The 91,894-nt window shown below is 57.6% G+C and carries 90 protein-coding genes, 5 tRNA genes, 1 pseudogene and 1 riboswitch (1 of these 97 cut by a window edge); of the genes and pseudogenes, 54 read left to right on the forward strand and 42 right to left on the reverse strand.

Annotation, left to right across the window (positions count from 1 at the left end; genetic code table 11):
* From mngB to pnuC, 19 genes are all read left to right on the forward strand, one after another.
* On the forward strand, positions 1 to 284 hold the final stretch of the coding sequence (mngB, locus tag ACMWKK_RS05980; protein WP_112781289.1) for a mannosylglycerate hydrolase. It extends 2,347 nt beyond the left edge of the window; the window shows 284 of its 2,631 coding nt (coding positions 2,348–2,631); its start codon lies beyond the left edge, outside the window; its stop codon occupies positions 282 to 284.
* Between the two features lie 676 nt (positions 285 to 960).
* Positions 961 to 2,529 (forward strand): cytochrome ubiquinol oxidase subunit I, encoded by a 1,569-nt coding sequence (cydA, locus tag ACMWKK_RS05985; RefSeq protein WP_045325842.1) that lies wholly within the window; start codon positions 961 to 963, stop codon positions 2,527 to 2,529.
* Positions 2,530 to 2,544: 15 nt separating this feature from the next.
* A complete protein-coding gene (cydB, locus tag ACMWKK_RS05990; protein ID WP_032638926.1) occupies positions 2,545 to 3,684 on the forward strand; it encodes a cytochrome d ubiquinol oxidase subunit II in 1,140 nt (379 codons plus the stop codon).
* 14 nt (positions 3,685 to 3,698) lie between these two features.
* Positions 3,699 to 3,812, forward strand: coding sequence for a cytochrome bd-I oxidase subunit CydX (gene cydX, locus ACMWKK_RS05995; protein WP_003858598.1), 114 nt, complete (start codon positions 3,699 to 3,701; stop codon positions 3,810 to 3,812).
* The gene (ybgE, locus tag ACMWKK_RS06000) at positions 3,812 to 4,102 is read left to right on the forward strand and encodes a cyd operon protein YbgE (protein WP_045325845.1); all 291 of its coding nucleotides are present in this window, start codon (positions 3,812 to 3,814) and stop codon (positions 4,100 to 4,102) included. The genes cydX and ybgE overlap by 1 nt, the downstream gene beginning before the upstream one ends.
* Before the next feature lie 148 nt (positions 4,103 to 4,250).
* Positions 4,251 to 4,655, forward strand: coding sequence for a tol-pal system-associated acyl-CoA thioesterase (ybgC, locus tag ACMWKK_RS06005; protein WP_003858593.1), 405 nt, complete (start codon positions 4,251 to 4,253; stop codon positions 4,653 to 4,655).
* Positions 4,652 to 5,344, forward strand: coding sequence for a Tol-Pal system protein TolQ (tolQ, locus tag ACMWKK_RS06010; protein ID WP_008501101.1), 693 nt, complete (start codon positions 4,652 to 4,654; stop codon positions 5,342 to 5,344). The genes ybgC and tolQ overlap by 4 nt, the downstream gene beginning before the upstream one ends.
* A 3-nt stretch (positions 5,345 to 5,347) precedes the next feature.
* The gene (gene tolR, locus ACMWKK_RS06015) at positions 5,348 to 5,776 is read left to right on the forward strand and encodes a colicin uptake protein TolR (protein ID WP_032638928.1); all 429 of its coding nucleotides are present in this window, start codon (positions 5,348 to 5,350) and stop codon (positions 5,774 to 5,776) included.
* Between the two features lie 28 nt (positions 5,777 to 5,804).
* Positions 5,805 to 7,106, forward strand: a complete 1,302-nt coding sequence (gene tolA / locus ACMWKK_RS06020; protein ID WP_406542763.1) for a cell envelope integrity protein TolA — start codon at positions 5,805 to 5,807, stop codon at positions 7,104 to 7,106.
* Positions 7,107 to 7,240: 134 nt separating this feature from the next.
* Positions 7,241 to 8,533 carry a Tol-Pal system beta propeller repeat protein TolB gene (gene tolB / locus ACMWKK_RS06025; RefSeq protein WP_032649508.1) on the forward strand — a complete coding sequence of 431 codons (1,293 nt, stop codon included), beginning with the start codon at positions 7,241 to 7,243 and terminating at the stop codon, positions 8,531 to 8,533.
* A gap of 35 nt (positions 8,534 to 8,568) precedes the next feature.
* Positions 8,569 to 9,090, forward strand: a complete 522-nt coding sequence (pal, locus tag ACMWKK_RS06030; protein ID WP_003858578.1) for a peptidoglycan-associated lipoprotein Pal — start codon at positions 8,569 to 8,571, stop codon at positions 9,088 to 9,090.
* A 9-nt stretch (positions 9,091 to 9,099) separates the two neighbouring features.
* Positions 9,100 to 9,894: a cell division protein CpoB gene (gene cpoB, locus ACMWKK_RS06035; RefSeq protein WP_045325850.1), complete on the forward strand. Its 795-nt coding sequence runs from the start codon at positions 9,100 to 9,102 to the stop codon at positions 9,892 to 9,894.
* A gap of 161 nt (positions 9,895 to 10,055) precedes the next feature.
* Positions 10,056 to 10,131 (forward strand) — tRNA-Lys (locus ACMWKK_RS06040).
* Positions 10,132 to 10,258: 127 nt separating this feature from the next.
* Positions 10,259 to 10,334: transfer RNA gene (locus tag ACMWKK_RS06045), tRNA-Val, on the forward strand.
* Between the two features lie 3 nt (positions 10,335 to 10,337).
* Positions 10,338 to 10,413 (forward strand) — tRNA-Lys (locus ACMWKK_RS06050).
* Between the two features lie 46 nt (positions 10,414 to 10,459).
* Positions 10,460 to 10,535 (forward strand) — tRNA-Lys (locus ACMWKK_RS06055).
* 23 nt (positions 10,536 to 10,558) lie between these two features.
* Positions 10,559 to 10,634 (forward strand) — tRNA-Lys (locus ACMWKK_RS06060).
* 222 nt (positions 10,635 to 10,856) lie between these two features.
* On the forward strand, positions 10,857 to 11,900 hold the full coding sequence (gene nadA / locus ACMWKK_RS06065) for a quinolinate synthase NadA (protein ID WP_112781290.1): 1,044 nt from the start codon (positions 10,857 to 10,859) through the stop codon (positions 11,898 to 11,900).
* A gap of 22 nt (positions 11,901 to 11,922) precedes the next feature.
* The gene (gene pnuC / locus ACMWKK_RS06070; protein ID WP_112781291.1) at positions 11,923 to 12,642 is read left to right on the forward strand and encodes a nicotinamide riboside transporter PnuC; all 720 of its coding nucleotides are present in this window, start codon (positions 11,923 to 11,925) and stop codon (positions 12,640 to 12,642) included.
* Here the strand turns inward: pnuC and zitB are convergent.
* The gene (gene zitB, locus ACMWKK_RS06075; RefSeq protein WP_112781292.1) at positions 12,639 to 13,571 is read right to left on the reverse strand and encodes a CDF family zinc transporter ZitB; all 933 of its coding nucleotides are present in this window, start codon (positions 13,569 to 13,571) and stop codon (positions 12,639 to 12,641) included. The genes pnuC and zitB overlap by 4 nt on opposite strands.
* 104 nt (positions 13,572 to 13,675) lie before the next feature.
* Positions 13,676 to 14,056, reverse strand: a complete 381-nt coding sequence (locus tag ACMWKK_RS06080) for a protein YbgS (RefSeq protein ID WP_045331955.1) — start codon at positions 14,054 to 14,056, stop codon at positions 13,676 to 13,678.
* A 302-nt stretch (positions 14,057 to 14,358) separates the two neighbouring features.
* Here ACMWKK_RS06080 and aroG point away from each other — a divergent pair, with 302 nt between their 5' ends.
* Positions 14,359 to 15,411, forward strand: coding sequence for a 3-deoxy-7-phosphoheptulonate synthase AroG (aroG, locus tag ACMWKK_RS06085; protein ID WP_045331954.1), 1,053 nt, complete (start codon positions 14,359 to 14,361; stop codon positions 15,409 to 15,411).
* A 59-nt stretch (positions 15,412 to 15,470) separates the two neighbouring features.
* On the opposite strand, the gene gpmA is transcribed toward aroG, so the two are convergent.
* The 7 genes from gpmA to modE all read right to left on the reverse strand — a co-directional run bounded on the left by gpmA (position 15,471) and on the right by modE (position 23,290).
* On the reverse strand, positions 15,471 to 16,223 hold the full coding sequence (gpmA, locus tag ACMWKK_RS06090; protein WP_008501111.1) for a 2,3-diphosphoglycerate-dependent phosphoglycerate mutase: 753 nt from the start codon (positions 16,221 to 16,223) through the stop codon (positions 15,471 to 15,473).
* 274 nt (positions 16,224 to 16,497) lie between these two features.
* A complete protein-coding gene (gene galM / locus ACMWKK_RS06095; protein WP_112781293.1) occupies positions 16,498 to 17,541 on the reverse strand; it encodes a galactose-1-epimerase in 1,044 nt (347 codons plus the stop codon).
* Positions 17,535 to 18,683, reverse strand: coding sequence for a galactokinase (gene galK, locus ACMWKK_RS06100; protein ID WP_045331951.1), 1,149 nt, complete (start codon positions 18,681 to 18,683; stop codon positions 17,535 to 17,537). Before galK ends, galM begins: the two co-directional genes overlap by 7 nt.
* A gap of 3 nt (positions 18,684 to 18,686) precedes the next feature.
* Positions 18,687 to 19,733, reverse strand: a complete 1,047-nt coding sequence (gene galT, locus ACMWKK_RS06105; RefSeq protein WP_112781294.1) for a galactose-1-phosphate uridylyltransferase — start codon at positions 19,731 to 19,733, stop codon at positions 18,687 to 18,689.
* A gap of 10 nt (positions 19,734 to 19,743) precedes the next feature.
* Positions 19,744 to 20,760: a UDP-glucose 4-epimerase GalE gene (gene galE, locus ACMWKK_RS06110; RefSeq protein WP_032638951.1), complete on the reverse strand. Its 1,017-nt coding sequence runs from the start codon at positions 20,758 to 20,760 to the stop codon at positions 19,744 to 19,746.
* A gap of 201 nt (positions 20,761 to 20,961) precedes the next feature.
* The gene (gene modF, locus ACMWKK_RS06115; protein WP_112781295.1) at positions 20,962 to 22,434 is read right to left on the reverse strand and encodes a molybdate ABC transporter ATP-binding protein ModF; all 1,473 of its coding nucleotides are present in this window, start codon (positions 22,432 to 22,434) and stop codon (positions 20,962 to 20,964) included.
* Between the two features lie 67 nt (positions 22,435 to 22,501).
* Positions 22,502 to 23,290: a molybdenum-dependent transcriptional regulator gene (gene modE / locus ACMWKK_RS06120; protein WP_112781296.1), complete on the reverse strand. Its 789-nt coding sequence runs from the start codon at positions 23,288 to 23,290 to the stop codon at positions 22,502 to 22,504.
* Positions 23,291 to 23,417: 127 nt separating this feature from the next.
* On the opposite strand from modE, the gene ACMWKK_RS06125 reads away from it, so the two are divergent.
* From ACMWKK_RS06125 to modC, 4 genes are all read left to right on the forward strand, one after another.
* Positions 23,418 to 23,567 (forward strand): AcrZ family multidrug efflux pump-associated protein, encoded by a 150-nt coding sequence (locus ACMWKK_RS06125; protein ID WP_032638956.1) that lies wholly within the window; start codon positions 23,418 to 23,420, stop codon positions 23,565 to 23,567.
* A 178-nt stretch (positions 23,568 to 23,745) separates the two neighbouring features.
* Positions 23,746 to 24,519 carry a molybdate ABC transporter substrate-binding protein gene (modA, locus tag ACMWKK_RS06130; protein ID WP_112781297.1) on the forward strand — a complete coding sequence of 258 codons (774 nt, stop codon included), beginning with the start codon at positions 23,746 to 23,748 and terminating at the stop codon, positions 24,517 to 24,519.
* Entirely contained in the window at positions 24,519 to 25,208 is a 690-nt protein-coding gene (gene modB / locus ACMWKK_RS06135; RefSeq protein ID WP_045331946.1) for a molybdate ABC transporter permease subunit, read from the forward strand. The genes modA and modB overlap by 1 nt, the downstream gene beginning before the upstream one ends.
* Before the next feature lie 2 nt (positions 25,209 to 25,210).
* Positions 25,211 to 26,269, forward strand: a complete 1,059-nt coding sequence (gene modC / locus ACMWKK_RS06140) for a molybdenum ABC transporter ATP-binding protein ModC (protein WP_045331945.1) — start codon at positions 25,211 to 25,213, stop codon at positions 26,267 to 26,269.
* Here modC and ACMWKK_RS06145 read toward each other — a convergent pair whose 3' ends face one another.
* Positions 26,270 to 27,088: a pyridoxal phosphatase gene (locus ACMWKK_RS06145; RefSeq protein WP_112781298.1), complete on the reverse strand. Its 819-nt coding sequence runs from the start codon at positions 27,086 to 27,088 to the stop codon at positions 26,270 to 26,272.
* Between the two features lie 140 nt (positions 27,089 to 27,228).
* Here ACMWKK_RS06145 and pgl point away from each other — a divergent pair, with 140 nt between their 5' ends.
* Positions 27,229 to 28,224, forward strand: coding sequence for a 6-phosphogluconolactonase (pgl, locus tag ACMWKK_RS06150; RefSeq protein ID WP_112781299.1), 996 nt, complete (start codon positions 27,229 to 27,231; stop codon positions 28,222 to 28,224).
* A gap of 443 nt (positions 28,225 to 28,667) precedes the next feature.
* Positions 28,668 to 28,757, forward strand: coding sequence for a type I toxin-antitoxin system toxin TisB (gene tisB, locus ACMWKK_RS06155; protein WP_023332440.1), 90 nt, complete (start codon positions 28,668 to 28,670; stop codon positions 28,755 to 28,757).
* 55 nt (positions 28,758 to 28,812) lie between these two features.
* Here tisB and ACMWKK_RS06160 read toward each other — a convergent pair whose 3' ends face one another.
* Positions 28,813 to 30,096 carry a putative acyl-CoA thioester hydrolase gene (locus ACMWKK_RS06160; protein WP_112781300.1) on the reverse strand — a complete coding sequence of 428 codons (1,284 nt, stop codon included), beginning with the start codon at positions 30,094 to 30,096 and terminating at the stop codon, positions 28,813 to 28,815.
* Between the two features lie 224 nt (positions 30,097 to 30,320).
* Between ACMWKK_RS06160 and hutI the strand changes: the two genes are divergently transcribed.
* The 5 genes from hutI to hutH all read left to right on the forward strand — a co-directional run bounded on the left by hutI (position 30,321) and on the right by hutH (position 36,565).
* Positions 30,321 to 31,544 (forward strand): imidazolonepropionase, encoded by a 1,224-nt coding sequence (hutI, locus tag ACMWKK_RS06165; RefSeq protein WP_112781301.1) that lies wholly within the window; start codon positions 30,321 to 30,323, stop codon positions 31,542 to 31,544.
* The gene (gene hutG / locus ACMWKK_RS06170) at positions 31,541 to 32,479 is read left to right on the forward strand and encodes a formimidoylglutamase (RefSeq protein WP_112781302.1); all 939 of its coding nucleotides are present in this window, start codon (positions 31,541 to 31,543) and stop codon (positions 32,477 to 32,479) included. Before hutI ends, hutG begins: the two co-directional genes overlap by 4 nt.
* A 19-nt stretch (positions 32,480 to 32,498) precedes the next feature.
* The gene (locus tag ACMWKK_RS06175; protein WP_112781303.1) at positions 32,499 to 33,233 is read left to right on the forward strand and encodes a histidine utilization repressor; all 735 of its coding nucleotides are present in this window, start codon (positions 32,499 to 32,501) and stop codon (positions 33,231 to 33,233) included.
* Positions 33,234 to 33,359: 126 nt separating this feature from the next.
* Positions 33,360 to 35,048 carry a urocanate hydratase gene (gene hutU, locus ACMWKK_RS06180; RefSeq protein ID WP_112781304.1) on the forward strand — a complete coding sequence of 563 codons (1,689 nt, stop codon included), beginning with the start codon at positions 33,360 to 33,362 and terminating at the stop codon, positions 35,046 to 35,048.
* Complete coding sequence (gene hutH / locus ACMWKK_RS06185; protein WP_112781305.1) at positions 35,045 to 36,565, forward strand: histidine ammonia-lyase; 1,521 nt, start codon at positions 35,045 to 35,047, stop codon at positions 36,563 to 36,565. Before hutU ends, hutH begins: the two co-directional genes overlap by 4 nt.
* Before the next feature lie 87 nt (positions 36,566 to 36,652).
* Here hutH and ACMWKK_RS06190 read toward each other — a convergent pair whose 3' ends face one another.
* A complete protein-coding gene (locus tag ACMWKK_RS06190) occupies positions 36,653 to 37,129 on the reverse strand; it encodes a kinase inhibitor (RefSeq protein ID WP_045331274.1) in 477 nt (158 codons plus the stop codon).
* 48 nt (positions 37,130 to 37,177) lie between these two features.
* Entirely contained in the window at positions 37,178 to 38,467 is a 1,290-nt protein-coding gene (gene bioA, locus ACMWKK_RS06195; RefSeq protein WP_404851924.1) for an adenosylmethionine--8-amino-7-oxononanoate transaminase, read from the reverse strand.
* 86 nt (positions 38,468 to 38,553) lie between these two features.
* On the opposite strand from bioA, the gene bioB reads away from it, so the two are divergent.
* Genes bioB through bioD form a run of 4 tightly spaced genes read left to right on the forward strand, consistent with a single transcriptional unit; the run spans position 38,554 to position 42,181 of the window.
* Positions 38,554 to 39,594, forward strand: coding sequence for a biotin synthase BioB (bioB, locus tag ACMWKK_RS06200; protein WP_112781307.1), 1,041 nt, complete (start codon positions 38,554 to 38,556; stop codon positions 39,592 to 39,594).
* Complete coding sequence (gene bioF, locus ACMWKK_RS06205) at positions 39,591 to 40,748, forward strand: 8-amino-7-oxononanoate synthase (RefSeq protein ID WP_112781308.1); 1,158 nt, start codon at positions 39,591 to 39,593, stop codon at positions 40,746 to 40,748. The genes bioB and bioF overlap by 4 nt, the downstream gene beginning before the upstream one ends.
* Complete coding sequence (gene bioC / locus ACMWKK_RS06210; RefSeq protein WP_112781309.1) at positions 40,732 to 41,487, forward strand: malonyl-ACP O-methyltransferase BioC; 756 nt, start codon at positions 40,732 to 40,734, stop codon at positions 41,485 to 41,487. Before bioF ends, bioC begins: the two co-directional genes overlap by 17 nt.
* Positions 41,480 to 42,181 (forward strand): dethiobiotin synthase, encoded by a 702-nt coding sequence (bioD, locus tag ACMWKK_RS06215; RefSeq protein ID WP_181663674.1) that lies wholly within the window; start codon positions 41,480 to 41,482, stop codon positions 42,179 to 42,181. The genes bioC and bioD overlap by 8 nt, the downstream gene beginning before the upstream one ends.
* On the opposite strand, the gene ACMWKK_RS06220 is transcribed toward bioD, so the two are convergent.
* Positions 42,144 to 42,866 (reverse strand): ABC transporter ATP-binding protein, encoded by a 723-nt coding sequence (locus ACMWKK_RS06220; RefSeq protein ID WP_045331259.1) that lies wholly within the window; start codon positions 42,864 to 42,866, stop codon positions 42,144 to 42,146. The two genes, bioD and ACMWKK_RS06220, sit on opposite strands and share 38 nt — an antisense overlap.
* A gap of 752 nt (positions 42,867 to 43,618) precedes the next feature.
* Here ACMWKK_RS06220 and uvrB point away from each other — a divergent pair.
* Positions 43,619 to 45,634 carry an excinuclease ABC subunit UvrB gene (gene uvrB, locus ACMWKK_RS06225; RefSeq protein WP_045331257.1) on the forward strand — a complete coding sequence of 672 codons (2,016 nt, stop codon included), beginning with the start codon at positions 43,619 to 43,621 and terminating at the stop codon, positions 45,632 to 45,634.
* Positions 45,635 to 45,723: 89 nt separating this feature from the next.
* Here the strand turns inward: uvrB and yvcK are convergent, their stop codons facing one another.
* Complete coding sequence (gene yvcK, locus ACMWKK_RS06230; RefSeq protein ID WP_112781311.1) at positions 45,724 to 46,632, reverse strand: uridine diphosphate-N-acetylglucosamine-binding protein YvcK; 909 nt, start codon at positions 46,630 to 46,632, stop codon at positions 45,724 to 45,726.
* A 225-nt stretch (positions 46,633 to 46,857) separates the two neighbouring features.
* A riboswitch (molybdenum cofactor riboswitch) is annotated at positions 46,858 to 46,992 on the forward strand.
* Here yvcK and moaA point away from each other — a divergent pair.
* The 6 genes from moaA to ACMWKK_RS06260 all read left to right on the forward strand — a co-directional run bounded on the left by moaA (position 46,980) and on the right by ACMWKK_RS06260 (position 50,459).
* Positions 46,980 to 47,969, forward strand: a complete 990-nt coding sequence (moaA, locus tag ACMWKK_RS06235) for a GTP 3',8-cyclase MoaA (protein ID WP_112781312.1) — start codon at positions 46,980 to 46,982, stop codon at positions 47,967 to 47,969. Its footprint overlaps the riboswitch before it by 13 nt.
* Before the next feature lie 24 nt (positions 47,970 to 47,993).
* Entirely contained in the window at positions 47,994 to 48,506 is a 513-nt protein-coding gene (gene moaB / locus ACMWKK_RS06240; RefSeq protein WP_112781313.1) for a molybdenum cofactor biosynthesis protein B, read from the forward strand.
* A 3-nt stretch (positions 48,507 to 48,509) separates the two neighbouring features.
* Positions 48,510 to 48,995, forward strand: coding sequence for a cyclic pyranopterin monophosphate synthase MoaC (gene moaC, locus ACMWKK_RS06245; RefSeq protein WP_008501142.1), 486 nt, complete (start codon positions 48,510 to 48,512; stop codon positions 48,993 to 48,995).
* The gene (gene moaD / locus ACMWKK_RS06250) at positions 48,988 to 49,233 is read left to right on the forward strand and encodes a molybdopterin synthase sulfur carrier subunit (RefSeq protein ID WP_045331247.1); all 246 of its coding nucleotides are present in this window, start codon (positions 48,988 to 48,990) and stop codon (positions 49,231 to 49,233) included. The genes moaC and moaD overlap by 8 nt, the downstream gene beginning before the upstream one ends.
* Before the next feature lies 1 nt (position 49,234).
* Positions 49,235 to 49,687, forward strand: a complete 453-nt coding sequence (gene moaE / locus ACMWKK_RS06255; protein ID WP_045331243.1) for a molybdopterin synthase catalytic subunit MoaE — start codon at positions 49,235 to 49,237, stop codon at positions 49,685 to 49,687.
* A gap of 64 nt (positions 49,688 to 49,751) precedes the next feature.
* The gene (locus ACMWKK_RS06260; protein WP_045331241.1) at positions 49,752 to 50,459 is read left to right on the forward strand and encodes a Bax inhibitor-1 family protein; all 708 of its coding nucleotides are present in this window, start codon (positions 49,752 to 49,754) and stop codon (positions 50,457 to 50,459) included.
* Between the two features lie 89 nt (positions 50,460 to 50,548).
* On the opposite strand, the gene ACMWKK_RS06265 is transcribed toward ACMWKK_RS06260, so the two are convergent.
* The 3 genes from ACMWKK_RS06265 to ACMWKK_RS06275 are packed head-to-tail and all read right to left on the reverse strand — an operon-like array spanning position 50,549 to position 53,507.
* Positions 50,549 to 51,511, reverse strand: a complete 963-nt coding sequence (locus ACMWKK_RS06265) for a lysylphosphatidylglycerol synthase transmembrane domain-containing protein (protein ID WP_112781314.1) — start codon at positions 51,509 to 51,511, stop codon at positions 50,549 to 50,551.
* A complete protein-coding gene (gene clsB, locus ACMWKK_RS06270; protein ID WP_112781315.1) occupies positions 51,511 to 52,749 on the reverse strand; it encodes a cardiolipin synthase ClsB in 1,239 nt (412 codons plus the stop codon). The genes ACMWKK_RS06265 and clsB overlap by 1 nt, the downstream gene beginning before the upstream one ends.
* Positions 52,746 to 53,507 (reverse strand): endonuclease/exonuclease/phosphatase family protein, encoded by a 762-nt coding sequence (locus tag ACMWKK_RS06275; protein WP_045331612.1) that lies wholly within the window; start codon positions 53,505 to 53,507, stop codon positions 52,746 to 52,748. Before ACMWKK_RS06275 ends, clsB begins: the two co-directional genes overlap by 4 nt.
* Before the next feature lie 133 nt (positions 53,508 to 53,640).
* Between ACMWKK_RS06275 and ACMWKK_RS06280 the strand changes: the two genes are divergently transcribed.
* A complete protein-coding gene (locus ACMWKK_RS06280) occupies positions 53,641 to 54,051 on the forward strand; it encodes a YbhQ family protein (protein ID WP_023334980.1) in 411 nt (136 codons plus the stop codon).
* Here ACMWKK_RS06280 and ACMWKK_RS06285 read toward each other — a convergent pair.
* Genes ACMWKK_RS06285 through cecR form a run of 5 tightly spaced genes read right to left on the reverse strand, consistent with a single transcriptional unit; the run spans position 54,013 to position 59,701 of the window.
* Complete coding sequence (locus ACMWKK_RS06285) at positions 54,013 to 55,119, reverse strand: ABC transporter permease (RefSeq protein WP_112781316.1); 1,107 nt, start codon at positions 55,117 to 55,119, stop codon at positions 54,013 to 54,015. The two genes, ACMWKK_RS06280 and ACMWKK_RS06285, sit on opposite strands and share 39 nt — an antisense overlap.
* A gap of 57 nt (positions 55,120 to 55,176) precedes the next feature.
* Positions 55,177 to 56,310: an ABC transporter permease gene (locus ACMWKK_RS06290; protein WP_112781317.1), complete on the reverse strand. Its 1,134-nt coding sequence runs from the start codon at positions 56,308 to 56,310 to the stop codon at positions 55,177 to 55,179.
* Positions 56,300 to 58,039, reverse strand: coding sequence for an ATP-binding cassette domain-containing protein (locus tag ACMWKK_RS06295; protein ID WP_112781318.1), 1,740 nt, complete (start codon positions 58,037 to 58,039; stop codon positions 56,300 to 56,302). The genes ACMWKK_RS06290 and ACMWKK_RS06295 overlap by 11 nt, the downstream gene beginning before the upstream one ends.
* Positions 58,032 to 59,027: a secretion protein HlyD gene (hlyD, locus tag ACMWKK_RS06300; protein WP_112781319.1), complete on the reverse strand. Its 996-nt coding sequence runs from the start codon at positions 59,025 to 59,027 to the stop codon at positions 58,032 to 58,034. The genes ACMWKK_RS06295 and hlyD overlap by 8 nt, the downstream gene beginning before the upstream one ends.
* The gene (cecR, locus tag ACMWKK_RS06305) at positions 59,024 to 59,701 is read right to left on the reverse strand and encodes a transcriptional regulator CecR (protein WP_112781320.1); all 678 of its coding nucleotides are present in this window, start codon (positions 59,699 to 59,701) and stop codon (positions 59,024 to 59,026) included. Before cecR ends, hlyD begins: the two co-directional genes overlap by 4 nt.
* A gap of 205 nt (positions 59,702 to 59,906) precedes the next feature.
* Here cecR and rhlE point away from each other — a divergent pair, with 205 nt between their 5' ends.
* On the forward strand, positions 59,907 to 61,289 hold the full coding sequence (rhlE, locus tag ACMWKK_RS06310) for an ATP-dependent RNA helicase RhlE (RefSeq protein ID WP_112781321.1): 1,383 nt from the start codon (positions 59,907 to 59,909) through the stop codon (positions 61,287 to 61,289).
* 97 nt (positions 61,290 to 61,386) lie between these two features.
* Positions 61,387 to 63,564: an ATP-dependent DNA helicase DinG gene (dinG, locus tag ACMWKK_RS06315; protein WP_112781322.1), complete on the forward strand. Its 2,178-nt coding sequence runs from the start codon at positions 61,387 to 61,389 to the stop codon at positions 63,562 to 63,564.
* Here dinG and ACMWKK_RS06320 read toward each other — a convergent pair.
* The 5 genes from ACMWKK_RS06320 to ACMWKK_RS06340 form a co-directional block, all read right to left on the reverse strand.
* Complete coding sequence (locus tag ACMWKK_RS06320) at positions 63,551 to 64,069, reverse strand: fimbrial protein (protein ID WP_404851925.1); 519 nt, start codon at positions 64,067 to 64,069, stop codon at positions 63,551 to 63,553. The genes dinG and ACMWKK_RS06320 overlap by 14 nt on opposite strands.
* Positions 64,069 to 65,058 carry a fimbrial protein gene (locus ACMWKK_RS06325; protein WP_112781323.1) on the reverse strand — a complete coding sequence of 330 codons (990 nt, stop codon included), beginning with the start codon at positions 65,056 to 65,058 and terminating at the stop codon, positions 64,069 to 64,071. The genes ACMWKK_RS06320 and ACMWKK_RS06325 overlap by 1 nt, the downstream gene beginning before the upstream one ends.
* A gap of 20 nt (positions 65,059 to 65,078) precedes the next feature.
* Positions 65,079 to 67,640 (reverse strand): fimbria/pilus outer membrane usher protein, encoded by a 2,562-nt coding sequence (locus tag ACMWKK_RS06330; RefSeq protein WP_406542764.1) that lies wholly within the window; start codon positions 67,638 to 67,640, stop codon positions 65,079 to 65,081.
* A gap of 23 nt (positions 67,641 to 67,663) precedes the next feature.
* Positions 67,664 to 68,338 (reverse strand): molecular chaperone, encoded by a 675-nt coding sequence (locus ACMWKK_RS06335; RefSeq protein WP_045331591.1) that lies wholly within the window; start codon positions 68,336 to 68,338, stop codon positions 67,664 to 67,666.
* Positions 68,339 to 68,405: 67 nt separating this feature from the next.
* Positions 68,406 to 68,942, reverse strand: a complete 537-nt coding sequence (locus tag ACMWKK_RS06340; RefSeq protein ID WP_112781325.1) for a fimbrial protein — start codon at positions 68,940 to 68,942, stop codon at positions 68,406 to 68,408.
* 252 nt (positions 68,943 to 69,194) lie between these two features.
* Between ACMWKK_RS06340 and ybiB the strand changes: the two genes are divergently transcribed.
* Entirely contained in the window at positions 69,195 to 70,157 is a 963-nt protein-coding gene (gene ybiB, locus ACMWKK_RS06345) for a DNA-binding protein YbiB (protein WP_112781326.1), read from the forward strand.
* A 118-nt stretch (positions 70,158 to 70,275) separates the two neighbouring features.
* Here the strand turns inward: ybiB and ybiJ are convergent, their stop codons facing one another.
* The 3 genes from ybiJ to mcbA all read right to left on the reverse strand — a co-directional run bounded on the left by ybiJ (position 70,276) and on the right by mcbA (position 71,476).
* A complete protein-coding gene (gene ybiJ / locus ACMWKK_RS06350) occupies positions 70,276 to 70,536 on the reverse strand; it encodes a DUF1471 family protein YbiJ (RefSeq protein WP_023310874.1) in 261 nt (86 codons plus the stop codon).
* A 285-nt stretch (positions 70,537 to 70,821) separates the two neighbouring features.
* On the reverse strand, positions 70,822 to 71,088 hold the full coding sequence (locus tag ACMWKK_RS06355; protein WP_045331582.1) for a DksA/TraR family C4-type zinc finger protein: 267 nt from the start codon (positions 71,086 to 71,088) through the stop codon (positions 70,822 to 70,824).
* Positions 71,089 to 71,209: 121 nt separating this feature from the next.
* Positions 71,210 to 71,476 carry a DUF1471 family periplasmic protein McbA gene (mcbA, locus tag ACMWKK_RS06360; protein ID WP_045331579.1) on the reverse strand — a complete coding sequence of 89 codons (267 nt, stop codon included), beginning with the start codon at positions 71,474 to 71,476 and terminating at the stop codon, positions 71,210 to 71,212.
* Positions 71,477 to 71,719: 243 nt separating this feature from the next.
* Between mcbA and rlmF the strand changes: the two genes are divergently transcribed.
* A complete protein-coding gene (gene rlmF, locus ACMWKK_RS06365; RefSeq protein ID WP_161656342.1) occupies positions 71,720 to 72,631 on the forward strand; it encodes a 23S rRNA (adenine(1618)-N(6))-methyltransferase RlmF in 912 nt (303 codons plus the stop codon).
* Between the two features lie 48 nt (positions 72,632 to 72,679).
* Here the strand turns inward: rlmF and ybiO are convergent, their stop codons facing one another.
* The 6 genes from ybiO to rhtA form a co-directional block, all read right to left on the reverse strand.
* Positions 72,680 to 74,893, reverse strand: a complete 2,214-nt coding sequence (gene ybiO, locus ACMWKK_RS06370) for a mechanosensitive channel protein (protein ID WP_112781328.1) — start codon at positions 74,891 to 74,893, stop codon at positions 72,680 to 72,682.
* Positions 74,894 to 75,018: 125 nt separating this feature from the next.
* Positions 75,019 to 75,741 (reverse strand): glutamine ABC transporter ATP-binding protein GlnQ, encoded by a 723-nt coding sequence (gene glnQ, locus ACMWKK_RS06375; RefSeq protein WP_032639054.1) that lies wholly within the window; start codon positions 75,739 to 75,741, stop codon positions 75,019 to 75,021.
* Positions 75,738 to 76,397: a glutamine ABC transporter permease GlnP gene (gene glnP, locus ACMWKK_RS06380; RefSeq protein WP_003858462.1), complete on the reverse strand. Its 660-nt coding sequence runs from the start codon at positions 76,395 to 76,397 to the stop codon at positions 75,738 to 75,740. The genes glnQ and glnP overlap by 4 nt, the downstream gene beginning before the upstream one ends.
* A 93-nt stretch (positions 76,398 to 76,490) precedes the next feature.
* Positions 76,491 to 77,234 (reverse strand): glutamine ABC transporter substrate-binding protein GlnH, encoded by a 744-nt coding sequence (gene glnH / locus ACMWKK_RS06385; RefSeq protein WP_023310880.1) that lies wholly within the window; start codon positions 77,232 to 77,234, stop codon positions 76,491 to 76,493.
* Between the two features lie 362 nt (positions 77,235 to 77,596).
* A complete protein-coding gene (dps, locus tag ACMWKK_RS06390) occupies positions 77,597 to 78,100 on the reverse strand; it encodes a DNA starvation/stationary phase protection protein Dps (protein ID WP_010428924.1) in 504 nt (167 codons plus the stop codon).
* A gap of 299 nt (positions 78,101 to 78,399) precedes the next feature.
* The gene (gene rhtA, locus ACMWKK_RS06395; protein WP_112781329.1) at positions 78,400 to 79,287 is read right to left on the reverse strand and encodes a threonine/homoserine exporter RhtA; all 888 of its coding nucleotides are present in this window, start codon (positions 79,285 to 79,287) and stop codon (positions 78,400 to 78,402) included.
* Between the two features lie 354 nt (positions 79,288 to 79,641).
* On the opposite strand from rhtA, the gene ompX reads away from it, so the two are divergent.
* On the forward strand, positions 79,642 to 80,160 hold the full coding sequence (gene ompX, locus ACMWKK_RS06400; protein WP_024908709.1) for an outer membrane protein OmpX: 519 nt from the start codon (positions 79,642 to 79,644) through the stop codon (positions 80,158 to 80,160).
* A gap of 585 nt (positions 80,161 to 80,745) precedes the next feature.
* On the opposite strand, the gene ACMWKK_RS06405 is transcribed toward ompX, so the two are convergent.
* Together ACMWKK_RS06405 and mntS are read right to left on the reverse strand one after the other, a co-directional pair.
* The gene (locus ACMWKK_RS06405; protein ID WP_045327436.1) at positions 80,746 to 82,329 is read right to left on the reverse strand and encodes a phosphoethanolamine transferase; all 1,584 of its coding nucleotides are present in this window, start codon (positions 82,327 to 82,329) and stop codon (positions 80,746 to 80,748) included.
* Between the two features lie 282 nt (positions 82,330 to 82,611).
* The gene (gene mntS, locus ACMWKK_RS06410; protein WP_008501175.1) at positions 82,612 to 82,740 is read right to left on the reverse strand and encodes a manganase accumulation protein MntS; all 129 of its coding nucleotides are present in this window, start codon (positions 82,738 to 82,740) and stop codon (positions 82,612 to 82,614) included.
* 183 nt (positions 82,741 to 82,923) lie between these two features.
* Here mntS and mntR point away from each other — a divergent pair, with 183 nt between their 5' ends.
* From mntR to ACMWKK_RS06440, 6 genes are all read left to right on the forward strand, one after another.
* On the forward strand, positions 82,924 to 83,397 hold the full coding sequence (gene mntR / locus ACMWKK_RS06415; protein WP_008501176.1) for a manganese-binding transcriptional regulator MntR: 474 nt from the start codon (positions 82,924 to 82,926) through the stop codon (positions 83,395 to 83,397).
* Positions 83,394 to 84,503 carry an anion transporter gene (locus ACMWKK_RS06420; protein WP_045327434.1) on the forward strand — a complete coding sequence of 370 codons (1,110 nt, stop codon included), beginning with the start codon at positions 83,394 to 83,396 and terminating at the stop codon, positions 84,501 to 84,503. The genes mntR and ACMWKK_RS06420 overlap by 4 nt, the downstream gene beginning before the upstream one ends.
* Before the next feature lie 101 nt (positions 84,504 to 84,604).
* Positions 84,605 to 85,699, forward strand: coding sequence for an HlyD family secretion protein (locus ACMWKK_RS06425; RefSeq protein ID WP_112781331.1), 1,095 nt, complete (start codon positions 84,605 to 84,607; stop codon positions 85,697 to 85,699).
* Entirely contained in the window at positions 85,696 to 87,267 is a 1,572-nt protein-coding gene (locus ACMWKK_RS06430; RefSeq protein WP_045327430.1) for a DHA2 family efflux MFS transporter permease subunit, read from the forward strand. The genes ACMWKK_RS06425 and ACMWKK_RS06430 overlap by 4 nt, the downstream gene beginning before the upstream one ends.
* A complete protein-coding gene (locus ACMWKK_RS06435; protein WP_112781332.1) occupies positions 87,267 to 88,790 on the forward strand; it encodes an efflux transporter outer membrane subunit in 1,524 nt (507 codons plus the stop codon). Before ACMWKK_RS06430 ends, ACMWKK_RS06435 begins: the two co-directional genes overlap by 1 nt.
* A gap of 107 nt (positions 88,791 to 88,897) precedes the next feature.
* On the forward strand, positions 88,898 to 89,938 hold the full coding sequence (locus tag ACMWKK_RS06440; RefSeq protein WP_112781333.1) for an aldo/keto reductase: 1,041 nt from the start codon (positions 88,898 to 88,900) through the stop codon (positions 89,936 to 89,938).
* Positions 89,939 to 90,096: 158 nt separating this feature from the next.
* On the opposite strand, the gene ACMWKK_RS06445 is transcribed toward ACMWKK_RS06440, so the two are convergent.
* The 3 genes and pseudogenes from ACMWKK_RS06445 to ACMWKK_RS06455 form a co-directional block, all read right to left on the reverse strand.
* The gene (locus ACMWKK_RS06445; RefSeq protein ID WP_327643370.1) at positions 90,097 to 90,750 is read right to left on the reverse strand and encodes a DUF2931 family protein; all 654 of its coding nucleotides are present in this window, start codon (positions 90,748 to 90,750) and stop codon (positions 90,097 to 90,099) included.
* Between the two features lie 9 nt (positions 90,751 to 90,759).
* On the reverse strand, positions 90,760 to 91,437 hold the full coding sequence (locus tag ACMWKK_RS06450) for a DUF2931 family protein (RefSeq protein WP_406542765.1): 678 nt from the start codon (positions 91,435 to 91,437) through the stop codon (positions 90,760 to 90,762).
* A pseudogene (locus ACMWKK_RS06455) lies at positions 91,431 to 91,894 on the reverse strand (type VI secretion system tube protein Hcp); the annotation flags it as partial. The pseudogene ACMWKK_RS06455 and the gene ACMWKK_RS06450, both read right to left, overlap by 7 nt.

A 91,894-nucleotide genomic window follows, 5' to 3' on the forward strand; every position in this document is an offset into this window, starting at 1 on the left:
CGTCGTTTATCACGCCGGAAAGTTACAGTCTGCTCGCGCTTTCGCCCACGGGGTGCGTGCTCAGTACGCTGAAAAAGGCTGAAGATCGTGATGAGCTCATTCTCCGCCTGTTTAACCCTTCAGAGTCCAGCGCATGTGACACGACGTTATCCATGAATCCGAGGGTGAAGCGGTGCCGCGAGACGGACATGAATGAACGCATAATGGAACGGTGTGAAGGAGAGGGGATTGCGGGGGCATTCAGGCCCGGGCAGTCGCGAACCTTTAGTATTCTTATCGCCTGACCATTGATTCGAAAAAGGCTGCAGAAGGTGCGGCCTTTTTTCATTAAATAGTCACATGACGGTGTTAAGTTATGGAGTGATAAAAGTAAAATAAATGTAATTGCGAAGGGCCGCAAAAATTCAATGGAAAAATAACCCGGCCCGACTATGCTTTATTGGTTGTCGTACATCGAAAGGATGCTTTTCTTTCGCGTTAATTAAAATCACTTCTGTTTATATTTTTTCCCTTCTTCGATAACCAACCATATCTTAGCATGTACATATCGTTAACATGGTTTTTACCACTCTCACCATGATTAAACATAGTTAACATTGGCGTCTGTTTTTGATTTAAATCAAGGTTTAAACCTTGGAAAAAGGCACTGAAAAGCGCTAAATTGTCCCCGATCAAAATGGCCGAAAAGTGGTAATTTTGCTATAAATTGATCGCCGTCGAAAAACGTAAATGTGATTCAATAAAAACCTGTTTATCGTAAGGGTTTTGCAGCGTATTATATTTGCGGGATCAATTTGAGTTTTTTATTAACGTATTTGTAACCTCACGTCATCGTTTTTATCTTCCTTTAGGGTAATAACGACGACAAGGATGCGAATAATTTGTATTGGGGCATGCGTGTGGATCTCTCTCTGACGGGGTTCACTCTCGGAGTCTTCATGCGATGAGCAAGGAGTCATGATGTTAGATATAGTCGAACTGTCGCGCTTACAGTTTGCCTTGACCGCGATGTACCACTTCCTTTTTGTGCCGCTGACGCTCGGTATGGCGTTCCTGCTGGCCATCATGGAAACGGTATACGTTCTCTCCGGCAAACAGATTTATAAAGATATGACCAAGTTCTGGGGCAAGTTGTTTGGTATCAACTTCGCACTGGGCGTGGCAACCGGTTTGACCATGGAGTTCCAGTTCGGGACTAACTGGTCTTACTATTCCCACTATGTAGGGGATATCTTCGGTGCGCCGCTGGCCATTGAAGGTCTGATGGCATTCTTCCTCGAATCCACCTTTGTAGGTCTGTTCTTCTTCGGTTGGGACCGTCTGGGTAAAGTCCAGCATATGGCGGTGACCTGGCTGGTGGCATTAGGTTCGAACCTGTCCGCGCTGTGGATCCTGGTAGCGAACGGCTGGATGCAGAACCCTATCGCGTCTGATTTCAACTTCGAAACCATGCGCATGGAGATGGTCAGCTTTGCCGAGCTGGTCCTGAACCCCGTTGCGCAGGTTAAATTCGTACACACCGTCGCTTCTGGCTATGTGTGCGGCGCGATGTTTATTCTGGGTATCAGTTCTTACTATATGCTGCGCGGTCGTGACTTCGCGTTTGCCAAGCGCTCCTTTGCTATCGCTGCAAGCTTCGGTATGGCTGCCATCCTCTCTGTTATCGTTCTGGGTGATGAATCTGGTTACGAAATGGGCGACGTGCAGAAAACCAAACTGGCCGCCATCGAAGCCGAATGGGAAACCCAACCAGCGCCTGCTGCCTTTACGCTGTTCGGTATTCCCGATCAGGACGCACAGGAAAACCGCTTCGCGATTCAGATCCCTTACGCGCTGGGCATCATCGCCACCCGTTCTGTCGATAAGCAGGTAACGGGTCTGAAAGAGCTGATGGTTCAGCACGAAGAGCGTATCCGTAACGGTATGAAAGCCTACTCGCTGCTGGAACAGCTGCGTGCCGGTTCTACCGATCAGGCTGTTCGCGATCAGTTCAACACCGTGAAGAAAGACCTGGGTTACGGTCTGCTGCTGAAACGCTATACCCCGAACGTTTCTGATGCGACGGAAGCGCAGATCCAGATGGCAACCAAAGACTCCATTCCGCGCGTTGCGCCGCTGTACTTTGCATTCCGTATCATGGTGGGCTGCGGCATCATCATGCTGCTGATCATTGCGGCCTCCTTCTGGTCCGTGATTCGCAACCGTATCGGCGAGAAAAAATGGCTGCTGCGCACCGCGCTGTACGGGATTCCACTGCCGTGGATCGCGATTGAATCCGGCTGGTTTGTTGCCGAGTATGGCCGTCAGCCATGGGCGATTGGTGAGGTACTGCCAACCGCGGTAGCGAACTCGTCCCTGACAGCGGGCGATCTGATCTTCTCCATGCTGCTGATTTGCGGTCTGTACACCCTGTTCCTGGTGGCTGAACTGTTCCTGATGTTCAAGTTCGCGCGCCTTGGCCCAAGCAGCCTGAAAACCGGTCGCTATCACTACGAGCAGTCCACTGCGACTACTCAGCCGGCACGCTAAGACAGGAGTCATCAAATGATCGATTATGAAGTATTGCGTTTTATCTGGTGGCTGTTGATCGGCGTTCTGCTGATCGGTTTCGCCGTCACGGATGGTTTCGACATGGGGGTGGGGATGCTCACCCGTTTCCTCGGTCGTAATGACACCGAGCGTCGAATCATGATCAACTCCATCGCCCCTCACTGGGACGGTAACCAGGTGTGGCTGATCACCGCAGGCGGCGCGCTGTTTGCTGCCTGGCCGATGGTCTACGCGGCTGCGTTCTCCGGCTTCTATGTGGCGATGATTCTGGTGCTGGCCTCTTTGTTCTTCCGTCCGGTCGGTTTCGACTACCGTTCCAAGATTGAAGACACCCGCTGGCGCAACATGTGGGACTGGGGCATCTTCATCGGTAGCTTCGTTCCACCGTTGGTGATCGGCGTGGCGTTCGGTAACCTGCTGCAGGGCGTACCGTTCCATCTGGACGAATACATGCGTCTTTACTACACCGGTAACTTCTTCCAGCTGCTGAACCCGTTTGGTCTGCTGGCCGGTGTGGTGAGCGTGGCGATGATCATCACCCAGGGCGCAACTTACCTGCAGATGCGTACGGTGGGTGAGCTGCACCTGCGTTCTCGCGCGACGGCTCAGGTTGCTGCGCTGGTCACGCTGGTCTGCTTCGCGCTGGCCGGTGTGTGGGTGGTGTACGGCATTGATGGCTACGTGGTGACGTCTGCAATCAACCATACCGCGCCGTCTAACCCGCTGACCAAAGAAGTGGCGCGTCAGGCGGGCGCATGGCTGGTGAACTTCAACAACACCCCTGCGCTGTGGGCGATCCCGGCTCTGGGCGTGCTGCTGCCGCTGCTGACCGTGTTGACGTCTCGTCTGGAGAAAGGCGCTCTGGCGTTCGTGTTCTCTTCACTGACCCTGGCATGCATTATTCTGACGGCGGGTATTGCCATGTTCCCATTCGTCATGCCATCCAGCACCATGCTGAATGCTAGCCTGACGATGTGGGATGCAACGTCCAGCCACATGACGCTGAACCTGATGACGTATGTTGCTTGCGTGTTCGTTCCGATTGTTCTGGCCTACACCATCTGGTGTTACTGGAAAATGTTCGGTCGCATCACCAAAGAACATATCGAAAGCAACACCCACTCTATGTACTAAGTAAGGAGCTGAATATGTGGTATTTCGCATGGATTTTAGGGACGCTTCTTGCCTGTGCATTTGGTGTCATCACTGCCCTGGCGCTTGAGCACGTCGAAGCGACCAAAGCGGGTGAAGAAAAACACTGATGAATATTATCGCAACGTTATATGCGGTAATGGATAAGCGCCCGTTACGGGCGCTTTCTTTAGTGATGGCATTACTGCTGGCAGGTTGTATCTTCTGGGACCCTTCGCGCTTTGCAGCGAAAACCAGCGAGCTTGAAATCTGGCACGGCTTCCTCATTATGTGGGCGGTCTGCGCAGGCGTGATCCACGGCGTGGGCTTTCGTCCGAAAGCCGTTCACTGGCAGGGAATTTTTTGTCCGCTGGTTGCCGATCTGGTGCTTCTCGCCGGTTTGATTTTCTTCTTCTTCTGAATAAGAAATGTCCGTTAACGTTATGGGCTTACTCAAGCCCATAAAAATTTACTCTCCGTTTACTTTCTCCCATTCCCAACCCTCATTCCCGCGCGTATAGTAGCGAAGTTTAAAAGCATTAACTTTTGTTGCATTACTGGGATGTAAAGTGAATACAACGCTGTTTCGATGGCCGGTTCGTGTCTATTACGAAGACACCGATGCCGGTGGTGTGGTTTACCACGCCAGCTACGTTGCTTTTTATGAACGGGCACGCACAGAGATGCTGCGCCATCATCACTTTAGTCAACAGGTGCTGTTGGCTGAGCGAGTTGCCTTCGTGGTACGCAAGATGACGCTTGAGTATTTTGCGCCTGCCAGACTCGACGATATGCTCGAAGTCCAAACTGAAATTACATCAATGCGCGGGACCTCACTGGTTTTCACGCAGCGGATAGTCAACGCAGAGAATACCGTACTGAACTCAGCTGAAGTGCTGATTGTTTGTGTTGATCCAACCATAATGAAGCCTCGTGCGCTTCCTAAGTCTATTGTCGCGGAGTTTAAGCAGTGACTGACATGAATATCCTTGATTTGTTCCTGAAGGCAAGCCTTCTGGTTAAACTTATCATGTTGATTTTGATTGGTTTTTCAATCGCATCCTGGGCCATCATTATCCAGAGAACGCGTATCCTCAATGCCGCTGGCCGTGAAGCCGAAGCGTTTGAAGATAAGTTCTGGTCGGGTATTGAGCTTTCTCGTCTGTATCAGGAGAGCCAGGGACGCCGCGAGAATCTGACCGGCTCCGAGCAAATTTTTTATAGCGGATTCAAAGAGTTTGCCCGCCTGCACCGTGCGAATAATCACGCGCCGGAAGCGGTGGTAGAAGGTGCTTCGCGTGCGATGCGTATCTCTATGAACCGTGAGCTGGAAAACCTTGAAACGCACATTCCTTTCCTTGGCACGGTGGGTTCCATCAGCCCGTATATCGGCCTGTTTGGTACCGTCTGGGGGATTATGCACGCCTTTATCGCGCTGGGCGCGGTGAAGCAGGCCACGTTGCAGATGGTTGCACCGGGTATCGCTGAAGCACTGATTGCGACCGCTATCGGTCTGTTTGCGGCCATTCCGGCGGTTATGGCGTATAACCGTCTGAACCAGCGCGTGAACAAACTGGAACTGAACTACGACAACTTTATGGAAGAGTTCACCGCGATTCTGCACCGTCAGGCGTTTACCAGCACCGAGAGCAACAAGGGGTAAACCATGGCCAGATCCCGTGGACGAGGTCGTCGCGAGCTCAAGTCCGAAATCAATATCGTTCCACTGCTGGACGTCCTGCTGGTACTGCTGCTGATCTTCATGGCAACAGCCCCCATCATTACCCAGAGCGTGGAAGTGGATCTGCCGGATGCGACAGAATCACAGGCGGTGAGCACCAATGACGATCCTCCTGTTATCATTGAGGTTTCCGGCGTAGGGCAATACAGCGTGGTGGTAGAGAAAGATCGTATGGATCAGCTGCCGCCTGAGCAGGTTATTGCTGAAGCGCAGCGTCGCCTGGCGTCAAATCCGAAAACGGTCTTCTTAATCGGTGGCGCGAAGGACGTACCCTACGATGAAATTATTAAAGCGCTGAACTTGCTACATAGTGCGGGTGTTAAGTCAGTTGGCTTAATGACCCAACCTATTTGATCATCCGCGTAGTTTTTGGGAACCGATAGTGTCAAAGGCAACCGAACAGAACGACAAGCTTAAGCGAGCGATAATCGTCTCCGCAGTGCTGCACGTTATTCTTTTTGCAGCGCTGATCTGGAGTTCGTTCGACGAGCATATTGATGCATCAGCCGGCGGCGGTGGAGGGTCTTCCATTGACGCCGTGATGGTGGATCCCGGTGCGGTAGTACAGAACTATAATCGCGAACAACAGCAGAAGGCGAGTGCCAAACGGGCTGAAGAGCAGCGTGAAAAACAGGCGCAACAGCAGGCGGAAGAGCTGCGTGAAAAGCAGGCCGCAGAGCAGGAGCGTTTGAAGCAGCTCGAGAAAGAACGTTTGCAGGCGCAGGAAGCCGCGAAAGCGCAGGCGGAACAGCAGAAACAAGCCGAAGAGGCCGCGAAGAAAGCTCAGGAGCAGCAAAAGCAGGCGGAAGAGGCGGCAGCCAAAGCCGCAGCGGACGCGAAAGCGCAGGCTGATGCCCAGGCTAAATTTGAAGCCGAAGCGGCGAAGAAAGCCGCTGCCGACGCCCAGAAGAAAGCTGAAGCCGAAGCGGCGAAGAAAGCCGCTGCCGACGCCCAGAAGAAAGCCGAAGCGGAAGCCGCGAAGAAAGCCGCTGCTGATGCACAGAAAAAAGCTGAAGCCGAAGCGGCGAAGAAAGCCGCTGCCGATGCTCAGAAGAAAGCTGAAGCCGAAGCCGCGAAAAAAGCCGCTCAGGAAGCCGCGAAGAAAGCCGCTGCTGATGCCGCGAAGAAAGCGGCTGCTGCCGAGAAAGCCGCGGCAGAAAAAGCCGCTGCCGCCGAAAAAGCCGCAGCTGATAAAAAAGCTGCCGCTGAGAAGGCCGCAGCCGATAAGAAAGCGGCAGCTGAAAAAGCCGCTGCGAAGAAGGCCGCCGCCGCTGAAAAAGCTGCTGCTGCCGCAGGGGTTGACGATCTGCTGGGCGATTTGAGCTCCGGTAAGAATGCGCCGAAAACGGGCGGTGGTGCGAAAGGAAACAACGCAGCGCCGACGGGAAGCGGTAACACTAAGAGTAACGGTGCGACAGGGGCTGAAATCAACGGTTATGCCGCGCAGATTAAATCCGCTATTGAAAGCCGATTCTATGATGCGTCTTCCTACGCCGGTAAAACGTGTACGTTGCGTATAAAACTGGCTCCGGACGGCATGCTGCTGGATATTAAGTCTGAAGGTGGCGACCCGGCTTTATGTACTGCGGCCCTGGCTGCAGCGCGTCAGGCGAAGATGCCTAAACCGCCATCTCAGGCTGTTTACGAAGTCTTCAAAAATGCGCCGCTGGACTTCAAACCTTAAGTTACATTTTCCCCGTGCAAACGGGGAAAAATAGACCAGGTTTAGTCACAGGGTTCTGGTAGTTTTGTCTATTTGAGTTTGTTAACATTCTGCTAAATTATCGTGGGTAAGGTTACCCGGATAAGGGAGATATGATGAAGCAGGCATTACGTGTAGCATTTGGTTTTTTAATGCTGTGGGCAGCAGTCCTGCACGCAGAAGTACGTATCGAGATCACCCAGGGGGTGGACTCGGCACGCCCAATCGGCGTTGTTCCGTTCCAGTGGGCCGGTCCTGGCGCTGCACCTGAAGATGCCGGTGGCATCGTGGCGGCTGACCTGCGTAACAGCGGTAAATTCAACCCGTTAGATCGTTCTCGTCTGCCTCAACAGCCGGGCAGCGCGCAGGAAGTACAGCCTGCGGCATGGTCTGCGCTGGGTATTGATGCGGTCGTTGTGGGTCAGGTTACCCCTAACCCGGACGGCTCTTACAACGTGGCCTGGCAGCTGGTGGATACCGGCGGTGCACCAGGTACCGTTCTGGCTCAGAACTCTTACAAGGTCACTAAACAGTACCTGCGCTACGCGGCACACGCTGCCAGCGATGCGGTATTTGAAAAACTGACCGGCATTAAAGGTGCGTTCCGTACCCGTATTGCTTATGTGGTGCAGACCAACGGTGGTCAGTTCCCGTATGAGCTGCGCGTCTCTGACTACGACGGTTACAACCAGTTCCTGGTGAAGCGTTCTTCCCAGCCGCTGATGTCTCCAGCCTGGTCTCCGGACGGTTCTAAGCTCGCCTATGTGACCTTCGAAAGCGGTCGTTCTGCGCTGGTAATCCAGACGCTGGCAAACGGTGCCGTTCGTCAGGTAGCGTCCTTCCCACGTCACAACGGCGCGCCTTCGTTCTCTCCGGACGGGTCTAAACTGGCGTTTGCGCTGTCAAAAACCGGTAGCCTGAACCTGTACGTGATGGACATTGGCTCTGGCCAGATCCGTCAGGTGACCGACGGTCGCAGCAACAACACTGAACCTTCATGGTTCCCGGACAGTCAAAACCTGGCGTTTACCTCTGACCAGGCTGGCCGTCCACAAATCTACAAAGTCAACATCAACGGCGGTGCTCCACAGCGTATTACCTGGGAAGGTTCACAGAACCAGAACTCAGACGTGAGCAGCGACGGTAAATTTATGGTAATGGTCAGCTCCAACGGTGGGCAGCAGCACATTGCCAAACAAGATCTGGTAGCGGGTGGCGTTCAAGTTCTGTCGTCAACGTTCCTGGATGAAACGCCGAGTCTGGCACCTAACGGCACGATGGTAATCTACAGCTCTTCTCAGGGGATGGGATCTGTGCTGAATCTGGTTTCTACAGATGGGCGTTTCAAAGCGCGTATTCCGGCCACTGATGGACAGGTAAAATCACCTGCCTGGTCGCCGTATCTGTAAATAATAATTAATTGATTACTAAAGGAATCATAGAAATGCAACTGAACAAAGTGCTGAAGGGGCTGATGATCGCTCTGCCTGTAATGGCAATCGCAGCGTGTTCTTCTAACAAGAACGCCAGCAATGACCAGAGCGGCGAAGGCATGATGGGTGCCGGCACCGGTATGGACGCGAACGGCAATGGCAACATGTCTTCTGAAGAGCAGGCGCGTCTTCAGATGCAGCAGCTGCAGCAGAACAACATCGTTTACTTCGATCTGGATAAATACGACATCCGTTCTGACTTCGCTGCGATGCTGGATGCGCACGCAAACTTCCTGCGTAGCAACCCATCTTACAAAGTCACCGTAGAAGGTCATGCGGACGAACGTGGTACCCCAGAGTACAACATCTCCCTGGGTGAACGTCGTGCTAACGCTGTTAAAATGTACCTGCAGGGTAAAGGCGTTTCTGCTGACCAGATCTCCATCGTTTCTTACGGTAAAGAAAAACCTGCAGTACTGGGTCACGACGAAGCGGCTTACTCCAAAAACCGTCGTGCCGTACTGGTTTACTAAGAGAATTGCATGAGCAGTAACTTCAGACATCATCTGTTGAGTCTGTCGTTACTGGTTGGAATAGCGGCCCCCTGGGCCGCTTTTGCTCAGGCACCAATCAGTAGTGTCGGCTCAGGCTCGGTAGAAGACCGGGTCACTCAACTCGAGCGTATTTCTAACGCTCACAGCCAGCTTTTAACCCAGCTCCAGCAACAACTTTCCGACAACCAGAATGATATTGACGCTCTCCGCGGTCAGATTCAGGAAAGCCAGTATCAGCTTAACCAGGTTGTGGAACGTCAGAAGCAAATCTTGTTGCAGATAGATAGCCTGAGCAGCGGTGGTGGGGCAGCACAAGCACAGCCAGCCGCGGGCGACCAGAGCGGTGCGGCAACCTCTGCGCCAGCTGCGGATGCGTCTGCTTCAACAGGTGCGCCTGTACAGAGCGGTGACGCGAATACGGACTACAACGCGGCCATTGCCCTGGTGCAGGATCAATCTCGTCAGGATGACGCGCTGGCTGCGTTTCAGAACTTTGTTAAGAAGTACCCTGATTCCACTTACCAGCCAAATGCGAATTACTGGCTCGGTCAGCTGAATTACAACAAGGGTAAAAAGGACGATGCGGCGTTTTATTTTGCCTCCGTGGTGAAAAATTACCCGAAATCGCCGAAAGCGCCTGATGCGATGTACAAAGTGGGCGTGATCATGCAGGACAAAGGCGACACCGCGAAAGCCAAAGCGGTTTATCAGCAGGTGGTCTCCAAATTCCCAGGTACCGAAGGTGCTAAGCAGGCGCAAAAACGTCTGAATTCGATGGGATGATTATCGCATGACCAGAAATCGCGTTATTTCTGGTCGTGCAGCATGATTACTAAGCAGTTAAGTGATCTTCATCGAAATTTTTGTTGCGCTGAATTCTTAAATCAGTAATATATGCCGCCGTTGCCACGGGATATCAAACAACGTGAAAACAGCGTAAAAGTGGGTCGTTAGCTCAGTTGGTAGAGCAGTTGACTTTTAATCAATTGGTCGCAGGTTCGAATCCTGCACGACCCACCACTAAGTCAGGTGGAATTAGTAGTAAAACGTGAAGGATAACGTTGCGTCAGCAACGGCCCGTAGGGCGAGGCGAAGCCGAGTCATCCTGCACGACCCACCACTTAACGCATTACCGGCATTACAGAGTGGGTGATTAGCTCAGTTGGTAGAGCATCTCCTTTACACGGAGGGGGTCGGCGGTTCGAGCCCGTCATCACCCACCACTCGGGTCGTTAGCTCAGTTGGTAGAGCAGTTGACTTTTAATCAATTGGTCGCAGGTTCGAATCCTGCACGACCCACCACTTAAAAGTGGTACCGAGTAAAAATCTTCGAAGTCAGCACCCGAATGGGTCGTTAGCTCAGTTGGTAGAGCAGTTGACTTTTAATCAATTGGTCGCAGGTTCGAATCCTGCACGACCCACCACTTCGAAGAAAAAATCCCGCAAGGGGTCGTTAGCTCAGTTGGTAGAGCAGTTGACTTTTAATCAATTGGTCGCAGGTTCGAATCCTGCACGACCCACCAGTGTAGAAAGGCGCCCTAAAGGCGCCTTTTTGCTATCTGCAGCTTTTGTAGGTCGGGTAAGGCGAAGCCGCCACCCGACAAATGCTATCCGCACCTGTTTCCAGTGACTTTTTCTCTCATATTCGCTATCTTGTTTAGTATACAAAACACAATTGCCATGCGTTTTGCTATGTCAGGCAAAAGAAAGGCAATATTGTTAAGCCCGTAAAACGAGAAGCCATAATGAGCGTGATGTTTGATCCTGAAGCCGCAATCTATCCGTTTCCGCCAAAGCCTGCGCCGCTGAGCCTTGATGAAAAGCAATTCTACCGCGAGAAGATCAAACGTCTTCTCAAAGCGCGCGATGCGGTGATGGTAGCCCATTACTACACCGACCCGGAAATCCAGCAGCTGGCGGAAGAGACCGGGGGCTGTATTTCTGACTCGCTGGAGATGGCGCGCTTCGGGGCAAGACATCCCGCTTCCACGCTGCTCGTCGCAGGCGTGCGTTTTATGGGCGAAACGGCAAAGATCCTCAGCCCTGAAAAAACCATTCTGATGCCCACGCTCAATGCGGAGTGTTCGCTGGATCTCGGCTGCCCGATTGACGAATTCACCGCCTTCTGCGACGCCCATCCTGACCGGACCGTGGTGGTTTACGCCAACACCTCGGCGGCGGTAAAAGCGCGGGCAGACTGGGTTGTCACCTCCAGCATCGCCGTTGAGCTGATTGAACATCTGGACAGCCTGGGTGAGAAAATTATCTGGGCGCCTGACCGTCATCTTGGCAATTACGTTCAGAAGCAGACGGGCGCTGACGTCCTCTGCTGGCAGGGGGCCTGCATTGTGCACGATGAATTCAAAACCCAGGCGCTGGCGCGCATGAAGGCGCTTTATCCTGATGCCGCCATTCTTGTTCACCCTGAATCACCGCAGTCGATTGTCGACATGGCGGATGCGGTAGGATCAACCAGCCAGCTTATCAACGCGGCCAGAACGCTGCCAAACAGACAGCTCATCGTGGCGACCGATCGCGGTATTTTCTACAAGATGCAGCAGGCCGTACCGGAGAAAGAGCTCCTTGAAGCGCCAACGGCGGGCGAGGGCGCGACGTGTCGCAGCTGCGCGCATTGCCCGTGGATGGCGATGAACGGCCTGAAGGCCATTGCCGAAGGGCTGGAGACCGGCGGCGCAGCGCATGAAATCCACGTGGATGCCGCTTTGCGTGAAGGCGCGTTAATTCCGCTTAACCGCATGCTGGATTTTGCAGCTACACTACGTACTTAATTCAACACGTCCCGGGGAAAAGATGGATTTTTTTAGCACGCAGAACATTCTGGTACATATACCGATTGGTGCAGGTGGCTATGACCTGTCATGGATTGAGGCCGTCGGCACGCTGGCGGGATTACTCTGCATCTGGCTGGCAAGCCTGGAGAAGATTAGCAATTATGCATTCGGGCTGATTAACGTCACGCTGTTTGCGATTATCTTCTTTCAGATCCAGCTGTACGCCAGCCTGCTTTTGCAGCTGTTTTTCTTCGCCGCCAACATTTACGGCTGGTACGCGTGGTCGCGTCAGAACGGCCAGCAGGAGGCAGAGCTGCAGATCCGCTGGCTGCCGTTGCCTAAAGCCATCGCCTGGTTTGTCGCCTGCGTGGTCGCCATTGGCTTAATGACCGTCTACATCAACCCGGTGTTTGCGTTCCTGACCCGCATTGCTGTGTCGGTTATGTCCGGTTTCGGCCTGAACGTGACGATGCCTGTGCTCCAGCCGGATGCCTTCCCGTTCTGGGATTCCTGCATGATGGTGCTGTCGATTGCGGCGATGATCCTGATGACCCGCAAGTACGTCGAAAACTGGCTGCTGTGGGTCATCATCAACGTGATCAGCGTGGTGATTTTTGCGCTGCAGGGCGTTTATGCCATGTCGCTGGAGTACCTGCTGCTGACCTTCATCGCGCTCAACGGTAGCCGGATGTGGATTAACAGCGCGCGCGAGCGAGGTTCCCACGCGCTTTCCAGCTAGTGGTGATGTGAATGTCCGGACTGCGCCTCGTTAAGGTCGCAGTCCGGCCCGCTGCAGGGCTGATACTCCATCTGGACGGTGGCGTGGCTAATGTCGTAGTGGTGCTCCAGGAAGTGCTGGATGCGATCGAGCAGCGCATCGTGGTCGTGGGGCGGGATCACCTGGACATGCAGCGTCATCACCGGTTTTTCACCCACCAGCCAGACGTGCACATGATGAACATTGCGCACTTCCGGAACTGAACGGCGCAGGTTACGCTTCAGCTCGTCGATGTCCATGGAGGCAGGTGCCCCTTCCAGCAGTTCATTGACGCTCTCCTTCAGCAGCCGCCAGGCGCTGCGCAAGACCAGACACGATACCAGCACGGAGAGAATCGGGTCGACAGGCGTCCAGCCGGTGTAGAGGATCACCAGCGCTGCGACAATCGCCCCAACTGAACCGAGCAAATCACCCAGCACATGCAGGGCCGCCGCACGCACGTTGAGGTTCTTTTCCCCGCTACCGCGATGCAAAATCCAAAACGCCAGAATATTGGCCAGCAGTCCCGCCACCGCAATGACCATCATTGTTGCCCCGGCGATCGGCTGCGGGTGCCTGAAGCGCTGCACGGCCTCCCAGACGATGAGGATCGTAATGACTACCAGCGCGATGGCGTTAACAAACGCGGCAAGGGTGGTCAGCCTCAGCCAGCCGAAGGTATGGCGCGCATTGGGTGGACGCCGCGCGAACTGGACGGCCAGCAGGGCGAAGAGCAGCGCGGCGGCATCGGTCAGCATATGCCCGGCATCGGCCAAAAGCGCCAGAGAGCCGGAAACCAGGCCGCCAATGACCTCGATAATCATAAACGTTGCCGTGACGCCAAAGGCCAGCATCAGTCGTTTCGCGTTGTCGTTGCCGGGAGCGTGTGAGTGGGAATGGGTGTGCGCCATGTCTGCTTTCCTGATTTATTATTGTTTTTAGTGTAGCGTTTTTAATGGGTTGCTCCAAAAGAAAGGAGAGCCAGAGCTCTCCTTTTTCTTTCGGCCACAACGGATTACTGGGTGGTACCGTCGGTTTTGGTATTGGCGTCGCTACCCACCTTGTCATTAGGGTTCGGGCATTTGCCGTCTTTGCACACAGAGTTCTTATGGACCTCATCTGAACTCATATTGTCATGGTTCATGGTGCCGGAACCGCTACTGTCTTGATGCAGCATGGTACCGCCGGTGTTGGTGTTGCCGGTATTGATCTGGCTATTGTCGACATTATTTGGAGCAAGATTCTGTTTCGCATCAGGGGCGGGCTGGCCTGCTGCCGCTGCGGCATTCGCGTCACCGTTGCTGTCAGAGGTGCCCGTTTCTGCGGCCAGAACGCTGCCGCTGGCTAAAGTGAGGGTGGCGGTCAGGAAGAGGGTTGCCAGTTTTGTCATTTTCATCATGGTGCTCCTGTTCTTGTCGTTACGCTGGATAACATCTCCAACAGTGCATCTTTTCAAAGGCGAAAGATTCCGCCATACGGACTTACGTCAGTAGGGAATCGCGTTTAAGCATGTAAAAGTGGTTGTTACAGTTAAAAAGCTTAGGTTAGATCTCACTTTTCGCTATTTTGTGGCGATTTTTAGGTGAATTCCAGGAATTATCTGCGTGAAGTGTAAAACCGTGTTTACACTTCCATACCGACAAGATAGATTGAAAGGATTGCTTTCATTACTAAAGATATGGCAGAGCTGGAAAGAAGATGAATTATCAGAACGACGATTTACGCATTAAAGAGATCAATGAGTTATTACCTCCCGTAGCGCTCCTTGAGAAATTCCCCGCCACTGAACATGCCGCAAACACGGTTTCTCATGCTCGCAAAGCGATCCATAAGATCCTGAAAGGTAATGACGATCGTCTTCTGGTGGTGATTGGCCCGTGCTCCATCCACGATCCTGCTGCCGCGAAAGAGTACGCGGCCCGTCTGCTCACCCTGCGTGAAGAGCTGAAGGACGAGCTGGAAATCGTGATGCGCGTCTATTTTGAAAAACCGCGCACCACCGTGGGCTGGAAAGGGCTGATTAACGATCCGCACATGGATAACAGCTTTCAGATCAACGACGGTCTACGCATTGCGCGCAAGCTGCTGCTGGAAATCAACGACAGCGGCCTGCCTGCGGCCGGTGAATTCCTGGACATGATTACGCCACAATACCTGGCGGACCTGATGAGCTGGGGGGCAATTGGTGCCCGCACAACGGAATCTCAGGTCCACCGCGAGCTGGCGTCCGGCCTCTCTTGTCCGGTCGGGTTCAAGAACGGCACTGACGGCACCATTAAGGTGGCTATCGACGCCATTAACGCAGCGGGCGCGCCGCACTGCTTCCTGTCCGTGACCAAATGGGGCCATTCCGCCATCGTAAACACCAGCGGTAACGGTGACTGCCATATCATTCTGCGCGGCGGCAAAGAGCCAAACTACAGTGCGCAACATGTGGCAGAAGTCAAAGTCGGGCTGGAAAAAGCCGGGCTGCCGCCGCAGGTGATGATCGATTTCAGCCACGCCAACTCCAGCAAGCAGTTCAAAAAGCAGATGGAAGTGGGGGCAGACGTCTGCCAGCAGATTGCCGGCGGCGAGAAGGCGGTGATTGGGGTGATGATCGAAAGCCATCTGGTTGAAGGTAACCAGAGCCTGGAGGGCAGCGAGCCGCTGGTGTATGGCAAAAGCGTCACCGATGCCTGCATCGGCTGGGATGATACCGATACCCTCCTGCGTCAGCTGGCGAATGCGGTAAAAGCGCGTCGCGGCTGAATGCCCAGGCACAAATAAAAAAGCGCGGAAGGCTCCGCGCTTTTTTTATGGCCAGCGAATTACTTCGCTTTACCCTGGTTCGCAACGGCCGCGGCTTTCGCTGCGATTTCGTCCGCGTTACCCAGGTAATAGTGTTTGATTGGCTTGAAGTTTTCGTCGAACTCATACACCAGCGGTACGCCAGTTGGGATGTTCAGTTCGAGAATTTCGTCTTCACCCATGTTGTCCAGATATTTCACCAGCGCACGCAGGGAGTTACCGTGAGCGGCGATGATCACGCGCTCGCCGCTTTTCAGGCGTGGCAGAATGGTTTCGTTCCAGTAAGGCACAACGCGGTCGATGGTCAGCGCCAGGCTCTCGGTGGTTGGCAGCTCGGCGTCGGTCAGCTTCGCGTAACGCGGGTCGTGGCCCGGATAGCGTTCGTCATCTTTGGTCAGCTCTGGTGGGGTGACCGCGAAGCCGCGACGCCACTGTTTAACCTGCTCATCACCGTATTTCTCAGCGGTTTCCGCTTTGTTCAGGCCCTGCAGCGCACCGTAGTGACGCTCGTTCAGTTTCCAGGATTTCTCAACCGGCAGCCAGGCCTGATCCAGTTCGTCCAGCACGTTCCACAGGGTATGGATGGCACGTTTCAGCACAGAGGTGTAAGCAAAATCAAAGCTGAAGCCTTCTTCCTTCAGCAGTTTACCTGCTGCTTTTGCTTCGCTTACGCCTTTCTCGGACAGATCAACGTCGTACCAACCGGTAAAGCGGTTTTCGTTGTTCCACTGGCTTTCGCCGTGACGCACCAGGACCAGCTTAGTAATAGCCATCTCTTACTCCTCAAGCATTTTTAGAATGATAACAATTCTCATTATATTGCCGTGGCCGTGCCACCAGCAACGCTTAACCCTAACCATAGCGAAAATAGTCTCTGAGTGTAAGATGCTTGTGAATCCATGGTTATGATTTTGTCTGCGATCGGCGCTATTTTCAGCAAGGCGCGCAGAAAAAAGCCCTCGTTGTGAGGGCTGGCGTTTTTTGCCGGATGGCGCTTCGCTTATCCGGCCTACCCGTAGGCCCGTGCAAGCGGAGCGCCGCCGGGCATTAAGCGCGCGGAGTGAAATGATACTCGGTAACGCTAACGTACTCTTCACCCGGGCGCAGCACGCAGTCCGGCTGTGGCCAGTCCGTGTTGTTCGGGCTGTCCGGCAGGAACTCGCTCTCCAGCGCCAGACCCTGCCAGTCGCTGTATTCATTATGTTCGCGCGCCGTCGTGCCGCCGAGGTAGTTGCCGGAGTAAAACTGCAGGGCAGGGGCGGTGGTATACACCGTCATCTGCAGCTTATCGTCCGCGGACCAGACCTGCGCGGCAGGCCGTTTCACATCGCCTTTGGCCTGCAGCAGGAAAGCGTGGTCGTAGCCTTTCACCTTACGCTGATCGTCATCGCTCAGGAAATCCCGGGCGATAGCTTTCGCGTTGCGGAAGTCGAAGCTGGTGCCGCTCACGTCTTTGAGGCCCTGATACGGAATGCCCGTCTCGTCAACCGGCAGATACGCATCCGCCAGGATCTGCAGCGTGTGGTTGCGCACGTCGCACTGGTTACCGTCGAGGTTGAAATAGGCGTGGTTGGTCAGGTTGACCGGACACGGCCTGTCGACCGTCGCACGGTATTCAATGGTGATACGGTTATCCTCCGTCAGCGTAAAGCGTGCCGAGGCGGTAAGATTTCCCGGGAAACCCTGATCGCCATCAGGCGAATCCAGCGAGAAAAGCACTTCCCCGTCGTTCTGACGAACAATTTTCCAGCGGCGTTTATCAAACCCTTCCGGTCCGCCGTGCAGCTGGTTCTCTCCCTGGCTTGGCAGCAGGCTGTACTGCACGCCGTCGAGCTCAAAGCGGCTCTTTGCGATGCGGTTAGCATAGCGCCCAACGGACGCGCCCAGAAAGGCGGACTGAGTGACGTACTGCTCGGGCGAGGCGCAGCCGAGAAGCGTCTCGCGCACGCTGCCGTCGGGCATCGGTACGCGGGCTGAAAGAAGGGTTGCACCCCAGTCCATCACCGTAACGACCATCCCCGCGCTGTTGCGCAGGGTTAACAGGCGATACGGCAGACCATCCGGTGCGAGGGTAGGCGTTTCGTTTAGCACTGTCCGGCTCCTTGTGAAGCTTTACACACGTAGAAGGTTTCTTTGATCCCTGTTTTTGCTTCGTACTGCTTCGCCACGGCATCCTGTACGGCAGGGACCAGCTCTTCAGGCACCAGCGCAACGATGCAGCCGCCAAAACCGCCGCCCGTCATGCGCACGCCGCCTTTGTCGCCGATGGTCGCTTTTACGATGTCCACCAGGGTGTCGATCTGCGGAACGGTGATTTCAAAATCATCGCGCATGGAGGCGTGGGATTCCGCCATCAGCTCACCCATGCGCTTCAGGTCACCTTTCGCCAGCGCGGATGCGGCTTCAACGGTACGGGCATTTTCCGTCAGCACGTGGCGAACGCGTCTGGCGACGACCGGATCCAGCTCGTGCGCCACTTTATTAAATTCATTGAGCGTTACGTCGCGCAGGGCAGGCTGCTGGAAGAAGCGGGCGCCGGTTTCGCACTGCTCGCGGCGGGTATTGTATTCGCTGCCCACCAGCGTGCGCTTAAAGTTGCTGTTGATGATGACCACGGCCGCGCCTTTTGGCAGGGGAACGGCTTTGGTGCCCAGCGTGCGGCAATCAATTAACAGGGCATGATCTTTTTTGCCCAGGGCGGAGATCAGCTGGTCCATAATGCCGCAGTTGCAGCCCACGAACTGGTTTTCCGCTTCCTGACCATTCAGGGCGATTTGCGCGCCGTCCAGCGGCAGATGATAAAGCTGCTGGAACACGGTGCCAACGGCGACTTCCAGCGACGCAGAGGAGCTTAAGCCCGCCCCCTGCGGCACGTTGCCGCTGATAACCAAATCCGCGCCGCCGAAGTTCTTGTTACGCTTCTGGAGGTGCTTCACCACGCCGCGCACGTAGTTAGACCACTGCTGGCCGTCGTGCGTCACGATCGGCGCGTCTAGCGAAAATTCGTCGAGCTCATTGTCGTAGTCCGCTGCGAGTACGCGAACGTTGCGGTCGTCGCGCTTCGCGCAGCTGATGACGGTCTGGTAATCAATGGCGCACGGCAGCACGAAACCGTCGTTATAGTCGGTGTGTTCACCAATCAGGTTAACGCGACCTGGCGCCTGGATAACGTGGGTGGCAGGGTAGCCAAATTTCTCAGCAAACAGGGATTGTGTTTTATCTTTCAGACTCATTTTTTAAACTCCTGATTCGCGATAGTGGACGTCGCTAACGGCACGCAGACGTTCTGCTGCCTGTTCCGCCGTCAGGTCACGCTGGGTTTCCGCCAGCATTTCATAGCCCACCATGAATTTACGTACCGTCGCAGAGCGCAGCAGCGGCGGATAGAAATGGGCGTGTAGCTGCCAGTGCTGATTCTCTTCACCGTTAAACGGCGCGCCGTGCCAGCCCATGGAATAGGGGAAGGAGCACTGGAACAGGTTGTCGTAACGGCTGGTCAGCTTTTTCAGCACCAGGGCAAGGTCGTCGCGCTGCGCGTCGCTGAGATCGGTGATGCGCAGCACGTGCGTTTTCGGCAGCAGCAGCGTTTCAAACGGCCACGCGGCCCAGTAGGGGACGACGGCCAGCCAGTGTTCGGTTTCCACCACGGTGCGGCTGCCGTCGGCCAGCTCGCGCCGGGTGTAATCCACCAGCATCGGCGAACCGTTTTCCACGTAATACGCTCTCTGCAGACGGTCTTCGCGCTCGGCTTCGTTGGGCAGGAAGCTGTTCGCCCAAATCTGGCCGTGCGGGTGCGGGTTAGAACAGCCCATGGCCGCGCCTTTATTTTCGAACACCTGCACCCACGGATAAGTTTGGCCCAGCTCGGCGGTTTGCGTCTGCCAGGTGCTCACCACCTCTTTCAGCGCGTCGACGCTCAGCTCAGGCAGCGTTTTGCTGTGATCGGGCGAGAAGCAGATCACGCGGCTGGTACCGCGCGCGCTTTCGCAGCGCATCAGCGGATCGTGGCTTTGCGGCGCGTCCGGCGTGTCGGTCATCAGGGCGGCAAAATCGTTGGTGAAGACGAAGGTGCCTGTATAGTCCGGGTTTTTATCTCCGGTCACGCGCGTGTTGCCGGGGCACAGGAAGCAGTCCGGGTCATGACGTGGCAGCGTCTGTTTTGCAGGCGTCTCCTGCGCCCCCTGCCAGGGGCGCTTGGCGCGATGCGGAGAAACCAAAATCCATTGCCCGCTGAGCGGGTTAAACCGACGATGCGGATGATCGACGGGATTAAATTGCGTCATGAAGGGATCCTTAGTCCGGATAGCCTTGCGGGTGGCGTGACTGCCAGTGCCAGGTATCCTGTGCCATTTCATCGAGCGTGCGCGTAACACGCCAGTTAAGCTCTTTGTCGGCTTTGGTAGCATCGGCCCAGTACGCGGGCAGGTCGCCATCACGACGCGGGGCGAAGTGGTAGCTCACCGGCTTACCGCAGGCTTTGCTGAAGGCGTTAACCACGTCCAGCACGCTGCTGCCGACCCCGGCGCCGAGGTTGTAAATATGCACGCCCGGTTTATCCGCCAGCTGCTGCATGGCCGCCACGTGACCGTCGGCCAGATCCATTACGTGGATGTAGTCGCGCACGCCGGTGCCGTCTTCGGTCGGGTAGTCGTTGCCAAAAATCGCCAGCGACTCGCGACGGCCTACCGCTACCTGGGCGATATACGGCATCAGGTTGTTCGGAATGCCCTGCGGATCTTCACCCATGTCGCCAGACGGATGGGCGCCGACCGGGTTGAAGTAGCGCAGCAGGGCGATGCTCCACTCCGGCTGCGCTTTTTGCAGATCGGTCAGGATCTGCTCCACCATCAGCTTGCTTTTGCCGTACGGGCTTTGCGGCGTCCCGGTCGGGAAGCTTTCAACGTAAGGGATTTTAGGCTGATCGCCGTAGACGGTGGCGGAGGAGCTAAAGATGAAGTTTTTGACGTTGGCCGCGCGCATGGCGGAGATGAGACGCAGGGTACCGTTGACGTTGTTGTCGTAATACTCGAGCGGCTTCGCAACGGATTCACCGACCGCTTTCAGACCCGCGAAGTGGATCACCGCTTCGATGGCGTGGTCGTGAAGGATCTCGGTCATCAGCGCTTCATTGCGGATGTCGCCTTCCACGAAGGTGGGCTGTTTACCGCCAAGGCGTTCAATCACCGGCAGCACGCTGCGCTTGCTGTTGCACAGGTTGTCGAGAATGATGACGTCATGACCGTTTTGCAGCAGCTGCACACAGGTATGACTTCCGATGTAACCGCTACCACCTGTTACCAGAACTCGCATAATTCGCTCCATTGGGCTTATGGTATGTAATAACCATAGCATAACAGAGACGTGAAAAGTGTGACACGGGATAAAATAGTGGAATCGTTTACACTGTTTTTAAAATCCGATTTTCAGCGGCGATGAGGCATTGTAGATCAACGGGATAGCAATGTCTTAGTGCAGGTTATCTGAAAAACGGAGGGCGGTGCCCTCCGGAGGCTAATCGATTTTGCTTTGCCGATAGAAATAGCGTTCACCGTCCGCAACAAACTCCAGTCGATGAGTAATGCAGGAGGGGGCATCTTCGGCATGGTGTGAAACAAACAGCAGCTGCGTTTCACCTTCGCTAATCAGCACGTCCACAAAGCGGCGGATGAGCTGTCGGTTCAGCGGATCGAGTCCCTGCAGCGGTTCGTCGAGGATCAGCAGCGTAGGGTGTTTCACCAGCGCGCGAACGATCAGGGCCAGACGCTGCTGCCCCCACGACAGGCTATGGAACGGCGCGTCAGCGACCCGGCTGTCCATGCCCAGAATATCCAGCCACTGCTGGGCCAGCTTCTGCTGCCTGTCCGACACCGCCTGATAAATGCCGATGGAATCAAAATATCCGGAGAGGATCACGTTGCGTACCGTGGTGCTGACCCGGTAATCCAGATGCAGGCTGCTGCTGACGTAGCCGATATGTTTTTTGATATCCCAGATGGTTTCGCCGCTGCCGCGACGGCGGCCAAACAGCGTGAGATCGTTGCTATAGCCCTGCGGGTGATCGCCGGTTACGAGGCTCAGCAGCGTGGATTTTCCCGCGCCGTTGGGGCCAACAATCTGCCAGTGCTCGCCCGGATTGACCGTCCAACTGAGGCGATTGAGGATCGGACGATCGTCATAAGTGACCATTCCATCCCGCAGCACGATGCGCGGCTGGTGGGGATCGAGCGCATGGCGCGCCGACGGAGCGTCGGGTTCCGGAAGGGCAATTCCGTCGAGCTGTTCGCTGTGCGCAAGCTGGGCAATAAGCGCCTGCTGAAGCAGCGCGGTTTTTTCACCCGTCTCGGTGAGGTTACAGTCAGCCAGCACGCCCGCGTGCTGGATAAACGCCGGAATTTCATCGAAGCGGTTAAGCACCAGCACCAGGGTATATCCCTGCTGATTAAGCGACTCCAGCAGGGATGCCAGCTGCGCGCGGGACTGCACGTCAAGGCCGTCAAACGGTTCGTCGAGAATAAGCAGGTCGGGCTCGCTCATCAGCGCCTGGCAGAGCAGCGTTTTCCGCGTTTCGCCGGTAGAGAGGTACTTAAAGCGCCGGTTGAGCAGGGGGGCGATACCGAACCGTTCCGCCAGGCGCTGACAGCGGGCGGGATCTTTCACCTCATCCTGAATAATTTCCGCCGCCGTGCGGCCGGTATCGTCTTCGCCAGGGCTGAGTAAATCGGTGTTATTGCGCTGCCACTCGTCGCTCACCAGCTTTTGCAGCTGTTCAAACGACAGGCGCGTCAGGCGTGTAAAGTCGCGCTGGTATTCACCCTTGAGGAGGGGAAGCTCTCCCGCCAGCGCGCGGGCCAGCGCGGATTTACCGCTGCCGTTGGTGCCGACAAACGCCCAGCTTTCATCCGCGCGTATCGTCAAATCGGCAATCGTCAGCGTTCGGGTATCGCTAAGACGAAACGTGCCTTGCGAAATTTGCAATGATGACATGATTTATCCCTGTTTTTGCAGCAACAGATATCAGGGATACGCACTGTCGGCGCGATTGTCAATGCGCTCAGCACAATGTGGCGATAATCACCCGGTCCGCGTTGAACCATGCGGTAACAATCATACTTTCTTCTAAACCCTCCGCTTCGCTAAGCGGGATCGTCGCGCAAAGCCGTTGCCCATCGGCCAGCGTCATCAGCACTTCGCACTGCGCCTGGCCGCGTTCGATATGGCTGATTGCGGCACGTAGCTGGTTATCGGCTGCTTTTGCGGCGTCGGGATCGCGGGTGATATTCACCCACGGCGCTTTCACGAGCGCCAGCACCTCTTTACCTTCCTCCAGTCCAAGACGTTCTGCGCTCTGCGCGGTTATGGCGGCTTTCAGACGGGTGGTGCCATCGGCGAGCAGGATCTCAATATGCTGCTGGACCTGCAGATTGTCGCGCGCCGTCACCGTCCCAAACCACTGGTTACGGGCGCTGGTCTGGAGCGAGAAGCGGGAAATGGCCGCCAGCAAACTGTCCAGCGGTACGTTATCGTCATCGCTCAACGCGTCAAACGCTTTTTGCTGGATCTGGGCCAGCAGATCGTAAAGCTGAATAAGACGCTGGCCATAGCGCGTGACGATTGCACCGCCGCCGCCTTTGCCGCCCGTGGCTCGGTCCACCAGCGGCTGTTCGCTCAGGGTGTTCATCTCGTTGATGGCATCCCAGGCGCTTTTGTAGCTGATGCCGGCGTTTTTTGCCCCCTGGCTAATCGAGCCCGTTTGTTCTATTTGTTTAAGCAGGGCGATACGTCGCGGGTCGGCGAAAAGCTTTTGCTGAAGTCGGAGTGTGAGGAGAATTTCGGCCTGCATAACAGTATCCTGGCAAAAGGAGTATTGTGACCCAAATGGTGCAGGGCGCAAAGGGTACCGCACAAAAGGGGATGTTTTTCTCATCTGAAAGGGTAGAATAAGCTATTCACAATATCTGGAGAAAACCATGTTAGAGTTGTTGAAAAGTCTGGTATTCGCCGTGATCATGGTACCAGTAGTGATGGCCATCATCCTCGGTGCCATCTACGGCCTGGGTGAAGTGTTCAACCTCTTTTCGAACATTGGTCACAAAGACCAGCCTAAAAAGCAGCATTGATTCCCTTCAGAACGCCCGGCCAGCCCGGGCGTTTTGCTCTCAAGTTTTCCGCATTTTCGTCGATAATAGTGTAGGCCTCACGCCGGTTTACCTCTTCAGCGGTACGATTTAACGCTGGGATCTCCCTGACGTTATCGTTATATTAATATGTATATAACGCTACTCACAGGAGTTACAGATGGCACGTTCATGGGTACGCCTTTTCGCAGGGGCAACGCTGACGCTTTCACTTACCGGACACGCGCTGGCGGACGACGGTAAAATCACGGTCTTTGCGGCGGCGTCGCTGACCAACGCGCTGCAGGATATCGCGTCGGCGTATAAAAAAGAGAAAAACGTCGAGGTGGTCTCCTCGTTTGCCTCTTCCTCGACGTTGGCGCGCCAGATAGAAGCGGGCGCACCGGCGGATCTGTTCATTTCGGCTGACCAGAAGTGGATGGATTACGCGGTGGAGAAGAAATCGATTGATGCGGCAACCCGCGAAACGCTGCTGGGCAATAGCCTGGTCGTCGTGGCGCCGAAAGCCAGCGCGCAGGCCGACTTCACCATCAACAAAGAGACAAACTGGACGAGCCTGCTCAACGGTGGCCGTCTGGCGGTGGGCGATCCGGAGCACGTTCCTGCCGGTATTTATGCCAAAGAAGCGCTGCAAAAGCTGGGGGCATGGGAGACATTGTCGCCGAAGCTGGCCCCGGCGGAAGATGTCCGCGGCGCGCTGGCGCTGGTGGAGCGCAACGAAGCCCCGCTGGGCATTGTGTATGGCTCTGATGCCGTTGCCAGCAAGGGCGTGAAAGTGGTGGCAACGTTCCCGGAAGACTCCCACAAGAAAGTGGAATATCCTGTTGCGATTGTTGATGGACATAAAAATGCGACCGTGACGGCCTTCCGCGATTACCTGAAGGGGCCGGAAGCGTCCGCAATCTTTAAACGTTACGGATTTACGACTCACTGATGATATTGACCGATCCTGAATGGCAGGCTGTTCTGCTGAGCCTTAAAGTCTCTTCCCTGGCGGTTGCGCTGAGTTTGCCCTTTGGGATCTTCTTTGCCTGGTTACTGGTTCGCTGTCGGTTTCCCGGCAAAGCGCTGCTCGACAGCGTGCTCCATCTTCCGCTCGTTTTGCCACCCGTGGTGGTCGGTTACCTGCTGCTGGTTTCGATGGGCCGACGCGGCTTTATCGGCGAGAAGCTCTACGACTGGTTTGGGCTGACGTTCGCCTTTAGCTGGCGCGGTGCGGTACTGGCGGCGGCGGTGATGTCATTCCCGCTGATGGTGAGGGCGATCCGCCTCGCGCTGGAAGGGGTGGACATGAAGCTCGAACAGGCGGCCCGCACGCTGGGCGCCGGGCGCTGGCGCGTCTTTTTCACCATCACGCTCCCCCTGACGTTACCCGGCATTATTGTTGGTACGGTGCTGGCCTTCGCCCGCTCGCTGGGCGAGTTCGGCGCGACCATCACGTTCGTATCGAACATTCCCGGCGAGACGCGAACGATTCCGTCAGCCATGTATACGCTGATACAAACGCCCGGCGGAGAAGGCGCGGCGGCGCGGCTGTGCATCATCTCGATCGTCTTAGCCCTGGCGTCGCTGCTGGTGTCGGAATGGCTGGCGCGGCTGAGCCGCGAGCGGATGGGGAAATAAGCATGCTGGAACTGAACTTCACCCAGACGCTGGGAAACCATACCCTGACGCTTAACGAGACGCTGCCTGCGAGCGGTATCACCGCCATCTTCGGCGTGTCGGGTGCGGGCAAAACGTCGCTGATCAATGCCATCAGCGGCCTGACGCGCCCGCAGTCAGGACGCATTGTATTGAACAACCGCGTTTTGAATGACGTGGAAAATAAGGTGTATCTGTCGCCGGATAAGCGCCGCATCGGCTATGTTTTCCAGGACGCGCGCCTGTTCCCGCACTACAGCGTGCGCGGCAACCTGCGTTACGGCATGGCGAAAAGCATGGCCGGGCAGTTTGATAAGCTGGTGACCCTTTTAGGCATTGAGCCACTGCTCGACAGGCTGCCATCCTCGCTCTCCGGCGGAGAAAAACAGCGCGTGGCTATCGGCCGCGCGTTGCTGACGGCGCCCGAACTGCTGCTGCTCGACGAACCGCTGGCCTCGCTGGATATTCCGCGTAAGCGCGAGCTTCTGCCCTACCTGCAGCGCCTGACGCGCGAGATTAATACTCCGATGCTCTACGTCAGCCATTCGCTGGATGAGATCCTCCATCTGGCCGACAAGGTGCTGGTGCTGGAAGAGGGCAGCGTCAAGGCCTTCGGCAACCTCGAAGAGGTGTGGGGCAGCAGCGTGATGCACCCCTGGTTACCCCGGGAGCAGCAGAGCAGCATCCTGAAGGTGAGCGTGCTGGAACATCACCCGCACTACGCGATGACCGCGCTGGCGCTGGGCGACCAGCACCTGTGGGTCAATAAAATCGACAAACCGCTACAGTCGGCGCTGCGAATTCGCATCCAGGCCTCGGACGTCTCGCTGGTGCTGCAGCCGCCGCTGCAAACCAGCATTCGAAATATTCTGCGCGCCAAAGTCGCGGAGTGTTTTGATGATAACGGGCAGGTGGAAGTGAAGCTTGAAGTCGGCAGCAGGACGCTCTGGGCGCGCATTAGCCCGTGGGCCAGGGATGAGTTAGGGATCAAGCCCGGCCTGTGGCTTTACGCGCAAATTAAGAGCGTCTCAATCACCGCCTGATTACAGCAGGTGGGTATAAATGTACTGCGCGATGCTGTCGGTGGTGTTGTCGCCAATCACCACGTTAGCGCGCGCTTTTACCGCGTAGTCGGCATTGCCCATCGCCACGCCCGTCCCGGCGGCTTCCAGCATGCTGATGTCGTTGTAGTTGTCGCCAAAGGCGATGACGTCCTGCATTGACCCGCCCTGCGATTCCACGAACTGCGTCAGACGCTTGCCTTTGCTGTTGCCTTTGCGGGCAATATCCACCTGATCGTGCCAGGACCATTCGCACTCCAGACCCAGCGTCTGCTCCACGTGTTTCGCGAAGGCATTCAGTTTGGTGGTGTCTTCATCCGTCAGGGCGAATTTCCAGATAGCCTCAACGTCCTGAGCCGCCTGGCGCAGGGAGGAAACCTGGGTAAAGACCGGACGCTGCGCTTCAGGCAGGGATAACGCCCAGTTGCTGGTGCGCACCACGTGGCCGGTTGGGCGCTCGTAGACCATCGCGTTATCCACGTACATCAGGCCGTGAATGGCATGCTCATCCAGCAGATCAATCAGCTGCAGCGCCTGGGGAACCGGTAGCGGGTCGGAGGCTAAAACCTTTTTTGCCTGATAATCATACAAATAAGTGCCATTACAACAAATTGCAGGTGTATCTAACGCCAGTGCCTGATAAAAAGGATGAATGGCAACGTGATGTCGACCCGTAACGATAAGAAGTTGATATCCTGCTTCCTGGGCGCGCTTAAGCGCTTCAAGGGAGGAGGGGAGCAGGGTTTTCTGAGGGGTAAGTAATGTTCCGTCTAAATCCAGTGCAATCACACGCGAGGTCATTTGTTCTTCCGGGTTAATGTTGAATTTTAGGTCTCAGGCGATGTTACACCGAGAGTAAATCGCTGCAAAATTCCTGGCTAAAATTCAGCATTCACCGTTAAAAATAATCACTTTCACGCGCAGTGAGGAAAGGAGTGTTCATGAAACAAACCGTTTATACCGCCAGTCCTGAAAGTCAGCAGATCCACGTCTGGCGTTTGAATGCAGAAGGTTCGCTCACGCTGGTTCAGGTTGTTGATGTTCCGGGGCAGGTACAGCCAATGGTCGTCAGCCCGGATAAACGTTTTCTCTATGTTGGCGTTCGCCCTGAGTTCCGGGTGCTGGCCTACCGCATTTCGCCGGACGACGGCGCGCTGACCTACACTGCCGAAGCCCCGCTGCCGGGCAGCCCTACCCACATCTCTACCGATCGTAAAGGGCGCTTTATCTTTAGCGGCTCTTACAATGCGGGCTGCGTCAGCGTGACGCGTCTTGACGACGGCATTCCGGTCGAAACCGTGGACGTGGTAGAAGGGCTGGAAGGCTGCCACTCGGCGAACATCTCTCCGGACAACCGCACGCTGTGGGTGCCTGCGCTGAAGCAGGATCGCATCTGTCTGTTCACCCTGAGCGACGATGGTCACCTGGTGGCGCAGACGCCTGCTGAAGTCACGACGGTAGAGGGCGCGGGTCCGCGTCATATGGTGTTCCATCCGAACCAGCAGTACGCCTACGTGGTCAACGAGCTGAACAGCTCTGTGGACGTCTGGGAATTGAAAGATCCTAACGGCCAGATCGAGTGCGTGCAGACGCTGGACATGATGCCGTCTGATTTCTCCGACACCCGCTGGGCGGCGGATATCCACATCACGCCTGACGGACGTCATCTTTACGCCTGCGACCGTACCTCCAGCCTGATTACCGTCTTCAGCGTTTCTGAAGATGGCAGCGTGCTGGCGGTTGAAGGTTTCCAGCCAACGGAAACCCAGCCGCGCGGCTTTAATATCGATCGCAGCGGGAAGTATCTGATTGCGGCGGGGCAGAAATCCCACCACATCGCGCTGTATGAAATTAAAGGCGAGCAGGGTCTGCTGGAAGAGAAAGGGCGCTACGCCGTCGGCCAGGGGCCAATGTGGGTGGTGGTTAACGCTCACTAAGCGGCTTAAAACAAAAAACCTCGCCAATGCGAGGTTTTTTTATGCCCGGTGGTAGCCGGGTGAGCACATCAAAACGTAACCAACATGTTCATCATAATGTCGACTCAAAGCGAAGTAAATTCCTCGTCAACGAAGGGCAAACAACGTGGAAAGATTAGAAATTTCTATTTTGATAATAATCAGTCGCTTACATGCGTATTCTTTATAGATTCCTAAACTGATTTTATCTGTTTTTATGTACAGTAGTGATTTGATATCATTCTGTCCGTTGGCTTGATGTGTTGCAGTTCCGCAATTCAGGATCCGTATTCAGTCCTGGCTGTCGGGTGGTGCCGACGGTGCCTAAACTGCGGAGCACATCAAAACATAACCAACACACCTCTGGTGACAGGCAGCGGAAAGGTAAATCAGAGGAGAAGTGCTCTATACCAAAGGAGTGGCGTATGAGCGGTGTGGAATGGGCAATTCTGTTCCTGCAACTCATGGTTGCGATTATGCAACTATTGGATGCGTATCTTAAGTTTGGTGCCTGACGCATTCAGTCGCAGTAAAAAGGGGGATTAATATCCCCCTTTTACTCTCATCTTATTACTGCTTCGGCTCGGCAACCACTTTGCTACCCAGACCGCGGTTGTTGTATTCCCACATGCGGTTGAAGTTAGCGTCGTTCAGGTTACGCTGAACGTTCCCTTTATCATCCACCGCGCCGGTATTGCCGGAGAACGGACGTTTGGAGATTGCGGCATCCGCCCACGGCTTCGCCATGTTGAAGCCTTCGTTTATCACGCTGTCGCGGATCACCACCTGACCGTTGGTCGCAGCGTCCACGTCCAGGGAGCGTCCCAGCTGCGCCACGCCGTCACCGGCAGCGTTAAAGCGGCTGTTTACGGCCAGGAAGCCGTAGAAGAGGTTCGACTGGGTTGCCGGAGCAAACACGTAACCTTCCTGCTGGGTACGTGAGTTCACCACGCGGAAATCGGTGTTATCAAATACCACCGCGCCGCGGCCGGACACCAGATCCACGTCACCTTCAACGTAGCTGTTGGTCACCAGCGTACGGGTCAGGCGGTTGTTCTGCAGGGTGTTCTGCACGCCGCTGTTGGTCACGAAGAAGGTGTTCTGACGACCCAGGATGTTGACGTTGTTAATCTGCACCCGATCGCCATCGCTGCGCAGCGCAACGGCCTGGTGGTTGCCGGCATCAACGCTGTCGCCCAGGGTATTCTGAATGGTCAGGTTCTGCAGCTGCAGGCCGTTATTCTGAGACCAGAATACCGCCGAACACATCACGCCAACGGTAGCGGAACGCTTGCTCTGGCAGTTATCAAACATGTACCACGCCGGTTTGCCCGGCATATATTTACCGGCTGGGTTCACCAGGTGACGCCAGGTGTTGCTGTCGATTTCGGAATCAATCGCCAGGCCAATTTTAACATCGATCGCTTTTTCACCCAGACCGTAAAGCGTAATGCTGCCCGGGGCTGCCGGAACATACACGGTGCCTTCATATTCACCCGGCAGGATCGCGATGTACTGGCGAGACGCGCTGTGTTTCGTGATGGCAGCATCGACCGCAGCCTGAATAGAGGTGTGCGTTACGCCCTGCGCGCCTGCCGGGCCAACCACGAAGTCAGGCTGTTTCGGCAGGCTAATAGAAGACGGTGCCCACGGCGCAGCGTTAGGATCCATCGCCGAGAAGTAGTGCGCGCGATCGAAGTTCTTCGCTTCATCCGCGGACAAAATCGGGCGCGAGGCGGTGCCGGGCGCAACCTGCTCAGAAGGGCGCTGATCCGGTGGGGTTGAACTGCATGCGGATAAGGTCACGCCAAAGGCGAGTGCCAACGCCAGACGGGAAATCCTGGAAATGTTCAAGGTGAAGCTCCTGGGTATGCAAGTCTTTACGGGATAGACGAAATAGCCTGCTTTTTTATACTAAGTTGAGCGAAACGGGAAGATAAAAAGGGTAAAAGTTGCATTTTTCGCCCCGGCGCGGCAGGTAAACGATCACAAATAAATAACATTTTCCGCAAAGTCGGTTGACAGCAGACAGCAGATGAAAATAAATGTCTATACAACCCATGACAAGTGGAATGCCCATGCAGCAGATTCATCCCGACGATGTTATATGGCGAAATGCGCGACTGGCTACGATGGCGCCGGACGTCTCCGCACCCTATGGACTGAAAGAGCAGCACGCCCTGGTCGTGCGCGGCCAAACCCTTCTGGCCGCGATCCCTGAATCTGACATTCCTGCCGGACACCCTCACTGTATCGATCTCCAGGGGCGTCTGGTCACGCCAGGCCTGATTGACTGCCATACCCACCTGGTGTTTGGCGGCGACCGCGCGGCGGAGTGGGAGCAGCGTCTGAACGGCGTCTCTTATCAAACCATCAGCGCCCAGGGGGGCGGGATTAACGCTACCGTGACGGCGACGCGCGGCAGCTCGCCCGAAGCCCTGCTTACGCTGGCGCAGCAGCGGCTTCAGCGTCTGATGGATGAAGGCGTCACCACGGTTGAAATCAAATCTGGATACGGTTTAAACGCCGAGGCCGAAGAGAAGATGCTGCAGGTCGCGCGCCAGCTAAGCCTCAATAATCCGATCGATATCAGCCCAACGCTGCTGGCGGCCCATGCGGTTCCGCCGGAATACCGGCAGGATCCGGATGCCTACCTCACGCTGGTCTGCGAGCAGATATTGCCCACGCTGTGGCAAAAAGAGCTATATGAAGCGGTAGACGTGTTCTGCGAAAACGTCGGCTTTACGCCGTCGCAAACCGAGCGCCTCTTTCAGGCGGCAACCGCGCTCGGTATCCCGGTGAAAGGGCACGTCGAGCAGCTGTCGAATCAGGGCGGCGCGGCGCTGGTTAGCCGGTATAGAGGACTCTCCGCCGACCATATCGAATATCTTGACGACGCGGGCATTCAGGCGATGGCGCAAAGCGGTACGGTGGCGGTCTTGCTTCCCGGCGCGTTCTATTTTCTGCAGGAGCGCCAGCGCCCGCCGGTGGAACGGCTCAGAAAACAGGGGGTCCCGATGGCCGTCGCCACCGACTATAACCCGGGCACCAGCCCGTTTGCGAGCCTGCACCTGGCGATGAATATGGCCTGCGTTCAGTTTGGCCTGACGCCGGAAGAGGCCTGGGCTGGCGTCACGCGCCACGCGGCGCAGGCGCTGGGGCGTGGCGCAACCCACGGACAGCTGCGGGCCGGATTTGTCGCTGATTTCATCGTCTGGGATGCACACCATCCGGTCGAGATGGTCTACGAGCCGGGGCGCAATCCGCTATATCAACGTATTTTCCGTGGGGAGGCAGTATGAGCTTATGGCGGCCGGTAGCCGAAACGGTCTGGCTGGGGCGCGACGACAGCGCCGAGGCCAGCAACGCAACGCGCATTTTTCAGACGATAAGGCAGCAGAAGCAGTTCACGCCGCTATCATCCGGCATCGCGCTGATAGGCTTTGAATGTGATGCAGGCGTTAAGCGCAATCAGGGCAGGCCCGGCGCCGCGCAGGCGCCGGATATACTGCGTAAGGCGCTGGCGAATATGGCAAGCCATCAGGGCCATGAACGGCTGGCGGATATGGGGGCGGTTTACGTTGAAGGCGACGAGCTGGAAGCGGCACAGCAGGCGTTAAGCGAAGCGGTGACGGCCTGCCAGCAGTCCGGAATGCGCACGCTGGTCTTTGGCGGCGGGCACGAGACCGCCTGGGGGCACGGTCGGGGCATTCTGGACGCCTTCCCGCACGAGCGGGTGGTCATCATCAACCTTGATGCCCATCTCGACCTGCGCAAGGCCGAGCGGGCGACGTCCGGCACGCCGTTTCGCCAGCTGGCGCACTACTGCGATGAGCGCGGGCGGGAGTTTCACTATGCCTGCTTTGGCGTCAGCCGGGCGGCGAACACCCAGGCGCTGTGGGATGAGGCCGAACGCCTGAACGTCACGCTGGTGGAAGATTTGCATTTCAGTCGCGATGCGCAGCCTGCGCTGGAAAAGGTGCTGGCGCAGGCCGACCGCGTCTACCTGACGATCGATCTGGACGTCCTGCCCGCCAGCGAAATGCCTGCCGTTTCCGCTCCGGCGGCGTTAGGCATACCGGCACGGGATCTCCTCCCCCTGATTGAACAAATCTGCCGAAGCGGTAAGCTACAGGCCGCCGATCTGGTAGAGTTTAACCCGCAGTATGACCGCGACGGGCAGGGCGCTAAGCTCGCCGCCCGTCTGGCCTGGCAAATTGCTCACTGGTGGGCATAACACTATTCAAGGAGTCACGATGTTTTCACGCTCACCCCTGCCGCCGTCGAGCTCTCCCGCACCTTTCTACGAAAAGGTAAAGCAGGCGATCAGCGAAAAAATCGCCACCGGCGTCTGGCGGCCGCACGACCGCATTCCGTCGGAGGCTGACCTGGTGGCGCAGTTTGGCTTTAGCCGGATGACCATCAACCGGGCGCTGCGCGAGCTGACCGACGAAGGGCTGCTGGTGCGCCTGCAGGGCGTGGGGACGTTCGTGGCGGAGCCGAAAGGGCAGTCGGCGCTGTTTGAAATCCGCAGCATTGCGGACGAGATTGCCGCGCGTAATCATCAGCACCGCTGCGAGGTGCTGGTGCTTGAAGAGACCCAGGCCAGCGCCGAGCAGGCCGCAGAGCTGAATGTTAAAGAAGGCAGCCGCATCTTCCACTCGGTGATGGTGCACTTTGAGAACGACGTTCCGGTACAGATTGAAGATCGCTGCGTGAACGCTGAGCGGATCCCGGACTATCTCAGCCAGGATTACACCCGGACCACGCCGCATGCCTATCTCTCGCTCGTCGCACCGCTGACGGAAGGGGAGCACATCGTGGAGGCCGTGCGCGCCACGCCGCAGGAGTGCGAAAGGCTGCGTATTAAAGAGCACGATCCGTGCCTGCTGATCCGCCGCCGTACCTGGTCCTCGTCGCACATTGTGTCCCATGCCAGGCTGCTTTTCCCGGGGAACCGTTACCGGCTGCAGGGCCATTTCATGTCATAAGTTTTATAAGCGTGATCGCTAACGCAATATAACAAAATTGTATCTTTTTTGTTAAATCCGGCCTTGTGTGTGCTTGTCTATACAAGTATATCTAAATGCATCATCTGTCCCGTATAGGAGCACACAATGTCGTCAGGTAAATACCGCCAGCAGGATGTCCGCGCCGCGCGCGGCACCACGCTTACCGCCAAAAGCTGGCTCACCGAAGCCCCGCTGCGCATGTTGATGAACAACCTCGATCCTGAGGTGGCGGAAAACCCCCACGAGCTGGTGGTCTACGGCGGCATTGGCCGCGCCGCGCGCAACTGGGAATGCTATGACGCAATTGTAAAATCCCTGACCGAACTCGAACACGACGAAACCCTGCTGGTGCAGTCCGGCAAGCCGGTTGGCGTGTTCAAAACGCACAAAAACGCGCCGCGCGTTTTGATCGCCAACTCTAACCTCGTGCCGCACTGGGCCACCTGGGAACACTTCAACGAACTCGACGCGAAAGGGCTGGCGATGTATGGCCAGATGACCGCCGGGAGCTGGATCTACATCGGCAGCCAGGGCATTGTGCAGGGTACCTATGAGACCTTCGTGGAAGCCGGTCGCCAGCACTACAATGGCTCGCTGAAAGGCCGCTGGGTACTGACCGCCGGTCTCGGCGGCATGGGCGGCGCGCAGCCGCTGGCCGCGACGCTCGCCGGTGCCTGCTCGCTGAACATTGAATGCCAGCAGAGCCGCATTGATTTCCGCCTGCGTACCCGCTACGTCGATGAGCAGGCTGATAGCCTCGACGATGCGCTGGCGCGCATCAAAAAATACACCTCGGAAGGCAAAGCGGTATCGATCGCCCTGTGCGGCAACGCGGCGGATATTCTGCCTGAACTTGTCGCCCGCGGCGTGCGTCCGGATCTGGTCACCGACCAGACCAGCGCGCATGACCCGCTGCACGGCTATCTGCCAAAAGGCTGGACGTGGGAAGCCTACCAGCAGAAAGCGGAAACCGACCCGGAAGGTACGGTGCTCGCCGCGAAGCGCTCTATGGCGGAACACGTCTCCGCGATGCTGGCCTTCAGCCAGATGGGCATTCCAACCTTTGATTACGGCAACAACATCCGCCAGATGGCGAAAGAGATGGGCGTGAATAACGCCTTCGACTTCCCCGGCTTCGTTCCGGCCTATATCCGTCCGCTGTTCTGCCGCGGTATCGGTCCGTTCCGCTGGGTTGCCCTGTCCGGCGATCCGGAAGATATCTACAAAACCGATGCCAAAGTGAAGGAGATTGTCGCCGATGACGAACACCTGCACCGCTGGCTGGACATGGCCCGCGAGCGCATTAACTTCCAGGGGCTGCCGGCGCGTATCTGCTGGGTAGGCCTGGAGTGGCGGCAAAAGCTGGGCCTGGCCTTTAACGAGATGGTGCGCAGCGGCGAAGTCTCCGCGCCGATCGTCATTGGCCGCGACCACCTGGACTCCGGCTCCGTTGCCAGCCCGAACCGTGAAACCGAAGCCATGCGCGACGGCTCGGATGCGGTCTCCGACTGGCCATTGCTGAACGCTCTGCTCAATACCGCCAGCGGCGCGACCTGGGTATCGCTGCACCACGGCGGCGGCGTGGGGATGGGCTTCTCCCAACACTCCGGGATGGTCATCGTCTGCGACGGAACCGATGAAGCCGCCGCGCGTATCGCTCGCGTGCTGCACAACGACCCGGCAACCGGCGTGATGCGTCACGCGGATGCGGGCTACGAAATTGCCATTAACTGTGCCAAAGAGCAGGGACTTAACCTGCCGATGATCCCTGCCACACAAGGAAAGCATGAATGAACGCCTTAACACTCACTCCCGGCTCGCTGACGCTGAAACAGCTGCGTAACGTCTGGCGTCAGCCGGTCACCCTTTCGCTGGATGAAAGCGCCCACGCCGCCATTAACGACAGCGTCGCCTGCGTTGAAGCCATCGTTGCCGAAGGGCGCACGGCTTACGGGATTAACACCGGCTTTGGCCTGCTGGCGCAGACCCGCATTGCGACGCACGATCTGGAAAACCTGCAGCGTTCGCTGGTGCTGTCGCACGCGGCGGGCGTCGGCCAGCCGCTGGACGACGAGATCGTCCGTCTGATGATGGTGCTCAAAATCAACAGCCTGGCGCGCGGTTTCTCCGGCATCCGCCTGAGCGTGATCCAGGCGCTGATGGCGCTGGTCAATGCGGAGGTCTATCCGTGGATCCCGGCGAAGGGCTCGGTTGGGGCCTCCGGCGATCTCGCACCGCTGGCGCACATGTCGCTGCTGCTGCTGGGTGAAGGCAAAGCGCGCTGGCAGGGCGAGTGGCTTCCGGCGAAAGAGGCGCTGAAAAAAGCGGGCTTAAGCCCGATCACGCTGGCGGCGAAAGAGGGGCTGGCGCTGCTGAACGGCACCCAGGCATCGACCGCCTTCGCGCTGCGCGGCCTGTTCGAAGCGGAAGATCTGTTTGCCTCGGCGGTGGTGTGCGGTGCGTTGACCACCGAAGCCGTGCTGGGCTCGCGTCGCCCGTTCGACGCCCGCATCCACGAGGTGCGCGGCCAGCGCGGGCAGATTGATGCCGCCGCGATGTACCGCCACGTGCTTACCGATACGAGTGAAATCGCGGATTCGCACCACAACTGCGAGAAGGTGCAGGATCCGTATTCCCTGCGCTGCCAGCCGCAGGTAATGGGCGCGTGCCTGACGCAGCTGCGCCAGGCGGCTGAGGTGCTGCTGGTGGAGGCTAACGCGGTATCCGATAACCCGCTGGTCTTCGCCGAGGAAAACGAGGTGGTCTCCGGGGGCAACTTCCACGCTGAACCGGTGGCGATGGCGGCAGATAATATCGCCCTGGCGATTGCCGAGGTCGGCGCGTTGTCCGAGCGCCGTATCGCGCTGATGATGGATAAACACATGTCGCAGCTGCCACCGTTCCTGGTGCGCAACGGCGGGGTCAACTCGGGCTTTATGATTGCTCAGGTGACGGCCGCAGCGCTGGCAAGCGAGAACAAGGCGCTGTCGCATCCGCACAGCGTGGACAGCCTGCCAACCTCGGCGAATCAGGAAGACCATGTTTCGATGGCACCGGCTGCCGGGCGTCGTCTCTGGGAAATGGCCTCCAACACCCGCGGCGTGCTGGCGGTGGAATGGCTGGCGGCGAGTCAGGGGATCGATCTGCGTGAAGGGCTAAAATCCAGCCCGCTGCTGGAGCAGGCGCGTCATGTGCTGCGCGAGCACGTATCGCATTACGATGATGACCGCTTCTTTGCGCCGGATATTGACAAGGCGATGCAGCTTCTGGAAGAAGGGCGGCTGGTAGGGCTGTTACCTTCGGTGCTGTGATTTTTTCTGCCCGGTGGCGCTGCGCTTACCGGGCCTGCGAGTGCGAAATCCAGGCCGGGTAAGGCGTAGCCGCCACCCGGCTTTTTTTTACGAATACATCGCCGTAATCGACGCGTTTCCGAGGGTATGGAAATGCACGTTAAACCCAACCATCGCGCCGCTCGCGCCTTCATCGACCTCAATCTTCTCTACGTCCAGCGCGTGCACCGTGAAGATATAGCGGTGGGTTTCCCCTTTTGGCGGCGCCGCGCCGCCGTAGCCCGCTTTACCAAAGTCAGTGCGCGTCTGAATCGCGCCGTCAGGAAGGGCAACCAGGCCTGAACCGGAACCCTGCGGCAGCACGCGCGTGTCGGCAGGCAGGTTCGCCACGATCCAGTGCCACCAGCCGGAGCCGGTTGGCGCATCCGGGTCGTAGCAGGTCACGACAAAGCTTTTGGTGCCTGCCGGAACCTCGTCCCACGCCAGGTGCGGGGAGATATTGTCTCCCTGATACCCCATGCCGTTGAATACGTGGCGTTCCGGCAGCTTTTCACCGTCGCGCAGATCTTTACTGATGATTTTCATACGGTTTACCCTCGTTGATCGCTCGTTCAGCAAGTGTAATGCATCGGGTTAAATCGCGAAATGCGCGGGAATGTTAACGGCTGTTACGACCGCATCGGTTAATTTACGCAGCTGCGCCGGCGTAATGCCGTACGGCGGCATCAGGTAGATAAGCTTGCCGAAAGGCCGCACCCAGACGCCCTGCTCTACGAAGAAGCGCTGCAGCGCCGCCATGTTCACCGGATGGGTGGTTTCAATCACCCCGATGGCGCCCAGCACGCGCACGTCCGCGACGAAGTTCGCCCCCGAGGCGGCGCACAGCTCCGCTTTCAGCTGCGCCTCAATCGCCGCCACCTGCGTATGCCACTCGCCGCTTTCCAGAATCGCAAGGCTTTCGCTGGCGACGGCGCAGGCCAGCGGGTTGCCCATAAACGTCGGGCCGTGCATAAAGCAGCCCGCCTCGCCGTCGCTGATGGTGTCGGCAACGTGGCGGGTGGTGAGGGTGGCCGAGAGCGTCATGGTGCCGCCGGTCAGCGCTTTGCCCAGACACAGAATATCCGGCGCAATGCCCGCATGTTCGCAGGCAAACAGCTTCCCGGTGCGGCCAAATCCGGTGGCGATCTCGTCGGCAATCAGCAGAATGCCCTCGCGGTCGCACATCTTGCGGATGCGCCTCAGCCATTCCGGGTGGTACATCCGCATGCCGCCCGCCCCCTGCACGATGGGTTCAAGAATGACGGCAGCAATCTCGTGACGATGCGCCGCCATCAGCCGCGCGAAGCCGACCATGTCCATCTCGTTCCACTCGCCGTCGAAGCGGCTCTGCGGCGCCGGAGCAAACAGGTTTTCCGGCAGATAGCCCTTCCACAGGCTGTGCATGGAGTTGTCCGGATCGCAGACCGACATCGCCCCGAAGGTATCCCCGTGATAGCCGTTGCGGAAGGTGAGGAACCGCTGGCGCGCTTCACCCTTCGCATGCCAGTACTGCAGCGCCATCTTCATCGCCACCTCCACCGCCACGGAGCCGGAGTCGGCCAGGAACACGCACTCGAGCGATTGAGGCGTCATCGCCACCAGACGGCGGCAAAGATCCACCGCGGGCTGGTGGGTGATGCCGCCAAACATCACGTGCGACATCTGGTCAATCTGCGCCTTCATCGCCGCGTTCAGGCGCGGGTGGTTGTACCCGTGAATGGCCGCCCACCAGGAGGACATTCCGTCGACCAGCCGCTCGCCGCTGGCAAGGTGCAGCTCGCAGCCGTGGGCGGAGGCTACCGGGTAGACGGGAAGGGGGCGGGTCGTGGAGGTGTAAGGGTGCCAGATATGCTGCTTGTCGAAGGCGAGATCGTCCTGGGTCATAATCGACTTGTAAACCATTTTGAAAAGTTTTAGGTTTACGAGTATAAACCGAACCGAAAATTAACAAAACCCTTTGGAGAAGCCCGATGGCTCACCACGCACGCTGGACGATGTCGCAAGTCACTGAATTATTCGACAAACCTTTTCTTGAGCTGATGTTCGAAGCCCAACAGGTGCATCGTCAGCACTTCGATCCGCGCCATGTTCAGGTCAGCACGCTGCTGTCAATCAAGACCGGCGCCTGCCCGGAAGACTGCAAATACTGCCCGCAGAGCGCGCGCTACAAAACCGGTCTTGAATCCGAGCGCCTGATGGAAGTCGAGCAGGTGCTCGACTCCGCGCGCAAGGCGAAAAACGCCGGCTCAACCCGCTTCTGCATGGGCGCGGCGTGGAAGAATCCGCACGATCGCGACATGCCGTACCTGGAGCAGATGGTAAAGGGCGTGAAGGAGATGGGCCTCGAAGCCTGTATGACCCTCGGTACGCTGAACGAAGAACAGGCGCAGCGCCTCTCGGCCGCGGGGCTGGATTACTACAACCACAACCTCGACACCTCGCCGGAATTTTACGGCAACATCATCACCACGCGTACCTATCAGGAGCGTCTGGACACGCTGGATAAAGTGCGTGACGCGGGGATCAAGGTCTGCTCCGGCGGCATCGTGGGCTTAGGCGAAACCGTGAAAGACCGCGCGGGCCTGCTGCTGCAGCTGGCGAACCTGCCGACCCCGCCGGAAAGCGTGCCAATCAACATGCTGGTGAAGGTCAAAGGCACGCCGCTGGCGGATAACGACGACGTGGATGCGTTTGATTTTATCCGCACCATCGCGGTGGCGCGCATCATGATGCCGACCTCTTTCGTGCGCCTCTCTGCCGGTCGTGAGCAGATGAACGAGCAGACCCAGGCGATGTGCTTTATGGCCGGGGCCAACTCCATCTTCTACGGCTGCAAGCTGCTGACCACGCCGAACCCGGAAGAGGACAAAGACGTACAGCTGTTCCGCAAGCTGGGGCTGAACCCGCATCAGACCGAGGTGCTGACGGGCGATATCGAGCAACAGCAGCAGCTGGAGCAGCAGATTTTTAACGCCGACACCGACCAGTTCTACAACGCGGCAGCCGTATGACCTGGCAGGCACGAATTAATACCGCGCTGGACGAACGCCGGGCGGTAGAGGCGTTTCGCGTCCGCAGGGTGGTGGAAAACGGCGCGGGCCGTTTTCTTACCCGCGAGGGGCGTCAGTTCTGCAATTTCTCCAGCAACGATTATCTCGGGCTGAGCCAGCATCCGGCCATCGTCCGCGCCTGGCAGCAGGGCGCGGAGCGGTTTGGCGTGGGCAGCGGCGGCTCGGGACACGTCAGCGGCTACACCACGGCGCATCAGGCGCTGGAAGAGGCGCTTGCCGACTGGCTCGGCTACCCGCGCGCGCTGCTTTTTATCTCCGGCTTTGCCGCCAACCAGGCGGTCATCACGGCCCTGATGGGGAAAGACGATCGCATTGTCGCCGACAGACTCAGCCATGCCTCGCTGCTGGAGGCGGCAAATTTAAGCCCGGCCCAGCTGCGCCGCTTTGCCCATAACGACGCGGGACAGCTCGCTGCTCTGCTGGATAAACCCTGCGAAGGACAGCAGCTGGCGGTCACGGAAGGGGTGTTCAGCATGGACGGCGACAGCGCGCCGCTTGCCGCGCTGCACGAGGCCGCAAAGCGGCAAAACGCCTGGCTGCTGGTGGACGATGCTCACGGGATTGGCGTGATGGGCGACGAAGGCCGCGGCAGCGCGTACCGGCAAAACGTGAAGCCGGAGCTGCTGATCGTCACCTTCGGCAAGGGCTTTGGCGCCAGCGGCGCTGCCGTGCTGTGCAGCGAGTCCGTCGCCGACTATCTCCTGCAGTTTGCCCGACACCTAATCTACAGCACCAGCATGCCCCCGGCGCAGGCGGTGGCGCTCTCTGCGTCCCTGGCGGTGATCCGCAGCGCAGAAGGGGAGGCACGTCGCCAGCGTCTGGCAGAGCATATTGCCCGCTTCCGCCAGGGATTAGCGGCATTACCCTTCCGCAGTCCCGATTCGCAAAGCGCTATCCAGCCGGTGATTGTCGGCGAAAATGGTCGTGCGCTGGCCCTGGCACAGGCGCTGCGCGAGCGGGGCATGTGGGTCACCGCCATTCGTCCGCCCACCGTTCCGCCGGGTACCGCCCGGCTGCGCTTAACCCTGACGGCGGCGCATGAAGCGCGCGATATCCAGACCTTGCTGGAGGTGCTCCATGATGCCGGTGAATAAGCAGGCCGTCGCGGCGGCATTCGGTCGCGCCGCCCAGAGCTATTCGCAGCACGATGACCTGCAGCGCCAGAGCGCGGCGGGGCTTCTGGCCGCGCTTGGCGAGAAGCGTTTTCCGCAGGTGCTGGACGCCGGCTGTGGTCCCGGCAGCAATAGCCGCTACTGGCGCGAGGCGGGAAGCCGGGTCACGGCGATCGACCTCTCGGACCGAATGCTCGACGTGGCGCGTCAGGGGCAGGCAGCAGATCGCTATCTGCTGGCCGATATCGAGGCGATCCCGCTGGGGGATGCCCAGTTCGATCTGGTCTGGAGTCATCTGGCGGTCCAGTGGTGCAGCAGCCTGCCGCAGGCCTTATGCGAGCTGTATCGCGTGGCGCGGCCGGGCGGGAAGGTGGCCTTTACCACCCTGCTGGAAAGTTCGCTGCCGGAGCTGAATCAGGCCTGGAAAGCAGTGGATGAGCAGCCGCACGCTAACCGCTTTTTATCGCACGAGCAGGTGACGCAGGCGCTGGCAGGCTGGCGCTACCGCAGTACGGTGCAGACCATCACGCTCAATTTTAGCGATGCGCTTAGCGCCATGCGCTCGTTGAAGGGCATTGGCGCCACGCACCTGCATGCCGGGCGTGAGAAAAAACCGCTCACCCGGGGTCAGCTACAGCGCCTTGAGCTGGCCTGGCCGCAGCAGCGGGGTCGATTCCCGCTCTCCTATCAACTTTTTCATGGGATTATCGAACGTGACTGAACGTTATTTTGTCACCGGAACGGATACGGAAGTAGGTAAAACGGTTGCCAGCTCGGCGCTGCTGCAGGCGGCGAGACGGCTCGGGAAAAACACCGCCGGATACAAGCCTGTCGCTTCCGGCAGCGAGATGAGGGCGGAAGGGCTACGCAACACCGACGCGCTGGCGCTCCAGCGTAACAGTACCCTTGAGCTTGCCTATTCAGCGGTGAATCCGTACACCTTTGCCGAGCCGACCTCGCCGCACATCATCAGCGCCGACGAAGATCGTCCGATTGATTTTGCCGTGCTGTCTGCCGGATTACGGGCGCTGGAGAGCCAGGCCGACTGGGTGCTGGTGGAAGGTGCGGGGGGCTGGTTTACGCCCCTTTCGGACACGCAGACGTTTGCTGACTGGGTGCAGGCCGAGCGGCTTCCGGTCATTCTGGTGGTCGGCGTTAAGCTGGGCTGTATTAACCACGCCATGCTTACCGCGCAGGCCGTACGGCAGGCCGGGCTGCGGCTGGCGGGCTGGATAGCCAACGATGTGGTTGCGCCGGGTAAACGACACCAGGAATATCTGGCGACGCTTGGGCGCGTCCTGCCCGCGCCGTACCTTGGGGAGATCCCCTGGCTGGCTGACGGCGTGGATAATGCCGACACCGGACGTTACCTCGATCTCAGCGCCTTGCTTCCCGCGTCATCCAGTGAGCGATAAGCTCGTCATCCAGCTCGTTAACGTGGCCCTGCGCCACGTTACGCCCGCGATAGAGCAGACAGAAACGGTCCGCCACCCGGCGGATAAACGACAGCTGCTGCTCCGCTAACAGCACCGTCATACCTAACTCCCGGTTTAAGCGCCCCAGCAGCTGCCCTAGCTTCTGGGCGAAGCTGTAGCCTGCGCCGAGCAGGGGCTCATCGAGGATCAGCAGGTGCGGACGGTTGACCAGCGCATTCGCCAGCGCCAGCTGATACTGGTCGTCCGGAGAGATCGCGTTGGCGCGGGTCTGTCGCAGCGCGTAGAGCGCCGGAAACAGGTCGTAAACGTCACTTTTCGCCTCCGGGTTGGGCTTCCCCATCGCCCGCATGGCGATATGCAGATTTTCCTCAATCGTCAGCTGGGAGAAGATCCGCCTGTCCTGCGGGACATACCCTATCCCCGGTCCTGAACGCGGTTCTGGCGGCAGGTTGAGCAAATCGCGCGGCGGTGCCCCCGCCTCGTGCCAGATGATGCTGCCGCTTTCGACGGGCACTCTCCCGGCAATGCAGTTCATGAGGGTGGTTTTCCCCATCCCCGGCAGGCCAACGACGCCTGTACACATTCCCTGCGGAAAATCCCCATTCACGTTCCATAGCGTATGTTGGCTTCCGTAAAACTGATTTACAGCACGCAGACTCAACATCTTTCTCTCCTTAAAAATGTGTGTAGGTGAGGCTCATAGTTGAGTGTGCAAAACCCCTGCCAGAAATCGAAAAGTGCTTAAAAAAACGGCTTTTTTAGGAATAAGTCACAAGCGCGCGGCGGATAACAGCCGGGATTGCACACGGACGGTGCTGGCGGTGTTGGGTTGTGGTGCAGCGTCAGAAATGATGAAAATGTGAGCAAGATCGCATCGGTTGGTTATGAATGACGCAACTGTTAATCAGCAAAAAAGAGCTATAAAAATTTTTTCCTGCCGTCTCGTGGGAAAATCCGGGAATTTGCCGAGCGCCACGCCGTACGGGCTGGAAGCAGTTATCCACTATTCCTGTGGATAACCATGTGCATTAGAGTTAGAAAACACGCGATAAGCGAGAGAAGACGCGGCTTTCGCCCAAATTGACGCGAAACGCGGCTTTAGAAAATATCGTTTAATTTTTAATTGCTTAGATAAAAGCAATTCCCGTCATGAAAGTGTCACCCGTTGCCATAAAACTATCATTACCTGGCTTGACAAATGTTAAAAAAGAAAAAGTTCTGGGGATAACCTGACCTGACGGGTGTTTTATGTTGTCACAGCCCAAATTTTGGTCGCTATCGCGCTAATGATTCAGGCGCTACGCTAAATATCCTGACATGCTACTGGTTTTTCATCCAGTGTTTTTTACTGGCATTCCTGGCAACAACGAGTAAAATTACTCACCTGCCGCTTATAACGTCATCAGGTTGTCGCCCATGAGTAAACCGTTCAAATTGAATTCTGCTTTCCGTCCATCTGGCGATCAGCCTGAGGCGATCCGTCGTCTTGAAGAGGGGCTGGAAGACGGGCTGGCGCACCAGACGCTGCTGGGGGTAACCGGCTCGGGTAAAACGTTCACCATCGCCAACGTGATTGCCGATCTCCAGCGCCCAACGATGGTGCTGGCGCCCAATAAAACCCTGGCCGCGCAGCTTTACGGTGAGATGAAAGAGTTCTTCCCGGAAAACGCCGTGGAGTATTTCGTCTCCTACTACGATTACTACCAGCCTGAAGCGTACGTACCGAGCTCTGACACCTTTATCGAAAAAGATGCCTCGGTGAACGAACACATCGAGCAGATGCGGCTGTCGGCCACCAAGGCGCTTCTGGAGCGTCGTGATGTGGTTGTGGTCGCGTCGGTTTCGGCGATCTACGGTCTGGGCGATCCGGATCTCTATCTCAAGATGATGCTGCACCTGACGCAGGGGATGATCATCGACCAGCGTGCGATTTTGCGTCGTCTGGCCGAGCTGCAGTACACCCGCAACGACCAGGCCTTCCAGCGCGGCACCTTCCGCGTGCGCGGTGAGGTGATCGACATCTTCCCGGCGGAATCGGACGATATGGCGCTGCGCGTCGAGCTGTTTGACGAGGAGGTCGAGCGGCTGTCGCTTTTCGACCCGCTGACAGGGCACGTTGAGTCGGTGGTCCAGCGCTTCACCATCTACCCAAAAACGCACTACGTGACGCCGCGCGAGCGTATCGTGCAGGCGATGGAAGAGATCAAAATAGAGCTGGCCGAGCGCCGCAAGGTGCTGCTGGCGAACAATAAGCTGCTGGAAGAGCAGCGCCTCAGCCAGCGCACGCAGTTCGACCTTGAGATGATGAACGAGCTGGGCTACTGCTCCGGCATCGAAAACTACTCGCGCTTCCTCTCCGGGCGCGGGCCGGGCGAGCCGCCGCCGACGCTGTTTGATTACCTTCCGGCTGACGGTTTGCTGGTGATCGACGAATCCCACGTTACGATCCCGCAGATCGGCGGGATGTACCGGGGCGATCGGGCGCGCAAAGAGACGCTGGTGGAGTACGGATTCCGCCTGCCGTCGGCGCTGGATAACCGTCCGATGAAGTTTGAAGAGTTTGAGGCATTAGCGCCGCAAACCATTTACGTCTCGGCCACGCCGGGCAACTACGAGCTGGAGAAATCGGGCGACGAGGTGGTTGACCAGGTCGTGCGTCCGACCGGGCTGCTGGACCCGATTATCGAAGTGCGTCCGGTCGCCACGCAGGTGGACGATCTGCTTTCGGAAATTCGCGCCCGTTCCGCCATCAATGAGCGCGTGCTGGTGACCACGCTCACCAAGCGTATGGCGGAAGACCTGACCGAATATCTCGAAGAGCACGGCGAGAAGGTGCGTTATCTGCACTCCGATATCGATACCGTGGAGCGTATGGAGATTATCCGCGACCTGCGTCTGGGCGAGTTTGACGTGCTGGTGGGGATCAACCTGCTGCGAGAAGGCCTGGATATGCCGGAAGTCTCGCTGGTGGCGATTCTGGATGCGGACAAAGAGGGCTTCCTGCGTTCTGAACGCTCCCTGATCCAGACCATTGGCCGCGCGGCGCGTAACGTCAACGGCAAAGCGATTCTGTACGGTGACAAAATCACCCCGTCGATGGCGAAAGCGATTAGTGAAACGGAGCGCCGCCGCGAGAAACAGCAGCGCTACAACGAAGAGCACGGCATTACGCCGCAAGGGCTGAACAAGAAGGTGGTGGATATTCTTGCGCTGGGTCAGAACATTGCCAAAACCAAAGCAAAAGGTCGCGGCAAGGCGCGTTCAGTGGTGGAAGAAGATACCGTCGTGCTGACGCCGAAGGCGCTGCAGCAGAAAATCCACGAGCTGGAAGGGCAGATGATGCAGCACGCGCAGAACCTGGAGTTCGAAGAGGCGGCGCAGATCCGCGACCAGCTTCATCAGCTGCGGGATCTTTTTATTGCCGCATCGTAGCTTCTTGCCCGGTGGCGCTGCGCTTACCGGCCTACGGGTTAAGTTCCCCTTGTAGCCCCGGTAAGCGCAGCGCCACCGGGGATTTTTTGTCAGCCCAGCGCCTGAATCGCCTTCTCCAGCGCCTCGCGCAGCAGATGGCGGTCGTGGCGATATTTGATATCACTCGCTTCCAGCGGCTCCTGGACCACCAGGCGGTCGCCAATGCCGGAGACATCCACCTTCGGCCCGACCACCACGCCGTCGATAATTTTTTTACCGACGTACTGCTCCATGAGATTCAGCTTGTCCGCCAGCGACAGGCTCGCCGCCGCCGGGCTCAGCTCACGGCCTAAATTGCCGATATAAACCATCGGCGCCGGAGTGCGGCGCAGCGCCTGCGCCAGCTCTTTCACCAGCAGAATGGGCATCAGGCTGGTATAGAAACTGCCCGGGCCGATCAGGATAAGATCCGCTTCCCCAATGGCCTCCACCGCTTCCCGCGTGGCGGGCACGGCTGGATAGGTCATGAGCTCCGCTGGCGGCAGGAGGAGCTGGTCAATATTCACCTCGCCGTACACTTCATGCCCTTCAGCGTCGATTGCCATCAGGTCAACCGGTTGTTCAGACATGGGGATCAGGAAGGCGTCCACTTTGAGCAGGTTGCGGATCAGGTTGATGGCTTCCAGAGGCCTTACGCTCAGGTGATCCAGCGCCTTTAACATCAAGTTTCCGAGGTTATGCCCGGAAAGTTCGCCATTGCCGCCAAAACGGTACTCAAACATCGCCGACGCGACGCTTGGCTCGGTAATTAACTGGTTCAGACAGTTGCGCATATCTCCCCAGGCAATACCGCCTTCGGCACGACGGATGCGTCCGGTGGAGCCGCCGTTATCGGTGGTGGTGACTATCCCCGTCAGCCTTGAGCCGAGTGACGACAAAGAGGACATCACCCGGCCTAAGCCGTGCCCTCCGCCAAGAGCGACCACTCGGTCAAGATCCGCAAAAGTGCGATTGCGCATACGTATTCCTTATCACGTTCGATCGCGTAACAGTAACCTAACTACCCCTAAAAGACGATGCCTCACCCGAATCAAAATGACGTATATCAATGTGAAAATACGATTTTTAGGTATTCTGTAGCGAAAATGCAGGAATAATCCGCTATATAGATGATTATATAGCGTAAAGTGATAATGGCGTCGTCAGAATTTCCGCGCTACTATCGCCCTAACCACGTTTTCAATATTGAAAACATACACTCTAGCCTTTGTGCCTGTGTCGAAAGATATGGCGCTCTGGCCGTGGCGAATATGCCACCAGGGTACAGAAAGAAATGACTGTGCCTCCCGTATCTGGAAAGGTGTACATGGCTTCACAACTTACTGATGCTTTCGCGCGTAAGTTTTATTACTTGCGTCTGTCGATTACCGATGTGTGCAACTTCCGTTGCACCTACTGCCTGCCCGACGGCTACAAGCCGGGCGGCGTCACCAATAACGGCTTTCTCTCCGTGGATGAGGTGCGCCGCGTCACGCGCGCCTTCTCTGAGCTCGGCACCGAGAAAGTGCGTCTGACCGGCGGTGAACCCTCTCTGCGCCGCGATTTCCCCGACATCATTGCCGCCGTGCGTGAAAACGAGCGCATCCGCCAGATTGCGGTGACCACCAACGGTTACCGCATGGCGCGTGACGTGGCGAACTGGCGCGAGGCGGGCTTAACCGCCATCAACGTCAGCGTGGACAGCCTTGATGCCCGCCAGTTCCACGCCATTACCGGCCAGGATAAGTTCCAGCAGGTCATGGACGGGATCGATGCGGCATTTGCGGCGGGCTTCGAAAAAGTCAAAGTCAACACGGTGCTGATGCGTGATGTAAACCATCACCAGCTGGACACCTTCCTGGCGTGGATAAAATCCCGTCCCATTCAGCTGCGCTTTATCGAGCTGATGGAAACCGGCGAGGGCAGCGAGCTGTTCCGGCGTCATCACATTTCCGGCATGGTGCTGCGCGACGCGCTGCTCAGGCGCGGCTGGATCCACCAGATCCGCCAGCGCAGCGACGGCCCGGCGCAGGTCTTCTGTCATCCTGATTACGAAGGCGAGATTGGGCTTATCATGCCCTATGAGAAAGACTTCTGCGCCAGCTGCAACCGCCTGCGCGTCTCCTCCGTTGGCAAGCTCCACCTTTGCCTGTTCGGCGACGGCGGCGTAGACCTTCGCGATCTGCTGGAAAACGATGCGCAGCAGGCCGCGCTTGAAGCGCGTATTTCTGAAGCCATGACGCATAAAAAACAGACCCACTTCCTGCACCAGGGCAATACCGGCATAACTCAGAACCTGTCTTACATCGGCGGGTAATCAGGCTTAAGAAGGAATCAGAAGATGAGTCAGGTCAGCGCAGAATTTATCCCGACGCGCATTGCTATCCTTACCGTTTCCGACCGCCGTGGCGAAGAGGATGATACCTCCGGCCACTGGCTGCGCGAGGCGGCCCATGACGCGGGGCACCACATCGTCGATAAATCCATCGTGAAGGAGAACCGCTACGCCATTCGCGCGCAGGTCTCGCAGTGGATCGCCAGCGATGACGTGCAGGTGGTGCTGATCACCGGCGGCACCGGCTTTACCGCGGGCGATCAGGCCCCCGAGGCGCTCATCCCGCTGTTCGACCGCGAGGTGGAAGGCTTCGGCGAAGTGTTCCGCATGCTCTCCTTTGAAGAGATCGGTACCTCCACGCTGCAGTCGCGCGCCGTTGCCGGCGTGGCTAACAAAACCCTGATTTTCGCCATGCCGGGCTCGACCAAAGCCTGCCGCACCGCGTGGGAAAACATCATCGCCCCGCAGCTCGATGCCCGTACCCGGCCGTGTAATTTTCATCCTCATTTAAAGAAATAAGCTATGTCACAACTGACCCACATTAACGCCGCTGGCGAAGCGCATATGGTGGACGTCTCTGCCAAAGCCGAGACGGTGCGCGAGGCGCGCGCGGAAGCGTTCGTTACCATGCTGCCGGAAACGCTGGCGATGATTATCGACGGCAGTCACCACAAGGGCGACGTCTTTGCCACCGCGCGCATTGCGGGGATTCAGGCCGCCAAGCGGACCTGGGACTTAATCCCGCTGTGCCATCCGCTGATGCTGAGCAAGGTGGAAGTGAACCTGCAGGCGCAGCCGGAGCACAACCGCGTGCGGATTGAGTCACTCTGCCGCTTGACCGGCAAAACCGGCGTCGAGATGGAGGCGCTGACGGCGGCCTCCGTTGCCGCGCTGACCATCTACGACATGTGCAAAGCGGTGCAGAAAGATATGGTGATTGGCCCGGTTCGCCTGCTGGCTAAAAGCGGCGGCAAATCCGGTGATTTTAAGGTGGACAGCCATGATTAAGGTGCTCTTTTTTGCCCAGGTGCGCGAGCTGGTGAATACCGACAGCCTGACGCTGGATGCCTCTTTTGAAAACGTAGCCGCCCTGCGCGCGCATCTGGCGGCGCAGGGCGACCGCTGGGCGCTGGCGCTCGACGAAGGCAAGCTGCTGGCGGCCGTTAACCAGACGCTGGTGGAATTCAGCCATCCGCTGACCGCAGGGGATGAAGTGGCCTTCTTCCCGCCGGTTACGGGGGGCTGAGATGGCTGAAACCCGAATTCTGGTGAGTCCCGCGCGTTTTAACGTGGGGACAGAATACAGCTGGCTGGCGGAACGCGATGAAGACGGCGCGGTCGTCACCTTCACCGGCAAGGTGCGCAACCACAACCTCGGTGACAGCGTGAAGGCGCTGACGCTGGAGCACTATCCGGGAATGACCGAGAAATCGCTGGCGGAGATTGTGGAGGCGGCGCGAGGCCGCTGGCCGCTCGGGCGCGTTACGGTGATCCACCGTATCGGCGAGATGTGGCCAGGCGAAGAGATTGTCTTTGTCGGCGTGACCAGCGCGCACCGCGGCAGCGCGTTTGCGGCAGGGGAGTTCATTATGGATTACCTCAAAACCAAAGCCCCGTTCTGGAAGCGCGAAGCGACGCCGGAAGGCGATCGCTGGGTAGAATCCCGCGACAGCGACAAACAAGCCGCCAGCCGTTGGTAGTCGGTTGACGTGGATGTGTTAATCTTAAGGTGTGTGTCTACTTAATCTTAATCAGGAGTGAATCATGGACCGATTTCCGCGTTCCGATTCAATAGTACAGCAGACCCGTAGCGGCCTGCAGACGTATATGGCTCAGGTGTACGGCTGGATGACGGTCGGCCTGCTGCTTACCGCGTTTATCGCGTGGTATGCGGCGAACACGCCCGAGCTGATGATGTTTATCTTCTCCAGCAAAATCACCTTCTTTGGGCTGATTATCGCCCAGCTGGGGCTGGTGTTCGTGCTCTCCGGTCTGGTGCATAAGCTCAGCGCGGGGATGGCGACCACGCTGTTTATGCTCTATTCGGCGCTAACGGGGCTGACGCTTTCCAGTATTTTCATCGTCTACACCTACTCCTCCATCGCCAGCACGTTTGTGGTGACCGGCGGAATGTTCGGCGCGATGAGCCTCTACGGCTACACCACGAAGCGCGATCTGAGCGGCTTTGGCAGCATGCTGTTTATGGGGCTGATTGGGATTGTGCTGGCGTCGCTGGTGAACCTGTGGCTGAAGAGCGACGCGCTGATGTGGGCCATTACCTACATCGGGGTGGTGGTCTTCGTTGGGCTGACGGCGTATGACACGCAGAAGCTGAAAAACATCGGCGAGCAGATCGACGTGCGCGACAGTGCAAACCTGCGCAAATACTCGATTCTGGGCGCGCTGACGCTCTATCTGGACTTCATCAACCTGTTCCTGATGCTGCTGCGGATTTTCGGCAACCGTCGCTAGGGTTGTTTTGCCGGGTGGCGGCTTCGCCTTACCCGGCCTACGAAAACCGAACCGTAGGCCGGGTAAGGCGAAGCCGCCACCCGACTTATTTATTTCGCCATTACCTTTTCGTTCTTCGCTCTCAGCTTCTTCGCCCGACTCTCCAGCGCCAGATAACAGACCGTTGCCAGCGCCAGCGGCAGGAAGTAATAGAGCATACGGTACGCCAGCAGGGCCGCGATAATCGTTCCCTGAGAGACATGCTCCCCGGCCAGCAGGGCAATAAATACCGCCTCCAGCACCCCGATCCCCGCCGGAATATGCACAATGACGCCCGCAATGCTGCTCACCAGCAGCACGCCCAGCACGAAGAAGTAATTCACGTCCTCGCCAATCAGCAGCCAGATGATGGCCCCCATCGCCATCCAGTTGGCGCTGGATACCGCCATCTGCAGCACGGCGAACTTCCACGAGGGCAGCACCAGCTTTTGCCCTTTGATGCTCATATGACGGCGCTTAGCGAAAGCGCAGGCCCACAGATAAAAGGCGATAATCAGCAGCAGCACGATGCCCAGAATGCGCAGCGTGGCCTCATCGATATACCAGTGCGCGGGCAGCTGCACCACGCCGATGGTGAAGATTACCCCGCCGAGCAGAATATAGCCCAGCCAGTTGGTGGTGATGCTTAACGAGAAAATACGCGTGATGGTGCCGCCCGGCAGGCCAAGCCGCGAGTAAAGGCGATAGCGCATGCCAATGCCGCCGACCCAGGTGCTCAGCGTCAGGTTAAAGGCGTAGCAGATAAACGACACCAGCATCACCTGGCGCTTGGCCAGCTTGTGGCCGCAGTAAGCCCGCCCCAGCAGGTCATAGCAGCCGTACATCAGGTAGCTGACGATAACCAGCCCGGCAGCGCCCAGCAGCACCATCCGGTTGTAGTTGCGGATAACTTTCCACACCTCTTCCCAGTCAACTTTCTGCGCGTAAACCACCAGCAGAACCGCGACCGCAATAAAAAACAGCCAGGTCAGGATCTTTTTCGCCAGCCGCCAGCGTGGATGCGATTTTGACATCAGGGTTTGCCTCCGTCTTCCGCCTCAACGCGGTCCTGGGTTTCCATTTCGGGCTGTACCGGAGGGTCTACCTGCGCCAGCTTCGGCGTATGCGCCGGCAGCCAGCCGACCATCGCCGGGAAATGACGCAGGAAGTGGAACACCACCACGCTGATGCCCAGATTCCACCAGGTGCGTTTCGGCACCATAGACTCGTCCACGCGCACGCAGTCGTTAACGATCAGCGCCTGCAGGTTATCCCGCAGGGTCTGGTTAAACTGGCGATCGTGAATGATCAGGTTGGCTTCAAGATTGAGCGACAGGCTCAGCGGATCCAGATTGCTGGAGCCGACGGTGGCCCAGTGATCGTCCATCAGCGCCACTTTGCCGTGCAGCGGTCGGCGGCGATATTCGTAGATCTGTACGCCACCCTTCACGAGATAGTTATACAGCAGCCGCGCGCCGACTTTGACGATCGGCATATCCGGCTCGCCCTGCACAATCAGCTTCACCCGTACCCCGCGCCGGGCCGCGTTGCGCATGGCGTGCAGCAGGCGATAGCCCGGGAAGAAGTAGGCGTTAGCAATAATCACCTCGCGCTTCGCATTGGCGAGCATTTTCAGGTAATGGCGTTCAATATCGTCCCGGTGCTCGCCGTTGTCGCGCCAGACGAAAAGGGCCTGCGCTTCGCCAGGCTTGCGGTTCTCCTCCGGGCGATGGCGGCGTTTCCACCAGCGGCGAACGGCCTCTTTCCCCGGCAGGTTCTCCAGTTCGAATAATACGATGTCCTGCACTACCGGGCCCTCAATGCGAATGGCGTAATCCTGCTTCGCTTCCGGGCCGTAGTCGGACATGTGCTCGGCGGAGTAGTTAATGCCGCCGACGAACGCCACCGTCTCATCCACCACCACAATTTTGCGGTGCATCCGGCGGAAAAGGTTGGTACGCATGCCGAACAGGCGCGGACCGGGATCGTAGTAGCGGAACACCACGCCCGCAGCGGTCAGTTCATTGACGAACCCATCGCTGAGGTCCGGGGAGCCGTAGCCATCCAGCAGCACTTCAATTTTGATGCCGCGTCGGGCGGCGCGCAGCAGCACGCCGTGCAGCTGTTTGCCCACGTCGTCCTCGAACCAGATAAAGGTTTCGAGGATCACTCTCTGCTTAGCGTTATCAATCGCCTTAAAGACGGCCGGGTAATACTCGTCGCCGTTGACCAGCAGCGAGATCCGGTTGCCTTCCTGCCAGGAACATTTCATAGGTGGATCTCCGCGCTGAGCGGGGCATGGTCGGAAAGATGTCGCCAGTTGAGGAGCGCCAGGGCGGTCGGGCTGCTGGCGTGGGCATTTTTCACGTAGATGCGGTCAAGCCGGAGCAGCGGGAAACGGACCGGAAAGGTGCGCGCAGGCCTGCCGTTGGCGCGAGTAAAAACCTCCTCCAGCCCGGCCTGCACCTTCAGCGGATGGTTTGCCCGCTGCCGCCAGTCGTTGAAATCGCCCGCCACCACCACCGGTTCACCTTCGGGAAGCGCGTTGGTCCAGTCTGCCAGCATTTTCAGCTGCGCCTGGCGATGGGCCTCGCGCAGGCCAAGATGAACACAGCCAACATGGACAGGTCGCTCAAGATCGGGCGGGGTAATGCGGCAGTAAAGCAGGCCGCGCTTTTCGCTCTCCCCGACGGAAACGTCGCGATTTTCGTAATGTTCAATGGGGTAACGGGACAGCACCGCGTTGCCGTGATGGCCTTCCGGATAGACCGCGTTGCGGCCGTAGGCGTAATCGCTCCACATGGTGTCGGCCAAAAATTCATAGTGCGGCGTGTCGGGCCAGTTCTCAAAGTGGAGCGGATGGACTTCGTGCGCGCCCATCACCTCCTGCAGGCAGACAATATCGGCGCTGACGGTGCGTACCGCGTCGCGCAGCTCCGGTAAAATGAAGCGGCGGTTAAATGCTGTGAAGCCTTTATGAATGTTTATCGTCAGCACCTTAAGCGAGAAATGCTGCATTTTTTGAGTCATAAGCTCCTTCCTGAGTGACTATCCCAATGAAAATAAAGTGTAGTCGGCGTCACAAAAAGATGCGGCGTTACGGAATTTTCCGTAAAGTGCGGTAGTCTGATTAAGCAGAGAAAAATCCTTCAGGAGAGAAGCCATGAAGTGGCAACAACGTGTTCGTGTCGCAACGGGGTTAAGTTGCTGGCAGATAATGTTGCATTTACTGGTCGTGGCCGTACTGGTGATGGGCTGGATGAGCGGCACGCTGGTGCGTGTCGGCCTGGGGCTATGCGTCCTCTATGGCGTCACCGTGCTGTCGATGCTGTTCTTACAGCGCCACCATGAAGCGCGCTGGCGCGAGGTGGGTGACGTGCTCGAGGAGCTCACCACCACCTGGTACTTTGGTGCGGCGATGATCGTGCTGTGGCTGCTGTCACGCGTGCTGCAAAACAACCTGCTGCTGGCCCTGGCGGGTCTGGCGATCCTCGCAGGGCCTGCGGTGGTCTCGTTGCTGACCAAAGAGAAAAAGCTACGCGATGTTGCGTCTAAACATCGCGTACGCCACTGAGCCCGTCGTGGCCGCGATGACCAGTAGCGGCCACAAACTTCCCCAGACAATATCCAGACTCGCATCCTTCAGATAGATCTGCTTGGTAATGTCCGTAAAGTGGCGAATCGGGTTTATCCACGTCAGATCCTGGAGCCACACCGGCATGTTCTCGACGGGGGAAACGTACCCGGAGAGCAAAATCGCGGGCATCATAAAGACGAATACCCCGATAAACGCCTGCTGCTGCGTCGAGCACAGCGCCGAAATTAACAGCCCAAACCCCACCAGCGACAGCCCGTAAATCACCATCGTGAAGTAAAACAGCGCCAGCGATCCGGCGAACGGGATCTGGTAGGCCCAAATTCCCACCCCCAGCACGATGGTGGCCTGGAAGGTCGCAACGATCAGCGCCGGCACCGCTTTGCCGACGAAAATTTGCCAGGTGGCGAGCGGGGAGACCAGCAGCTGGTCCAGCGTGCCCTGTTCGCGCTCGCGGGCCACGGAGAGGGAGGTGACGATCATCACCCCGATGGTGGTGATCATGGCGATCAGCGACGGCACCACGAACCACTTGTAGTCCAGATTCGGGTTGTACCAGTTGCGCACCACCAGCTCGCTGTTGTTGGGCTTCGGTTTACCCTCCATCAGCTCCTGCTGGTAATCCTTCACCACCTGCTGCAGATAGTTGGCCGCAATCTGGGCGCTGTTGGAGTTGCGCCCGTCGAGGATCAACTGCATCGGCGCGGTCTGGAAGGTATCCAGATTGCGGGAAAAATCCGCCGGAAAGCGCACCAGCAGCAGCGCTTTTTGCGTGTCGATGGTCGGCTGAATGTCCTGCGGGCTTTTCAGCAGCAGGATGTGGGTAAAGGCTTTTGCCCGGGCAAAACGCTGCGTCAGCTCGACGGAATGCCTGCCGTTGTCTTCGTTGTAAATGGCAATGGTGGCGTTGGTCACCTCAAGCGTCGCGGCAAACGGGAACAGCAAAACCTGGATCAGCACCGGCAACACCAGAATGGCGCGGGTTTGCGGCTCGCGCAGCAGGGACTGCAGCTCTTTGCGTATTAACGTCCATAGTCGGTGAAACATTGCGTCGTCCTCCTGTCGGGTGGCGCTTGCGCTTACCCGATCGACAAAATCCGATGGCTAATCTAATCTTCTTTTCGTTTTCAACCACGTTAACCCGATAAACATCACCGCTGACGCCATTAAAAACAGCGTGTTGATAATTAGCACCACCGGAATATTCCCCGCCAGGAACAGGCTTTGCAGCGTGCTCACGAAGTAGCGCGCCGGAATGATATAGGTCACGGCGCGGATGACGGCAGGCATACTGTCTATCTGGAAGATAAAGCCGGACAGCATAATCGACGGTAAAAAGGCGGCGTTGAGCGCCACCTGGGCGGCGTTAAACTGGTTGCGGGTGATGGTGGAGATGAGCAGCCCCATCCCCAGCGTGCTGAGTAAAAACAGGCTGGTAATAAAGAACAGCACCACCAGCGAGCCGCGGTAAGGCACGCCGAGGATAAAGACGGACACCAGCATGCAGAGCAGCATCGCCAGCATGCCGAGGAAGTAGTAGGGTATCAGCTTGCACAGCAGCAGCTCGACGCGCGTCACTTCGGTTGAAAGCAGCGCCTCCATGGTGCCGCGCTCCCACTCGCGGGCGATCACCAGCGAGGTCAGGATCGCGCCGATCACCGTCATGATAATCGTCACCGCGCCCGGAATAATAAAGTGCTGGCTAATGGCGGCGGGGTTAAACCAGTAGCGCGTCTGCACGTCAATCAGCGGCTTAAATTCTTCCCCCCGATCTTCCGCGCGCTGCATCTGCCAGAGCTGCCAGATCCCCTCCGCGTAGCCCTGCACGAAGTTCGCGGTGTTCGGCTCGCTGCCGTCGGTGATGACCAGGATCGGCGCATCGGTATTCGCCCGCGCCATGTTGGCGGCAAAATCCACCGGAATAACGATCAGGCCGCGAATTTTCCCGGCCTGCATCTTCTGGATCAGTTCCTGCCGGCTGTCGCTGATGGTGGCGTCAATGTAGGGCGAGCCGGTCATGGCGTGGGTGAAGCTCAGCGCCTCTTCGCTCTGCTGCTCCAGCAAAATCCCGACCCGCAGCCTGCTGGAGTCCAGGTTAATGCCGTAGCCGAAGATAAACAGCAGCAGCAGGGGGATCACCACCGCAATCAGCCAGCTGCTGGGGTCACGCACGATCTGCCGCGTCTCTTTAATGCATAGCGCCCGCACCCGGCGCCAGGAAATGGCGTTACTGCGCATGGGCATTCTCCTTATCCCAGTCGTGGATGAGGGTGATAAACGCCTGCTCCATGGTCGGGTCCGGGACCTCATCGTCGGCGGCCTGGTTTTTCAGGTCGTCCGGCGTGCCGTGGGCAATCAGCTTGCCGCGATAGACCAGCCCGATGCGGTCGCAGTACTCCGCCTCGTCCATGAAGTGGGTGGTCACCATCACGGTCACCCCTTTTTCCACCATGCTGTTGATATGCAGCCAGAACTCGCGGCGGGTAAGGGGATCAACGCCGGAGGTCGGCTCGTCCAGAAACAGAATATCCGGCTCGTGCATCAGGGAGCAGGCCAGCGCGAGGCGCTGCTTAAAGCCGAGCGGCAGCTCGTCGGTGGCGTGGGAGGCAATGTTGGTTAACCCGAAGGCGTCGCTCATGCGGCGGATTTTCTCGCTCTGGGCGCGCCCGCGCAGGCCGTATACCCCGGAGAAAAAGCGCAGATTCTGCTCGACGGTCAGGTTGCCATACAGCGAGAATTTCTGCGCCATATAGCCCAGATGCTGGCGCGCCTTGCCGGAGCTGACCTTAAGGTCCATATCCAGCACCAGCGCCTTGCCGGACGTCGGCACCAGCAGGCCGCACATCATCTTAAAGGTGGTCGATTTTCCCGCACCGTTCGGCCCGAGCAGGCCAAAAATCTCGCCGCGTTTTACCGCGAAGTTGACGTTATCGGTGGCGGCGAAGTCACCGAATTTTTTGGTGAGGGATTTCGCTTCAATAACCGTTTCCCCCGGCGTGCCGTCCACCGTGTGCAGAATGGCGCCGAGAGGGGACTCCGACGTGCCCGCGCCGCCCAGCAGGTCGATAAACGCGTCCTCAAAGCGCGGCGCCGTCTCTTCCACTTCGATCTCAGGCATGCCTGGCGCGCGGCGAATATCGTCGACGGTGGCCTCTTTTTTGAGGATCGCCCGCACCGAGCGGCCCTGGATCATCCCGTCGCTGACCTGCGGCAGCCTGAGCACCCGCTGCAGCAGCCTGCGGTTGGACTCCTGCGGGCTGTGGAGCAGGAAGCTGCGTCCGGCCATGCTCTGCGTCAGCGTCGTCGGCTCGCCCTGATAAAGCAGTTCACCCTCGTTCATCAGCAGCACGTCCCGGCACTGTTCGGCTTCGTCGAGGTAGGAGGTGCTCCAGAGGATCAGCATCCCGTCGCCCGCCAGCTCGTGCACCATTTGCCACAGCTCGCGGCGCGAAATCGGGTCCACGCCGACGCCGGGCTCGTCCAGCAGCAGCACCTTCGGCTCGCCCACCAGCGTGCAGGCCAGCCCCAGCTTCTGCTTCATCCCGCCGGAGAGCTTGCCCGCCAGCCGGTCGGTGAACGGGCCGAGTGAGGTGAACTCCAGCAGCCGGGCGAAGGTTTTCTCCCGGGTTTCGCCGGTGACGCTGCGCAGGTCGGCGTACAGATTCAGGTTTTCCATCACCGTCAGGTCTTCATACAGGCCAAACTTCTGCGGCATGTACCCGAGCATGGCGTGGAGCGCGCCGTCGTCTTTGATAGGGTCAAGGCCCAGCACGCTGGCCGAGCCTTCATCCGGCTTCAGCAGACCGGCGAGCATTCGCATCAGCGTGGTTTTTCCCGCCCCGTCCGGGCCGACCAGCCCGGTGACATAGCCTTTCTGGATGGTGCAGTTCAGCGGCGCGACCGCCGGTTTGTCCATCCCCTTAAAGCGTTTAACCAGATTGCTGAGCTGAATAACCGCGTCATTCATGTCGTTCCCCGTTGTTCACTTTTACGGTGACGGGCATGCCCTGGCGCAGGGCGTCATCCGCATCGGTCACGATGATGCGCAGGCGATACACGAGGTCGGTACGCAGGTCCGGCGTTTCCACGGTTTTCGGCGTGAATTCGGCGGTAGGGGAGATGAAGCCCACCTTGCCGTGATACGGCTTGTCCGGGCGACCGTCGGTATAGAGCAGCAGCTCGCGGCCCGGCTGCATCTGGCCGAGATTCGGCTCGTCAACGTAGGCGCGCACCCAGACCGGGCGGGTCAGGGAGAGCGTTAAGACGGTGCTGCCCGCGCTGAGCATGCTGCCCGGCTCCACGGCGCGGGTCATCAGCGTGCCGTCAGACGGCGCGATGAGGGTGGTGTCGTGCAGATCCAGCTCCGCCTGGGCCAGCTGCGCCTGCGCCTGTTCAAGGCTGGCTTTCGCCTGGGCAATGTCCTGCGGGCGGTTACCGGTGTGGTACTGGCTTAATTTATCCTGCGCGGACTTCAGCGTCGCCTGCGCCTGGTCGCGGGACGAGCGCGCATTTTCCAGATCGTTGGCGGAGATGGTGCGGCTTTTCCACAGCCCCTGCTGGCGCGCGTAGAAGTTCTGCGCGTAGTCGTAGGCCGCCTGCGCCTGCTTAACGGCGGCGGCGGCCTGGGCAATTTCTTCATCGCGATAGCCTGCCAGCATCAGGTCATATTGCGCCTGGGCAACGGACACGCCCGCTTTGGCCTGCATCAGGGCGTTCTCGTAGGGCGCTTTATCCAGCATCCCCAGCGTCTGCCCGGTTTTAATGGCATCGCCTTCGTCAACGCTCAGCGAGGCGAGACGTCCGCCGACGCGGAAGCTCATGTTCACCGTGCGAATATCCACGTTACCGTACAGCGTCAGGCCTTTATCCTGGTGGCTCTGATACCACAGCCATCCACCGACGCCCGCGGCAAGCAAAACAACAACCACCAGAATGATGGCGACAGGTTTTTTCATGACTTCAGGCTCCTTTGCGTTAAGCCTTGCAGGATCAGATCGAGATGACAGGCGATGACCTGGCCAATCTGCGCGGCTTTATCCTCATCAAATTGTGTCCAGCCGGTGCGTAACAGGATGGTTTCCCTGCCCAGACGGAAGGCAAGTATCTCACCCAGCAGGGCGTGGGTATGCAAAATGGTCTCGGTATCGTTGGCATCCCGCCCGGTATAGGCGGCGATCAGCCGGGTCAGGTGGGTATGCATCGGGGCAATCACCCGATCGTGCACCCGCTGGTAGGCGGCAGTGGGGGAGAGCTGCTCCCGGGAGATAAACTTGCTCAGGTTGAGCGTATCGTCGTGAGTCAGGAGCCGGATCATGTTGTGGCAGGCCTTGAGGATCAGCTGGCGGATGGCCTCGCGATCGGGCGACGGCTCGCCGAGCAGCGCGGTGGCTTCCTCAACGTGCGGGTGAAACTGCGTGCCGATAAAATCGGCGATCCAGTCGGCGCAGGCGAGATACAAATCCTCTTTTGAGCCAAAATAGTAGGTAATCGCCGCAATGTTCTGCCCGGCCAGCGCGGCAATATCGCGCGTGGTCGCATGCAGCCCGTACTCGCCAAACTGCGCCAGCGCGGCGGCGATAAGCTGATTTTTGGCCTGTTCACCTTTGCTTGTTGTGGGTGTCGTATTCATGGCGGCATTAAAAATTAATCAATCGATTGATTAAGATTATGCCTGATTCAGGCTAACGTCGAGGGAGTACGCAGGGATATTTTATGCGCCACGTCACAAAAGCTGCTACACTCCGCTCCTTCGCGACATTGTGGTTTTTGTCCTCCTAATTGTTATATCTCCCTGAAAACTACACCTGTGATGGTCGGGGCGGTTCGGAGTTTTTATGTCTTTTGATTCCCTTGGCCTGAACCCGGAAATTCTGCGCGCGATCGCAGAGCAGGGCTACGTTGAGCCAACCCCAATCCAGCAGCAGGCGATCCCTGCCGTTCTTCAGGGTCGTGACCTTATGGCCAGCGCCCAGACCGGCACCGGCAAAACCGCGGGCTTTACGCTGCCCCTGTTAGAGCTGCTGGTAAAAAACCAGCCGCACGCCAAAGGCCGTCGTCCGGTCCGTGCCCTGATCCTGACCCCAACCCGCGAGCTGGCGGCGCAGATTGGTGAGAACGTGCGTGACTATAGCCGCTATCTCAACATTCGCTCGCTGGTGGTGTTCGGCGGCGTCAGCATCAACCCGCAGATGATGAAGCTGCGCGGCGGCGTCGACGTGCTGGTGGCAACGCCGGGTCGTCTGCTGGATCTGGAACACCAGAACGCGGTGAAGCTCGATAGCATTGAAATTCTGGTGCTGGACGAAGCCGACCGCATGCTCGACATGGGCTTTATCCACGATATTCGCCGCGTGCTGGCCAAGCTGCCGCCGCGTCGTCAGAACCTGCTCTTCTCCGCGACCTTCTCCGACGAGATCAAGGCGCTGGCGGAAAAGCTGCTGCATAACCCGCTGGAAGTGGAAGTGGCGCGTCGCAACACCGCCTCCGAGCAGGTGACGCAGCACGTTCACTTTGTTGATAAAAAGCGCAAGCGGGAACTGCTCTCCCAGATGATCGGTCAGGGTAACTGGCAGCAGGTGCTGGTCTTTACCCGCACCAAGCACGGCGCCAACCACCTGGCGGAACAGCTGAATAAAGACGGCATCCGCAGCGCCGCCATTCACGGTAACAAGAGCCAGGGCGCGCGAACCCGCGCGCTGGCGGACTTCAAGTCCGGCGACATCCGCGTGCTGGTGGCGACCGACATCGCTGCCCGTGGCCTCGACATTGAAGAGCTGCCGCACGTGGTGAACTACGAGCTGCCAAACGTGCCGGAAGATTACGTTCACCGTATCGGCCGTACCGGCCGCGCGGCGGCCACCGGTGAGGCGCTCTCTCTGGTCTGCGTGGACGAGCACAAGCTGCTGCGCGATATCGAGCGCCTGCTGAAGAAAGAGATCCCGCGCATCGAAACCCCGGGCTATGAAGTGGATCCGTCCATCAAGGCGGAGCCGATTCAGAACGGTCGTCAGGGTGGCGGTCGCGGCCAGGGCGGCGGCGGTCGCGGTCAGCAGCCGCGTCGTGCCGAAGGCGGCGCGCCGAAGCCAGCGGGCAAACCGCCGCGTCGCAGCAACGACGGCAAACCGTCCGGTGATAATCCGTGGCGCAGCGGCGAAGGCAAGCCGGCAGGAGAAGGGCAGCGCCGACGCCGTCCGCGCAAGCCTGCTAACCCGCAGTAATCTGGAAGCCCGGTCGTAAAGCCGGGCTTTTCTTTTTGCGGCAGCGAACAGAAAGTGCCACAATAGTGGCTGTTTATACAGTATTTCAGGTTTTCCGATGGCTTTAACCGCTGCGCTCAAGGCGCAAATTGGCGCATGGTATAAGGCGCTACAGCAGCAGATCCCCGACTTTATCCCCCGAGCGCCCCAGCGGCAGATGATTGCCGACGTGGCAAAAACGCTCGCCGGGGACGACGGGCGACATCTGGCGATTGAAGCCCCGACCGGCGTCGGGAAAACCTTGTCATATCTTATTCCCGGCATCGCCATTGCGCGGGAAGAGGACAAAACGCTGGTGGTCAGCACCGCCAACGTGGCGCTGCAGGATCAGATCTTCAGCAAAGATTTACCGCTGCTGCGTAAAATCATCCCCGATCTGCGCTTTACGGCTGCCTTCGGGCGCGGGCGCTACGTCTGCCCGCGCAACCTGGCGGCGCTTGCCAGCAGCGAACCCAGCCAGCAGGATCTGCTCGCGTTTCTGGACGACGAGCTGACGCCAAACAATAAGGCCGAGCAGGAGCAGTGTGCAAAACTCAAAGCCGAGCTCGACGGCTATAAGTGGGACGGCCTGCGGGATCACACCAGTCTGGCGATTAACGACGACCTGTGGCGCAGGCTCAGCACCGATAAAGCCAGCTGTCTGAACCGCAACTGCCACTACTACCGCGAGTGCCCGTTCTTCGTCGCCCGGCGTGAGATTCAGGAGGCGGAAGTGGTGGTCGCTAACCACGCGCTGGTGATGGCCGCGCTCGAGAGCGAAGCGGTGCTGCCGGAGCCGAAAAACCTGCTGCTGGTGCTTGATGAAGGCCACCATCTGCCGGACGTGGCGCGCGACGCGCTGGAGATGAGCGCCGAGATTACCGCGCCCTGGTTCCGCCTGCAGCTCGATCTCTTCTGCAAGCTTGTCGCCACCTGTATGGAGCAGTTCCGCCCGAAAACCACCCCACCGCTGGCGGTGCCCGAGCGGCTGAGCGACCACTGCGAAGAGGTTTACGGCCTTATCTCCTCGCTTAACAACATCCTGAATCTGTATCTTCCGGCAGCCCAGGAAGCGGAGCACCGCTTTGCGATGGGCGAACTGCCGGAAGAGGTGATGGCGATCTGCCAGCAGCTGGCGAAGCACCTCGAAAAGCTGCGCGGGCTGGCGGAGATGTTTTTAAACGATCTCGGCGAGAAAACCGGCTCGCATGACGTGGTGCGCCTGCACCGCATTCTGCTGCAGATGAACCGCGCGCTCGGCATGTTTGAGGCGCAGAGCAAGCTCTGGCGGCTGGCCTCGATGGCGCAGGCGTCCGGTGCGCCGGTCACCAAGTGGGCCACCCGCGAGGTGCGGGACGGGCAGGTCCATCTCTTTTTCCACTGCGTGGGCATCCGCGTGGCCGATCAGCTGGAAAAGCTCATCTGGCGCAGCGTGCCGCACGTGGTGGTGACCTCCGCCACGCTGCGTTCACTGAACAGCTTCTCCCGCTTGCAGGAGATGAGCGGGCTTAAAGAGAAGGCGGGCGACCGCTTTGTGGCGCTGGACTCGCCGTTCAACCACTGCGAGCAGGGGAAGCTGGTCATTCCACGCATGAAATACGAGCCGCTTATCGACAACGAAGAGCAGCACATTGCGGAGATGGCGGCCTACTTCCGCGAGCAGGTCGAGAGCAAAAAATACCCCGGCATGCTGGTGCTGTTTGCCAGCGGGCGGGCGATGCAGCGCTTCCTGGAGCACGTCACCGATCTGCGTTTACTCCTGCTGGTGCAGGGGGATCAGCCGCGCTACCGGCTGGTGGAAACGCACCGTAAGCGCATCGATAGCGGCGAGCGCAGCGTGCTGGTGGGGCTGCAGTCGTTTGCGGAAGGTCTGGATTTGAAGGGCGATTACCTGACGCAGGTGCATATCCATAAGATTGCCTTCCCGCCCATCGACAGCCCGGTGGTGATCACCGAAGGGGAGTGGCTGAAAAGCCTCAACCGCTATCCGTTTGAGGTGCAGAGTTTGCCCGCGGCGTCGTTTAATCTCATTCAGCAGGTGGGGCGTTTGATTCGAAGCCACGGCTGCTGGGGCGAGGTGGTGATTTACGATAAACGCCTGCTGACCAAAAATTACGGCCAGCGGCTTCTGAACGCGCTGCCGGTCTTCCCGATTGAACAGCCGGAGGTGCCGGAGGTAAAAAAACGCCCGGCAAAACTGGCCGCCGGGCGCAGGAAAAGCATCCGTGCTAAGGGGCGCGGTCCTACTGGTAAGTAATTATCACCTGAACGACGCTGCTGAAGGTGCCCGCAGTCACCGGCATTGAGGTGGCGTAATAGCGGGCGGCCAGCGGGAAGGTGGCCGTATGGTCGTTTTGGTCGATTACCGCGTTAAAGCTGGCCTGCGGCGCAATGAGGATATGGTCCTGGCTGTCCGCCAGCTCCAGCGCCAGACCCTTCGCGCTGCCCGTATTGGCGAATTTGGTCGGGTGCGCGCCGTCGGGCTGGCCGTAAAAGGCGGCATTTGCCACGGCGAGGGATTTCGGACAGTGCGTCACCTTCAGGCTGAAGGTTTTCCAGGCGCCGGTATCCCCCACGTCGCGAAAATCGCTGGAGGCCGCCTGGCCTAAATCTACGGTTAAATTCCTGCTGGCGCTGTCCACGATGCAGGTATTGGCGTAAATGTTTCCCGTCATTTGCAGCTGAATATCGTCAGCCCGGGCCTGGGTAGTGAGGGTAGCGGCCAGCGCGGCCAGCATCAGGATTCGTTTTTTCATCATCATCACTTATAGGCCAGCGTAATGGTGGCGACGGCGTTTGCCGGGCCAGGAGTGACTTCGTCGGCCACCTGCAGGTAGTTCAGCTTCACCGGGATATCCAGCGTCTGGTTGGCGTAGGCCATGCTTTCGGTTGGGGTGTAGGTATCGAACGTGGCCAGCTCGTTGTCGATCATCATGCGAACGCCGACCCCCGTTGCCACGCCGTCCTCCGGCGTAAGCTTAATCACCCCTTCGTAGCCGGGCACGTAGCCGTTACTGCTGGTCACCTTAAATTCAGGCTGAACGTTGGCGTTACAGTTCACCGTGATGTTGAACTTCTTATCGGGCATTGAAAGCGTGCCGACCGCGGTGAAATCGCTGACCGGAAAATCGCCAATGTTGACGGTCAGGGTTCTTGGCAGCACGGAGCAGGTCACGTTTTGGAGGTTTACGTTGCCGGCATAGCTAATATGGTTAGGAGATCCGATGCCGTCGTGACCATATACGCCCACACCGAACACGGTCTGGCTTTGCTGCAGCGTGCCGGACTGCACCTCGGCGTCCGTTTTTACCAGCTCCAGCGTAACGTTAAAATCGAAGGTCAGGTTACGGTCGTCAGAGACATAGCCAATCGGCGTGCTGCGGGAGTCGCAGGTAACCCCACCCGCGCCGGTGATGCGCTGGCCTTTATCGTTCATCAGCGCCACGCCAATCCCCTTCACGCCGGAATCATACACGCCTGAAAGGCCGGGGACTTCCGTGCCGGAGCCGTAGTAGCAGGAGACGATCTCCAGTCCTTTGTCCTCTGGCGTATTGCAGTGGCCCGAAACGTGCACCGTCTGCTCGGTGCCGGGGATGGTCGCGCCGACGGGGAGCGTGGTTTGCACGGAAATCGAGGCTACGTCGATGGTTTTTGGCAAATCAGACGTCGTGCATGTTGCCTTCGCATGCGGCACAAATAGCGATGCGGTCGCCAGGACGAGTAGGAAAAAGCATTGTTTTACAAGCTGCATATCAGCACCTGCCGGGTTGATTACTGACACTGCGCTGCAGCATTAGTAATGTCTGTGTTGTCTTTTTCATCCGTGAGCGCGTATTCCGCAACGCAGCGGTCGCTGGCGTTCTGTCCCCATGAGACAGAGAGCTTGCCGCGATCGGGCATTCCGGAAAGATAGGTTTGGCCGTCGTTGCCGACGATATATTCGCTGTCCTTATCCTCGGTGGTGACCGTTGCGCCAAAGGGCAGCGGTTTCCCGTTGTGCGTCAAGGTCATCAGCACGCGGCGCCCCACGCGGGTATTGAAGCTTGCCCGCACCACCGCACCGCGGGTTGGCGTGACGATCTGCGAGGCGTGCGTCACGTCGGCCTCGCCAGGCAGCGTTTCGGTATCCAGCGAAATCGTGTTGTGGCGATAGGCGGTCACGAACGGCACCACGGTGTAGCCACGGAAGTCGGTTTCTACTCCTGTCTGGTTGGCGATGTGCGTGCCGTGGGTGCCGGGCGCTTTTACCAGCGCGATGGTCTCGCCCAGCGGCTGGCTCAGCGTGAGGCCGTTAGCGTGGGCGATCATGCCCCCCTGCAGGCCGACGTTGGTGGTCCGCTGGTATTTATCCTGGCTGAAGCCGCCGGTCACCTCGCCGTAGGTGGCTTTGTAATCCGCGTTCAGACTGGTCGAGGTGGCATGCTCTGAGGAGTTGTAGCCTTCCTGCACGTTCCAGTTAAGGTTGTTCTCGGCAAGCGCCGTCCCGTTCAGGCCCAGCGTGTGCGTCGCGCCGTCCTTACTGTCATTCATGTTATAGGTGGCCCAGGTATTGCTCATCCAGCGATCCAGCGGAACCGAGACGCTCAGCGCGAACAGGTTATCGTTGCCGATCGATTCGCCTTCGTCATCGCTGCTGTTGGTGTTTTTGTTGAGGCTATAGCTCATGCTGTAGGTGATCCCTTTCCAGCTGTTGTTATAGCTAATGCTCATCGAGGTCATGTCCTGACCCTGGTTCCAGTAGGTCTCTTTGACCAGGCTCAGCGTAAACGACCCCCAGCCGTCGCCCAGCGTCTGATCCACGGTGGCCTCGGTGCGCGCGCGGCGCTGCTGCGGTGCCGACCAGTCATCGGCGCGGGTGTAGGACTCCATGGTGTCTTCGAGGGTATAAAACCCTTTACTGTTGTAGCGATAGCCCGCCAGGGAGAAGTTTGTGCCCGTTCCGGCAAAGTCTTTGCTGTAGCGCAAGCGCCAGGACTGCCCCTTGCTGGCCTGCTGTTTTTTGAGCAGCGCCTTGGCGCGCGTCACGTCGATGGAGAACGCGCCCAGATCGCCAAAGTTTTTACCGGTGCCCAGCGCCTGCGACTGATAGTGGCTGCTTTGCTGCACGCCACCGTAGGCGGTGAAACCGTACGGCAGGCCATAAATCACGCTCCCCTGGGCGAAGGGGGTCTGCTCCACGTCTTTGTCATAGGAGCGGTAGCGCCCGGCAGTGACGCTGTACTTCAGGTGCTTTTCGCGCTGCAGCACCGGAAGGGAGGCGTAGGGCACCACAAAGTGACGTTCGCTGCCGTCCGTCTCCTTCACGGTGACCTGGAGATCGCCGCTGCTGCCGGTGGGGTACAAATCGTTGATTTCAAACGCACCCGGCGCAACGGTATTTTGATAAATGACGTAGCCATTCTGACGTACCACCACCAGCGCGTTGCTGTGGGCGGTGCCGCGGATGATTGGGGCGTAGCCTTTTTCGCTGTCGGGCAGCATATCGCTGTCGGAATTGAGCTGCGCGCCGGTGTACGGGACGCTGTCAAACACGTCTGCCGGAGAGCTGCTCTGGCCTACGGTCAGGTCGCTTTTTAACGCCACGATGTCGCGCTGGGCGTACGTATAGACCGAGTTAAAGGACTGCTCCTCGTCGTGGCCGCTGGTGCTGCGGTTCCAGGTTGAGTAGTTGCGCAGGCGCCACGCGCCGATGTTCAGGCCCGGGCGCAGGTTGACGTACTGGCTGCTGTTGTCCTGTTCGCCCTGCTGAAGCGCATGGCTCTGGCTGGCGCTGGCGCTGTAGTTCAGGATGCCGGCGGTGATCCCCTCGTCGAATTCCGTTGGGTCAATATAGCCGCGGGGAATCTGGCCGAGGGCGGACTGCGGAATGCTCAGCAAAAGCTGCTGGTTGCTGACGCGAAACGTCGCCGACGCCGCCGGTATGGCCTGCAAATTCGCGCATTTGCCCTTCGCGGCAAGCTGAGGGTAGTCGTCGGTTTTAATGCCCAGGCTTTTTAAATCGGCCAGGGTGAAGCAGGGCTGCAGGGAATTATCCCCGCTAGCCTGCTTTTGCAATGTAAAGGTCACGTCGCGGGTATCGATTTTATTATTATTGATAAAGATCGTGACCTGATATTTACCCGGTGCCTGTCCCGGGCCTTTTTCATAAATAGAGAGATCGGTTTTTCCCTGCTGCGGATTATCGACATCCAACAGCGCCGGATTAAAATAGTCATCTGCCCGCGTTTGCTGCGAAAAACATACGCCCGCTAACCCGCATAACAGGGTCAGCAGCGTAAGCATCCGATAAACGGAAGGCAATTGCCTTCTTGGGGTTGAAGAATACGTAATCATAAGATCCGCTGTTGGATAATGTATTAACGCAGGGAAGCAGAGAGCGTTTTGCTGATGCTGCCGTAGTCAGTAATAATTGACCACGACACGGTTGAGCCGCCGGTATTGGCAGGCAGCGCAAAATGGGTTTCGGTTTTAGGCACGGCCCAGGTGGCTTTATCGATCTTATGTCCGTTAAGGGTGACCTTCTGGAAGTTCATATAAAACGGCGTGGGGTTGTTAACCACCAGGTCATTGCCTTCCCGGCGCCACTCAAGCTTATCCGCCACGTCTTCGGGTTTACCCTTGATCGAGGCCGGACGGTACATCAGCTTGATGCGCGTGTTAATGGCGATTTGCAGGGTATTCTCGCCCGCGACCGGTTTTGAAGAGGGGATGGCCTTAATATTGAGCCAGAACAGCGACTCGCGATCTTCAGGCATATTTCCGCCGGTACGTACGACGCGCAGAACGTTTTCCTGCTTCGCGTCAAGACGAAACAGCGGTGGCGTAATCAGAAACGGTGCTTTAGCCAGGTTTTTACCGCCAGAATCCGCCCAGGATTGCACCAGATAATCCGTTGCATCTGGGTTTGAAATACCGATAGAGGATTCCTTTTTGCCTCCCTGGTAGATCAGCCGCGTGCCGTTAATAATCACGCCCGCGTGTGCCGTTGCCGCTACCAGTAACAGTGTGCTGAGTAAATAACCGTGACGCATAGTTTTTTCTCAAATAAGGCAGGACTATTTCTTTTTTGCAAAATGAAATAGTCCTGGGTGAACAATATCAGTTATAAATAACCGTGAATGTTGAAACAGAGTTTGCCGGGCCAGCCGTGACGGCCGATCCGGTCTGAATATAACGCGCTGCGAACTGCAGATCGTTTACTGCCGTACCGGACGCCAGGGGATACTCTTTTGACGGGGTATACAAACTCACGGGATGTTCAGAAGAATCGATCAGCTGAATAGCCACGCCGGTTGCGGCATCGGTATCCGGCGTTAACGCCAGGGTGCTGTTATTATTGGCATCCGGGGTGCCGCCAAAGTTAATCGCTGCCGTTGTCACGGTTTCCGGGCAGTTTTTTAACTCAATATCAAACTTCGTGGCGGTGCTGGTGGAGCCGGCACCGGTAAAGACCGTCTTCGAGACTTTGCCCAGCGTCACGTTCAACGGGTTACTTAAACCATTTACAACCTGACAGGCGGAATCAATGATTTCGCCCGTAAAGTTGATCTGTCCTTCACCGTCTGTGGCTGCAAACGCGGATGCCGAGCAGCCAACCACCGACGCGATAAAGAGACCTAACGCAATCTTGTTCATAATAGTTCCTGGTGTGTGGGTAAAAACGTGCCTAAGGTTTTTGCCCGTTGTCCTCAATAAATTCCGCTCGTTATTTAATCAAAAAATGAATGGCTAAGAATCTTCTATAGACATCACAAATAATTTAACGAGTGCTTGCATAATTTTTTTCTTCGTAAAAACAGGCGTCTCTGACGGTGGGGATAAAAAGCTATCGGGCAGGACTTCATCGGGGATATAGTGGTAATAAGAGGACGTTTCAGGAGAGATACCGTGGATTATCGTAAAATTATCAAAGAGGTAGGACGTGGTAAAAACCATGCCCGCGACCTGGATCACGAGACGGCGCGAGCGCTCTACACCCGCATGCTCAACGGTGAGGTTCCCGATCTCGAACTCGGCGGCATACTTATCGCCCTGCGCATTAAGGGGGAAGGCGAGGCGGAGATGCGCGGCTTTTACGAGGCGATGCAGGCGCAAACGCTGCGCCTGACGCCGCCGGTCGCTAAGCCGATGCCGATCGTCATTCCCAGCTATAACGGCGCGCGCAAGCAGGCCAACCTGACGCCGCTGCTGGCCATTCTGTTACATAAGCTGGGTTTCCCGGTAGTGGTGCACGGGGTAAGCGAAGATCCGACCCGCGTGCTGACGGAAACGATTTTTGAACTGCTGGGGATCGAACCGACTCTCCACGCCGGGCAGGCGCAGGCGAAGCTTGATAGCCATCATCCGGTCTACATTCCCGTGAGGGCGCTTTGCCCGCCGCTGGAAAAGCAGCTCGCTATGCGCTGGCGAATGGGCGTGCGTAACAGCGCCCACACCCTGGCGAAGCTGGCCACGCCGTTTGCCGAAAACGCTGCGCTGCGCCTGTCCAGCGTTTCGCACCCGGAATACGTGGGGCGCGTGGGGAAATTCTTTGAAGAGATTGGCGGCAACGCGCTGCTGATGCACGGCACGGAAGGGGAGGTCTACGCTAATCCGCAGCGCTGCCCGCAAATAATGCTGATCGACGCGGCGGGAACGCGCATAGCGCTTGAGCGGGGGGAAGAGAACAGCGGCGTTATTCTGCCGGAGGCGAAAGATCCCTTCACCACCGCGAAGTGGATTGAGCAGTGTCTTGCCGGAAACGTGCCGGTGCCGCACTCCATCAAGCTGCAGATGGCCTGCTGCCTGCTGGCGACCGGGGAAGTGGAGACGGTCGAGGCCGGTCTGACGCGCGTCGAAGCGGCATTTTAGGCAAAAAAAAGCCCGTCCAGTGGCGGACGGGCAAGCAAGGGTAACAAACAACAGGGTCAATGAGGGTTGGAGCAGCTCACCTGAGGGTTTGGTGAGGGTACAGCATTCATTCAGGTGATTATTTGTAGATAACCGCGGTGCCGCTCAGCTTGTTATTGCCGTTAGCGGAGGTGATGGTGTATCCGCTTGCACCGGCAGCAGCCGCTTTCTCAGCCAGTTTGGCTTCCAGGCCGTCCAGCGTGGTGGCGCCATCAGCGCTGACCACACCAACTTTGTTCATATTCTGCGCCTGAGTAGAAGAAACCGGCTCAACGGCGAAAGCGCCGAAAGACAGAGCGGACAGGGCAACAGCAGCAACAGCATATTTGATGGTTTTCATAATTAATCTCTCGCAGGTGTTTCTGTTAAGGGGACGATGTCTCGTCGATGTGATAAGTATCACGGTTTTTCGCGAGGGATAAAATCGAAGAGAATTGACGTGGTCGCTCAAAAAAATTGAATGACAAATAACTTATTGAATATTAATAAATTCAAAGTACCGCTTTACACTTCTTGCGGATGCGCTTTACAGAAGAAAGGTGAATGGCACATTTTGCCACGCGGTTCGCTAAAAAGCGTGAGCGTAAAGGTAGGCCTCAGCAACGTTAACTTAGGTAAATGCAAGTCAACGTAACTGGCTGTCTTTCGATCCTCTGCGATTATATCCTGAATGTGAGCTGTTTTTCGAATCTTTATCCCGCTGGCAGGCAATGCATAACCTTACGCCCGGGATGGCTTTTTGGCGTGCCTCAGGAATAGGTTCTCCGCATTCTTCGCACTCCGTTAAGCTTTCACCGCGCGGAATTTCACCGCGGGCCCGCGCAACCGCATCTTCAATTGTACTGTTGATCTGTTCGTTAACAGCGTCGTCATTTGCCCAGCCGGAAGCCATGGCGTCCTCCTGATATCGGTTAAGCCCTACAGTTTAGATGGGGTTAAAAAATAAACAATCAAGGCGAAGAGGGAAGAGAACTGCACCCGTTGGACAGATGCAGTCTTACAGAAGAGGCAGGTTATTTATAAATGGTTGCCGTGCCGTACATATGGTTATCTCCGCCGGCGGCGTTCACCACGAATCCTTTTGCACCTTCCTGGCGGGCTTTTTCGGCGAGCTTAGCCTGAAGATCGTCAAGGTTGCTGGCGCGGCTCACCGAGACGGTGCCCGCAGGACGCAGCTGGCTGGTGTCAGTACTCTGGGTCAGTGACTGAACGGCCATGGCAGAGAAGGACGCGGTCGCCAGAGCGGCTGCGATAACAGCAAGGGTCAGGTACTTTTTCATAATCACATCCTCATGAGGGAACAACAGGTGATTCCCTATAAGTTTAGAAGCCAGACGAATGTGACTTAGCGCAAATATTTGATGATGATCTGCTTATTTTTTGAACGATATAAATTGACAATTTACTGACGGATCATAGACATAAAGGTAGTTGATTTATGGTGAGTTTTTGAGCGTCGCAGAGAAAGATTTACCGTTGGGCCAGCAAAGGGTATCTTACGCCGCTGTTTAAAGGAGAATGCCATGACTGCCCAAAAGCCGGGATTGCACCCGCGAAATCGCCACCGCAGCCGCTACGACATGAATGCGTTATGCCAGAGCTGCCCGCCGCTGCAGAACTTCATTGTTCAGACCCCAGCGGGCGAACCCTCGGTCAACTTTGCGGACCCGCAGGCGGTAAAAATGCTGAATAAAGCCCTGCTGGCGCATTTTTACGGTGTGGCGCACTGGGATATTCCGGAAGGCTTTCTTTGTCCACCCGTGCCGGGCCGCGCTGACTACGTTCATCACCTTGCCGACCTTCTTGCCGAAGGCAATGAGGGTGTCGTTCCGCAGCAGGCCACCATTCTGGATATTGGCACCGGGGCGAACCTGATCTACCCGCTCATCGGCGCGCACGACTATCAGTGGCGCTTTACCGGAAGCGAAATCGGTGACGAGGCCTTTGCCAGCGCGCAGGCGATTATCAACGCGAACCCGGGACTCAGCCGCGCCATTCGCCTGCGTCGTCAGAAAGACCCGGCGTCGATCTTCAACGGCATTATTCACAAAAACGAAAGCTATGACGCCACGATGTGCAACCCGCCGTTCCACGATTCGGCGGCAGCGGCCCGCGCGGGCAGCGAGCGCAAGCGTCGTAACCTGGGGCAGGCTGAAGACGCCGCGCTGAACTTCGGCGGTCAGCAGCAGGAGCTCTGGTGTGAAGGGGGCGAAGTGGCGTTTATCCTGCGCATGATTGCGGAAAGCAAACAGTTTGGTCGCCAGGTAAAATGGTTCACCACGCTGGTTTCCCGCGGGGATAACCTGCCGCCGCTCTACCGTGCGCTCACCGAAGCGGGCGCCGTTAAGGTGGTGAAAAAAGAGATGGCGCAGGGCCAGAAGCAGAGCCGCTTTATTGCCTGGACGTTTATGGACAACAACAAACGTCGCAAATAGCCCTCCGTCGTAGGCCGGGTAAGGCGAAGCCGCCACCCGGCAACCAGGCTACAGCGTCGGCTCCTGCGGCGGCAGCGGCGAGGCGGGCGGCGGCAACACCTGATACGTCTGTACCGGCATCCGCACGTTCGCCAGGTCAAAGTGTTTTTTCACCATGCTGTCGAGCGCAAAGCGCACCGTCCACTGCTTCAGCGGCTGGGTGGTGAACGACACGCGCAGGGTAAATGCCGTGTTCGTCAGCCCAACGATGCCGGCAAACGACGGCTCGCCAATCACCAGCCCGCGAATATCCTCCATCTGCATCAGCTCTTCTACCGCATCGCGCAGCGCCTGCTTCGCTTTATCGGCATCCTCATGACGATCCACATCGTAGTTCGCCACCACGGAACCGATGCCGCGCACAAAGTTGGCGAAGGTGGTGATCGAAGACCAGGGAATGATGTGGTACGCCCCGGTGTCCTGACGCACGCCCACCGAACGAATCGACATCCGCTCCACGGTGCCGGTTAACGGCCCGATAGTCACCAGATCGCCGGTGTTCATCCCGTTCTCAAACTGGATAAATACGCCGGTAATAATATCCTTCACCAGCGTTTGCGACCCGAAGGAGATGGCCAGACCCAGGGCACCGGCACCCGCCAGCAGCGGGGCGATATTCACGCCGATTTCCGAGAGCACAATCATGATGGTAATGGTGCTGATAATCACCGCCAGCGCGTTGCGGAACAGGGTTAACAGCGTTCTTGCCCGCGCGCTGGGCAGTGGCCTGCCGTGAATATCCGATACCAGACGGTTCTCAATCAGGCTCGCCAGCAGCGTCCAGCCGACGGCAGAGAAGAACAGGATCAGGGCGATACGAATTAAAATATCGACCGTCTTTTCGCCCGCGCCGTTGTGCAGCCAGTTCCAGAAATCAAACAGGCTCCACGCATTCAGGAGCAGCATAATCGCCACGCAGACGGTGAGAATGCGCGCCACCTTGAGCGACACCGACATCCAGCCGTTAACCCGCTTTTGCAGCTCCGGGTAATTCCGCTGTACCTGCGGCGACAGGGTGATGGTTTTCGAGATCCAGCGCGACAGCAGGCCGGACACAAACGCCGCGATGCCGATAATCGCCAGGCTTTTGAACGTCGCCCCCATCATAAATTTCAGGCTATTTCCCGGGTCGAACAGCGAGAAGAAGCACAGCACGATGAAGTAAGCGCTTGCCAGCCAGTGCCACACCAGGGCGAACGCGCGAATAAAGAGGCTGAAGAACGACAGGGAGCGATCGGCCAGATGCAGCAGGCTCTCCGTGATGGTCTTTTTATTGTGGAAGATCAGGTACAGCGACCAGACGGTGATGCAGAGCATGATAATGACGTTTGCCAGCGCGCCAAACTGGACGTTCACCTGGTTGGAGATGATCGGCACGGCAACCAGCAGGCCGTAGCCAATCAACCCGCTGAGCACGCTGAGGCGCAGCGCCCAGTACTTCGCGGTTTCATCCCGGATGGAGAAAGGACGCAGCGCCGGGACGCGCGGACAAAAGAGCAGCCGCAGCAGCGCCTTGAAGAACTCAATCAGGGCAAAGGCATTGAGGAAAAGCGACTGCTGAAAGGCGATGGTTTTGTTGCCCGCGTTCAGCCTGTCGGCCAGCAGCTGGCCTAAGAACAGCGTCAGCGCCAGCAGCAGTAAGTCGATGATAAACGCTGAGGCTATCATTAACGGCAGGTGCAGCCAGCTGCTCTTCTGCTGATTCTTTCTGCGTCCCCATTGCCCCATTTTGCGGTACAGCGGCCACGCGCACAGGCGCACCAGCCAGTAGAACAGGAATACTGCACCGGCCAGCATCAGGAACTGCGTGGCGGCGGCGGTGAACGTTTGTGGGTTGAACGGCTTATGCGGGGAGCCAATCAGGTTGCGGTAGAGCTGAGCAAAGCGCGAGGAGAGCGCTTCACCATAGTGTCGGCTCACGTCGGTGACGTTTTCCAGCACCGTTTTTTGCTCTTCCACCTGCGGCGGGGTGAGGGTGGGCACCGACTCCTGCGACGGCGTGGCGGCCACTTTCCGCAGCTGGCCAATCAGTTCCTGCCGGGAGGTGTCGTTCTCAAGCACGTCGGCAAGGGCGCCGTAGGCGGCTTTTTTCTGTTCGACATCCGGTTCCGGAGGGGGGGTAGTTTGCTGGCTGGCGGTTGTTCCGGTGGTCACGCCGGGGATGGCGACGGCGAACGATGGCGCACTAAACAGGCTAATCAACAGCAACAGGATCCACGGCACGGCGTCCTCCGGTGAAAATGTCGAACAAAATGATAAGTATAGAGGTCGGGGCGAGGTGGGGGATTTTTGGGAACAATCTGGCGTAAAAAAGCCGGGCATGCCCGGCTTACGTGTGAAGTGAATAATCAGGAGACGTGCTGCAGGAACTCCTGCAAACGCTGGCTCGGCGGGTTCGCAATCAATTCCTGCGGGTTACCGTCTTCCGCGATGCGGCCTTTATCAATGAAGATCAGGCGGGAGGCCACTTTCTCGGCAAAGCCGATTTCGTGGGTCACGATAACCATCGTCATCCCTTCTTCCGCCAGATCCTGCATGACCTTCAGCACTTCGTGGCGCAGCTCCGGGTCGAGTGCTGAAGTTGGCTCATCAAACAGCATCATTTTCGGTTTAACCGCCAGGGCGCGAGCAATCGCCACGCGCTGCTGTTGACCGCCGGACAGCTCGGAAGGGTAGTGGTGCGCGCGTTCAGCCAGGCCGACCTTCGCCAGCAGATCTTTGGCCAGCGCTTCTGCCGCCGCTTTGCTGGCACCGCGCACGCGCAGCGGGCCAAACATCACGTTCTCCAGCGCCGTGAGGTGCGGAAAGAGGTAGAACTGCTGGAACACCATGCCCGCTTCCTGACGAATCAGACGGTCGTCCACTTTCGGGTCGTTCACCTTCAGGCCGTCGACGATCAGGTCGCCGCTGGTGATCTCTTCCAGCTTGTTGATGCAGCGCAGCAGGGTGGATTTACCGGATCCGGATGGCCCGATAATGACCACCACTTCACCCTGCTGGATGTTCAGATCGATATTGTGCAGCACCTGGGTTGGGCCAAAGTGCTTGGAAACGTTTTTAAATTCAATCACAGGATTTTCATCCTTCTTTCAAGACGACGCAGAACAAAGCTCAGAACCAGAGTAATGATCAGGTAGACAACGGCCACCGCACTCCAGATTTCCAGCGCGCGGAAGTTGCCGGCAATGATCTCCTGCCCCTGACGGGTCAGCTCGGCCACGCCGATAACAATGAACAGCGACGTATCTTTAATGCTGATGATCCACTGATTGCCGAGCGGCGGCAGCATGCGGCGCAGCGCCAGCGGCAGAATAACGTGGCGGATCGTTTCGCGACGTGAAAGGCCTAACGCCAGACCCGCTTCACTGAAGCCTTTATGAATCGACAGCACCGCACCGCGGGTAATTTCCGCAATGTAGGCGCCCGAGTTGATCATAATGGTCACGACGGCTGCGCTGAACGGGTCGATGCGCAGATCGGTGAACGCCATCGGCAGGGCGAAGTAGATGAACATGACCTGCACGACGATGGGGGTGCCGCGGATCACTTCGATGAAAACCAGTGCGATGTGGTTTGCAATCCAGCCGCCGTAGGTGCGGGCGAAACCGGCGACAAGACCGATAATCAACCCGCCAACCAGACCCAGGACCGAAATCCACAGGGTCATTTTAGCGCCTTCAAGCAAGAGTGGAATGGCAGGCCAGATGGCGCTCCAGTCAAACTGCATGATGTATTCCTGTATACCGTGGTGAAAAACGAAAAACGTAGGCCCGGTAAGCGGCAGCGCCACCGGGCGTTACAAACCTGAATTCAGGTAAAATTATTTAGGCTCGGTGCCGAACCATTTTTTGTAGATTTCGTTATAGGTGCCGTTCTCTTTCAGCGTTTTCAGCGCGCCGTTCACTTTGGTGCGCAGGTCGTCGCTGCCTTTCGGGAACGCGATACCGTACTGCTGGGCTTCCAGAGACTCGCCAACGGCTTTGAACTTGCCGTTGCCAGCGGTTTTGATGAAGTACAGGATGTTAGGCGTGTCGTGCAGAACCGCGTCGGCACGGTTGGTGCCCAGTTCCATATATGCGTTGTCGATGTTTGGGAACTGACGCAGGTCTTTGGTTTTGATATTGGCTTTCGCGTAATCAACAGAACCGGTGCCGCTCTTCACTGCCACCACTTTGCCGTCGAGATCTTTCACGCTTTTTACGTCGTTATTATCGGCTTTGACCATCACCAGCAGGCCGCTTTTGTAGTAGCCGTCAGAGAAGTCGATCGCTTTTTTACGTTCGTCGGTGATGGTGATGCCCGCCAGCGCCAGATCGACGTTCTTCGTTTGCAGCGCCGGGATGATGCCGCTGAAGTCCATCGGCTTCAGGGTGTAATCCAGCTTGAGCTCTTTTGCGACTGCGGCCCACAGGTCCACATCAAAACCAACGTATTTATCACCCTGTTTGAATTCAAACGGAACGAACGCCGTGTCGGTCGCCACAACCAGTTTGTCGGCAGCCTGAGAAGACACTGCAAAAGCCAGGGTAAGTGCAGCCAGTGAAACTTTTAATACAGACTTCATAGCATTTCCTTTTATATCCACGGGGCGATCCCCTGCGAGAACAGGTGGCACAATGAAAAAATCGTGCCAACTTTACAAGCTGTTGTTTTGCAAAGGGGATGATGTCATGCATTGCACAATAAACGGGGCAATGAGGTGTTGTTGCACCAAAGTGGAGCACTGTTTTGGTGCACTCCGTTTGGCTCAACTGACGGGGAGATATTTAGCGTCCATTCTGACGAAAAAACAATCTTTCGTTAACGGTTGTGTGAGGTGATTATTACAATTTCTTCACTTTTGCACGGTCTCAGGCAAAAAGTGTGCACCATAGATGTGCAAAACCCTCACCGGAGGGCGAGGGTTTGATAGAAAATTCGTATGGATTACTCGATGTTAGATTCGATAAACCACAGGAACTGATCCAGGTCGCGGGACGCTGCGGTGAAAATATCGGCAGTATCTTCGTCTTTGGCTTCGCCAATCGCTTTGCGCACATCGTTTGCCACAATCGCGTAGCGGTCCGCCAGCTCTTTCAGGTGATCCTGAACGGTATGGATATCCAGCGGGTAACTCTTCAGTGGCGTTTTGCTGTTAATCACCTGCGTGGTGCCCAGCGCTACGCCGCCTAACTGAACGGCGCGTTCAGCCATCGTGTCGAGGTGGGTAACCAGTGCTGTGCGGAAGCCATCCAGCATTTCATGAACGGCAATAAAGTTTGCACCGCGCATATTCCAGTGGGCCTGTTTGGTGATCAGCGAAAGATCGATGAACTGGATCACCTGGCGATTCAGCAACTCAATGGTCGCCTTTTTGTCGCTATCCGATACATCGTTACGGGTATAAAGCAGATTAGACGCTTTCGTTTTCACCAGTTTAGCGGTACTCATAATCTCATATCCTCTTGATGTTTATGTCCCAGGTAATTACGGAACTAAGTATAGCACCGGATTTTTTGTCTGCGGTTTGGCTGTGCCTATCGGTTTAATAGCGAGAAGGAGGTTGTGAATTTAATGTGTTGATTATTATTGATAATTTTAAAATTGATACAGATCAATCTTAATTTCAGAATCGGGGAGAAAATTCAGAGGGATATTTTGAAAATAGCGCAAAGTGTGTAAGAAATTATAACGAGCGTCTTTCTGGCCTTTATTCTGCATGGCGTGGAGGCCATGCAGAATATATGGCTTTAGTTGATATCCACCTTCTCAACTTTAGGTTCCGGGCGCATGGTGAGCGTCGAGCCCATGGATGCCGCGATAATCGAGCAGAGCGCCAGCGTCTGGGTCAATGTCAGGGTTTCGCCAAGAAACACCATCCCGGAGATGGCGGCGAGCGCAGGCTCCATGCTCATCAGGGTGCCAAATATGCGTGTCGGCAGACGCGTAAGGGCTATCATCTCCAGAGAGTAGGGGAGTGCGGTAGAGAGGATCGCGACCGCCAGCCCGACGGGCATAACGGACCATTGCCAGATAGATTCGGTCGCCTGCGCCATGCCGATGGGCACAAACACGATGGCCGCAATCAGGGAGCCCAGCGCCACCGTTGCCGGACCGTGCTCTTCGCCTGCACGCTGGCCGGTGAGGATATAGACGGCCCAGCAGGCGCCTGCACCCAGCGCCAGGGCGGCACCCGTCAGATCGACCTCAGCGACGCTCTGGCCCAGGGGAAGCAGGAACCATAAGCCCAGAACGGCTAACACGACCCAGATAAAATCGACCGGACGTCGGGAGGAGAAGAGCGCCACCGCCAGCGGGCCGGTAAACTCCAGCGCGACGGCAATACCGAGCGGTATCGTCTGGATGGAGAGGTAAAACAGGTAGTTCATCGCCCCCAGGGAGAGCCCATAAAACAGCAGGGGTAAACGCTGCTCTTTTTTGAAGCGCAGACGCCAGGGTTTAAAAATGATCACCAGTATTGCCGTGCCCAGCGCAATACGCAGGGCGGTCACCCCGGGCGCGCCAACCAGCGGGAAAAGCGATTTTGCAAGCGAAGCGCCGCTTTGAATGGACAACATGGCAATGAGTATGACTGCGACCGGCAACCAGACCGATGACGTGCGGGATAACCCAGGCATCCTTTCTCCTGTCAGCTTATGTCAAATGAAGTAAAGGTTGCAGTGTAAAGGAAATATGCGGCTACGGTTGAGGTACGGTTGAAAAAAAAGCCCGTCAAATCCGTAAAATGATGACGCGCTGGTGGATTTATCGCCTGTCAGATTAGGAATAATCTGGATGAATGTAACGGCGCGTACGCGCACTATGCGCATTTAGTAGTGAAAATTGCATGTGATTTGAAAGAGATAGCTGATGCTGGAAACGTTCTGTTACAGGAAAAGTTTCATTAGACATCACGAATCACAAAGAGTTTCGCAAATTTTTTTGATATATTTAAAACTTACGGACTTACTTGGATCACATTTGAGGTGGTTATGAAAAAAATTGCATGTCTTTCAGCACTGGCCGCTGTACTGGCTGTTTCCGCAGGTACCGCTGTAGCTGCGACTTCTACTGTTACTGGTGGTTACGCTCAGAGCGACTATCAGGGCGTGATGAACAAAGCTAACGGCTTCAACCTGAAGTATCGCTACGAGCAGGATAACAACCCACTGGGCGTGATCGGTTCTTTCACCTACACCGAGAAAGATCGTTCTGAAAACGGCGCGTACAACAAAGGCCAGTACTACGGTATCACTGCTGGTCCAGCTTACCGTCTGAACGACTGGGCAAGCATCTACGGTGTTGTGGGTGTTGGCTACGGTAAATTCCAGCAGACCGAAAACCAGGGTCTGAACCGCACTGCAAGCAACAGCGACTACGGCTTCTCCTATGGCGCAGGCCTGCAGTTCAACCCAATCCAGGACGTTGCTCTGGACTTCTCCTATGAGCAGAGCCGTATCCGCAACGTTGACGTTGGCACCTGGATCGCGGGCGTAGGTTACCGCTTCTAATCACTTCGGTGATTAAATAAAAAATCCGCCCACTGTGGCGGATTTTTTTTCAAGGTCAAAGCAAAACGGCAACCTCAGGTTGCCGTTTTTAGTGTTTATTCCCTCTACCCGTGGTCTGAGGGATCCCCACAAAATAATGCCTGCACGGACGACCCCCTCTCCCTTGAGGGAGAGGGCTGGGGTGAGGGGGAACATACGGCTGTGGAGGTCATTCCGTTCACTTTATGTTCCTTGCTACTCTGTAACAACATGACCGGTGAACGTGCCAGGGTGGCTCAATCGCCACCACCCTGGCGACCCGGGCTCCCGGCGGTAAATCGCCGCTTCGCGGTGCCCTCAGCTTATTCCTTCCGGCTTATCGGGGACGGGCGGAGGTAACGTCCCTGTAAAGCCCGCCCTCTCGGCGCATCCATGCGCCTCGCCCCGGCCTGCAGGAAACGCTTCGGCGATTTACAGCCGGACCAGGTCATTGCTGTAAGGCATTCATAATCCTGATGCTAGATACGTCGCTTCAGGTAAAAAAATTACTGGGGATTCCCCAGCCCCGTGGGAGAAGGCCAGGGTGAGGGCATCAGACCGCTCAGCTTACTTACTCTTAATATCAAAAATATCCGTACCCAGATGGTTGTAGTCAACTTTCTGTAACTTAAAGTTGGTAACGTAAACTGGGGGAGCTTTCTTGTTAGAGACAAACGGGTAAGCATTTTTTATCTGCTCGGCCGTAATCCCCGTCCACTGTGAGAAGAACTGCAGGAAATCATTTGCCGAACGACGCGCTTTAATAACGCGATGCGTTTTATCATCGCTCGACAGCACCATAAACGGCACCTGGAAGTTCTGCTGGAACTTGTCATCGTGTGCCAGATACTGCACCTCTTTGCCGCGCTCCTTAAACGCCAGCCCGTGATCCGAGAAATAGACCATCGAGAAGCTGTCGCCCGTGTTGCGTAGCTGATCGTACAGCTTGCTGAGCAGGTCGTCGGTTTGCGTCATGGTGTAGAGATAACAGGACGTCTCTTTGGACTGCACGAACTCCGCATACTTGCCGCCGGTCCGATCGCAGGCCTGCGGATGGGACCCCATCAGGTGCAGGACGATCAGCTGCGGCTGGGTGCGCGGGGTGGCGAAGACCTGGGCCGTCATCTTCAACAGCGCCTCGTCTTTGGTGTTTTTGTCGGCTTCAAAGTCGCCGTTTTTCAGGAACTGCACCTCGTCAGCACGTTTGGCGATACTGGCGATAGCCGTATCGTATTCGCCAATTTGCCCCTGATTGGAGAACCACCAGGTCTGGTAACCGGCGCGGTTTGCCAGGGTGACAAAATTATCCTGATACTGCGGTTTACCGTCGACGACCCGATTAAGCGTCAGGCCGAGCGATTTCTGCGTCGAGCCGCTGGCCGCGACGTAATCGGTAAACAGCGTGCCTTTGACCGAACTCGCAAACGGGGTGTTATCCCAGTGTCCGCCGAAGGCGCCCATGGCATCGCGACGCGCGCTTTCGCCAATCACCACCACGTAGGTGTGATATTTCGGCTTAACGGCCAGCACGTTCCAGGTGTCCTTCATATTGGAAAGTTCGGCCATGCGCGCCTGCTCGTCGAGAACCTCTTTATTATTCACCACGACATCTTTCACGAAGCGGAATACCGGATAGCCGATATTAATAAGCCTTAGCTTGCCGTCCCAGGGAATATTCTGGATGGGGGCGACGAACGCCACGGCAACGCTGAATACCAGACAGAGTAGTTCGATCTTACCCCAGGACTTTTTCTCGCCCGACTGGCGGCGGATGGCGATAACGCCCAACGCGAAGATAAAGAGCCCCACCACGTAGCTGTACCACGGGAAGATGGTCAGGATCTCCGTCGACTCTTCCATATTGGTCGAGTGCAGCGCCAGCAGGGTATTAAAGTTTGGTGAGCCGTAAGCCTGACCAAACGGAAAATAGAGTGCAGCAACCAGCGAACAGATCCCGATTAACGCTTTTTGCACGCGCGGCGCAGAGCGCCACAGCACGTGCAGAATGCAGGTGAAGGCCACCGCGTAGAGCAGACTAAAGGGATAACCCAGCGCAAAGTTAATCAGTAATGACTGCAAAAAGTAAAACCCCGTCCACGGGCTTAAGGCCCGGCTGCGGGTCACAACGGTATCTATCAGGGTTACATTCATAGGTCACTATCATGGATGAAAACGCCATGTGCTCACCCTGGCGTCAAGGGTCATAACCTGCCTGACAGTGCGTGGAGAGGGAATGGGGTCCGCTTCAGCGAGCCGCAAATTGTGCAGGGCTGCAAGAAGATAGTGCGAGCGCTAAAGAATATCAACAGTTGCTAAGCAGATGTTTTGCGAAGGGGATTGCAAATCCGTAAAAAAGATCGGGAATAGGGCGGCTGGAAGCCAGTTTACTGCGAGATTGTGACGAAAAAATGAAGCGGCGTACCGCAACGCCGCTTAGTGGGAAGGTTTGTCGTCCTGATGCGGTTTGCCGTTAAACATATCGCACAGCATGTTCAACAGCATTAAGCGCACTTTAAAGGGTGAGTGGGTAAACACGGTCATGCACCTCTTGAATTCGTTCATAAGACCTCCTGAGTTTTGATCCCTTCGATCCGTGAAGGGTGACTGCATTACATACAGATATAGCACAGGCTATATTGTATAGCTATGGCTATTTCGTTAATTTTTTGTGCTTGCTTAGGGATGGTTTACAATGTGCGCTCTCGATACCGGGCGCTGGAAGCGTCACCCCACTGAGGAAGTACAATGAACCGTCGCGCAGGTAAGCCAACCATTAAAAAAACGACGCAGCTGGTGAATGTTGAAGAACATGTCGAAGGTTTTCGTCAGGTCCGTGAAGCGCACCGGCGTGAACTGATTGATGATTATGTTGAACTCATTTCCGATCTGATTCGTGAGGTTGGTGAAGCGCGCCAGGTCGATATGGCCGCCAGGCTGGGGGTGTCGCAGCCTACTGTGGCTAAAATGTTAAAACGCCTGGCCTCCGTGGGCTTAATTGAAATGATCCCCTGGCGCGGCGTGTTTCTGACGCCGGAAGGGGAGAAACTCGCGCAGGAGAGCCGCGAGCGCCATCAGCTTGTCGAGAATTTTTTACTGGTGCTGGGCGTCAGCCCGGAGATCGCCCGCCGGGATGCGGAAGGCATGGAACACCACGTCAGCGAAGAGACGCTGGTGAAGTTTCGCGAATTTACCCTTAAATATGGTCCCTCCGCTGAATGAAAATCCCTGGACTGCAGGCCCTGGCACGCGATCGTTTCTTCCATCTCTTACTCATCATTGGCGCAGGGTTAAGTCTCTTTGTGCCGTTTGCCCCACACGCCTGGCCCGCCGCGATTGACTGGCGCACCATCATTACCCTGAGCGGCCTGATGATGCTCACCAAAGGGGTCGAGCTGAGCGGCTATTTTGACGTGCTGGGTCGTAAAATGGTGCGTCGCTTTGCCACCGAACGCAGGCTGTCCCTGTTTATGGTGTTCTCCGCCGCGCTGCTGTCGACGTTTCTGACCAACGACGTGGCGCTGTTTATCATCGTGCCCCTCACGCTTACGCTGCGTAAGCTGTGCGAAATCCCGGTTAGCCGGCTCATCATCTTTGAAGCGCTGGCCGTCAATGCCGGCTCGCTCCTGACGCCGATCGGCAACCCGCAAAATATCCTGCTCTGGGGACGTTCCGGCCTGTCGTTCGCCGCCTTCACCTGGCAGATGGCCCCGCTGGCGCTGGTGATGATGCTGTCGCTGCTGGCGGTATGCTGGTTTGCGTTTCCGGATAAAAAACTGCAGTACCACAGCGGCACGGCGGGCCCGCAGTGGCAGCCGCGCCTGGTGTGGAGCTGCCTCGGGCTATACATCGTCTTTCTGTTCGCGCTGGAGCTGAAGGTTGAGCTGGCGGGCGTTCTGCTCGTCGCCGCAGGCTTTGTCGTGCTGGCGCGCCGCGTGCTGGTCAGCGTGGACTGGACGCTGCTGCTGGTCTTTATGGCGATGTTTATCGACGTGCATCTTCTCATCCAGCTTCCGGTGCTGCAGAACGTGCTGCACGGCGTCAGCACGCTGTCTCAGCCGGGGCTGTGGCTGACGGCGATCGGCCTGTCGCAGTTTATCAGCAACGTGCCTTCCACCATTCTGCTGCTCAACTACGTTCCGCCCGATACCCTGCTGGCCTGGGCCGTTAACATCGGCGGGTTTGGGCTGCTGCCCGGCTCGCTGGCAAACCTGATTGCCCTGCGTATGGCTAACGATCGTCGTATCTGGTGGCGCTTCCATCTCTGGTCAATTCCTATGCTGGTATGGGCCGCGGCGATCGGTTTCGGACTATTCCTTCTCATATAGTGCGCAATTTGTCAGTTTTTCCTGGCAAACGTATAGCAACGTCCTAGCTTTAGTGAACGGCATAGCGTGATGCCGCTCACTGACAGGACCGTTGCTGAACTATGGCTGAAGAACAAAACCCGCCTGCTGACGAGCAGGACAAAAACAATAATGAGCGTAAGCGCCCGGGCAAAAAACCATTAATTATCCTCGGCATTGTCGTGGTGGTGATGGTCATTGTGGCCCTGGTCTGGTGGCTTTTAACCCGTAACGAAGAGACGACAGACGACGCCTTTACCGACGGCGACGTGGTGACGATTGCCCCCAAAACGGCGGGCTACGTCACCGAGCTGCGGGTGCGCGATAACCAGCGCGTGAAAAAGGGCGATCTGCTGGTGGTCATCGATCCGCGTGACACCACCGCACAGCGCGATCAGGCCCAGGCCCAGCTTGGCCTGGCTATCGCCCAGCTGCATCAGGCCCAGGCGCAGCTGGCGCTCTCAAAAGTGCAGTATCCCGCCCAGCGTGACGAAGCCAAAGCGCAGGTGCTGAAAGCGCAGGCCGATCTGGCGAACGCGCAGGCGGAGTACCGTCGCCAGCGCGGCGTCGACCCGCGAGCGACCACCCAGCAAAGCATTGATTCCGCAAACGCCCAGCTGCGCAGCGCCCAGGCTGGCCTGGCCAGCGCGCAGGCGCAGCTGGAAGTGGCAGAGCAGGTACAGCTGCAAATCCGCCAGCAGGAAACCAACGTGGAAGCGCGCGAGCGTCAGGTTGAGCAGGCTAAAGCGCAGCTGGAAACGGCCAACCTGAACCTCTCCTATACCGAAGTCCGCGCCCCGTTCGACGGGTTTGTCACCAAACGCAACGTGCAGCCCGGCACGCTGGTGCAGGCGGGCACCGCGCTGTTCTCGCTGGTTTCCACGAACGTGTGGGTGGTGGCGAACTTCAAAGAGTCTCAGCTTGAGCGCATGAAGCCCGGCGACAAGGTCACGGTGTCCGTTGACGCGTGGCCTGACATGGCGCTTGAGGGCCACGTTGACAGTATTCAGCAGGGCAGCGGCTCGCGCTTCTCTGCCTTCCCGGCAGAAAATGCCACCGGTAACTTTGTTAAAATCGTGCAGCGCGTGCCGGTGAAAATCGTCATTGATAAGGGACTCGATGCCAGCAAACCGCTGCCGCTGGGCCTGTCGGTGGCGCCGAAGGTGACGGTCGAATGACGGATCACGGCCACGACAGCTGGAAACCCGCCAGCAATCCGTGGGCGGTGGCGATTGTCGTCACCCTGGCGGTGTTTATGGAAATTCTGGATACCACTATCGTCAACGTGGCGCTGCCCCACGTGGCGGGCTCGCTCTCGTCCAGCTATGACGAATCTACCTGGGTGTTAACCAGCTATCTGGTGGCGAACGGCATCGTGCTGCCCATTTCGGCGTTTCTGAGCCGGGTGTTTGGCCGCAAGCAGTTCTTCCTGATCTGCATCGTGATGTTCACCGTCTGCTCGTTCCTCTGCGGCATCGCCACCGAGCTGTGGCAGATCATCCTGTTCCGCGTGATGCAGGGCTTTTTTGGCGGCGGGCTGCAGCCCACGCAGCAGTCGGTGCTGCTCGACTACTTCAAGCCGGAGGACAGGGGCAAAGCGTTCGGGCTTTCTTCCATCGCGATCATCGTTGCGCCGGTGCTTGGCCCGACGCTGGGGGGCTGGATCACCGACAACTACTCCTGGCGCTGGGTGTTCTTTATCAACATTCCGGTGGGGATTGTCACGGTGCTGGCAATCTATCAGCTGCTGGAGGATCCGCCCTGGGAGAGCAAGTCAAAAGAGAAGCTGAGCATCGACTGGACGGGGATCGGCCTGATCGCCCTGGGGCTCGGCTGTCTGCAGGTGATGCTTGACCGAGGGGAAGATGAGGACTGGTTTAACTCGAACTTTACCCGCACGTTCGCGGTATTAACGCTGATCGGCATCATCGGCGCGATTTACTGGCTGATGTATGCCAAAAAGCCGGTGGTGGATCTGCACTGCATGAAGGACCGCAACTTCGCTATCTCCAGCCTGCTGATGGCAGGTATGGCGATGATCCTGTACGGCAGCTCGGTGGTGATTCCGCAGCTGGCGCAGCAGGATCTGGGTTACACGGCGACGTGGTCAGGGCTGGTGCTGTCGCCCGGCGCGGTGCTGATCGTGCTGACCATCCCGCTGGTATTGAAGCTGATGCCGGTGGTGCAGACGCGCTGGATCATTGCCTTTGGCTTTACCTGCCTGGCGGTGTCGTTCTTCTGGTCGCGCACGCTGACCCCGGATATCGACTTCGAAACGCTGGTGCTGTTCCGCAGCGCCCAGTCGATCGGGCTGGGGTTCCTGTTTGTGCCCCTCACCACCATTGCCTTTATTTCGATCCCGAGACGGCTTAATGCCGACGCGGCGGCGCTGTTCACCATGTTCCGCAACGTGGCGGGTTCGATTGGGATTTCGCTGTCGACGGCGGCCATCACCGAACGATCTCAGGCGCACAGCGCGCATCTGGCGTACCACGCCTCGCCGTTTAACGAGCAGTTCCAGCTGGCGATACGCGAAAGCGCGCAGGCGATCCAGAACTTCACCACCCAGGTGGGTGACCCCACCGGCATCGCCACTGGACGCCTGTACCAGACCATGATTGAGCAGTCCCGTTTTCTGGCCTACATCGACGTCTTCACCATCCTGAGCGTCGTGGCCCTGTTGCTGATTCCGTTTTGTTTGTTGCTCTCGCCGGTTAAGAGCGAGGGGAGTGCAGGAGCACATTGATGATACACAGACGTTTACACCCCCTGATGATAATGATGCTGCTGGTGGGCTGCGCCGTTGGGCCGGACTACCAACAGCCCGCACCACCTTCCGTCACGCACTGGAACGATAAGGGCGACAGCGCGGTGAAATCGCAAACGTCCTCCGCCGCGACTAACCCGCGCTGGTGGAAGACCTTCGGCTCGCCGCAGCTGGACAGCCTGGTGGAACGTGCCATCGCCGGGAACCTGACCCTGCAGCAGACGGTGCTGCGCATCGCCGGGGCGCGCGAGCAGATTAACCAGGCGGGCGGGGCGTTTTACCCGTCGGTAAACGGCAATCTGCAGGCGACGCGCCAGCAGCTCGGCCTGGAAGGGGAGCTGAAATCCCACGGCGTATATGATCAGGTGGATAGCATCGATCCCAACCTGAAGGGCGCGCTGGGCCCGCTAACGCAGCCGATTAACCTCTACCAGGGCAGCTTCGACGCCCAGTGGGAAATTGACCTGTGGGGCAAGGTGCGCCGTCAGGTGGAAGCCGCCGAAGCGCAGCAGAAAGCCGCTATCGAGCAGCGTAACGACGCGCTGGTGTCGCTGGAGGCGGAAGTGGCGCGCGCATGGCTGCAGCTGCGCGGGGCGCAGAGCGTTATCGCCACGCTGAATACCCAGATTAAAAGCGCCCAGCAGACGCTGGATCTGACCGAAAGCCGCCAGCGGGGCGGGCTGTCGCCGCAGATGGACGTGGAAAACGCCCGGGCGCAGTTAGGCAACCTTGAAGCACAGCTGCCGCAGTACCAGGCGCAGGAGCGGCAGGCGATGAATGGCCTGGCGATCCTGCTCGGCAAGCCGCCGGGCGCGCTGGATGCGGAATTGCAAAGCGTACAACCGATGCCAGCCTTGCCGGATATCGTGCAGACCGGCATACCGTCGACGCTGGCGCGACGCCGTCCGGACGTGCGCGAAGCCGAGGCGAACCTGCATGCCGCCACGGCGCAAATCGGCGTTTCGGTGGCCGAGCTGTTCCCGAGCTTTACCCTCTCCGGGCAGTTTGGCCTGCGCAACAGCGAAACCAACTGGCTCACCGACTGGAGCAGCCACTTTTACAGCTTCGGCCCGCAGGTCTCCATCCCCATTTTCCAGGGCGGACGGCTGGTCTCCAGCGTCAAGGTGGCGCGCGCGCAGCAGGGGGCGGCGGTACTGGACTATCGCCAGACGGTGCTCACCGCGCTTGGCGATGTCGAAAATGCGCTGGTGAGCTATCGCACCGACCAGCAGCGTGAAGCAGGGCTGGCAAAAACCATCGACGCTCTGCAAAACGCCTTCGATCTGGCGAGCGACAGCTACCGCCAGGGGATCGCCAGCTTTATCGACGTGCTGGACGCCCAGCGTCAGCTTGCCCAGGCCCAGCAGCAGCGCGCGCAGGCGCAGGTGCAAAGCGCGCTCGATCTGGTGGCACTCTACAAGGCCCTCGGCGGCGGCTGGGAACCGTATCAGCAGGTGCAGTTACCGGATTACAGCGTCTTTGGCGACGCCCCGCGCGGATAACTATTCAGAGGATTGGGCAAGAAACGGACAGGAACGCCACATTCGCGATGGCCGAGGGGCGGGTATAACTATCGGGTACCCCTTAAACGACATGCGAGGATTATCTTATGCGTTATCAAAAACTGGGCAATACCGGTCTGTTCGTTTCTGAACTGTGCCTCGGCACCATGACCTTCGGCGGTGAAGGCGGCATGTGGGGCAAGATTGGACAGCTCCAGCAGAGCGAAGCAGAACAGCTGGTGGGCCGCGCGCTGGATGCCGGGATCAACTTTATCGATACTGCGGACGTCTATTCGGAAGGGCGGTCGGAGGAGATCACCGGTCAGGCGCTGAAGAACCTGAAGATCCCCCGCGAGAACGTGGTGGTCGCCACCAAAGTGTTCGGCGAAACGGGGACGGCAGGGGTGAACTCGCGCGGCAGCTCGCGCTATCACATTGTCAGCAGCGTGAAGGAGAGCCTGCGCCGCCTGCAGCTCGATCATATCGATCTCTACCAGCTACACGGCTTCGACCCGGCCACGCCGATTGAAGAGACGCTGTACGCGCTGGATAACCTGGTGCAGCACGGCCACGTGCGCTACATCGGCGTGTCGAACTGGGCGGCGTGGCAGATTGCCAAAGCGCTGGGCATTTCCGAGCGGCTCGGGCTGGCGCGCTTCGCCTCGCTGCAGGCGTATTACACTATCGCCGGGCGCGATCTGGAACGCGAGCTGGTGCCGATGATGCAGAGCGAAGGCGTCGGGCTGATGGTCTGGAGCCCGCTGGCGGGCGGCCTGCTGAGCGGGAAATATGGCCGCGACGGGCAGAGCGAAGCCGGTGGTCGCCGTCTGGAGTTTGACTTCCCGCCGGTGAATAAAGATCGCGCCTTCGACTGCGTGGACGTGATGCGCGTTATCGCCGAAAGCAAGGGCGTCTCCGTCGCGCAAATCGCGCTGGCGTGGCTGCTGCATCAGAAAGCGGTGACCAGCGTCATCATTGGTGCGAAACGCGTTGAACAGCTGGACGACAACATTGCCGCAACCGGGATCCGCTTAAGCGAGGACGAGCTTAAGCAGCTTGATGCGGTGAGCGCGCTGCCGCGGGAATATCCGGGCTGGATGCTGGAGCGGCAGGGGGAGTATCGCCGCAACCAGTTAGCGCAACAGTAACCTTCCTTGCCAGCGGTATTGCATAGCGTTTTACCGGATAGCGGATTTTGCTAGTTTACCGCCCCTGAGCCTGAAGGCCAGGGGCATCTCTTCTGGCAGCCGGTCAGCAGAGAGAGGCTGACCAGTACTGCGGTGAATCTCCTTTTCATTGGTTTTCCTTACCATTGTCCGTACGGGTAGGTTTTGCCTTTGATAAACTCCGGCGTTTCTCCGTAGTAAGCATAACCATATGGGTGCTGAGTAATTCCCTTACAGGCATCCAGCTTTTCACCGGAAAGCGTGGTGAGCCGCTGCGGCTCTACCGGCAGGTTCTCGCCAATCCCGCTGTTCTGCAGCCAGACACGCACACGGCCTTCCGGGGCCAGGCCAATCAGCAGGGTGTCGTACCACGTGGTCCCGTATGAGTCCTGGCCTGTAGGGGTCAGCATTCTGGTCCTGAGCGACGCCGGAAAGACTATCCGGGTCTCATAGGTCTTCTTGTCGATGACCGAATCCCAGCAGAACAGCATCATCACGGGCGGGTGGCGCGCCTTGTTAAACTGGGCATGCCGCCGCACCTCGTTATTCCATGTTCCCACGGTAACGGCACTTGGCTGCACTGCATCCAGCGTCCGGAAGGTATACACCACCCCCTTCTCATCAATCACCAGCGCCTGCGTGACGGAGGCATACAGTGCTTTCGGGGTGAAGAAAGCAAAGTCCCATTTTCCGTAAGGCATTCCGCCCGTCTCTTCGGGGGTGGCAGGCCCTACGGTGTGACAGCCGGTCAGCAGAGAGAGGCTGACCAGTACTGCGGTGAATCTCCTTTTCATTGGTTTTCCTCACCATTGTCCGTACGGGTAGGTTTTGCCTTTGATGAAATCTTTTGTCTCCCGATCGTATCCGTCAGGCACGGTATAACTGAAATTAATGCGAGGTGGAACATATTTGCAGGCATCCAGTTTTTCACCGGACAGCGTGGTGAGCCGCTGCGGCTCTACCGGCAGGTTATCATTCCCGCCACGGCTGTTCTGCAGCCAGACACGCACACGGCCTTCCGGGGCCAGGCCAATCAGCAGCGTGTTATACCAGGCGGTAGCGCCGGCTGTGGTCTTGCCGGTCGGAATTTGCATTCTGGTCCTGAGCGACGCCGGAAAGACTATCCGGGTCTCATAGGTCTTCTTGTCGATGACCGAATCCCAGCAGAACAGCATCATCACGGGCGGGTGGCGCGCCTGGTTAAACTGGGCGTTCCGTCGTACCCGGTTACTCCATGTTCCCACGGTAACGGCACTGTCCTGCACGGAGTCCAGCGTCCGGAAGGTATACACCACCCCCTTCTCATCAATCACCAGCGCCTGCGTGACCTCGGCATACAGTGCTTTCGGGGTGAAGAAAGCAAAGTCCCATTTCCCGTAAGGCATTCCGCCCGTCTCTTCGGGGGCAGTGGGTGCCACTGCCTGGCATCCTGTGAGAGTGGTTAAAATTAAAAAAAGCCCTAACCCGCGTTGTTTCAAAATGATTCTCCATCCATGTTATAGCGCGTACGCCGCCACTCTTCATCGGGGCGATTAACAAAGCTGATAAGTTCAGCCAGTGCGGCACCGCCCTGAATCTCACCGCGGGTATTTCTCACCACGGGGTTCCAGTTAGCAGAGCAGTGGATATATGAACGAGCCAGAATATTTATTTCCTGCGGGGTAAAAGCAGGCGGCACTTTGCCATCACGTGCCGCTTTTCCCATCTGCAGAGCTTTGTCACACGAAGCTGAAAGCTCAGAAGGAAAATTCAGTACCTCGTCATTATTTGTCATAGCTTTGAAATTCACCCCCGCCTCTTTAGCCGCCTCGATCATTACCCGCAGTACCACCTTTGCCCAGTCGTTACGAATTAACCGGTTTCGCAGCGTCAGCGCCGAAAAACTGCGTTTCTGAAACTGCCCGTAGCGATCCGGCGGCAGCCGGTCGTCATACCAGG

The organism is Enterobacter sp. 01-M-03-SI-ECC, assembly GCF_047530215.1.
GTDB classification, from domain to species: Bacteria; Pseudomonadota; Gammaproteobacteria; order Enterobacterales; family Enterobacteriaceae; genus Enterobacter; species Enterobacter chengduensis.

Bases quoted from the DNA above. Each gene is read 5' to 3' on its own strand.
- ACMWKK_RS06320 (WP_404851925.1), bottom strand. From the start codon at position 64,069: ATGATGATGAAAAAACGAATCCTGATGCTGGCCGCGCTGGCCGCTACC.
- modA (WP_112781297.1), top strand. From the start codon at position 23,746: ATGGCACGTTCATGGGTACGCCTTTTCGCAGGGGCAACGCTGACGCTT.
- yvcK (WP_112781311.1), bottom strand. From the start codon at position 46,632: ATGCGCAATCGCACTTTTGCGGATCTTGACCGAGTGGTCGCTCTTGGC.
- cecR (WP_112781320.1), bottom strand. From the start codon at position 59,701: ATGAATACGACACCCACAACAAGCAAAGGTGAACAGGCCAAAAATCAG.
- bioA (WP_404851924.1), bottom strand. From the start codon at position 38,467: ATGACCCAGGACGATCTCGCCTTCGACAAGCAGCATATCTGGCACCCT.
- ACMWKK_RS06405 (WP_045327436.1), bottom strand. From the start codon at position 82,329: ATGAATGTAACCCTGATAGATACCGTTGTGACCCGCAGCCGGGCCTTA.
- ACMWKK_RS06340 (WP_112781325.1), bottom strand. From the start codon at position 68,942: ATGAACAAGATTGCGTTAGGTCTCTTTATCGCGTCGGTGGTTGGCTGC.
- ACMWKK_RS06420 (WP_045327434.1), top strand. From the start codon at position 83,394: ATGAAAATCCCTGGACTGCAGGCCCTGGCACGCGATCGTTTCTTCCAT.
- modE (WP_112781296.1), bottom strand. From the start codon at position 23,290: ATGCAGGCCGAAATTCTCCTCACACTCCGACTTCAGCAAAAGCTTTTC.
- pgl (WP_112781299.1), top strand. From the start codon at position 27,229: ATGAAACAAACCGTTTATACCGCCAGTCCTGAAAGTCAGCAGATCCAC.
- aroG (WP_045331954.1), top strand. From the start codon at position 14,359: ATGAATTATCAGAACGACGATTTACGCATTAAAGAGATCAATGAGTTA.
- bioB (WP_112781307.1), top strand. From the start codon at position 38,554: ATGGCTCACCACGCACGCTGGACGATGTCGCAAGTCACTGAATTATTC.
- hutI (WP_112781301.1), top strand. From the start codon at position 30,321: ATGCAGCAGATTCATCCCGACGATGTTATATGGCGAAATGCGCGACTG.
- hutG (WP_112781302.1), top strand. From the start codon at position 31,541: ATGAGCTTATGGCGGCCGGTAGCCGAAACGGTCTGGCTGGGGCGCGAC.
- ACMWKK_RS06430 (WP_045327430.1), top strand. From the start codon at position 85,696: ATGACGGATCACGGCCACGACAGCTGGAAACCCGCCAGCAATCCGTGG.
- ACMWKK_RS06260 (WP_045331241.1), top strand. From the start codon at position 49,752: ATGGACCGATTTCCGCGTTCCGATTCAATAGTACAGCAGACCCGTAGC.
- ACMWKK_RS06355 (WP_045331582.1), bottom strand. From the start codon at position 71,088: ATGGCTTCCGGCTGGGCAAATGACGACGCTGTTAACGAACAGATCAAC.
- glnP (WP_003858462.1), bottom strand. From the start codon at position 76,397: ATGCAGTTTGACTGGAGCGCCATCTGGCCTGCCATTCCACTCTTGCTT.
- galK (WP_045331951.1), bottom strand. From the start codon at position 18,683: ATGAGTCTGAAAGATAAAACACAATCCCTGTTTGCTGAGAAATTTGGC.
- ybgE (WP_045325845.1), top strand. From the start codon at position 3,812: ATGAATATTATCGCAACGTTATATGCGGTAATGGATAAGCGCCCGTTA.
- clsB (WP_112781315.1), bottom strand. From the start codon at position 52,749: ATGAAATGTTCCTGGCAGGAAGGCAACCGGATCTCGCTGCTGGTCAAC.
- hutU (WP_112781304.1), top strand. From the start codon at position 33,360: ATGTCGTCAGGTAAATACCGCCAGCAGGATGTCCGCGCCGCGCGCGGC.
- tolR (WP_032638928.1), top strand. From the start codon at position 5,348: ATGGCCAGATCCCGTGGACGAGGTCGTCGCGAGCTCAAGTCCGAAATC.
- mntR (WP_008501176.1), top strand. From the start codon at position 82,924: ATGAACCGTCGCGCAGGTAAGCCAACCATTAAAAAAACGACGCAGCTG.
- ACMWKK_RS06265 (WP_112781314.1), bottom strand. From the start codon at position 51,511: ATGTCAAAATCGCATCCACGCTGGCGGCTGGCGAAAAAGATCCTGACC.
- modB (WP_045331946.1), top strand. From the start codon at position 24,519: ATGATATTGACCGATCCTGAATGGCAGGCTGTTCTGCTGAGCCTTAAA.
- cydA (WP_045325842.1), top strand. From the start codon at position 961: ATGTTAGATATAGTCGAACTGTCGCGCTTACAGTTTGCCTTGACCGCG.
- ACMWKK_RS06325 (WP_112781323.1), bottom strand. From the start codon at position 65,058: ATGCAGCTTGTAAAACAATGCTTTTTCCTACTCGTCCTGGCGACCGCA.
- ACMWKK_RS06435 (WP_112781332.1), top strand. From the start codon at position 87,267: ATGATACACAGACGTTTACACCCCCTGATGATAATGATGCTGCTGGTG.
- mntS (WP_008501175.1), bottom strand. From the start codon at position 82,740: ATGAACGAATTCAAGAGGTGCATGACCGTGTTTACCCACTCACCCTTT.
- moaD (WP_045331247.1), top strand. From the start codon at position 48,988: ATGATTAAGGTGCTCTTTTTTGCCCAGGTGCGCGAGCTGGTGAATACC.
- ACMWKK_RS06275 (WP_045331612.1), bottom strand. From the start codon at position 53,507: ATGACTCAAAAAATGCAGCATTTCTCGCTTAAGGTGCTGACGATAAAC.
- moaA (WP_112781312.1), top strand. From the start codon at position 46,980: ATGGCTTCACAACTTACTGATGCTTTCGCGCGTAAGTTTTATTACTTG.
- nadA (WP_112781290.1), top strand. From the start codon at position 10,857: ATGAGCGTGATGTTTGATCCTGAAGCCGCAATCTATCCGTTTCCGCCA.
- ACMWKK_RS06285 (WP_112781316.1), bottom strand. From the start codon at position 55,119: ATGTTTCACCGACTATGGACGTTAATACGCAAAGAGCTGCAGTCCCTG.
- galT (WP_112781294.1), bottom strand. From the start codon at position 19,733: ATGACGCAATTTAATCCCGTCGATCATCCGCATCGTCGGTTTAACCCG.
- hutH (WP_112781305.1), top strand. From the start codon at position 35,045: ATGAACGCCTTAACACTCACTCCCGGCTCGCTGACGCTGAAACAGCTG.
- rhlE (WP_112781321.1), top strand. From the start codon at position 59,907: ATGTCTTTTGATTCCCTTGGCCTGAACCCGGAAATTCTGCGCGCGATC.
- galE (WP_032638951.1), bottom strand. From the start codon at position 20,760: ATGCGAGTTCTGGTAACAGGTGGTAGCGGTTACATCGGAAGTCATACC.
- ACMWKK_RS06220 (WP_045331259.1), bottom strand. From the start codon at position 42,866: ATGTTGAGTCTGCGTGCTGTAAATCAGTTTTACGGAAGCCAACATACG.
- modC (WP_045331945.1), top strand. From the start codon at position 25,211: ATGCTGGAACTGAACTTCACCCAGACGCTGGGAAACCATACCCTGACG.
- ACMWKK_RS06125 (WP_032638956.1), top strand. From the start codon at position 23,418: ATGTTAGAGTTGTTGAAAAGTCTGGTATTCGCCGTGATCATGGTACCA.
- gpmA (WP_008501111.1), bottom strand. From the start codon at position 16,223: ATGGCTATTACTAAGCTGGTCCTGGTGCGTCACGGCGAAAGCCAGTGG.
- ACMWKK_RS06290 (WP_112781317.1), bottom strand. From the start codon at position 56,310: ATGCGCAGTAACGCCATTTCCTGGCGCCGGGTGCGGGCGCTATGCATT.
- ompX (WP_024908709.1), top strand. From the start codon at position 79,642: ATGAAAAAAATTGCATGTCTTTCAGCACTGGCCGCTGTACTGGCTGTT.
- bioC (WP_112781309.1), top strand. From the start codon at position 40,732: ATGATGCCGGTGAATAAGCAGGCCGTCGCGGCGGCATTCGGTCGCGCC.
- ACMWKK_RS06330 (WP_406542764.1), bottom strand. From the start codon at position 67,640: ATGATTACGTATTCTTCAACCCCAAGAAGGCAATTGCCTTCCGTTTAT.
- ACMWKK_RS06445 (WP_327643370.1), bottom strand. From the start codon at position 90,750: ATGAAAAGGAGATTCACCGCAGTACTGGTCAGCCTCTCTCTGCTGACC.
- moaC (WP_008501142.1), top strand. From the start codon at position 48,510: ATGTCACAACTGACCCACATTAACGCCGCTGGCGAAGCGCATATGGTG.
- ACMWKK_RS06440 (WP_112781333.1), top strand. From the start codon at position 88,898: ATGCGTTATCAAAAACTGGGCAATACCGGTCTGTTCGTTTCTGAACTG.
- ACMWKK_RS06295 (WP_112781318.1), bottom strand. From the start codon at position 58,039: ATGAATGACGCGGTTATTCAGCTCAGCAATCTGGTTAAACGCTTTAAG.
- ACMWKK_RS06280 (WP_023334980.1), top strand. From the start codon at position 53,641: ATGAAGTGGCAACAACGTGTTCGTGTCGCAACGGGGTTAAGTTGCTGG.
- ACMWKK_RS06335 (WP_045331591.1), bottom strand. From the start codon at position 68,338: ATGCGTCACGGTTATTTACTCAGCACACTGTTACTGGTAGCGGCAACG.
- cpoB (WP_045325850.1), top strand. From the start codon at position 9,100: ATGAGCAGTAACTTCAGACATCATCTGTTGAGTCTGTCGTTACTGGTT.
- bioF (WP_112781308.1), top strand. From the start codon at position 39,591: ATGACCTGGCAGGCACGAATTAATACCGCGCTGGACGAACGCCGGGCG.
- moaB (WP_112781313.1), top strand. From the start codon at position 47,994: ATGAGTCAGGTCAGCGCAGAATTTATCCCGACGCGCATTGCTATCCTT.
- uvrB (WP_045331257.1), top strand. From the start codon at position 43,619: ATGAGTAAACCGTTCAAATTGAATTCTGCTTTCCGTCCATCTGGCGAT.
- tolB (WP_032649508.1), top strand. From the start codon at position 7,241: ATGAAGCAGGCATTACGTGTAGCATTTGGTTTTTTAATGCTGTGGGCA.
- ACMWKK_RS06145 (WP_112781298.1), bottom strand. From the start codon at position 27,088: ATGACCTCGCGTGTGATTGCACTGGATTTAGACGGAACATTACTTACC.
- ACMWKK_RS06175 (WP_112781303.1), top strand. From the start codon at position 32,499: ATGTTTTCACGCTCACCCCTGCCGCCGTCGAGCTCTCCCGCACCTTTC.
- ybiJ (WP_023310874.1), bottom strand. From the start codon at position 70,536: ATGAAAACCATCAAATATGCTGTTGCTGCTGTTGCCCTGTCCGCTCTG.
- pal (WP_003858578.1), top strand. From the start codon at position 8,569: ATGCAACTGAACAAAGTGCTGAAGGGGCTGATGATCGCTCTGCCTGTA.
- rhtA (WP_112781329.1), bottom strand. From the start codon at position 79,287: ATGCCTGGGTTATCCCGCACGTCATCGGTCTGGTTGCCGGTCGCAGTC.
- cydB (WP_032638926.1), top strand. From the start codon at position 2,545: ATGATCGATTATGAAGTATTGCGTTTTATCTGGTGGCTGTTGATCGGC.
- rlmF (WP_161656342.1), top strand. From the start codon at position 71,720: ATGACTGCCCAAAAGCCGGGATTGCACCCGCGAAATCGCCACCGCAGC.
- dinG (WP_112781322.1), top strand. From the start codon at position 61,387: ATGGCTTTAACCGCTGCGCTCAAGGCGCAAATTGGCGCATGGTATAAG.
- ACMWKK_RS06080 (WP_045331955.1), bottom strand. From the start codon at position 14,056: ATGAAAATGACAAAACTGGCAACCCTCTTCCTGACCGCCACCCTCACT.
- moaE (WP_045331243.1), top strand. From the start codon at position 49,235: ATGGCTGAAACCCGAATTCTGGTGAGTCCCGCGCGTTTTAACGTGGGG.
- ACMWKK_RS06190 (WP_045331274.1), bottom strand. From the start codon at position 37,129: ATGAAAATCATCAGTAAAGATCTGCGCGACGGTGAAAAGCTGCCGGAA.
- pnuC (WP_112781291.1), top strand. From the start codon at position 11,923: ATGGATTTTTTTAGCACGCAGAACATTCTGGTACATATACCGATTGGT.
- modF (WP_112781295.1), bottom strand. From the start codon at position 22,434: ATGTCATCATTGCAAATTTCGCAAGGCACGTTTCGTCTTAGCGATACC.
- mcbA (WP_045331579.1), bottom strand. From the start codon at position 71,476: ATGAAAAAGTACCTGACCCTTGCTGTTATCGCAGCCGCTCTGGCGACC.
- cydX (WP_003858598.1), top strand. From the start codon at position 3,699: ATGTGGTATTTCGCATGGATTTTAGGGACGCTTCTTGCCTGTGCATTT.
- glnH (WP_023310880.1), bottom strand. From the start codon at position 77,234: ATGAAGTCTGTATTAAAAGTTTCACTGGCTGCACTTACCCTGGCTTTT.
- tisB (WP_023332440.1), top strand. From the start codon at position 28,668: ATGAGCGGTGTGGAATGGGCAATTCTGTTCCTGCAACTCATGGTTGCG.
- dps (WP_010428924.1), bottom strand. From the start codon at position 78,100: ATGAGTACCGCTAAACTGGTGAAAACGAAAGCGTCTAATCTGCTTTAT.
- ACMWKK_RS06425 (WP_112781331.1), top strand. From the start codon at position 84,605: ATGGCTGAAGAACAAAACCCGCCTGCTGACGAGCAGGACAAAAACAAT.
- hlyD (WP_112781319.1), bottom strand. From the start codon at position 59,027: ATGAAAAAACCTGTCGCCATCATTCTGGTGGTTGTTGTTTTGCTTGCC.
- zitB (WP_112781292.1), bottom strand. From the start codon at position 13,571: ATGGCGCACACCCATTCCCACTCACACGCTCCCGGCAACGACAACGCG.